Source organism: Burkholderia sp. lig30, assembly GCF_000687455.2.
Lineage (GTDB): Bacteria > Pseudomonadota > Gammaproteobacteria > Burkholderiales > Burkholderiaceae > Burkholderia.
The window spans coordinates 1-102,217 of sequence record NZ_JGVW01000011.1 but is presented as its reverse complement, the minus strand read 5'-3'; the positions used below and the strand labels follow the sequence as shown (position 1 = coordinate 102,217).

General features: G+C 66.8%; 83 protein-coding genes, 1 tRNA gene, 6 pseudogenes, 2 riboswitches and 1 other annotated feature. Of the genes and pseudogenes, 29 read left to right on the top strand and 61 right to left on the bottom strand.

Annotated elements, in window-relative coordinates:
* Nucleotides 1-370: 370 nt before the first annotated feature.
* From cheZ to LIG30_RS00840, 16 genes are all read right to left on the bottom strand, one after another.
* Nucleotides 371-1,105, bottom strand: coding sequence for a protein phosphatase CheZ (gene cheZ, locus LIG30_RS00915; RefSeq protein ID WP_038708821.1), 735 nt, complete (start codon nt 1,103-1,105; stop codon nt 371-373).
* Nucleotide 1,106: 1 nt separating this feature from the next.
* On the bottom strand, nt 1,107-1,502 hold the full coding sequence (gene cheY / locus LIG30_RS00910) for a chemotaxis response regulator CheY (RefSeq protein WP_038708819.1): 396 nt from the start codon (nt 1,500-1,502) through the stop codon (nt 1,107-1,109).
* Nucleotides 1,503-1,563: 61 nt separating this feature from the next.
* On the bottom strand, nt 1,564-2,646 hold the full coding sequence (locus LIG30_RS00905) for a protein-glutamate methylesterase/protein-glutamine glutaminase (protein WP_038708849.1): 1,083 nt from the start codon (nt 2,644-2,646) through the stop codon (nt 1,564-1,566).
* 5 nt (nt 2,647-2,651) lie between these two features.
* Nucleotides 2,652-3,398 (bottom strand): chemoreceptor glutamine deamidase CheD, encoded by a 747-nt coding sequence (gene cheD / locus LIG30_RS00900; RefSeq protein ID WP_038708818.1) that lies wholly within the window; start codon nt 3,396-3,398, stop codon nt 2,652-2,654.
* Nucleotides 3,395-4,342, bottom strand: a complete 948-nt coding sequence (locus tag LIG30_RS00895) for a CheR family methyltransferase (protein WP_051994815.1) — start codon at nt 4,340-4,342, stop codon at nt 3,395-3,397. The genes cheD and LIG30_RS00895 overlap by 4 nt, the downstream gene beginning before the upstream one ends.
* Nucleotides 4,343-4,345: 3 nt before the next feature.
* On the bottom strand, nt 4,346-6,208 hold the full coding sequence (locus LIG30_RS00890) for a methyl-accepting chemotaxis protein (RefSeq protein WP_038708815.1): 1,863 nt from the start codon (nt 6,206-6,208) through the stop codon (nt 4,346-4,348).
* 42 nt (nt 6,209-6,250) lie between these two features.
* The gene (gene cheW / locus LIG30_RS00885) at nt 6,251-6,766 is read right to left on the bottom strand and encodes a chemotaxis protein CheW (protein WP_038708845.1); all 516 of its coding nucleotides are present in this window, start codon (nt 6,764-6,766) and stop codon (nt 6,251-6,253) included.
* A 49-nt stretch (nt 6,767-6,815) separates the two neighbouring features.
* Nucleotides 6,816-9,035: a chemotaxis protein CheA gene (cheA, locus tag LIG30_RS00880; RefSeq protein WP_038708813.1), complete on the bottom strand. Its 2,220-nt coding sequence runs from the start codon at nt 9,033-9,035 to the stop codon at nt 6,816-6,818.
* Nucleotides 9,036-9,068: 33 nt separating this feature from the next.
* Entirely contained in the window at nt 9,069-9,446 is a 378-nt protein-coding gene (locus LIG30_RS00875) for a response regulator (protein ID WP_038708812.1), read from the bottom strand.
* Between the two features lie 15 nt (nt 9,447-9,461).
* Entirely contained in the window at nt 9,462-10,499 is a 1,038-nt protein-coding gene (gene motB, locus LIG30_RS00870) for a flagellar motor protein MotB (protein ID WP_038708811.1), read from the bottom strand.
* A gap of 15 nt (nt 10,500-10,514) precedes the next feature.
* Entirely contained in the window at nt 10,515-11,375 is an 861-nt protein-coding gene (gene motA / locus LIG30_RS00865) for a flagellar motor stator protein MotA (RefSeq protein ID WP_038708809.1), read from the bottom strand.
* Nucleotides 11,376-11,526: 151 nt separating this feature from the next.
* Nucleotides 11,527-12,081: a flagellar transcriptional regulator FlhC gene (flhC, locus tag LIG30_RS00860; protein WP_038708808.1), complete on the bottom strand. Its 555-nt coding sequence runs from the start codon at nt 12,079-12,081 to the stop codon at nt 11,527-11,529.
* Between the two features lie 94 nt (nt 12,082-12,175).
* The gene (gene flhD, locus LIG30_RS00855) at nt 12,176-12,496 is read right to left on the bottom strand and encodes a flagellar transcriptional regulator FlhD (RefSeq protein ID WP_038708806.1); all 321 of its coding nucleotides are present in this window, start codon (nt 12,494-12,496) and stop codon (nt 12,176-12,178) included.
* A gap of 770 nt (nt 12,497-13,266) precedes the next feature.
* Nucleotides 13,267-13,563: an H-NS histone family protein gene (locus LIG30_RS00850; RefSeq protein WP_038708804.1), complete on the bottom strand. Its 297-nt coding sequence runs from the start codon at nt 13,561-13,563 to the stop codon at nt 13,267-13,269.
* A gap of 552 nt (nt 13,564-14,115) precedes the next feature.
* Entirely contained in the window at nt 14,116-14,940 is an 825-nt protein-coding gene (locus tag LIG30_RS00845) for a Cof-type HAD-IIB family hydrolase (protein ID WP_038708803.1), read from the bottom strand.
* Between the two features lie 187 nt (nt 14,941-15,127).
* Entirely contained in the window at nt 15,128-16,003 is an 876-nt protein-coding gene (locus tag LIG30_RS00840; protein WP_038708802.1) for a BadF/BadG/BcrA/BcrD ATPase family protein, read from the bottom strand.
* Between the two features lie 142 nt (nt 16,004-16,145).
* Here LIG30_RS00840 and LIG30_RS00835 point away from each other — a divergent pair, with 142 nt between their 5' ends.
* Complete coding sequence (locus LIG30_RS00835; RefSeq protein ID WP_038708801.1) at nt 16,146-16,751, top strand: DNA-3-methyladenine glycosylase I; 606 nt, start codon at nt 16,146-16,148, stop codon at nt 16,749-16,751.
* 113 nt (nt 16,752-16,864) lie between these two features.
* Here the strand turns inward: LIG30_RS00835 and rpsU are convergent, their stop codons facing one another.
* Nucleotides 16,865-17,077, bottom strand: a complete 213-nt coding sequence (rpsU, locus tag LIG30_RS00830) for a 30S ribosomal protein S21 (protein WP_006401410.1) — start codon at nt 17,075-17,077, stop codon at nt 16,865-16,867.
* A gap of 507 nt (nt 17,078-17,584) precedes the next feature.
* Here rpsU and LIG30_RS00825 point away from each other — a divergent pair.
* The 11 genes from LIG30_RS00825 to LIG30_RS00775 all read left to right on the top strand — a co-directional run bounded on the left by LIG30_RS00825 (nt 17,585) and on the right by LIG30_RS00775 (nt 30,632).
* Nucleotides 17,585-19,009, top strand: a complete 1,425-nt coding sequence (locus tag LIG30_RS00825) for a flagellin N-terminal helical domain-containing protein (RefSeq protein ID WP_038708800.1) — start codon at nt 17,585-17,587, stop codon at nt 19,007-19,009.
* 143 nt (nt 19,010-19,152) lie between these two features.
* Nucleotides 19,153-20,688, top strand: coding sequence for a flagellar filament capping protein FliD (gene fliD / locus LIG30_RS00820; RefSeq protein WP_038708798.1), 1,536 nt, complete (start codon nt 19,153-19,155; stop codon nt 20,686-20,688).
* 20 nt (nt 20,689-20,708) lie between these two features.
* Nucleotides 20,709-21,008, top strand: a complete 300-nt coding sequence (locus LIG30_RS00815) for a flagellar protein FliT (protein ID WP_038708797.1) — start codon at nt 20,709-20,711, stop codon at nt 21,006-21,008.
* Nucleotides 21,009-21,115: 107 nt separating this feature from the next.
* Nucleotides 21,116-23,746 carry a tetratricopeptide repeat protein gene (locus tag LIG30_RS00810; protein ID WP_235510120.1) on the top strand — a complete coding sequence of 877 codons (2,631 nt, stop codon included), beginning with the start codon at nt 21,116-21,118 and terminating at the stop codon, nt 23,744-23,746.
* A 25-nt stretch (nt 23,747-23,771) separates the two neighbouring features.
* Nucleotides 23,772-24,917 (top strand): dTDP-4-amino-4,6-dideoxy-D-glucose aminotransferase VioA, encoded by a 1,146-nt coding sequence (gene vioA, locus LIG30_RS00805; protein ID WP_038708794.1) that lies wholly within the window; start codon nt 23,772-23,774, stop codon nt 24,915-24,917.
* 2 nt (nt 24,918-24,919) lie between these two features.
* Nucleotides 24,920-25,618, top strand: a complete 699-nt coding sequence (locus LIG30_RS00800) for a WbqC family protein (RefSeq protein ID WP_038708793.1) — start codon at nt 24,920-24,922, stop codon at nt 25,616-25,618.
* Nucleotides 25,615-26,586: a hypothetical protein gene (locus tag LIG30_RS00795; protein WP_038708790.1), complete on the top strand. Its 972-nt coding sequence runs from the start codon at nt 25,615-25,617 to the stop codon at nt 26,584-26,586. Before LIG30_RS00800 ends, LIG30_RS00795 begins: the two co-directional genes overlap by 4 nt.
* A complete protein-coding gene (locus LIG30_RS00790) occupies nt 26,583-27,113 on the top strand; it encodes a GNAT family N-acetyltransferase (protein WP_038708789.1) in 531 nt (176 codons plus the stop codon). Before LIG30_RS00795 ends, LIG30_RS00790 begins: the two co-directional genes overlap by 4 nt.
* Nucleotides 27,114-27,134: 21 nt before the next feature.
* Nucleotides 27,135-27,923 (top strand): phytanoyl-CoA dioxygenase family protein, encoded by a 789-nt coding sequence (locus LIG30_RS00785; RefSeq protein WP_051994814.1) that lies wholly within the window; start codon nt 27,135-27,137, stop codon nt 27,921-27,923.
* A gap of 4 nt (nt 27,924-27,927) precedes the next feature.
* Nucleotides 27,928-28,656: a class I SAM-dependent methyltransferase gene (locus LIG30_RS00780; protein ID WP_038708787.1), complete on the top strand. Its 729-nt coding sequence runs from the start codon at nt 27,928-27,930 to the stop codon at nt 28,654-28,656.
* A gap of 452 nt (nt 28,657-29,108) precedes the next feature.
* Nucleotides 29,109-30,632 carry a glycosyltransferase family 39 protein gene (locus tag LIG30_RS00775; protein WP_051994813.1) on the top strand — a complete coding sequence of 508 codons (1,524 nt, stop codon included), beginning with the start codon at nt 29,109-29,111 and terminating at the stop codon, nt 30,630-30,632.
* A 311-nt stretch (nt 30,633-30,943) separates the two neighbouring features.
* Here the strand turns inward: LIG30_RS00775 and LIG30_RS27505 are convergent.
* Together LIG30_RS27505 and LIG30_RS00770 are read right to left on the bottom strand one after the other, a co-directional pair.
* Nucleotides 30,944-31,077, bottom strand: a pseudogene (locus LIG30_RS27505) (BrnA antitoxin family protein); the annotation flags it as partial.
* A gap of 159 nt (nt 31,078-31,236) precedes the next feature.
* A pseudogene (locus tag LIG30_RS00770) lies at nt 31,237-31,650 on the bottom strand (FkbM family methyltransferase); the annotation flags it as partial.
* A 42-nt stretch (nt 31,651-31,692) separates the two neighbouring features.
* Here LIG30_RS00770 and LIG30_RS25825 point away from each other — a divergent pair.
* Nucleotides 31,693-31,950, top strand: a pseudogene (locus tag LIG30_RS25825) (IS3 family transposase); the annotation flags it as partial.
* Nucleotides 31,733-31,848, top strand: a sequence feature (AL1L pseudoknot). Its footprint overlaps the pseudogene before it by 116 nt.
* A 130-nt stretch (nt 31,951-32,080) precedes the next feature.
* On the opposite strand, the gene LIG30_RS24740 reads toward LIG30_RS25825, so the two are convergent.
* Both LIG30_RS24740 and LIG30_RS00765 read right to left on the bottom strand, forming a co-directional pair.
* Nucleotides 32,081-32,809: an acetyltransferase gene (locus tag LIG30_RS24740; RefSeq protein ID WP_038708782.1), complete on the bottom strand. Its 729-nt coding sequence runs from the start codon at nt 32,807-32,809 to the stop codon at nt 32,081-32,083.
* 648 nt (nt 32,810-33,457) lie between these two features.
* A pseudogene (locus LIG30_RS00765) lies at nt 33,458-34,773 on the bottom strand (IS4 family transposase).
* A 280-nt stretch (nt 34,774-35,053) separates the two neighbouring features.
* On the opposite strand from LIG30_RS00765, the gene LIG30_RS24735 reads away from it, so the two are divergent.
* Nucleotides 35,054-35,398 carry a DUF4087 domain-containing protein gene (locus LIG30_RS24735; protein WP_160326668.1) on the top strand — a complete coding sequence of 115 codons (345 nt, stop codon included), beginning with the start codon at nt 35,054-35,056 and terminating at the stop codon, nt 35,396-35,398.
* Nucleotides 35,399-35,785: 387 nt separating this feature from the next.
* On the opposite strand, the gene LIG30_RS00760 is transcribed toward LIG30_RS24735, so the two are convergent.
* Nucleotides 35,786-35,861, bottom strand: a tRNA-Arg gene (locus LIG30_RS00760).
* Between the two features lie 258 nt (nt 35,862-36,119).
* Between LIG30_RS00760 and LIG30_RS00755 the strand changes: the two genes are divergently transcribed.
* Complete coding sequence (locus tag LIG30_RS00755) at nt 36,120-36,707, top strand: c-type cytochrome (RefSeq protein ID WP_038708781.1); 588 nt, start codon at nt 36,120-36,122, stop codon at nt 36,705-36,707.
* A 106-nt stretch (nt 36,708-36,813) separates the two neighbouring features.
* Here LIG30_RS00755 and LIG30_RS00750 read toward each other — a convergent pair whose 3' ends face one another.
* On the bottom strand, nt 36,814-38,904 hold the full coding sequence (locus LIG30_RS00750; protein WP_038708780.1) for a UvrD-helicase domain-containing protein: 2,091 nt from the start codon (nt 38,902-38,904) through the stop codon (nt 36,814-36,816).
* A gap of 288 nt (nt 38,905-39,192) precedes the next feature.
* On the opposite strand from LIG30_RS00750, the gene LIG30_RS00745 reads away from it, so the two are divergent.
* The 8 genes from LIG30_RS00745 (at nt 39,193) to LIG30_RS00710 (ending at nt 49,617) form a co-directional block, all read left to right on the top strand.
* A complete protein-coding gene (locus LIG30_RS00745; protein ID WP_038708778.1) occupies nt 39,193-39,984 on the top strand; it encodes a hypothetical protein in 792 nt (263 codons plus the stop codon).
* Between the two features lie 174 nt (nt 39,985-40,158).
* On the top strand, nt 40,159-41,211 hold the full coding sequence (locus LIG30_RS00740; RefSeq protein WP_038708777.1) for an oxidoreductase: 1,053 nt from the start codon (nt 40,159-40,161) through the stop codon (nt 41,209-41,211).
* 116 nt (nt 41,212-41,327) lie between these two features.
* Nucleotides 41,328-41,705 (top strand): hypothetical protein, encoded by a 378-nt coding sequence (locus tag LIG30_RS00735; protein WP_038708775.1) that lies wholly within the window; start codon nt 41,328-41,330, stop codon nt 41,703-41,705.
* 111 nt (nt 41,706-41,816) lie between these two features.
* A riboswitch (glycine riboswitch) is annotated at nt 41,817-41,920 on the top strand.
* 31 nt (nt 41,921-41,951) lie between these two features.
* A riboswitch (glycine riboswitch) is annotated at nt 41,952-42,081 on the top strand.
* 84 nt (nt 42,082-42,165) lie between these two features.
* Nucleotides 42,166-43,284, top strand: coding sequence for a glycine cleavage system aminomethyltransferase GcvT (gene gcvT / locus LIG30_RS00730; RefSeq protein ID WP_038708772.1), 1,119 nt, complete (start codon nt 42,166-42,168; stop codon nt 43,282-43,284).
* A gap of 135 nt (nt 43,285-43,419) precedes the next feature.
* Entirely contained in the window at nt 43,420-43,800 is a 381-nt protein-coding gene (gcvH, locus tag LIG30_RS00725; protein ID WP_038708771.1) for a glycine cleavage system protein GcvH, read from the top strand.
* A gap of 198 nt (nt 43,801-43,998) precedes the next feature.
* The gene (gene gcvP, locus LIG30_RS00720) at nt 43,999-46,941 is read left to right on the top strand and encodes an aminomethyl-transferring glycine dehydrogenase (protein ID WP_038708769.1); all 2,943 of its coding nucleotides are present in this window, start codon (nt 43,999-44,001) and stop codon (nt 46,939-46,941) included.
* Between the two features lie 139 nt (nt 46,942-47,080).
* Entirely contained in the window at nt 47,081-48,202 is a 1,122-nt protein-coding gene (locus tag LIG30_RS00715; RefSeq protein ID WP_038708839.1) for an alginate lyase family protein, read from the top strand.
* Nucleotides 48,203-48,228: 26 nt separating this feature from the next.
* On the top strand, nt 48,229-49,617 hold the full coding sequence (locus LIG30_RS00710; RefSeq protein ID WP_038708768.1) for an L-serine ammonia-lyase: 1,389 nt from the start codon (nt 48,229-48,231) through the stop codon (nt 49,615-49,617).
* On the opposite strand, the gene LIG30_RS25820 is transcribed toward LIG30_RS00710, so the two are convergent.
* From LIG30_RS25820 to LIG30_RS00700, 3 genes and pseudogenes are all read right to left on the bottom strand, one after another.
* Nucleotides 49,526-49,729 (bottom strand): type II toxin-antitoxin system RelE/ParE family toxin, encoded by a 204-nt coding sequence (locus LIG30_RS25820; RefSeq protein WP_326973027.1) that lies wholly within the window; start codon nt 49,727-49,729, stop codon nt 49,526-49,528. The two genes, LIG30_RS00710 and LIG30_RS25820, sit on opposite strands and share 92 nt — an antisense overlap.
* Nucleotides 49,726-49,935: pseudogene (locus tag LIG30_RS27075) on the bottom strand (antitoxin PaaA2 family protein); the annotation flags it as partial. The gene LIG30_RS25820 and the pseudogene LIG30_RS27075, both read right to left, overlap by 4 nt.
* A 14-nt stretch (nt 49,936-49,949) precedes the next feature.
* Nucleotides 49,950-50,174, bottom strand: coding sequence for an antitoxin (locus tag LIG30_RS00700; RefSeq protein WP_038708835.1), 225 nt, complete (start codon nt 50,172-50,174; stop codon nt 49,950-49,952).
* Between the two features lie 240 nt (nt 50,175-50,414).
* On the opposite strand from LIG30_RS00700, the gene LIG30_RS00695 reads away from it, so the two are divergent.
* Together LIG30_RS00695 and LIG30_RS00690 are read left to right on the top strand one after the other, a co-directional pair.
* Entirely contained in the window at nt 50,415-52,133 is a 1,719-nt protein-coding gene (locus LIG30_RS00695; protein WP_038708766.1) for a thiamine pyrophosphate-binding protein, read from the top strand.
* Nucleotides 52,134-52,136: 3 nt separating this feature from the next.
* Entirely contained in the window at nt 52,137-53,207 is a 1,071-nt protein-coding gene (locus tag LIG30_RS00690) for a glycosyltransferase family 9 protein (RefSeq protein ID WP_038708764.1), read from the top strand.
* Nucleotides 53,208-53,306: 99 nt separating this feature from the next.
* On the opposite strand, the gene LIG30_RS00685 is transcribed toward LIG30_RS00690, so the two are convergent.
* From LIG30_RS00685 to LIG30_RS00660, 6 genes are all read right to left on the bottom strand, one after another.
* Nucleotides 53,307-54,341 carry a helix-turn-helix domain-containing protein gene (locus tag LIG30_RS00685; RefSeq protein ID WP_038708833.1) on the bottom strand — a complete coding sequence of 345 codons (1,035 nt, stop codon included), beginning with the start codon at nt 54,339-54,341 and terminating at the stop codon, nt 53,307-53,309.
* A 709-nt stretch (nt 54,342-55,050) separates the two neighbouring features.
* Complete coding sequence (exaC, locus tag LIG30_RS00680; RefSeq protein ID WP_038708761.1) at nt 55,051-56,577, bottom strand: acetaldehyde dehydrogenase ExaC; 1,527 nt, start codon at nt 56,575-56,577, stop codon at nt 55,051-55,053.
* A 231-nt stretch (nt 56,578-56,808) separates the two neighbouring features.
* Nucleotides 56,809-57,606, bottom strand: coding sequence for an ethanolamine ammonia-lyase subunit EutC (gene eutC / locus LIG30_RS00675; protein ID WP_038708759.1), 798 nt, complete (start codon nt 57,604-57,606; stop codon nt 56,809-56,811).
* Nucleotides 57,603-59,000: an ethanolamine ammonia-lyase subunit EutB gene (locus LIG30_RS00670; RefSeq protein ID WP_038708757.1), complete on the bottom strand. Its 1,398-nt coding sequence runs from the start codon at nt 58,998-59,000 to the stop codon at nt 57,603-57,605. The genes eutC and LIG30_RS00670 overlap by 4 nt, the downstream gene beginning before the upstream one ends.
* A 72-nt stretch (nt 59,001-59,072) precedes the next feature.
* Nucleotides 59,073-60,482 (bottom strand): ethanolamine permease, encoded by a 1,410-nt coding sequence (gene eat / locus LIG30_RS00665; RefSeq protein ID WP_038708755.1) that lies wholly within the window; start codon nt 60,480-60,482, stop codon nt 59,073-59,075.
* Nucleotides 60,483-60,710: 228 nt separating this feature from the next.
* On the bottom strand, nt 60,711-62,174 hold the full coding sequence (locus tag LIG30_RS00660) for a mechanosensitive ion channel (RefSeq protein ID WP_038708753.1): 1,464 nt from the start codon (nt 62,172-62,174) through the stop codon (nt 60,711-60,713).
* Nucleotides 62,175-62,400: 226 nt separating this feature from the next.
* On the opposite strand from LIG30_RS00660, the gene LIG30_RS00655 reads away from it, so the two are divergent.
* Complete coding sequence (locus tag LIG30_RS00655) at nt 62,401-62,742, top strand: AraC family transcriptional regulator (RefSeq protein ID WP_083493837.1); 342 nt, start codon at nt 62,401-62,403, stop codon at nt 62,740-62,742.
* 6 nt (nt 62,743-62,748) lie between these two features.
* Here the strand turns inward: LIG30_RS00655 and LIG30_RS00650 are convergent, their stop codons facing one another.
* The gene (locus LIG30_RS00650; protein ID WP_038708752.1) at nt 62,749-65,172 is read right to left on the bottom strand and encodes a heavy metal translocating P-type ATPase; all 2,424 of its coding nucleotides are present in this window, start codon (nt 65,170-65,172) and stop codon (nt 62,749-62,751) included.
* Between the two features lie 81 nt (nt 65,173-65,253).
* On the opposite strand from LIG30_RS00650, the gene cadR reads away from it, so the two are divergent.
* Nucleotides 65,254-65,685 (top strand): Cd(II)/Pb(II)-responsive transcriptional regulator, encoded by a 432-nt coding sequence (cadR, locus tag LIG30_RS00645; protein ID WP_038708751.1) that lies wholly within the window; start codon nt 65,254-65,256, stop codon nt 65,683-65,685.
* An 89-nt stretch (nt 65,686-65,774) separates the two neighbouring features.
* Here the strand turns inward: cadR and LIG30_RS00640 are convergent, their stop codons facing one another.
* Nucleotides 65,775-66,557 (bottom strand): ABC transporter substrate-binding protein, encoded by a 783-nt coding sequence (locus tag LIG30_RS00640; RefSeq protein WP_038708749.1) that lies wholly within the window; start codon nt 66,555-66,557, stop codon nt 65,775-65,777.
* Nucleotides 66,558-66,611: 54 nt separating this feature from the next.
* Nucleotides 66,612-67,766 carry a pyridoxal phosphate-dependent aminotransferase gene (locus LIG30_RS00635; RefSeq protein WP_038708748.1) on the bottom strand — a complete coding sequence of 385 codons (1,155 nt, stop codon included), beginning with the start codon at nt 67,764-67,766 and terminating at the stop codon, nt 66,612-66,614.
* Nucleotides 67,767-68,181: 415 nt separating this feature from the next.
* On the opposite strand from LIG30_RS00635, the gene LIG30_RS00630 reads away from it, so the two are divergent.
* Complete coding sequence (locus tag LIG30_RS00630; protein ID WP_038708746.1) at nt 68,182-69,834, top strand: acyl-CoA dehydrogenase family protein; 1,653 nt, start codon at nt 68,182-68,184, stop codon at nt 69,832-69,834.
* Between the two features lie 142 nt (nt 69,835-69,976).
* On the opposite strand, the gene LIG30_RS00625 is transcribed toward LIG30_RS00630, so the two are convergent.
* The 4 genes from LIG30_RS00625 to hemE all read right to left on the bottom strand — a co-directional run bounded on the left by LIG30_RS00625 (nt 69,977) and on the right by hemE (nt 79,128).
* Nucleotides 69,977-71,116, bottom strand: a complete 1,140-nt coding sequence (locus LIG30_RS00625) for a branched-chain amino acid ABC transporter substrate-binding protein (RefSeq protein WP_038708744.1) — start codon at nt 71,114-71,116, stop codon at nt 69,977-69,979.
* An 86-nt stretch (nt 71,117-71,202) separates the two neighbouring features.
* Nucleotides 71,203-75,132: a trifunctional transcriptional regulator/proline dehydrogenase/L-glutamate gamma-semialdehyde dehydrogenase gene (gene putA, locus LIG30_RS00620; protein WP_038708742.1), complete on the bottom strand. Its 3,930-nt coding sequence runs from the start codon at nt 75,130-75,132 to the stop codon at nt 71,203-71,205.
* Between the two features lie 204 nt (nt 75,133-75,336).
* Nucleotides 75,337-77,598 (bottom strand): primosomal protein N', encoded by a 2,262-nt coding sequence (locus LIG30_RS00615; RefSeq protein WP_038708829.1) that lies wholly within the window; start codon nt 77,596-77,598, stop codon nt 75,337-75,339.
* 435 nt (nt 77,599-78,033) lie between these two features.
* Complete coding sequence (gene hemE / locus LIG30_RS00610) at nt 78,034-79,128, bottom strand: uroporphyrinogen decarboxylase (RefSeq protein WP_038708741.1); 1,095 nt, start codon at nt 79,126-79,128, stop codon at nt 78,034-78,036.
* Between the two features lie 135 nt (nt 79,129-79,263).
* Here hemE and LIG30_RS00605 point away from each other — a divergent pair, with 135 nt between their 5' ends.
* The gene (locus tag LIG30_RS00605; RefSeq protein WP_038708740.1) at nt 79,264-80,046 is read left to right on the top strand and encodes a transporter substrate-binding domain-containing protein; all 783 of its coding nucleotides are present in this window, start codon (nt 79,264-79,266) and stop codon (nt 80,044-80,046) included.
* A gap of 19 nt (nt 80,047-80,065) precedes the next feature.
* On the opposite strand, the gene LIG30_RS00600 is transcribed toward LIG30_RS00605, so the two are convergent.
* The 22 genes and pseudogenes from LIG30_RS00600 to LIG30_RS27575 form a co-directional block, all read right to left on the bottom strand.
* Complete coding sequence (locus tag LIG30_RS00600) at nt 80,066-80,500, bottom strand: CoA-binding protein (RefSeq protein WP_051994816.1); 435 nt, start codon at nt 80,498-80,500, stop codon at nt 80,066-80,068.
* A gap of 214 nt (nt 80,501-80,714) precedes the next feature.
* On the bottom strand, nt 80,715-80,927 hold the full coding sequence (locus LIG30_RS27500) for a hypothetical protein (protein ID WP_083493836.1): 213 nt from the start codon (nt 80,925-80,927) through the stop codon (nt 80,715-80,717).
* 58 nt (nt 80,928-80,985) lie between these two features.
* Entirely contained in the window at nt 80,986-82,713 is a 1,728-nt protein-coding gene (locus tag LIG30_RS00595; protein ID WP_038708738.1) for an AMP-binding protein, read from the bottom strand.
* A 162-nt stretch (nt 82,714-82,875) separates the two neighbouring features.
* Nucleotides 82,876-83,301 (bottom strand): F0F1 ATP synthase subunit epsilon, encoded by a 426-nt coding sequence (locus LIG30_RS00590; protein ID WP_038708737.1) that lies wholly within the window; start codon nt 83,299-83,301, stop codon nt 82,876-82,878.
* 195 nt (nt 83,302-83,496) lie between these two features.
* Nucleotides 83,497-84,891 (bottom strand): F0F1 ATP synthase subunit beta, encoded by a 1,395-nt coding sequence (atpD, locus tag LIG30_RS00585; RefSeq protein WP_038708736.1) that lies wholly within the window; start codon nt 84,889-84,891, stop codon nt 83,497-83,499.
* 88 nt (nt 84,892-84,979) lie between these two features.
* Nucleotides 84,980-85,855 carry a F0F1 ATP synthase subunit gamma gene (gene atpG / locus LIG30_RS00580; RefSeq protein WP_038708733.1) on the bottom strand — a complete coding sequence of 292 codons (876 nt, stop codon included), beginning with the start codon at nt 85,853-85,855 and terminating at the stop codon, nt 84,980-84,982.
* A gap of 71 nt (nt 85,856-85,926) precedes the next feature.
* Nucleotides 85,927-87,468, bottom strand: a complete 1,542-nt coding sequence (gene atpA, locus LIG30_RS00575) for a F0F1 ATP synthase subunit alpha (protein ID WP_038708731.1) — start codon at nt 87,466-87,468, stop codon at nt 85,927-85,929.
* Nucleotides 87,469-87,512: 44 nt separating this feature from the next.
* Complete coding sequence (locus LIG30_RS00570; protein ID WP_038708728.1) at nt 87,513-88,052, bottom strand: F0F1 ATP synthase subunit delta; 540 nt, start codon at nt 88,050-88,052, stop codon at nt 87,513-87,515.
* Nucleotides 88,053-88,054: 2 nt separating this feature from the next.
* Nucleotides 88,055-88,525, bottom strand: a complete 471-nt coding sequence (locus tag LIG30_RS00565; protein ID WP_038708727.1) for a F0F1 ATP synthase subunit B — start codon at nt 88,523-88,525, stop codon at nt 88,055-88,057.
* Nucleotides 88,526-88,652: 127 nt separating this feature from the next.
* A complete protein-coding gene (gene atpE, locus LIG30_RS00560; RefSeq protein ID WP_006482730.1) occupies nt 88,653-88,922 on the bottom strand; it encodes a F0F1 ATP synthase subunit C in 270 nt (89 codons plus the stop codon).
* Between the two features lie 75 nt (nt 88,923-88,997).
* A complete protein-coding gene (gene atpB, locus LIG30_RS00555; protein WP_038708724.1) occupies nt 88,998-89,849 on the bottom strand; it encodes a F0F1 ATP synthase subunit A in 852 nt (283 codons plus the stop codon).
* A 110-nt stretch (nt 89,850-89,959) separates the two neighbouring features.
* Nucleotides 89,960-90,487, bottom strand: a complete 528-nt coding sequence (locus LIG30_RS00550) for an ATP synthase subunit I (protein WP_038708722.1) — start codon at nt 90,485-90,487, stop codon at nt 89,960-89,962.
* A 263-nt stretch (nt 90,488-90,750) separates the two neighbouring features.
* The gene (locus LIG30_RS00545; RefSeq protein ID WP_038708721.1) at nt 90,751-91,881 is read right to left on the bottom strand and encodes an SLC13 family permease; all 1,131 of its coding nucleotides are present in this window, start codon (nt 91,879-91,881) and stop codon (nt 90,751-90,753) included.
* 10 nt (nt 91,882-91,891) lie between these two features.
* A complete protein-coding gene (locus tag LIG30_RS00540) occupies nt 91,892-92,785 on the bottom strand; it encodes a ParB/RepB/Spo0J family partition protein (RefSeq protein ID WP_038708825.1) in 894 nt (297 codons plus the stop codon).
* Between the two features lie 38 nt (nt 92,786-92,823).
* Nucleotides 92,824-93,594, bottom strand: a complete 771-nt coding sequence (locus LIG30_RS00535) for a ParA family protein (RefSeq protein ID WP_038708720.1) — start codon at nt 93,592-93,594, stop codon at nt 92,824-92,826.
* Nucleotides 93,595-93,646: 52 nt separating this feature from the next.
* On the bottom strand, nt 93,647-94,333 hold the full coding sequence (gene rsmG / locus LIG30_RS00530; RefSeq protein ID WP_038708718.1) for a 16S rRNA (guanine(527)-N(7))-methyltransferase RsmG: 687 nt from the start codon (nt 94,331-94,333) through the stop codon (nt 93,647-93,649).
* The gene (gene mnmG / locus LIG30_RS00525) at nt 94,330-96,300 is read right to left on the bottom strand and encodes a tRNA uridine-5-carboxymethylaminomethyl(34) synthesis enzyme MnmG (RefSeq protein WP_038708715.1); all 1,971 of its coding nucleotides are present in this window, start codon (nt 96,298-96,300) and stop codon (nt 94,330-94,332) included. The genes rsmG and mnmG overlap by 4 nt, the downstream gene beginning before the upstream one ends.
* Nucleotides 96,301-96,460: 160 nt before the next feature.
* A complete protein-coding gene (locus tag LIG30_RS00520; RefSeq protein WP_038708823.1) occupies nt 96,461-97,216 on the bottom strand; it encodes an ABC transporter ATP-binding protein in 756 nt (251 codons plus the stop codon).
* The gene (locus tag LIG30_RS00515; protein ID WP_051994811.1) at nt 97,216-99,000 is read right to left on the bottom strand and encodes a branched-chain amino acid ABC transporter ATP-binding protein/permease; all 1,785 of its coding nucleotides are present in this window, start codon (nt 98,998-99,000) and stop codon (nt 97,216-97,218) included. Before LIG30_RS00515 ends, LIG30_RS00520 begins: the two co-directional genes overlap by 1 nt.
* 4 nt (nt 99,001-99,004) lie before the next feature.
* Nucleotides 99,005-100,060, bottom strand: a complete 1,056-nt coding sequence (locus LIG30_RS00510) for a branched-chain amino acid ABC transporter permease (RefSeq protein ID WP_038708712.1) — start codon at nt 100,058-100,060, stop codon at nt 99,005-99,007.
* Between the two features lie 179 nt (nt 100,061-100,239).
* Nucleotides 100,240-101,397, bottom strand: coding sequence for an ABC transporter substrate-binding protein (locus LIG30_RS00505; RefSeq protein WP_038708711.1), 1,158 nt, complete (start codon nt 101,395-101,397; stop codon nt 100,240-100,242).
* A 435-nt stretch (nt 101,398-101,832) separates the two neighbouring features.
* A pseudogene (locus LIG30_RS27575) lies at nt 101,833-101,988 on the bottom strand (ABC transporter substrate-binding protein); the annotation flags it as partial.
* Between the last annotated feature and the right edge of the window lie 229 nt (nt 101,989-102,217).

Sequence of the window (102,217 nt, the reverse complement as noted above, 5' to 3'; positions counted from 1 at the left end):
CCGCCGCCCAGCTCAGCTTGCGTGTGAATGCTCCATAGCGCGCTCATGACAGCCATCGCGTGCGCGACGGCCCGGCCCGGACGTTTCGTTTCCACGCTCCCTCCTCGGGACTGGCCTCGACCCTGACGGCACTACCGACACAACCCGCGTCGCCGCCCTGTTTGACGAAAAGACAAACGAAAGACGTGCTGCTGCCTGTGAAGCGTAGTATGCCTGCGAAGCCTGTCAACCGGTGAACGCGGCACCCGCCGGAAAACCCGAATGGACGAAGCGTGCCCGCCCGCGCTCGCGAAAGCGAAGCGGGCGGGGCAGCCGGCCCGGATGCGGGCCGACTGCGCGGGCGGCATGCGTGGGCGCCGCCCGTGCCGGTTCAGAAGCCGAGGCTCGCGAGCAGGTCGTCCACCTGCGCCTGGTCCTGCACGACGTCGGCCTTGCCCTCGGGATTGATCTGCGGCCCGTTGAGGAGCGACTCCGGGCTGCCGGTGGCGCTCGTCGCATGCTCGGCCACGAGCGAGGCCGCGGTCGCCGCGAACTGCTCGCGCCGCTCCGGCGCAATGTTCTCGATCAGCACGCCGAGCAGTTGCTGCTCGATCAGGTGGACCATGTCCATGATCTTCTTGATCACCTGCCCGGTCAGATCCTGGAAGTCCTGCGCGAGCATGATCTCGAGCAGCTGCGCGTTGGTGGCGGCCGTCGCCGCCGGCAGCCCCTGCAGGAACGCGCGCGTGTCGTCCATCAGCTCGCGCACCTCCTGCCGTTCGATCGGCGCCACGTACCACTGCGACCAGCGCGCGTCGAGCGCCTCGGCCTCGCGCTGCAGGCGCTCCTGCACCGGCTTCGTCACCTCGATCGCGGTCAGCACGCGCTCGGCCGCCTGCTCGGTCATCGCGACCACGTACCGCAGCCGGTCGCGCGCGTCGGGCACCGCCTCCGCGGCACGCTCGACCTGTTTGTCGAGTCCCAGCTCGCGCATCGAATCGCGCAGCGTGCGCGTCAACTGCCCGATGCGCGCGAGGATGCGGTCGCTCGCGAAATCAGCGGTGTCGGCGTGATCGTCGGCGGCCGGCGCCGCCGTGGCCAGTACCGCGTTGATCGGCTCGTTCACGTCAGCTCCCGGTCTTGGCCATCTTTTCGAGGATCTTGCCGAGCTTTTCGTCGAGGGTCGCCGCGGTGAAGGGCTTCACCACGTAGCCGCTCGCCCCCGCCTGCGCGGCCGCGATGATGTTCTCCTTCTTCGACTCGGCCGTGACCATCAGCACCGGCAGGTGCGACAGCGCCGCGTCCGCGCGGATTTCCTTCAGCATCGAGAGGCCGTCGAGGTTCGGCATGTTCCAGTCGGAGATGACGAATTCGAAGCCGCCGCTGCGCAGGCGCGCGAGGCCCGCCGCGCCGTCTTCGGCTTCGTCGACGTTCGAGTAGCCCAGTTCCTTGAGCAGGTTGCGGACAATCCGGCGCATCGTCGGGAAGTCGTCCACCACCAGGATTCTCATGTTCTTGTCCATCTTGATTCCTTTCCAGATTCGTTTCTGTAGAGACGCGCGCAGTACGGCGCACGTCTCGCATCTATACGCGCTGCACGCGATCGCCCATTGTCGCAAGACGCGCCATCACGCGGCGGCTCATGTCGCCGAGCGCCACCACCTCGTCCGCGCCGCCGAGCGCGATCGCCTCGCGCGGCATGCCGAACACGATGCAGCTCGCCTCGTCCTGCGCAAAGGTGTACGCGCCCGCGCGCTTCATCTCCAGCAGGCCGGCCGCGCCGTCGCGGCCCATGCCGGTGAGAATCACGCCGATCGCGTTCTTGCCGGCATGCGTCGCCGCCGAGCGGAACAGCACGTCGACCGACGGACGGTGCCGGTTCACCGGCGGTTCGTCCGACAGGTGCGCGACGTAGTTCGCGCCGCTCCTCGCCAGCAGCAGGTGCGCGTGGCCCGGCGCGATGTACGCGTGGCCGGGCAGCACGCGTTCGCCGTGCTCGGCCTCCTTCACGGCGATCCGGCACAGGCCGTTCAGCCGCTGCGCGAACGATTTCGTGAAGCCGGGGGGCATGTGCTGTGCGATCAGCACGGCCGGCGCATCCGGCGGCAGCGGCTCCAGCACCTCGCGGATCGCCTCGGTGCCGCCCGTCGACGCGCCGATGATGATCAGCTTCTCGGTACTGACGAGCGGGTTGTTGATCATCGGCGCGACCGGGTGGCTGGCGGCCGTGCGCGCGGCCGCGTGCGGCTGCGGCGCCTGCCGCACGCGCGCGCGCGACGCCGCGCGGATCTTGTCGGCGAGCTTCTCCGAGTATTCGAGCATGCCGTCGCGAATGCCGACGCGCGGCTTCGTGACGAAATCCACGGCGCCCAGTTCGAGCGCGCGCAGCGTGATTTCCGAGCCGCGCTCGGTCAGCGACGACACCATCACGACCGGCATCGGCCGCAGGCGCATCAGTTTCTCGAGAAAATCGAGGCCGTCCATGCGCGGCATTTCGACGTCGAGCGTGAGCACGTCGGGGTTGTGCTGCTTGATGAGATCGCGCGCAACGAGCGGATCCGGCGCAGTCGCGCACACTTCCATGTCGGACTGGCTGTTGATGATCTCGGTCATCAAGCTGCGGATCAACGCCGAATCATCGACGCACAATACTTTGATCTTCTGCACTGCGGTCACGCCTCCTGCTTTCTCGATACATTCTGGGCATACGGGCTTCCGGCATACGGGCTTCCGGCATTCGAGCTCGCGGCGGACGCGTCGCGCGCGCCGAACAGCTCGACCCGCGGCCGGGACGGCGCCGGCTTCGCCGGCGCGCCGAACAATTCGACGTGCGCCCGCGCCCGCGCGGCGCGCGACTCGTCGGCCGCGTGCGCGAGCGCGGCCTCGCGCTCCGCGACCCCGGCCACCTGCAAACGCAGCTTCTTCACCATCGCGCGGCCGGTATGCGGCATGAACGCGACCTTGCGCGGATGCACGCCCTGCAAATCCTCGGCCGTGATGCGAATCCGCTCGAGCGCCAGATAGCGGCGCACGAAATCGGCGTTGCGGTCGCCGATGTTGATCGTCGTCATGCCGGCCAGCACCGCGGCGCCGCCGAACACCTTCGCTTCGAAGCGCTCGCGGCGGCCGCCGGCCTTGATCAGTTCGTTGATCAGCACTTCCATCGCGTATGCGCCGTAGCGCATCGACTCGGACGCGGCGGCGGACGGGTCCGTGCCGTCGTCGGGCAGCATGAAGTGATTCATCCCGCCGATGCCCGCATACGGATCGTGCAGGCACGCCGCGACGCACGAGCCGAGCACGGTCATCAGCACGATGTCGTCGCCCGTCGTGTAGAACTCGTTCGGCAGCAGCTTCACGCCGGGGCGGCCGAAGTGGCTGTCGAAATAGTGATTGGTGGCGATCGGCAGCGCGCTCATCGGCCACTCTCCCGCTCGGGCTCGCCGACGCGCATACGCGCACGTCCGGATGCGGCCTGCCCGGCATCGCGCGTGAGTTCGTAGACCGTCTGGCCGCGCAGCCGGAACGCCTGCGTGACGTACGAGAAATTCTCCGAATGGCCGGCGAACAGCAAGCCGCCCGGCTTGACGAGCGGCTCGAAGCGCGACAGCACCTGCCCCTGCGTCGGCTTGTCGAAGTAGATCATCACGTTGCGGCAGAAGATCGCATCGAACGGCTTCGCGATCCCGTAATCGGCGTCCGTCAGGTTGAGCTGCTGGAAGCGGATCATCGCGCGCAATTCCGGGCGCACCTTCACGCGCCCGGCCTGCGCCCCCGTGCCTTTCAGGAAGAAGCGCTTGAGGCGCTCGGGCGACAGGTGCTTGACCTGGTCGTACGTGTAGATGCCGGCCTCGGCCTTCGCGAGCACCTGCGTGTCCAGATCGGTCGCGAGGATCGACGCGTGACGCGCGGCCGATTCCCCGAGCGCCTCGATCAGGGTGATGGCGATCGAGTAGGGTTCCTCACCAGTCGATGCCGCCGAACACCAGACGGAGACCGGCGGCTCGCGGCGTTTCACGAATTCCGCGAGGATCGGAAAATGGTGCGCCTCGCGAAAGAACGCGGTGAGGTTGGTCGTCAGCGCATTGGTGAACGCTTCCCATTCGAGCGGATCGTCTTCCCGCTCGAGCAGGTCGAGATAATCGCGGAACGTGTCGAGCCCGCGCGCACGCAGACGCCGCGCGAGACGGCTGTATGCCATGTCGCGCTTGTGTTCGGACAGCGAGATCCCCGCACGATGGTGGATCAGCGTGCGGATGCGCGCGAAGTCGGCGGCCGTGAAGGCGAAGTCGCGGCCGGGCTCGCCCGCCCGTGGCGGGGCGTCCTGTTGATCGACGTGAAGCGAAGCGCGCGCGGACATCATGGCTTAAAAGGTCTCCCAGTCGTCGTCGGACGTCGCCGCGACGGCCGCCTTCTCGGCGGCGGGTGCAGGCCGCACGAGCGCGGGCTTCGCGGTTGCCGGCGCGGCAGGCGCCGACGCCTTCGGCTTCGCCTTTGCCGTATCCGGCGCGGCCGCCGGTTTCGCGAGGCGCGGCGCATAGCCCGACGGCGCGGCAGATGCCTGGGCCTTCGGCTCGTTTGCGGCCGGCGCGGCGTGCTTCACCGGCTGCGGTGCCGGCGCGGCGCGTTCGACAGCCGGCGCAGCCTTCACGGGTACCGTCGCGCGCGCGGCACCGGCCACGACGCGCCAGCCCGCCATGACCGCCTTCAGCTGCCGGGTCTGCTCCTCGAGCGACGCGGCGGCGGCGGCGGCCTGCTCGACGAGCGCCGCGTTCTGTTGCGTGACCGCGTCCATCTGGCCGACCGCGCGATTGACCTGCTCGATGCCGGTCGACTGCTCTTCCGACGCGGCGCTGATCTCGCCCATGATGTCGGTCACGCGGCGCACCGCCTGAACGATCTCGTCCATCGTCGTGCCCGCGCGCTCGACGAGCGCCGAGCCGCTTTGCACCTTCTCGGCCGAATCGCCGATCAGCTGCTTGATTTCCTTCGCGGCCGTCGCGCTGCGCTGCGCAAGCGAGCGCACTTCGCCCGCGACCACCGCGAAGCCGCGGCCCTGCTCGCCCGCACGCGCCGCCTCGACGGCTGCGTTCAGCGCAAGGATGTTGGTCTGGAACGCGATACCCTCGATCGTGCCGATGATGTCGACGACCTTGCCCGAGCTGGTCGCGATGTCCTGCATCGTCACCACCACCTGGCCGACCACCTCGCCGCCCTGCATCGCGATTTCCGATGCGTTGACGGCAAGCTGGCTGGCCTGCCGCGCGTTTTCCGCGTTCTGGCGCACGGTGCCCGTCAGCTCTTCCATGCTGGACGCCGTTTCCTCCAGCGACGCGGCCTGCTGCTCGGTGCGTTGCGACAGGTCGGTGTTGCCGGCCGCGATCTCGCGCGCGCCGACTTCGATCGATTCCGAGCCGCCATGCAGCACCTGCACCATCGCGGTGACGGCGTCCTGCATCCGCTTGATGCCCTGGAACAGCCGGCCGACCTCGTTCGTGCCCTCGAACCGCACTGGCTCGGTGAGGTCGCCCGCCGCGAGGCGCTCGAAGTGCGCGGCGGCCTGTGCGAGCGGCCTGGAGATCAGCCCGCGCAGCGTGAACCGGACCACCACGACCATCACGAGCGTGGCGGCGATGCCCGCGATGATCAACGAAACCATCAGCGTGATGCGTGACTGGGTCTCGTCATGACGCGACTCGGCATGCTGGCGGAACGCATCGGCGACGGCAGCCGCCGCGTCGTCGTACGCCACGAACAGCGGGCTGATCTTCGTGTCGGCGATCGCCCGGTAGGCCGCCATGTCGCCCGCGCGCGCTGCCGCGAATTCAGGCTCGACGCCGTCCTTGACGATCGACGCATAGCGCGCGCCCAGATCGTCGACGAGCGCCGGGGTGACGTCGCCCTTCGACATCGACTGGAACGCCTGCCAGCTTTGCGCCGACTTCGCATACAGCTCCTGCGCGCGCGCGAGCACCTTCTGCGCCTCGTCGGCGTTGCCTGCGTCGGCCAGCGAGCGGAAACGGTCGAGCGACACGCGGGCGCGCAACAGATAGGACGACGTATCGTCGAGGGCGCGGATCGCCGGCAGATCGACGTGCGCGATCGCGTCGAGCGAGCGGCCTGCCTGGTTGAGCGCGAAAAGGCCAAGCCCGCCGACCGTCGCGGCCAGGCCCACGAAAATGAGCAAGACCGCCGTGAGCACCGTGCGGATCGACCAGTTGTGCAACATCGCAGATTCCCTCGAATATCTGTGTCCAGGCGCCCGGCGCGCTTACATGCCGAGCGTTTCGATCAGCGCCATCTCGCGGCTGGTCATCAGCTTCTCGATGTCCATCAGGATCAGCATCCGGCCGTCGACCGTGCCGAGGCCGGTCAGGTACTCGGTCGTCAGCGTCGCGCCGAATTCCGGCGCGGGCATGATCTGGTCGGCCGTCAGCGTCAGCACGTCCGACACGCCGTCCACCACCATCCCGACGACGCGATGTGCGACGTTCAGGATGATCACGACGGTCTGGTGGTCGTACTCGACGCGGCCGAGATGGAACTTGATCCGCATGTCGACGATCGGCACGATGATGCCGCGCAGGTTGATCACGCCCTTGATGAAATCAGGCGCGTTCGCGATGCGCGTCACGCTGTCGTAGCCGCGAATCTCCTGCACCTTCAGGATGTCGATCCCGTATTCTTCGTCGCCGAGCGTGAAGACGAGAAACTCCTGGCCCGTCGCATCGCCCTGCTCCGCGTCGCGGCGGCTCGTTGCCGCGTTCGCCGCGGCCGGATTGATCAGTTGGACTTCAGCAGACACGTTTGCCCCCAAATCGGATGAATGGCAAGAGTTATAAAATTGCGAGCTCGGCGCCGGAAGTGACGCCGTGGGACGCACGGGTTTCTCGGTTCAGCGCCGCGACGTCGACGATCAGCGCGACGCTGCCGTCGCCAAGAATCGTCGCCGCCGAGATGCCGTGGACCTTGCGGTAGTTCGTCTCGAGGTTCTTCACGACCACCTGCTGCTGGCCGACCAGCTCGTCGATCAGCATCGCGAATCGGCGGCCTTCCGTCTCCATGATCGTGACGATGCCCTGCGTCGGGTCGGTGCGCGCGTCGTCGACCGAGAAAATCTCGTGCAGCGCGACCAGCGGCAGGTATTCGCCGCGCACGCGCACGACGCGCTCGCCGTTGCCGACCGTGTAGATGTCTTCGGCGGCCGGCTGCAGCGACTCCATCACGAAGTTCAGCGGCAGGATGAAGATCTCGCCGCCGATCTTCACCGACATCCCGTCGAGGATCGCGAGCGTGAGCGGCAGCACGATGCGCGTCGTGGTGCCCTTGCCCGCGTACGACGTGATCTCGACGTGACCGCCCATCGACTGGATGTTGCGCTTGACGACGTCCATGCCGACGCCGCGGCCGGACACGTCCGTCACTTTCTCCGCGGTCGAGAAGCCCGGTGCGAAGATCAGGTTCCAGACCTCCTCGTCGCTGACGTTCTCGGAAATCTGCATCCCCTGCTTCGCGGCCTTCGCGAGAATCTTCTCGCGGTTCAGGCCCGCGCCGTCGTCGCTGACCTCGATCACGATGTTGCCACCGTGGTGAGCGGCCGACAGCACCAGCTGGCCGACCCCATCCTTGCCTGCCGCGACCCGCTTGTCGACGGTCTCGATGCCGTGATCCAGGCTGTTGCGCACGAGGTGCGTGAGCGGATCGATGATCCGTTCGATGAGGCTCTTGTCCAGCTCGGTCGCCTGGCCATGCGTCACCAGCTCGACCTGCTTGCCGAGCTTGCCGGCGAGGTCGCGCACGACGCGCGGGAACCGGCTGAACACGTAGTCCATCGGCATCATCCGGATCGACATCACCGCTTCCTGCAGGTCGCGCGCGTTGCGCTCCAGCTGCGCCATGCCGTTGAAGAGGCGGTCATGCAGCGCCGGATCGAATGTGCTCGTCGTTTCCGCGAGCATCGCCTGCGTGATCACCAGCTCGCCGACCAGGTTGATCAGCTGGTCGACCTTCTCGACGCCGACGCGGATCGAGCTGCCTTCGGCACCCGATGCGGCCTGCGCGCCGTGACGCGCGCGCCGGTCCTCGTGATGCGGATTGGCGGCGGCCGCCGGTTGCGTCGCGGCATCATGCGCCGCATCGTGCGCGGGCTGCGGCGCGGCGGCTTCCGCCGGTGCGGGCGCGGGTGCCGGCACGGGGGCCGGTTCCGGCGCTGCCGCCGGCGCCGCGGCCTGAGCGGGCGCATCCGTCGCAGCGGACGCGGCCGGCGCCGTGCCGCGGCCGATCCGGATCTGGCTTTCGTCGATCACGAAGCAGCACACCGCGACGATGTCGTCCGACGAGACGTCCGATTCGAGCCACAGCGTCAGGTCGTCGCCCGATTTCTCCTGGCCGACGACGGTGCCCAGATTGCCCAGCTCCTCGGTGAGGAGCGCCTGATCCTTCTCGCCCACGCCGACCAGCGTGATCTTCAGATGCGCGCCGTCCGCCGCGTGTTGCGCGGGCGCGGCCGATGACGGGTGCACCGCCTCCATCGCCTGATCGACGACGTGATCCGGCGCGCCGTTCGCGGCTGCCGCCGGCGCGGCGGGCGCGCTGACGGCGGCGGGCGCCGGTGCGGCAGGCGCGACAGGTGCAGCGGACGCGGCAGGCGCCGGCGCGGCGCCGCCGCTCGCGGCCCTGAGGCGCTCGAGCTTCGCGCGGATCGCCGCAGCCTCTTCCGCATCCGGTTCGGCACTCGCGCGATAGTCGGCGAGCTGGTCCGACAGCACGTCCTTGGTTTCGAGGAACGCGTCGACCATTTCCTTGGTCAGCGTCAGCTCATGGTTGCGCGCGCGGTCGAGCAGCGATTCGAGGATGTGGGTCGTTTCGGTGAGCGCGGAGAAGCCGAACGTTGCCGCACCGCCCTTGATCGAGTGCGCGGCGCGAAAGATCGCGGCCAGGTCCTCGGGATCGGGCGCGTCGACGTCCAGATTCAGCAGCAGCTGTTCCATCTGCGCGAGCAACTCGTCCGCTTCGTCGAAGAAGGTCTGGTAGAACTGAGTGATATCGAGAGTCATGCCGGTTCACCGGGTAAAAACGTCGCGTTCAATTCAGGAGGCGGCCGGCGCGGAGAGCGTCGCGACCAGATCGATCAGCACCTCTGGATCGAGCGGTTTCTCGATCCAGCCGGTGGCCCCCACTTCGCGTGCCGCCGCCTTGAACGCGTCGCTGCGCTCGGTCGTCAGCACAAGGATCGGCGTCGACTCGTAAGCGGGACGCACGCGCAGCGCAGCGATCACGTCCAGACCGCTCTTGACCGGCATGTGGTGATCGGTCAGCACGAGGTCGAAATCCGCCGACGACGCGATGTCGAGGCCGATTTCGCCGTCGGCCGCGACGGTCACGTCGTAGCCCGCCTGCGCGAGCGTCGCCTGCAGCAGCGCACGCATGGTCGCGGAGTCGTCGATGGCGAGAATGGTTCTGATCATGTCTGTCTCGGGGCGTCAGGGTTTGGGCACGCTGGCCGCGGGTAGCGCCACGGCGGAGCCTGCGAGCGCCGGGCGCGCGGGCGCGGCCGCCGGGTTCGGAGCGAGCTGCTGCGCGAGCTTGGCGCCCGCCGCATCCGACGACAGCGTGGTCGTCGTCGCATCGTCGCGCATCAGCGCGTCTTCGGACTTGCGATTCAGCACGATCACGCTGATCCGGCGGTTTTCCGGATCGAGCGGGTCGGCCTTGTTCAGGTTCTGCGTTGATGCGAGGCCGAGCACGCGCAGCACCTTCGACTCGTCCATGCCGCCCGAGACCAGCTCGCGGCGCGACGCGTTGGCGCGGTCCGCCGACAGTTCCCAGTTGCTGTAGCCGCCCTCGCCGCCCGCGTACGGCACGGCGTCGGTGTGACCCTGGACGATGATGCGGTTCGGCACGTCGTTGAGCGTCTTGCCGATCTCGCGCAGGATGTCGCGCATGTACGGCTCGACCGCGTCGCTCGACATCGCGAACATCGGCCGCTTCTGCGTATCGACGATCTCGATGCGCAGACCCATCAGCGTCGAGTCGATGCGGATCTGCTGCTTGAACTGGCGCAGCGTCGGATTCGCCTCGATCGCCGAGATCAGCTTGATCTGCAGGTCGTGCAGGCGCGCCTGCTCGAGCCGGTCGATCGAACCCTGCGCCTGCGAGCGCGCGTCCTCATCGTTCTGCTTCGCCGTGCGATCCGCGAGGTTCGTCGAGCCATCGGTTCGGCGCGTCGTGCCGGCATCCATCGACGACAGGTCGCGCCCGCCGCCCGGCACGATGCTCGAGTCGGTCGAGTTGCGGTCGCCGCTGCCGAACAGCGCGACCTTCAACGGCGTGTTGAAGTAGGCGGCAATGCCCTTGAGCTGCACTGACGTGGCCGAACTGAGCAGCCACATCAGCAGGAAGAACGCCATCATCGCGGTCATGAAGTCCGCGTACGCGAGTTTCCATGCGCCTCCATGGTGACCCTGCTTCTGGGGGGCCACCCGCTTGACGATGATCGCGCGGTCCTTGCTCTTGCTCATGCTTCGCGCTCCGCGTTATTTCGCCTTGACCCGGCGCACGTGCTCTTCGAGCTCCGCGAACGACGGACGCTCGGTCGAGAACAGCACCTTGCGGCCGAACTCGACGGCGATCGCCGGCGCGTAGCCGTTCAGGCTCGCGAGGATCGTCACCTTGATGCACTGGAACATCTTGGTCGACTCGGCGACGCGCTGCTCGGCGAGGCTCGCGAGCGGCCCGACCAGGCCGTACGCCAGCAGAATGCCGAGGAAGGTGCCGACCATGGCCTGCGCAATCATCTCGCCGAGCACCGCGGGCGGCTTGTCGGCGGAGGCCATCGTATGCACGACGCCCATCACCGCTGCGACGATACCGAACGCCGGCAGCCCGTCGCCGACGCGCGTCAGCGCATGCACGGGGCCCTCGCCTTCCGTGTGGTGCGTCTCGATTTCCTCGTCCATCAGGCTTTCGATTTCGAACGCATTCATGTTGCCGCCCACCATCAGCCGCAGGTAGTCGGTGAGGAATTCGACGATGTGCTTGTCCGAGAGGATCATCGGGTACTGGGTGAAGATCGGGCTCTTTTCCGGATCGTCGATGTCGGCTTCGAGCGTCAGCGTGCCTTCCTTGCGCGCCTTGGCGAGCAGCACGTACAGGAGCCCCATCAGCTCCATGTAAAGGTCCTTCGTGTACTTGGAGCCCTTGAAGAGCGTCGGCAGCGTGCCCAGCGTCGCCTTGATGGTCTTGATGCCGTTGCCGAGGATGAATGCGCCCACGCCCGCGCCGACGATCATCAGCATCTCGACCGGCTGGATCAATGCGCCCAGATGCCCGCCTTCCAGCGCATAGCCGCCGAAGACCGACAACATCGTCACGAGTACTCCCACCAGAATCAGCACTGCCTGTCCCTCACGAAAGACCGGCGGGGAGGCCGCCGTTAAGTGGTTTACGGCAGTCGACAGGAAAACTTTGGCGCCCGCGGCGATGCCGCCGGGCGGTGTTAACCATCAATCCGCAGAAGAATGCACGCGTGCGCGATCGAGCCGCCGCTCACAGGGCAAGCGCCGCCTGCCCGGCCTGCGCCGCAGCGGCCTTGCGCGTCTTGCCGGCGCGCGACGGCGGCTGGCACAGACCACAGACGAAACCTTGATGCGGATCATGCGCGTGGGCGACGAAATGCCCGCCGCAGCGCGTGCACGGCGTCATCTGCAGCATCCCGGAATCAAAGAAGCGCACGAGCGTCCATGCGCGCGTCAGGCTCAGCACCGCTTCGTCGCCGGACAGGTCGACGTGCTCCAGGTACAACCGGTATGCCTTCACGATCGACTGGATCGGCTCGCACCGGCCGTGGTCCTGCATGAACCGGTAGATGTTGTAGAACAGCGACGAGTGGATGTTCGGCTGCCACGTCATGAACCAGTCGGTCGAGAACGGCAGCATGCCCTTGGGCGGCGACGCCCCCTTGAGCTCCTTGTACAGCTTGATCAGGCGGTCGCGCGACAGGCTCGTCTCTGCCTCCAGCAACTGCAGCCGGGCGCCCAGCTCGATCAGTTCGATGGCGAGGGTGATTTCCTTCACCTCGACCACGACGCTCTTGGTTGCCATAGTGTTAACCGTTCACTTCTCGATGTCGGTCGCTGACGCCGGCACGCCGCAACCGGCGCGTGCGCGCGCCGGAAAAGACGCCTGGCGACAGGATTTAACGGATGCCTTCGACCGGTTGGCCGGCCATCAGGATCGCGGAATGGGCTTGCGTGACTACGGCACTGCGACCCTTGTCGGCGAGCGACGCAAGCAGCGTGTGATCGTCGAAGCGAAAGCGGCACAGCATCTGGTTCGATGCCGCGAGCTTCACCGTCTGCGCGAGAGTGAGGCTGGCCAGCACGTCGGCCAGTTCTTCGGAAATCCCCATGCGGAACATTCCCATCGCTTTGTCCTCGCGCAGCAGCCGCTGGGCGAGCAAGAGGTACGACAGATTGACCTCTTTGATCTCATTGAGCATTTCGCTGGTGGCGCTCATGACTACCCCGTAAATTTTTCCCAGGCCTTTGGTGTTATGAAAACGTTTGCTCGGTTGCACGGCTCACGACGCGCAATCGGCACGTTTATAGTCTTACAACGAATTTTGGCCAAACGGTTTTTATGCGGGTATCAGCGAAGTGGCGCGCTCAACGCAAGATTTGTCTGTAAACCGTGTAGGAGTTTTTCCTACAAGGAAAATTGAAAGGAGAGTGTAGGGAAAGGGCGGCGAAAGCGCGCCAAAGAGGCAGGCAAAAGAAAGGGACAATACGAAAAACGGGAAATTATATGGGGTTTTCACGAATACGCAACAATACCCCTATTCGTGTCATTTTTTGAACCACCCGCCGCTACCCGCACGCAAGCGTATTTCACCGCGAAACCGGGGCCAAGTGTCGGAAAAAAGCCTCAAATCGGCAGGACCGGTCCCGATCATGGATCGCAAAGCGCTAAAGCGGTGCCCGGGCGACGCGGCCCGGCGCGCGTGTCCGTGGACGCCTCCATTCGTGTGCCGGAAATCCCGGGTGGACCGCCGCTGCGGCCTGCCGTGACGAACCTCGACGCGATCGCCTCCGCTTCGGCCCGCGCGTCAACGCGACGGCGACGGCCACGGCGCGACGCCACGAGGAAATAGACGAAACGCCGCGCATGCCGATCGGCATTGCCGCGGGCACAGATGGCGGATGGCGCGAAAATCGCGCCGGAAATCCATCCGGAAAAGGAAAAGAGCCGCGCAATTCAGGCGGCTCTCTGCGGCTATTGCCGATTCGGTTATGCAATCAGAAAACGGTCGCGGTTTTTCCCGGCGATCCAATTCGGCGGTTTGCCCCGTCCGCTCCAGGTGCTTCCCGTCTTCGGGTCGCGGTATTTCGGCGGCAGCGGCGCCTTTTTCGGCGGACGGCCGCGGCGCACACGCTCGGCGAACCCCAGATCCTCCGCGGTCAGCCCGTACTCGGCGATCATGCGTTGCACGTCTGCAATCACTGCGGCGACTTCCTGGCGTCGCACGTCGTCAGCCTGAGCCTGCAATTCGGCAATCTGCGCCTTGATTTTCGCATATTGAGACATTTCAGCTCCCTGTTTGAAGATTCAGCCCCGGCAATTCCAGCCTAGACACAAGGAATCGGTTACGCAATCCGCACCGGCACCCTGTACATGGCAGTAAATGTTCGTATTGTTAACCGGAACGCAAGTTTCAAGAATGCGGACTTATTCTAATTAAAAGGGGAGTCTCGGCCATTCAAATTTAACAATCGTTGACTCTTGTCACCCCAATTCGTTTCCTATAATCCAGACCGACCGGGTAACACACCGTGAATCCGGACGCCGCAACCGGCACGCGTGGACATTGAACGAGACGATCCATGAGGCTTTCACGGCGTCGTGCAGCGGAAGCATTCGGCAACTTCCGGCTTGCACCGGCGGCCAGTGCGGCAATTGCGGGGGTCGTGCATCCGCTCATGGCGGGGCGCGACGGGGCCTGAGGCCGGCATTGCCGGCCATTCGCTCGCTCATGCGAAAAAACCACCACGGGGTCAAGCGAGCAAGGAGCAGCGAGCCTCTCGCTGTCTAACAAGACAGAGGCGGATTTCTTCGACGGGCGCCGCTGGCGCCCGTTTTTCATTGGCCGGCGCAGCCGTCTTCCAGCCCGAACAGCGCGCGCAGGTGCCGGGCGACACCCGCGTCGAAGTGGTTGCCGATCCGGGGAATGTGCGGCAAACGGGCGATCAGGTCCGGATTCGCGTTATGCATCATGAACGCGTGCCCCGCCGTTTCGAGCAGGTCGACGTCGTTCATGTTGTCGCCGAACGCGATGCAACGGTCGCGCCCGACGCCGAGGCGCTCGAGCACCGCCCGCAGCGCGCAACCTTTCGACACATTCGCGGCCATCACTTCCAGGCAGTCGGGCAACGAGTACGTGACGTAGAGCGCATCGCCGAACAGCGCGCCGAGCCGCGCGGCGACCGCCGCCAGATCCGCCGGCTCGCCGATGTACAGCACCTTCGCGATGTCCGAGCCACCGTGCGACGCCATGTCGATCACGTCGTAGCCGAAACCGGAATCCCGGTGGAAATCGAGCAGATGCGGGGCATCGCGGTCGATCAGCCAGCCGTGATCGGCGAACAGGTTGACGATCACGCGGCCGTGCGGGCCTGCGACGTCCGGCTGCACGATGCGCCGCACGATTGCCGGCTCGATGTCCTGCGCATGGATCATCGTGTCGTCCGGCGCGTGGACACGCGCGCCGTTCGACGTGATCAGGTACGGCCGGATGCCGAGCACGTCCCGGATGCCGGTCACGTCCGCGTAGTGCCGGCCCGTCGCGATGATGAATTGCAGTCCGTCGCGGTCGAGGCGGCGCACCGTCTCGATCGTGTAGGGATCGAGCTGGTGCTCGCCGTTGAGCAAGGTGCCGTCGAGATCGGTGGCGATGACGCTGTACATGGGGCGGGGAAAAAGGCTGGCCTGCGGCGCAAAGGCAGCATTTTATATGCGCGCGCCGGACGGCGCCGGGGGCCTGCGGCTGCCCGCCGTGGCCAGACTGGCCGCAATTCGCCGCGCCGACGGGTCATTTCGCCTGGCGTGCCGCCCGTCTCACCGCCCGTCACCGCCTGTCTCACCGCTTGCCCTGTCACCGGCCTTCCGCCGCCACCCGCAACGCCAGGCGCAACGCACCGTGCGCGGAATCCTCCAGCGGCGCGCGCAACCGCGCCGCGTGACGCTCAGGCAGCGCCGGCGCGAGCGCGTCGGCGAGCCCGCCGCACAGCGCGACCGGCAATGCGTGCCGCGGATCGAGCGCGTCGATCATCTTGCCGATCTCGTCGCCCGCCTGCGCGATCAGCGCGTGCGCGAACGGATGCGCGCGATGCGCGAAAACCATCGGCGCGAGGCGCGCATAGGCCGTCTGGTTCGCTTCGCACGACCACTGCACGAGCGTGTTGCGGTCCGGCGCGCCGGTTTCGTCGAGCAGCGCATCCGCCAGCGCATCGCGCGGCACACGGCCGTCGAGCGCCTGCTGCGCGTAAGCCAGCGCGCGCATGCCGAGCCACGCGCCGCTCGCCTCGTCGCCCGACGGAAAGCCGTAGCCGCCGGCGATGCGGCACTCGCCCGCCGCATCGAGCACCGCGGCGATGCTGCCGGTGCCGAGCGCGACGATCAGCCCCGGCGCGCCACCATGCGCGCCGACCACGGTCGTATAGGCATCGCTTTCGACCGCGAGCGTGCCGAGCGGCGCCTGCGCGCGGAACGCGGCGAGCCACGCCGCGTGATTGACGCCCGCCAGCCCGCAGCCGAGCGCGCAGCGCGACCAGTCGAACGCGAGGCCCGCGCGCGCGAACGCGTCCGCGCATGCCGCGCCGATCGCGGCCCACGCGCGCTCGATGCCGAGGCCCAGACCGGACGGGCCGGCACGCCCCTGCGCCAGCTCGCGGCCCTGCAGATCCGCAAGCACCGCGCGCGTGCCGGTGCCGCCGCCGTCGATGCCGATCACATAGCGTGTTTCCGTCATGCCTTCATCCTGCCAATTCGAACAGGCGCCAAGCTTACCCGGATCGGTGCCGCGCGCCCATCTGCCGTTTGGCCGGCTTTGCCCCCGCAGGGGGTTCCGCTATGCTGGCGCGAACCGGTCGGGACAACACACGAGGAACACGATGTCGCAGCAGCGGTGCAACTGGGTCAGGACGGAAGCGGACGCGCACTATCACGATACCGAATGGGGCGTGCCGTCGCACGACGATCGCCATCTGTTCGAGATGCTGATCCTCGAAGGCGCCCAGGCAGGGCTGTCGTGGTCGACGATCCTGAACAAGCGTGAAGGCTACCGCGCCGCATTCGCCAATTTCGACGTCGACGCCGTCGCGCGCTTCACGCCGCAGCGCATCGAAGCGCTGCTGCTCGATCCGGGCATCGTCCGCAATCGCGCCAAGGTGGCGGCGGCCGTCGCGAACGCCCGGGCGGTGCAGCGCATCCGCGACGAGCACGGCTCGCTCGCCCGGTTCCTGTGGTCGTTCGTCGACCACGAGCCGATCCAGAACGCATGGCGCTCCTATCGCGACGCGCCGGCCTCGACCGAGCGCTCCGATGCGCTGAGCAAGGCGCTCAAGGCATACGGCTGCAAGTTCGTCGGCTCGACGATCTGCTATGCGCTGATGCAGGCGACCGGCATGGTGAACGACCACGAAGTCGGCTGCCCGTGCCACACGCGCTGCGCGGCGCTCGGCGGCAAGCAGCCCGCCGCCGCGCACGGCGCGCCGTAATCAGGAGGGCGCGCATTTTTTGGGCGCACTCCGAAATACGCGCCCCAAAAGCAAAACGGCGGAGCGGCTTCTTTCGAAGCACGCTCCGCCGTTTCGCGGCGAACCGGGGAAGCTTAGTGGAGCTTCTTCGGCAGCATCTGGCTGCGCAGGCGCTTGTGCAGGCGCTTCACAGCAGCAGCCTTCTTGCGCTTGCGAACAGCAGTCGGCTTTTCGTAAGACTGGCGCTCACGCAGCTCAGCGATCAGGCCATTTTTTTCGATAGCGCGACGAAAGCGGCGAATCGCCACTTCGAACGGCTCGTTTTCCTTCAGAAGAATCGTCGTCATGTCGTTCCTAAATTGCTTATACGGTCAAAACGTAGCGGCCAAGCGCCACGCACCGGCCATCCGGGCGTTCCCACAACAGGCGAAACGAGCGGAAATACGGCCTCGGAGGCCGGAAAAGAGAGGCGGAAAGCACCGCAAAACGCTTCACAACCCGCGTGCAGCGCCGCGTTTGACTGCCAGCAGACATGCCGAAACCGGCTACGGCGTGACAGAAATCTCAATTCAGCCCGCCATGTTATCAGGTAAACACGGCCTCGCCTACCAGTTTACCACTTTTCCTTCGCGATCGCGCGCCGGGCCGCCCGACACGCCCCTCCGGCGGGGGCGCATGCGTCAATCTGACCCTGCTTAACAAAAATCGGGCCGAATCTTGGAAATTTCCTCAAGTTTTGTTTCCGTGCGCCGAAATCCTGCTCTGAGGCGGCCAGCAATGAACGAGTGCTTCCGCCGATGCCAATCACGGCTTTTATGAGTTAAGCGCTTTCGGCTTACTTAGGAGATTTTTCCATGCTCGGAATCAATAGCAACATCAACTCGCTGGTCGCACAACAGAACCTGAACGGCTCGCAAGGCGCGCTGTCGCAAGCAATCACCCGCCTGTCGTCGGGCAAGCGCATCAACAGCGCAGCGGATGACGCAGCAGGTCTGGCGATTGCGAGCCGGATGCAGTCGCAGGTCAACGGCCTGAACCAGGGCGTGTCGAACGCAAACGACGGCGTGTCGATGATCCAGACCGCATCGAGCGGCCTGTCGTCGCTGACCAACAGCCTGCAGCGTATCCGCCAGCTGGCCGTGCAAGCGTCGAGCGGCTCGCTGTCGTCGAGCGACCAGGCAGCACTGCAGCAAGAAGTTACGCAACAGATCTCTGAAGTGAACCGTATCGCGTCGCAAACGACGTACAACGGCAAGAACATTCTCGACGGTTCGGCAGGCGTGGTGAACTTCCAGGTCGGCGCGAACGTCGGCCAGTCGATGAGCCTGAACCTGACGCAAAGCCTGTCGGCAGCATCGCTCGGCGGCGGCTTCGCGCAAGCGGGCAACGTGCTGGGTTCGTTCTCGGGCCTGAGCCTGACGGCGACCGGTTCGGCTGCAGCAGCAGGCACGACGCCGGCGATCACGCAGATCAACGTGCTGGCAGACGGCAAGGGCGGCTTCTCGTACACCGACCAGAACAACCAGGTTCTGTCGTCGACCGCTACGGCAGCCCTGTTCTCGCCGACGACCGGCGGTGCAAACGGCTCGATGACGCTGTCGGCAGTCGCCAATAGCCCGCTCGACCCGGCAAAACAAATTACCGCGATCTCGGCGGCCAATGCGAATGCGCCTGCAGCAACGGGCGTCGTCCTTGGCACGATCCAGGGCATCTCCGTTTCCGCTACAAACGGCGCCGACGTGCCGGCGAATACCGCAGGCGCGATTACGTCGATCACGGTCAAGTCCGACGGCAACAACGGGTATTCGTACTTCGACCAGAACGGCACCGCACTGACGGCGGGCGCCTCTGGCGCCCTGTTCCAAACCGCGGCAGCAGCAGCGGGGACCACGGGCTTCCAGCTCTCGTGGAAAGCCGCGGCACCGGCGAGCAACTTCGCGAACGTCAACAACAACAACCAGCTGTCGACGGTTGCAAACGTCAGCGTGACGTCGTCGACCAGCGCGAACCAGGCGATCGAAACGATCGACAATGCGCTGGCCTCGGTGAACAACATCCAGGCGCAGCTCGGCGCGGTGCAGAACCGTTTCACGGCAATCGCCACGACGCAGCAAGCTCAGTCGACCAACCTGTCGCAAGCGCAATCGCAAATCCAGGACGCCAACTTCGCGCAAGAAACGGCTAACCTGTCGAAGGCGCAAGTGCTGCAGCAAGCTGGCATCTCGGTGCTCGCGCAAGCGAACTCGCTGCCGCAGCAAGTGCTGAAGCTGCTGGGTTAAGTCGTCACCCGGCAACGCTCCGCGCACGGCACGCTTCACGCCGCGCGCGGAGCGCGACGTTTACCTCGCGGGCGGCTCGCGCCGCTCGCGACTCGCCAACCGGCGACATACCGTAAAGATTCCCAAACGAACGGGGCCTCTCCATGTCCACGATATCCACGACCGGCGTCTCGACCGCTTCCACGTCCGCGAGCGCCAGTTCCGCGCTTCAGCAGGCTGCACAATCGATCATCAGCGGCTCGACCGGCAATTCGTCGATGGATGTCAACTCGCTGGTGACGGCACTCGTCAATGCAAAAACCGCAGGCCAGGCGTCGACCCTGACCGCGAAGCAAACCTCGGACAACACCCAGATTTCCGCGCTCGGCACGCTGAGCGCAGGGCTGTCGGCACTGCAGGCCAGCCTCTCGTCGCTGTCGGACGGCACGATGCTGTCCAAATTCTCCGCGACGGCCAGCGGCACCGGCCTGACCGCGACGGCCGGCACCGGCGCCGTTGCAGGCAGCTATTCGGTCACCGTCTCGCAGATCGCGACCGCGCAATCGCTGACCTCCGGCACCTTCGCCAGCGCAACGACCCAGCTCGGCACGGGCACGCTCGCCGTTTCCGTCGGCGGCAAGTCGATGAACGTGACGATCGACTCGACCAACAACACGCTGTCGGGCATCGCGTCGGCGATCAACTCCGCAAGCGGCAACCCGGGCGTGACCGCGACCATCGTCACCGGCACGGGCGGCGCCGCCCACCTCGTGCTGAACTCGACCGCCACCGGCGCCGCCAACGCGATCAGCGTCTCGGTCAGCAACCTGCAAAACAACAACGGCCTGTCGAACCTCGGCGTCACCTCGACCGCCGGCTCCGGCACGAACGCCTCGACGATCACGTCGGCGGGCGCGGGCGCGAACGCATGGACGCAGAACACCGGCGCGCAGGACGCGTCGTTCACGGTCGGCAACGTCGCCGTCACCAGCGCGAGCAACACGGTCACGTCCGCGATCGCCGGCGTGACGCTGAACCTGACGGCCGCCGCGGTCACCACGCCGGCCCAGACCCAGACGGTGACCGTCGCGAAAGACACGACGTCCCAAGCCACCGCGATCAACAATTTCGTGAGCCTGTACAACACGCTCGTCACGACGATGAGCTCGCTCTCGTCGTTCGACAAGACGCAGTCCGCCAGCGCGCAAGGGCCGCTGCTCGGCGATTCGACGCTCAACACGATCCGCAATACGCTCAGCTCGGTTGTCAGCAACGGCGTGCGGAACGGCGGCACGAACACCAGCCTCGCATCGATCGGCATCACGCTGCAGGCTGACGGCACGCTGCAAACGGATTCGACGAAGCTGAACTCCGCCTTGCAGAACAACCCGACCACCGTCGCGACGCTGTTCGCGTCCGGCACGGGCGTCGCAGCGCGCCTCAACACGGACATCACGGCGTACACCAGCTCGACCGGCCTCATCGCGGCCCGCACCACCGCGCTCAACAAGGACCTGACGAGCATCTCGACGCAGCAGACCACGCTGTCGGCGTATGCCAAGCAGCTCACGAGCCAGTATCAGGCCCAGTTCACCGCGCTCAACACGCTGATGGCGACGATGAACAACAACCAGCAGTACCTGACGCAACTGTTCGGCGGCTCGAACAGCCAGGGCGCGATGTCCGCCAACAAGGGCTGATCGGCAAGGGGCCACTCGCGATGAACCAGACCACGTTGACGGAACGCCTGCTGTCGCTCACACAGGCCATCGAGCACGCGAGCACGATGGCCGACTGGCCCGAGGCCGCGCGTCTCACCGAGGCGCGCTCGGCGCTGTTCGCGTCGCTGGCGGCCACGCAGGAACCCGCCATTCTCGACGCCGTCCGCAGGATCCAGGCGAGCGACGCGGCCGTGCTGGCGAACGCGCAGTCGACGATGACGGAACTGCAGGCCGAATACCACGACGCGCTGGGACGCACCAACGCCGCCAGCCAGTATCAGCAGATCGCGACGATCTGAATCGGGCGGGGCGCGACGGATGCTCCGCTGCACAAGACAATAAAACTCACGCGCCGAAGTCAGGGTGCGCTCGTTCGACTCACGCCCGCTTCACGCGGGCGTTTTTTTTGTTCGTCGCGGATGACCGGGGAACGCGGCGCAGACATCGACGACGATCTGTCCCTCGTCGCGCCGCGCGGAACCGCCCGCCGGAGCCCGCCGACGCGCGTGCCTTCGGGCGATGCGCCCCTCTGCCGGCCGCATCGCCGATTCATCAAACAGGCGGGGATTTACGCCTCATCTCGCACCTTCGGCGCTATCCCGCCGAACGCATAATCCCCCAACAATGCCATTTGTGTACCGACTCCATGACGCAGCCGCCGTTACCGTCTGACCCTACCGCTTTGCCCGATGACGTCCAGCTCGAGCAGGACCTGCAGCTCGTGCTGCAAAGCGCGATCGCCGAGCATCACAATGGCGCGCTCGACAACGCGGAATCACTCTATCGAACCCTGCTGGACGTCCGCCCGCACCACTGCGACGCCAACTACAACCTCGGCCTGCTCTGCATGCAGCGCGGGCAGTTCGAGGGCGCGCTGCCGTTCCTTGAAACCGTGGTGGGCCTGAAACCCGACCAGGGCCAGTATTGGGGAAGCTATATCGACGCATTGCGGCGCGCGGGACAGCACGAGGCTGCCTGGATCATGCTGGGGATGGCGCAGCAACGGGGGATCAAGGGGCCGGCGGTCGATACGCTGATTCACCTGATGGCACAGACCGGAGTGGCTGCGCCGACGGCGCCGACCAGTTCGATCGCGGCGCCGGCCCAGCCCGGGCCGGCGGACGCCGCACCGGCAGATGCCGCCCCGAACACGCCCGCGACGGGCAAGGGCGCGCTGCGGGCACTCGGCAAGGCACCGAGCCAGAAGCAAATGCAGGAAGTCGTGGTGCTGTTCAACAGCGGACGCATCTCCCAGGCCATTTCGATTGCGCGCTCGATGACGAAACGCTTCCCCGCGCACCCGATGGGCTGGCGGGTATTGGGGCTGGCGCTGCATGCCATCGGACAGTTCGACGACGCCGCCGTGCCGCTGCGAACCGCGATTGATCTCGTCCCCGAGGACGTGCAGGCGGGCGCGATCCTGGCCGACATCCTGCGATTGAAAGGCCAGTTCAAGGAAGCCGAGACCATCGCGCTGCAGCTGATGAAGGTCAACCCGGAATTCGCCGAGCCGCACCGTATTCTCGGGTTGTGCCTGCAGGCCGAACGGCGGCTCAAGGATGCCGAAGCATGTTGCCTCCGCGCCGTCGAGCTGCAGCCCAAGGTCAGCGAGATGCACAACACGCTGGGCGTCATCTATCTGGATCAGGGCCGGACACTGGACGCCGAAGGCTGCTTCAGGCGCGCGCTCGACATTCAGCCGGACAATGCGTTCGCGCATCACAACATTCTGTTCTGCCTGAACCACAACCGCGACATCGACGCGGCCGCGCTGTTCGACCAGCATTGCAATTTCGGGCGGCATTGCGAAGCGCCGCTGCGCGCGTCGTGGCCGAAGTACGCCAACGATCGCGATCCGGAGCGCAAGCTGCGCGTCGGCTTCATCTCCGCCGACCTGTTTCACCACGCAGTCGCGATCTTCATCGAGCCGGTGTTCGCTCACCTCGCGAGCGACGAGCGGCTGTCGATCCATATCTATTACAACTTCACGCGTGAAGACCAGATCACGCAGCGGATACGCGGATACGCGACGACCTGGGATGCGGTGTGGGGGTTGAGCGACGAGGCGCTGGCGCAGAAGATCCGCGCGGACGGCATCGACATCCTGATCGATCTGTCGGGACACACTGCCCGCAATCGCCTGCTGACGTTCGCCCGCAAGCCCGCGCCGCTTCAGGCGAGCTGGATCGGCTATCCGGGCACGACGGGCCTGCAGGCCGTCGACTACTACCTGGCGGACCGGTTCCTGGTGCCCTCCCGGTCGTACGAGGATCAGTTCACCGAGAAAATCGTGCGGCTGTCCGCGGTCGCACCGTTCCAGCCGCCCCCCGTCGCGCCGCCGGTCAACCTGCTGCCCGCGCTGCATAACGGCTATGTGACATTCGGCAGTTTCAACCGCCTCAACAAGGTGCACCCGGACGTCATCGCGTTGTGGGCGCAACTGCTGCGGGCGCTGCCCACCTCGCGCATGCTGGTTGGCGGCATGCCTGAGGACGGCAGCAATGGCGGGCTCGCCGACTGGTTCGCCGCCGAGGGCATCGCGCTCGATCGGCTCGACTTCCGCCCCCGCGCCTCGCTGACCGTCTACATGCAGCAGCACCATCATGTCGACATCTGCCTGGACACGTTCCCGTACGCCGGCGGCAGCACGACGCTGCACGCGCTGTGGATGGGCGTGCCGACCCTCACGCTGCCGGGGCCGACGGTTGCAAGCCGGGGCGGCGCAACCGGGCTGCCGCAGGTGGGGCTGGACGAGTTCATCGCGCAAGACAAGGACGAATTCGTTCAGATCGGCCTGCGGTGGGCAAACGACCTTCCCGCGCTCGCCGAATTGAGAGCCGGCTTGCGCGAGCGCTGCGTCCAGTCGGCGATGCTCCATCCGGAGATCATCGCCGCCGAAGTGTCGAACGCGCTGCGGATCATGTGGCGGCGCTGGTGCGCGGGCGAACCCGCCATTTCGTTCGACGCGACCCTGCCTGACGACCATCCGGCCAACACGCGCGCGGAACAGCCCGTCGCCGCGACCGCCGAAATTTGAACATCCGTACTGCGTCGAGGAAAGCATGACCGCCAGCCTCCCACTCAGCGCCATTCCGCGGCAGGCCGATGAGCGCATTTATGTCACCCAGCCGCATCTCGCGCCGCTGGACGAATTCGTGCCGTACCTGGAGAAGATCTGGGACAGCAAGGTGCTCACGAACGGGGGCCCGTTCCATCAGCAGCTGGAAAAGGCGTTGTGCGACTATCTGGGCGTGCAGCATCTGGCCCTGTTCACCAACGGGACGCTGGCGCTCGTGACCGCGCTGCAGGCGCTGCGCATCACCGGCGAGGTGATCACGACGCCCTATTCGTTCGTGGCGACGGCCCATTCGCTGCTCTGGAACGGCATCAAGCCGGTGTTCGTGGACGTCGCGCCCGACACGCTCAACCTCGACCCGGCCAAGATCGAGGCGGCCATCACGCCGCAGACCACGGCCATCATGCCGGTTCACTGCTACGGGCATCCGTGCGACGTGGACGCGATCCAGAAGATCGCCGACAACTACAACCTCAAGGTGATCTACGACGCCGCCCATGCGTTCGGCGTGCAGAACGAGCGCGGCAGCGTGCTGCAGCACGGCGACCTGTCGATCCTCAGCTTCCACGCGACGAAGGTGTTCAACACGTTCGAAGGCGGCGCGATCATCTGCCCCGATGCGAAGACCAAGCAGCGCATCGACCACCTGAAGAATTTCGGCTACGTCGATGAAGTGACCGTCGTCGCACCGGGCATCAACGGCAAGATGAGCGAAATCAACGCGGCGTTCGGGCTGCTGCAGTTGCGGCACATCGACGAAGCCCTCGCCCGCCGCAAGGCGATCGATACGCTTTACCGCACGATGCTGCGCGACATCCCGGGCATTCGCTGTCTGCCCGACGCGGGCGAGAAGGTCGCCAATTACGCGTATTTCCCGATTCTGGTCGAGGCCGACTACCCGCTCAGCCGCGATGCGCTGTACCAGAAGTTTCGCGACAACGACATCTATGCGCGCCGCTACTTCTATCCGCTGATCTCGGATTTCCCGATGTACCGGGGCTTGCCGTCCGCCGATCGCAGTAACCTGCCGGTGGCCGCCAGCGCCGCGCTGAAGGTGCTCTGCCTGCCGATCTATCCTGCCCTGTCCACCAGCGAACTCGAACGGATCGTGGGAATCATCGCGGATTGCTGACGATGAAGCTGGCGATCATGCAACCGTATCTGTTTCCGTACGTCGGCTACTTTCAGCTTGCCGCGGCGGTCGACAAATTCGTGTTCTACGACGACGTCGCGTTCATCAAGAACGGCTGGATCAATCGAAATCGCATCCTGCTCGGCGGGCAGGCGCATTACCTGACGGTGCCGCTCGCCGGCGCCAGTTCCTCGCGCAGGATCGACGAAGTGCAGATCCAGCCGCGCGAACGCTGGCACCCCAAGCTGCGCGAACTGCTGCGCCACGCGTATGCGAAAGCGCCGCATTACGTCGCCGTGATGGAGCTGGTGGAGCGCATCCTGTCGCTCGACACCGACTCGATCGCGCGGCTCGCCGCGCATAGCGTGATGGAAACCTGCGGCCACATCGGCATCGCCCCCGCGTTCGTCGCGACCTCGACGCAGTACGGCAATGACGCGTTCAAGGGCCAGGCACGGGTGCTGGACATCTGCGCCCGCGAACAGGCGCGCACCTACGTCAACCTGCCGGGCGGACGCGCGCTGTACGACAGTACGCGTTTCGCCGCCGCCGGCATCGACCTCGCGTTCGTCGAGCCCGAATTGCGCCCCTACCCGCAATTCGGCGCGCCGTTCGTGCCGGGCCTGTCGATGCTGGACCTGCTGATGTTCAACCGGGTGGATGCGGTGCGGGCGATGCTGCTCGGCGGGGTGGCGGCATGATCGAAGACGCGATCGGCGGATATTTCGAACTCGAAGTCGCAAGCGACCGGCGTGAATGCCACGCGGACGCATTGCGCTTCCAGTCCGCGCGCGCCGCATTCCTGGCACTGCTGCGCGCGCAACAGCCTGCGGCCGTATGGGTGCCCTGGTATCTCTGCGACAGCATGCTCGAGCCGCTGCAAACCACCGGCACGACGCTCAAGCGCTACGCGCTCGGGCACGACCTGAGCTGCCCGGACGTCGAACCGGGCGACGGCGAGTGGCTGCTGTACGTCAATTATTTCGGGATCTGCGACCGGCATGTCGACGACGTGCTGGCGCGTCATCCGCGCACGCGCGTGGTGATCGACAACGCGCATGCGCTGTTCTCCGCGCCGCGCGATTGCCTCGCGACCGTCTACTCGCCGCGCAAATTCGTCGGCGTGCCGGATGGCGGCTACCTCGTCACGCAGTCGCCGGTGCCCATGCCCGACGACGTCGACGACGGCTCGCTCGGACGCAGCAAGCACCTGCTCACCCGTCTGGCGGCCGGCGCGGAAGCCGGTTATGCGGAGTACGCGGCCGCCGAGGCGAGCCTGCGCTGGCAGGCGCCGCGGCGCATGTCGCCGCTCACGCAACGCCTGCTGGCCGGCATCGATTACGACTCGGTGCGCGCCCGCCGCGCGGCGAATTTCCGCTTTCTGCACGAACGTCTCGGGCACCGCAACCGCCTGGCGATACGCGTCGACGACGACGCGGCACCGCTCTGCTACCCGTTTCTCGGCGCTCCCGCCGGGCTGCGCGACATGCTGCGCGCACGTCGCGTCTATACGCCGACCTACTGGCCGGACCTGAGCGACTCGCCCGACATGCCCGCTTTCGAGCGCGCGCTGCCGGAAGCGACGCTCTTCCTGCCATGCGACCAGCGCCTGTCAGTCGCGCAGCTGGCGCCGCTGACGCACCTGCTACTGGAGCAACTCGATCGATGAAGGACGAGATTTTCCTGCGCGAACTCGAGCGCGCCGACCTTGCCGCGCTCAACGCATGGCGCGCCGATCGCGAGCTGGTCGGCATGCTGGGCGGCCCGTTCCGCTATGTGAACGCCGAGGTCGACGACAAATGGTTCGACGCCTATCTGGCCGGCCGCAGCCGCACGGTGCGGCTCGCGATCTGCACCAGGTCAACGGGCGCGATGGTCGGCGTGGTGTACCTGCTCGACATCGACTGGGTCAACCGCAGCGCGGAATTCGCGATCCAGCTCGGCAATGCGGCCTTGCGCGGCCGCGGCATCGGCACCGAGGCGACCCGCCTGGCACTGCGCCACGCGTTCGACGACCTGAACCTGCACCGCATTTTCCTGACCGTGCTCGCGACGAACACGCCCGCGATCGCGCTGTATGAAAAAGCCGGCTTCCGCGCGGAAGGCCTGCTGCGACAGGCGGCCTTCAAGGAAGGCCGCTACGTCGACGTGATTCCCATGGCGCTGCTGGCCACCGACCGGCCGCCGCTCGCCTGAACCCTTTTGCGATCTCACCTCATGCAACCTTCAATCGAAACCCGTGACGGCGACGCGCTCGCGACCGCCGGCTGGACAGTGATCCCGAGCCTGTTCGATCACGCACTAATCGACGCACTGTGCGACGCACTCGGCCCGTCGCTCGCGCTGCGCGACGAGATCCGGCGCCGGAACGGCGTGTATGAGGACGCCGCGGGCACCCTGCACCATCTGCTGAACGACAGTCCGTGCTATGTCGAATTGCTGGCGCGGTTCGCCGCGCTGGAACCGACGTTCCGCGAATTCTTCGGCGGCAACTTCATTCTGAATTCGTACGGCGGGGTGCTCAACGAGCGCGATTCGCATGCGTACGTCCAGAACGTACATCGCGACATCCGCTTCGGCTCCGACGATCGGCGTTTCATGCTGAACGCGCTCGTGATGCTCGACGATTTCACCGCGGAAAACGGCGCGACCTATCTGCTGCCGCGCTCGCAAACGATGCAGGCGCGCCCGGACGACGACGCTTTCTACGCCGAGGCCGAACGCGCGACCGGCCCGCGAGGTTCGGTGCTGCTGTTCGACTCGCGCGTGTGGCATGCCGGCGGACGCAATCTGACCGACGCGCCGCGCCGCGCGCTGACGCTCACCTTCACGAGCCCGTTCTTCAAGCCGCAGCTCGATTACGCACGGCTTTTCGGCTATCAGAACATCGAACGCTGCGACGCCTGGCTGCGCCAGGTGATCGGCTTCAACGCACGCGTCCCCGAAACGCTCGAGGAATTCTACGTGCCGGTCGAGCAGCGCTTCTATCAACGTGGACAGGACTGATCACATGAGCCGGGATTACAACGCCGAAGCGAAAGACCACACGGACCACCGCTACGCGTACGACTTCGACTACCGGATGCACGAATACATGCTCCGGACCTTCGCGCCGTTTCTGCAAAGCGGCAATGCGCTGGAACTGGGGTGTTTCGAAGGCAATTTCACGCGGCTGGCGGCACGACGCTTCGACAACCTCGAAGTCGTCGAAGCATCGGGCGACTGCATCGCAGCGGCGGCGGCCAGGGTCGGCGAAACCGTGAAATTTCACCACGCGACGTTCGAAACGTTCGAGCCGCAGCGCCGCTACGACAATATTTTCCTGATCCATACGCTCGAGCACCTCGATCATCCGGTCGACGTGCTGCGGAGGATCGGCGGGTGGCTGTCGGACCACGGCCGGCTGTTCGTCGCCGTCCCCAATGCGCGGGCGGCCTCGCGCCAGATCGCGGTGCAAATGGGGCTGATCGATCATGCGGCGGCCGTGACGCCGGCGGAAGCGGCACATGGCCATCGCGTCACGTATTCGCTCGACACGCTCGGCGCGGATCTGCGCGCTGCGGGGCTGCGTGCGGCGACGACGGGCGGCGTGATGTTCAAGGGACTTGCGAACTTCCAGATCGACGCCGCGCTGCAGGCCGGGATCATCAGCGATGCCTATCTGGAAGGGTGCTTCGAGCTGGGGCGCGTGTATCCGGATCTTTGCTCGAGCGTCTATGCGATCTGCGAACGGGGCTGATACGGCTCACCCGACGCGCCTGTAGCCGCACCCCATCGGCCGGCGGCCGTCGCACACGGCGGCCCCGTGCCGGGCAGATGCCCGCGTGACGGCGGGTCTCGCCATGCCCCAAAATTGATCGTTCGAGTCAGGTTTCCTCTACAATTCGTCCGTCCGCGCCCCTACCGGCCCCCCTGCCCGCCGCGACACTCGCCGCCGGGCAGGCGCAGCCGGCGCCCCGTTCGGTCGGGTCGGCAAGGCAGCCCCGGCCGGGACGCCCGTATCGCCGCCAACGTCGCGCGCAGGGTCGTGCCCGCGCGCCGGTTGCGCATGCCGCGGCTGCCGATGCAGCGCGTCACGACTGCCTGCCGCTGTTCACTCATGCCGTCCGCTCGCGCCGGACGTTCCGTGACCGTCGCGCGTGGCAGGCGCCACGATCCGCCTCTTCCACCCCGGAGAAAGTGAAGCATTCCATGTCACACGCCACAACCACAAGACATCCCGTCGCAGGCGCCCCGTCCGACACGCGCGACGCCGGCGACGCGCGGCACCTGATCTGGCTGCTCCCCGTTCACGCGCTCGTGTGGACCGTTGCCGCGTGGCTCTCGCGCGGCAATCTCGACACGCAAGGCGACATGATCGAGAACTACGCATGGGGCATCGAGTGGCAGGCGGGCTATGCCAAGCACCCGCCGCTGTTTGCGTGGATCACGGCCGCGTGGTTCCGGCTCTTCCCGCACACGGACCTCGCGTATTTCGCGCTGTCGGCAGTCAACGCGATGGCGGGGCTGCTCGGCATCGTCGTGCTTGCCGGGCGGTTCCTGCCGCGCCGGCTCGCGGTCGTGGCCGGACTCGCAATGGCCGTCTCGCCGCTTTACTCGAACCTGGCGATCAAGTTCAACGCGAATTCGGTCCTGCTGTCCGTCTGGCCGTGGACCGCTTATTTCTTCGTCCGGTTCATGCAGACCGGCGGGTGGCGATCCGCGATCGCGCTCGGCGCGCTCGCCGGCGCGGCCGTGCTCGGGAAGTATTTTTCGTCCGTGTTGCTGATGGCGCTGTTCCTCGCGGCCCTCGCACGGCCGGCGTGGCGCGCACGGGTGTTCAGCTGGCGTGCGCTGCCCGTGGTGCTGGCCGGCGTCGTCGCGCTGGCGCCGCACCTTCACTGGCTCGTCGTCAACCACTTCCCGACCCTCGGCTATGCGGAGGAACGCACCGGCGGGACGTTGCTGGCCGCGGTGGGCCGGTTCGGCATCTATACGCTCGCGCAGATCGGCTATCTGCTGCTGAGCTTCGGTTTCGTCGTCCTGCTCGTTCGCGATCGACGCGGGCAGGCCGCACGGCTGATGGCGGCAGGCAGCGTGCTGCCGTCGCGGCATCCGGATCTCTGGTGGCTCGCGCTCGCGCCGCTGATCGCGGTGGGCGGCATCGCGATCCTGGCCAGGACGCAGATGGCATCGGTATGGGGCATGGCGCAGTGGTTCGCAATCGCGCCGCTGTGGCTGGCCGTGCTCGATCGCGCGGGTATCGAGCTGGTGCCACGGCGCGCCGTTCGCGCGCTCGTCATCTACTGGCTGCTCGTGCTCGTCGCGACGGCCGTCGTGGGCTATAGCGGCGCGCGGCGCAATACCGACGATGCGGCGGAGCCGCGCGCGGAACTGTCGGCGGCAGCCCATGCGCTGTGGAAACAGCGCACCGGGCAGGATATTCCGGTCGTTGCCGGTTCGCCTCATGAGGCGCAGTCGATTGCGTTCTACAGCAACGGGCACACGCGTTACTGGGACATGGAGGAGCCGCGCACGACGCCGTGGGTCAGCGCGGGCGATGTGGCCCGGGAAGGCGTGCTGCTCGCCTGCCGGAACGACGATGCGAAGTGCATTGCGGCGTCTCGGGCGTTCAGCGGCGTACAGCCGGTGTCGGTCGAGGTCAGCAAGCATGCGTGGGGCATGACGCTGCCCGCGCGCGGCTACGTGCTGTTTGTGTTGGCGCCGCAGCGATAGCCGGTCATCCGGCCGGGCCACGGTTCAGGAAAAGCATCATCGGTCCGGACCCGGCCGGGAACAGCTTGTCTCCTCACTCGCGATTTCCGGGTTGGGGGCCAATGCTCGGCGGACACGTTCAGTGGCATCGGGAGCAGCGGGTTCTTTGAGCCCGAGTTGCTCCCGATCCGGGAACGCATTCATCGCTGTCTGAACTGTGGCGCAAGGCACGCGCGCAGCGAATGGGCGCTCGCTTCACGCAGAGGCAGGACGCGGAAAAGTCAGCCGCATCTCGACAACACAATTCGTTACACTGGCTTGTGCGCCTTGAGTCAGTCCTTCAAAGCAGCATTCAAACGCGGCCAGCCGCAGCCGGTCGCATTGAGAAAGCATCCAGCACGTCGTCATCGCGCCAGATCGTCGTCGCGGTTTTGTGACTGCCGAGCGGACGGCGCGACAATCGCCGCGTGAAAATACAGTTCCACAGCCCCGAGTCATTCTGCACCGGATGCTGGTTCGCCATCGTCATACCAAACTCACTCAGCTGCTTCGTGAGCCGGTCCATCTTCGCATCCTCGATCTCGATCAGCAATCCGCGGCATGTGCGCAGGCTGTCGACCACCGCACCGTCGAGCACCGGCGCCTCGTGCCCATCAACGTCGATTTTCAGGTATTCCGGCGCGGGAAGGCCGAACTGCGCGCGCCGGCGATCGAAGTGAACGAGCTGGATCGTATGTACGTGCTGCGGCTCAAACGCGTCACCGGACACCGACGATGGCTGGCCTACGATCTTCTCGTGCGCGCCAAGCTCCATCTTCCGAATGTAAAGCCGGTCGATGGCGAAGCGGTCGGAAGCAGCCACGTTGAATGCCTGAATATCGATGCTGCTGCCCGTATTGAGAAACGCGTTCCACGAAAGCAGGAAATAGTTCGACGGATCAGGCTCGATCGCAATCACTTTCAGGCCGCGCTTCGCGGCGTACAGCGCGAAGATTCCGTTACTCGCGCCGAAATCGTAGTAGACCGACGACGGCGGCAAACGGTCGATCCATTCGAGCAAGGGAGGTGGAGCGGGAGAACGGAACTGCGCCGAACCAACGAGATCCTGAAGCCGGCGAGTGCGCTTTTTTGCCCAGTCAGAACTTGACCGCCGATTCAAGTCCTAAAGGCCTTTGTCGAGCAGCATCGCGACCCCTTTGGGGGCGAGCCGATCTGCAAGGTCTTGCGGATTGCCCCGTCGGGCTACCGACATCATGCGGCTCGGCTTCGCGATCCATCGAAACGCTGCGCCCATGCGAAACGCGATGGGATTCTTCGACCCGAGATCGAGCGTGTTTGGCTGAGGCGCCCTACAACAGGCAGCTCAAAAACACTGTTATCGAACAGCATTAACTTAAACGAGCCGGCCTTCACGATTCTCGGGGCGGTTCAGAAATTGCGTTGCTTTTTCGAATCAGAATAGGTCACGATTATTTGGCGGCGACAATATTCAAATCGTTGACTGCACTTTTTGCGCGCTTCAGTTCAGCAAGGATCTCAAGAGAGCGCCCTTCGTCGGCAGTAAGATCAACCATAAATGCTTCATTGTTTTCCTTTATCCAATCCAATGGCATGTCCCACCATGCAAGTTCCAGCAAGCTTTCACGTACCTTTTCAGAAAAGCGAAAACGTACCAAGCGGGCAGGCGAGCCGACATAGATGCCATAGGGTTCGCTACGGAAATTCGGCGGGATGACCGTGCGTGCGCCGACCACGCATCCGTTCTCGATGTCACTACCGCCGAGGAACAGGGCTTCGTCGCCAATCCATACATCATTGTGGATAACGGTATCCCCGTATTGAGGAGTTTGAGCATTCGCAATACCCGTTCCGTAGGCGCTAAACATAGCCGTCGAAATTGTTCGCATTTCGTGTTGCCCATTCAGCAGGAATCGTAGCCGCAAGCCGCCAGCCACGTACTTGCCGATAACGAGACTCTGAGCGCCTGCGTCATACTTGGCGATCGAACCAACACCCAAACCGGAGCCTCGTCCTATATGAAATGTCCCCGCCTGAGCCTCTTCGTCCACCCAATTTTTAAAAAAATTATTCGGAATGAGAGAGTAAGATCCATCCCTATATCCAAATACAATGAAGTGCTTCGATCGGGGATGATCTGCAATTATCCCGATACAATCATCTGAAGTTGTAACGTTCATTTATCGCAATTTTATAAATCGATGTTTATCAGAAAAACAAGAAACTGCACCAACTGGGTCGAATTTCGTGCGGTTACGCGAAACCTCTCTAGCCGAAACATTTTATCGCTTTTCCGTAGCCGGAAATCTTGCGAAAAGAGGGAGTTTCTCACCACTTTTCCCCTGCCGCACACGCCATATGGCGAGAGTCTCGACACTGAGTCTTTTGGTTAATTCTGTCGGTTCTGTCAAGTCCCCATCTGCCCCTCTCGTGATTAGTGACGCGGCCCGGCCACGCTCGAGACGCCAATACTACCGGGCGACAAGCGTGGCGGGGCGTATCGCACCGTTCATGCCATCGAACCGAAAGTGATAGCCGGTGCAGTCTGACATTCGGACCCGCCGACAGAAGGAACTTGCGTGGAGCGCCAAGCGTCGTCACCCCAAACCGGCGACTCGACCGACAAGCCCCGCACGTGTGCTGCGTTTCGCGCAGATTGGAAGGATGGACGAAATTACAAGAGCCAGAGCTTCAACGTGCCGTGACTGTCGCAGGACCGACAGCCGCTATTCTGGCTCCAATTATGAGCGCGCATCGGCCGGTGATCCGTAGAGCCCGAAGTACCGCACTTGATGCAGCGGTAAACGCATTTCGTTATACAGAAGTCCTCACTCGTCGCGCAGCGCCTGAATCATGAACACGGCATCCATGGTTCGCTGCATGCCGATCCAGACGGTCTTGGCACCGGGTTCGCCATCGCTTTTGCGTCCAAGGAACCCGCCCAGTGAAGCGACTAACCGGATCATCTGATTGAGCGTGACCGGGGTCTTCGGGCGGACCCTCTTGGCGAGCAGATGCGCGCCGCGAATCTCGTCGGCATGGAAGAACAGCCACGCATCCAGATCTGGACAGGTTCGGCCCAGCCGCATCAACCGGGCAATGCGCCACGCCACGATCATGTACAGCACCAAGGCCCGCTCCACGCGATCCATATGCGATAGCTGCAGCGCTTCGACCTGGCAGCCGGTCTTCAGGACATGGAAGAACATCTCAATCTCCCAGTGGGCCCGATACCAGTCAATCAGCTCAATGACAGCATCCGCGTCCGGCGCTTGCCGGTTGGTCAGCAACCGCCAGACCACTGGTTTGACGCCCGCGGGCGCGTCGGTCTCCTGAGCTGCCACACAGGTCACCTCCAGGCCGCTGCGGCCCGACAGCCTGACCCGTTGCGCTCGCAATTCCTGTTTGACCTGACGCGCCTTCTGGCCCGCACGTCCCGGCAAGACGAAGGTGATTTCCCCCAGCACCGGACTGGCGTCGACGCCTTCCCACAACTTGCCCGCCGCCGCCAGATTGAGGTTGTGCTGGCTGGGGACCAGCCAGTCGGCCGGGTGCCCCAGGTTCTGGGCGCGCGCCATCAACTCGGCGATGCCCCCCTCACGATCCGTCACGTACACCAGACGTGTCTCGGGCAGCAGCGCAGCTTGCTCCGCAACCCCTCGATCCAGCGTACGCTCTCCTTGATCCCGCCACGCTGGCCATCGGCATCTCGCGCTTCGCGAGCCCATATCCACGCGTCGAGCACGCCCAGCGGCTCCCGGTCCGGCGTCACCACGTAGGTCGGATGCAGGTACATGCCCCGCTGCGCTTCGTAACTCAGCGCCCCCAGCCCCTCCATCTCCTGACCGTTGAAGTTCAATTCGGTCGTGTCAGCGATGCACAGCACGACCGGAAACTGGCCAGCCCGGGCTGCCGTGCGTTCCTAATGCGGTTGCATCACGTCCTGCCACTCGATTTGCTCGTTGCCCAGAAACCGATACGCCGCGGTGGTTGCCGTCCAGCCTTCACATGCGCCCGGAATGCTTGCCGCAGGCTGGGCCGCCAGCCGCTTGAGCAGTGCCTTGGCGCGTCGATCCCGCCTCGGGTCCCCAAGGTCCAGATTCTCGAATTCTTCCTCCACCCATGCCCCCAGATCGTTGCTCATGCTTGACCGAAAATCCGAGAGTAAACGTCACCCTGCGCGTGTTTACAACCCCTGCATTCGGACAATGCTCCTCACGTCTCCGCGGGGGATGGACTACTTCTGTATAACGAGATGGCTTTACCCGTGCAGGATCGGCTGGGTCATTACGCAGTGGCGGAGGCGTCAATCGAGAACTGGCTCAGTCCGGCGTTGCCTGCAATAATTGATGCCGGCCGTTCAGACGAGGAATCCGGCATAAAAAGCGACTCCTCACCTTTCCATCTCATCCGATAAACGCATCGTGAAAAATATAACTATCGCCACCGCATTACTTTCCGCACTGCTCGCTACGACTACGTCTGCTCATGCGGAAACGCGCTGCGGCTGGCTCCAGAATGGCGGCACACATGGACTTGATTTATTCGACCGCGATGGGGACTGGCAAATTATTGGCAACAACACTGCCGGGAATGATGCCCCGCCTGGCTTCGATCAGCACATGCCTGCTACGGATGAGGGACGATCCTGTGGTTGCCTCACCGTTGATACGAACAAGGCAACACATCGCATTACGCGCATCTACAAGGGCAAACTGATTCCAATCCAGAAATGTCAGGCCGATCCAAGCTTGAAGCAATGGAATTAAACAAAGGGAAAACGGTATAAGGCCGTTTTCGCTTCCTTATGGCTTGGTAAGCCTGCCAATGTTCAAGCGTGGACGTTGGCAAACCTCGTCGAGGAGCGTCGGCTATCAAGGCCCGCATCACTGACACGACTCTATGCCAGCGAGAAGGACGTGACATCCGTCCTCCCCAAAGTCCGTGTGCGAACACCTGATACATCGGTCGAACGTGCTCGATCTTGAGTCGCCCCAAGAACTTCAGACGACATCGATCACCTACCAACTCTACAGGAGAGAAATGGCATATCTACAGAAGGGAAAAGCCTAGACGTCGTAGCAGCAGACTTCCGTATATTTTCCGTACAAAGTTGACACGGAAGCACGTGAAATCGCCAAAACCCTTATCAGACTTGGCGCGCCCGGCTGGGATCGAACCAGCAACCCCTGCCTTCGGAGGGCAGTACTCTATCCATTGAGCTACGGGCGCTTGCGAGACAGTGTTGCGACCCTATAAAACCGGGAAGCATCACAGATGACAAGAACGCAAGGATACCGTGTTTCGAATGACGCGTCCACCGCGCGTCCGCACTGCCGGCCCCGACGCCCGTCCGTGCGGGTAAACACGCGCCGCCCGGGCGCTCGCAGTCGCGTAAACCTTCCGTCTATAATCGTCCCAGCTTCTTCGAGTAGCCAGACCGCCGTTGCCGCACCGCTCACAGTTCCTACTCACGCAGACGAGGCAAGCATGAGCGAAGCACCCCACCAGGCTCCCGTCCAGACCCCGAAGCAACTGATCGCGGTCATCATCGCATCGTTCGTCATTCCGATCGCGCTGATCATCCTGTTCGCCACCTACGCCAACCAGGCATTCCGCTTCGGCGCGGGCACCGACGCGCTGTCCGATGCGGCCGTCGCGCGCCGCGTCGCGCCGATCGCGCAGGTCGTGGTGCAGGACTCCGGCACGGCGGCCGCCGCGCCTGCCTCGGGCGCCGCCGATGCAACGAACGCGCAAGCCGCCGCGGCACTCGCCGCGATGGCCGCGATCCCGAAGCCCGGCGAAGCGCCGGCCGCCGCGCCGACGAGCGCCGATACCGCATCGGCCGGCAAGGCGCTCTACCAGCAGGTCTGCCAGGCATGCCACTCGACGGGCGTGCTGAACGCGCCGAAGTTCGGCAATAAAGACGACTGGGCGCCACGCCTGAAGGATCCGATGGACAAGGTCTACGACTACGCGCTGCACGGCAAGGGCGCAATGCCGCCGAAAGGCGGGTCGAGCGCGCCGGACGCCGACGTGAAGGCCGCGGTCGACTACATGGTCAACGCCGCCAAATAACGCATACGACGGCACCCGCCAGCCCCAACGACAAACCCCCGCGTTGCGCGAGCAACGCGGGGGTTTGTCCATCCATCGTCCGGTGATGCGCCGGACGGCGCCGCCATCACTTCTGCAGCAGCGCCTTCAGGCTCGCGAGCCGGTCCTTCGGCGTCATCGGCGCTTCTTCCGGCGTGGGCGGCGGCGCCTCGTCGAGCCCCATCTCGGGGATGAAGCGCGAAGGCTCGCAGACCACCGTCTCGCGCGCCCGCTTGCGCTTCTTGCACCAGTTCAGATGCAGGCTGCGCTGCGCGCGCGTGATCGCGACGTACATCAGTCGGCGCTCCTCCTCGATCCGCTCGTTGTCGATCGGGCCGTCGTCCTCGGCGCCGCCGCGGTGCGGCATGATCCCCTCCTCGACGCCGACCAGGAACACGTGCGGATACTCGAGCCCCTTCGATGCGTGCACGGTCGACAGCCGCACAGCGTCCGGGTCCTCGTCCTTGCCTTCGAGCATCGACATCAGCGCGACGGTCTGGATCAGGCCGAGCAGGTTCTTGCCGGTGTCGGCGAGCCCGTCGGCGTTGTGGAAACCCTCGGCCTCGCCGTCGACGGCCTCGGCCGCCTCGGGCTTCGTGCCCTTGCGCTTCAGCCATTCGAGGAATTCGAGCACGTTCTGCCACTTCGACTGCGCCTGCCGCTCGTCGAACGCGTCGTACAGGTACGCCTCGTAATGGATCGCCTCCATCATGTCGTCGAGCACGACGGTCGCGGGCTCCTTGTCGGCGCGCTCGGTCAGGCGCTGGATGAAGTCGCAGAACATCCGCAGCGGCTCGACCTGCCGCGCGGACAGCCGCGCCTCGATGCCGCCCATGAAAACCGCCTCGAACAGCGACACCTTCGCCTGGCCGGCAAACGAGCCAAGCGCTTCCAGCGTCGTGTTACCGATCCCGCGGCGCGGCGTCGTGACCGCGCGGATGAACGCGGGATCGTCGTCCGCGTTCGCGATCAGGCGCAGGTACGCGCACAGGTCCTTGATCTCGGCCTTGTCGAAGAACGACTGGCCGCCGGACAGCACGTACGGGATCCGCTCGCGCCGCAGCACCTGCTCGAAGATCCGCGCCTGGAAGTTGCCGCGATAGAGGATCGCGTAGTCGCGGAACTGCGCGCGCCGCTCGAACTTGTGCGCGGACAGGCGGAACACGACCGATTCGGCCTCGTGCTCCTCGTCGTTGCACTGCGTGACGGTGACCGTGTCGCCCATCCCGTGCTCGGACCACAGCTTCTTCTCGAACAGCTTCGGGTTGTTCGCGATCACGTTGTTCGCGGCGGTCAGGATGCGCACGGTCGACCGGTAGTTCTGCTCGAGCTTGATCACCTGCAGCTTCGGGAAGTCCCTGCCGAGCTGCGCGAGGTTCTCGAGCGTCGCGCCGCGCCAGCCGTAGATCGCCTGATCGTCGTCGCCGACCGCGGTGAACGCGGCACGTGGGCCGGCCAGCAGCTTCAGCAGCTCGTACTGGCACGCGTTGGTGTCCTGGTACTCGTCGATCAGCAGGTAGCGCAGCTTGTTCTGCCAGCGGTCGCGCACCTGCTCGTTGCGCGCGAACAGCTCGGCCGGCAGGCGGATCAGGTCGTCGAAATCGACCGCCTGGTACGCATGCAGCGTCGCGACGTAGTTCCGGTAGACGAGCGCGGCCTGGTGCTCGTCCTCGTTGGCGGCGAGCGTCATCGCCTCCTCGGGCGTGACGAGGCCGTTCTTCCACAGCGAGATGATGTTCTGGATCTTGCGGATCAGACCCTTGTCGGTGGTGCCGATCTGCTCCTGGATCATCCCGAAGCAGTCGTCGGAATCCATGATCGAGAACTGCGGCTTCAGGCCGACGTGCTCCGCCTCCTGGCGCAGGATCTGCACGCCGAGCGAGTGGAACGTGCAGACCGTCAGCTGGTTGACGGGCACCTTGCGGCCTTCCTTGCCGGGCGTGGTGAGGGTCTTGCCCTCGAGCAGCTTGGACACGCGCTCGCGCATTTCGGCGGCGGCCTTGTTCGTGAACGTGACGGCGGCGATGTGGCGCGGCTCGAAGCCTTTCGCTTCGATCAGGTGCGCGATCTTCTGCGTGATGACGCGGGTCTTGCCGCTGCCCGCGCCTGCGAGCACGAGGCAGGGGCCGTCGAGATAGCGCACCGCTTCGCTTTGAGCGGGATTGAGGCCTGCGGACATGATGGCGATGGAATGGCGGTTGACGGCACGAAGCCGGGACGATGCCGCGCACGGCGGCGCACGTCGGAAGTGCGGGAGCGCTGGCGGGAAGCGCATGTTAACACGACCGCGCGGCGCGATTCCGGCGCCGCGCCGGGCGGGGGTTTGCGGGCGATGCAACCCTTTTCCCGCGCCGGCGACCCGCGGGCCTGCGCCGGTTGCCAGCCGGGTAGCAGGCTGCTGGCGACCGGTTTTCCGAAGGTCGTCCGCCTCTGCTAGCATGCGCCTTTAAGACGGCCCGGAACGCCCATGCTCGCCCTGAAGCTCACGCTTGTTCCGCTGTTCCTGCTGATCGTCTCGATGTCGGGCACCTGGTGGGGGCCATCCGTCGCAGGCTGGCTGGCCGGGTTGCCGGTCGTCGCCGGGCCGATTCTCTTCCTGCTCACGCTCCAGCACGGCGCGGCGTTCGGCGCGCATGCCGCCGTGCTCGCGCTCGCCGCGATCCTCGCGTCCGAGGCCTTCAATTTCGCCTATGCGTGGACGTGCCGCCGGTGCGCGTGGCCGCTCGCGTGGACAACAGCGCTTGCCGCCTGGCTCGGCGCGGCGGCACTGCTGGCCCGACTGCCAGCCACGCCCGCCACCGCCGCGGCCATCGCGCTCGCCGCCACCGCGTTCGGCCAGGCCTGCCTGCCGCGCAGCGCGGCGGCGGGCGCGCCGGCCGCACTCACCCGCGCCGATCTTGCCGGCCGCGCGCTCGCAGGCGCCGCGCTCACTTATGCGGTCACGTCGTTGTCAGGCGCGCTCGGGCCGGCCTGGAGCGGGCTGTTCGCGGTGTTCCCGTTGCTCGGCAGCGTGCTGTCGGTATCGTCGCATCGCGCCCATGGGCCGGAATTCGTCATCCATCTGCTGCGCGGCATGGTGCTCGGGCGCTTCTCGTTCGTCGCGTTCTGCGTCGTGCTGGTGGCGCTGCTGCCGCGCACGCCGCCCGGCATCGCGTTCGTGTCGGCCGGCGCGCTGTCGGTGCTCGTGCAGGCTGCGACCCGGCGCGTCGCGACGATGCGCGTCGCGCGCGCTGCCGGGGATTCGCCGGCCGCCGACTGAGCGAACGCCCGGCACGCGCGCCGCCCTTCGCACCTCCCCCGCGCCCCTCGTCCAATCGGCCAGCGCGCCACACCTCCCCGTCGAACACGCACCGCCCGTGCCACAATAGCCGCCACCGGAGGCCCGGCTGCGGCCGCCAGACCTCCCGACTCTTCGTTCGCAGACAGGATCGCCATGTCGTCTTTGCTCAGGATTGGCCTGATGGGTTTCGGCTTCGCCGGCGCGACGTTTCACGCGCCGGTGATCTCGGCCAGCGGCCGCACGCAGGTCGCCGCCATCGCCACCGGACAGCCGGATCGCGCGCACGCCGCCCATCCGGATGCCCGCGTGGTCGCCGATCTCGACGCGCTCCTCGCGCTGGACGACATCGAATGCGTGGTGATCGCCACGCCGAACGACACCCATTTCGAGCTGGCCAGGCGCGTGCTCGAAGCGGGCCGGCACGTCGTCGTCGACAAGCCGGTCACGCTCGCGTCGGACGACGCGCTCGCGCTCGCCCGCTTCGCGAACGCCCGCAGCCGCGTGTTCGCGCCGTTCCACAACCGCCGCTGGGACGGCGACTTCCTCACCGTGCGCCGGCTCGTCGGCAGTGGCGAGCTCGGCCGCCTGACTTTCGTCGCGTCGCACTTCGACCGCTTCCGGCCGCAGGTGCGCGCGCGCTGGCGCGAGGAAGCCGCGCGCGGCGGCGGCCTGCTGCTCGACCTCGGCCCGCACCTGATCGACCAGGCGCTCGCGCTGTTCGGCGCGCCCGAGACCGTGAGCGCCACCGTCAAGACCCGCCGCGACGGCGGTACGGCGCCCGATTTCGTCCACCTGCAGCTCGGCTATCCGGACAAGGACGTCGCGCTGCACGCGAGCGCGCTGTCGGCAATCGAGCCGGCCCGCTTCACGCTGCACGGCACGCGCGGCAGCTATCAGAAGTTCGGGCTCGACACGCAGGAAGACCAGCTCAGGGCCGGCCTCACGCCGGGTCACGTCGCCTTCGGCGGCGGCAACCCGCCGGGCCGGCTGCGGGTGCGGGACGGCGAGGTCGAGACCGAGCGCCCGGTGCCGACGCTCGACGGCGCGTATGTGGAGTTCTACCGCGCGCTCGCCGCGTCGATCCGCGACGGCGCACCGTTCCCGGTCACCGCGCAGGATGCGGTCGACGTGATGACGATCATCGAGCTCGCCGCGCAGAGCGAACGCGAGGGCCGCCGCCTGCCGTTCGTGCGCAAGCCGGTCTGACGCGGCGCGGCGGGAACAAACCGTTACAAATCGCCGGCGCACGCTGGTCAGCGGCGCCCCGGCCTGACACGTTTGTCAGAAAAATCGATCCGACACCAATCTATCTGGAGAATGTGATGCAACGGTTGATTCGCGCAGTAGTCTGCTGCGCCCTGATTTCCTCGCTCGCGGCGTGCATCGTCACGCCGCCGCCGCCGTCGCGGCAGCCGCAGCCCCGCCCCGCGCCCGCCCCGCGGCCCAGCCCGCAAGTCGCCGCCTACGAGCGGATGCAGCAGATCCAGGGCCGGATCGACAACCTGCGCCGCCGGATCGACGCGCGCGTCGACGCCGGTTACTACCCGCCGCCGCAGGGCGCGGCGCTGCACCGCCGGCTCGACGTGATCCGCCAGGAATCGACCGACATGGCGGCCCAGCACGGCGGCGGCCTGTCGGGCGACGAGCAGCACGTGCTGAATCAGGAACTCGACACCGCGGCGCGCGCGATCGGCGAGTGACGCCGAAGCCGGCCGGCCCGGCAGAAAGCGGCGGCGCGCCCGCCGCCGCTTGTCGCGATGCGACGGGATTTTGCCCAAATTGACAAGCCCACCCCGCTCGCGTACAGTCGCCCGCACGCGTCGGGAGAGCGCGTGACGGCGTTGCAGCAACGCCGGTCGCGCCGCCGAAGGGGCACACCCGCAAACTCTCAGGCAAAAGGACCGGCCGCGTCGAAAAACCTCGTCTGCCAGCATCGCAGGCCATGTTTTTCGCACTCTGGAGAGCGGCAGTAGCCATCGCGCAAACGCGCGGGCAGGCTGCCCACCGAAGGGGCGCGCGTTCGCCGGGCATCACCCGCGGCGCAATCTCTCAGGTATCGAGGACAGAGGGGCATGTTAACGATCGCCCGCAGGCCATGCGCTGCGGCGGTCGGCACATTGCCGTTTTGTTCCGCGCGCAAGCGCCCTGCCTGAGGCCTCGATGACTGCACTCAAACACACCCCGCTCAACGCCGCGCACCGCGCGCTCAACGCCCGCATGGTCGATTTCGGCGGCTGGGACATGCCCGTCAACTACGGCTCGCAAATCGAAGAACATCAGGCCGTGCGCACCGACGCCGGCATGTTCGACGTGTCGCACATGTGCGTCGTCGATTTCACCGGCAGCCGCGTGCGCGCATTCTTCGAGCATGCGATCGCGAACAACGTCGCGAAACTCAAGACGCCCGGCAAGGCCCTCTACTCGTGCCTGCTCAACCCGCAAGGCGGCGTCATCGACGACCTGATCGTCTATTACTTCACCGAGGATTTCTTCCGCGTCGTCGTCAATGCCGGCACCGCCGACAAGGACGTCGCGTGGTTCAACCAGCTGAACGAGCAAGGCGGCTACGGCCTCACGATCGCGCCGCGCCGCGATTTCGCGATCGTCGCCGTGCAAGGCCCGAACGCCCGCGAGAAGACCTGGGCGACGGTTCCCGCCGCGCGCGCCGCGACGAGCGAGCTGAAGCCGTTCAACGCCGCGCAGGTGGCAGGCACGCCGTTCGGCGACCTCACCGTCGCGCGCACCGGCTACACCGGTGAGGACGGTTTCGAAGTGATCGTCCCGGTCATCCACGTCGAAGCGCTGTGGCATGCACTGCAGCAAAACGGCGTGCGTCCGTGCGGCCTCGGCGCGCGCGACACGCTGCGCCTCGAGGCGGGCATGAACCTGTACGGCCAGGACATGGACGACACGGTTTCCCCGCTCGACGCCGGCCTCGCGTGGACGGTCGACCTGTCGGCGCCGCGCGCGTTCGTCGGCCGCGACGTGCTGGAGCGCGACGGCTCGCGCGCCGCGTTCGTCGGCCTGATCCTGCAAAAGGAGAACGGCAAGGCGGGCGGCGTGCTGCGCGCGCACCAGAAAGTCGTCACGCCGCACGGCGAAGGCGAGATCACGAGCGGCACGTTCTCGCCGTCGATGCAGGAATCGATCGCGTTCGCGCGCGTGCCGGCAGCCGTGCAGATCGGCGACACGGTGCTCGTGCAGATTCGCGACAAGCAACTGCCCGCGCGCGTGGTAAAACTGCCGTTCGTGCGCAACGGCAAGGTGCTGGCTGCGTAACGGGCCGGGCGGCCTCCGCCCGGCTGGCCCCCGCTGCAGGCCGCCCGCAGCTGGTCGCCCGCAGCGAAATCCCCCCGGCGCGCCCGTGCGGCGCGCCTGACGAACAAATTACATCTTTCAATCCAGGAGCATCCGATGAGCAACGTCCCGGCCGATCTGAAATACACCGAAGAACACGAGTGGGTGCGCGTCGAAGCCGACGGCACGCTGACGGTCGGCATCACCGATCACGCGCAGAGCACGCTCGGCGACATCGTCTTCCTCGAACTGCCGGAAGTCGGCAAGACCGTCTCGGCGGGCGACGCCGTCGGCGTCGTGGAATCGGTGAAGGCCGCATCCGACATCTACACGCCGGTGTCGGGCGAAGTCGTCGAAGTGAACGCGTCGATCGCCGACACCCCGGACGCCGTCAACAGCGACGCTTACGCCAGCTGGCTCTTCAAGATCAAGCTCGCCGACGGCGCAACGACCGACAAGCTGATCGACGCAGCGGCCTACGGCAAGCTGATCGACTAAACCCCACTCATGAATCGCGCGGCGCGCGGGCCTTCGGGCCTCGCCCCGCGCGGGACCAGGGTAAGCGCCAAAGCGCTGACTCTGGTCGACCGCAAAGCATGGAACCCGAGTCAGCGCTGAAGCGCCAACTCCGGTCGACCGCATAGCATGGGACCAGAGTAAGCGCTGAAGCGCTGACTCGGGTCGACAAGGACCACCATGAAGCTCGAACACCCGGATCATCTGATGAACCGCACGCCCCTCTCGCTCGCCGCGCTCGAAACGCATGACGCGTTCGCCGAGCGCCATATCGGCCCCGACGCCGCCAGCCAGCAAGCCATGCTCGATACGCTCGGCTTCGCATCGCGCGCCGACCTGATCGACGCCGTGATCCCGGCCTCGATCCGCCGCGAGCAGACGCTGCCGCTCGGCCCGTTCGCGCAGCCGATGAGCGAGGCGGAAGCGCTCGCCGCGCTGCGTGCGCTCGCAGACAAGAACCAGGTGTTCCGCTCCTACATCGGCCAGGGCTACTACGACACGCACACCCCGGCGGTGATCCTGCGCAACGTGCTCGAAAACCCGGCGTGGTACACGGCCTACACGCCGTACCAGCCCGAAATTTCCCAGGGCCGCCTCGAAGCGCTCCTGAACTTCCAGCAGATGGTCGCCGACCTGACCGGTCTCGCGATCGCGAACGCGTCGCTGCTCGACGAAGCCACCGCCGCCGCCGAAGCGATGACGCTGCTGCAGCGCGTCGGCAAGTCGAAGTCGAACGTGTTCTACGTCGCCGATGACGTGCTGCCGCAGACGCTCGAAGTGGTCCGCACCCGCGCGCAGCCGGTCGGCATAGTCGTGAAGACCGGCCCGGCCGCCGACGCCGCGCAGGCGGACGCGTTCGGCGTGCTGCTGCAGTATCCGGGCGTCAACGGTGACGTGCGCGACTATCGCGCGCTCACCGAGGCGATCCACGCCGCCGGCGGCCACGTCGTCGTCGCGGCGGACTTCCTCGCACTGACCGTGCTGACGCCGCCCGGCGAATGGGGCGCGGACGTCGCGGTCGGCAATACGCAGCGCTTCGGCGTGCCGATGGGCTTCGGCGGCCCGCACGCCGCCTACATGGCGGTGCGCGACGAATTCAAGCGCCAGATGCCGGGCCGCCTCGTCGGCGTGACGGTCGACGCGCAGGGCAAGCCCGCGCTGCGCCTCGCGCTGCAGACCCGCGAACAGCACATCCGCCGCGAGAAGGCAACGTCGAACGTGTGCACCGCGCAGGCGCTGCTCGCGATCATGGCGAGCATGTACGCGGTCTACCACGGCCCGCGCGGCCTGAAGACGATCGCGCTGCGCGTGAACCGCGTCGCGGCGCTGTTCGCGGCCGGCGTGAAGCAGCTCGGCTTCACGCTCGTCAACGACACGTTCTTCGACACGCTGACGATCGACGCCGGCGCACGCGCCGCGCAGCTCCACGAGCTGGCGCAGGCGAGCCGCATCAACCTGCGCCGCGTGAGCGCGACGCAAGTCGGCGTGTCGGTCGACGAGACGACGACCCGCGCCGACCTCGCCGACCTGCTCGCGATCTTCGCGCAGGCGGCAGGCGGCACGGCGCCGGCCGTCGACGCACTCGACGCCGCGCTGCCCGGCACGGCCGCGCTGCCGGCTGGCCTCGAGCGCACGAGCGCGTACCTGACGCACGCGGTGTTCAACCGCCACCACTCCGAAACCGAGATGCTGCGCTACCTGCGCAGCCTGTCGGACAAGGATCTCGCGCTCGACCGCTCGATGATCCCGCTCGGCTCGTGCACGATGAAGCTGAACGCGACGTCGGAAATGCTGCCCGTCACGTGGCCGGAATTCGGCCGCATCCACCCGTTCGCGCCGGCCGCGCAGACCGTCGGCTACCGCGAGATGGTCGACCAGCTCGAGCAGATGCTGGTTGCCGCGACCGGCTACGCGGCCGTGTCGCTGCAGCCGAACGCCGGCTCGCAGGGCGAGTATGCTGGCCTGCTCGTGATTCACGCGTATCACGCGTCGCGCGGCGAAGGCCACCGCGACGTGTGCCTGATCCCGGCGTCCGCGCACGGCACGAACCCGGCATCCGCGCACATGGCAGGCATGAAGGTCGTCGTCGTCGCGTGCGACGCGCAGGGCAACGTCGACATCGCCGACCTGAAGGCGAAGGCCGAGCAGCACGCGAAGGACCTGGCGGCGATCATGATCACGTACCCGTCGACGCACGGCGTGTTCGAACAGAACGTCCGCGAGATCTGCGAGATCGTCCATGCGCACGGCGGCCAGGTCTATGTCGACGGCGCGAACATGAACGCGATGGTCGGCCTGACCGCGCCGGGCGAATTCGGCGGCGACGTGTCGCACCTGAACCTGCACAAGACCTTCTGCATCCCGCACGGCGGCGGCGGCCCGGGCGTCGGCCCGGTCGCGGTCGGCCCGCATCTCGCGAAGTTCCTGCCGAACCAGCGCTCGACCGGCTACACCCGAGGCGCGGCCGGCTCAGGCGAGGAAGGCATCGGCGCGGTGTCGGCGGCGCCGTTCGGCTCCGCCTCGATCCTGCCGATCTCGTGGATGTACATCGCGATGATGGGCGCGAAGAACCTGACCGCCGCGACCGAAACCGCGATCCTCAACGCGAACTACATCGCGAAGCGCCTCGCGCCGCACTACCCGGTGCTGTACTCCGGCCCGGGCGGGCTCGTCGCGCACGAGTGCATTCTCGATCTGCGTCCGATCAAGGATTCGAGCGGCATCACCGTGGACGACGTCGCGAAGCGCCTGATGGACTACGGCTTCCACGCGCCGACGATGAGCTTCCCGGTGCCGGGCACGCTGATGGTCGAGCCGACCGAATCGGAATCGCAGGAAGAGCTCGACCGCTTCATCGCCGCGATGGTCGCGATCCGCGACGAAATCCGCGCGGTCGAGGAAGGCCACGCCGATCGCGAGGACAACCCGCTGCGTCACGCGCCGCACACGGCCGCCGTCGTCACCGCGAACGAATGGCCGCATGCGTATTCGCGCGAACAGGCCGCATACCCGGTCGCGTCGCTCGTCGCGAACAAGTACTGGCCGCCGGTCGGCCGCGCGGACAACGCGTATGGCGACCGCAACCTGTTCTGCGCGTGCGTGCCGATGTCGGAATACGCCTGACGCCGGCGCGGTCCACCGGTTCGTTCGCGTCACCGCGACGATGCACCGCACGCAACCTCCGGTTGCGTGCGATTTTCGCATTCGCGCCCGAGTCCGGCTAACATCTCACACCGCGATCCAGCCAATGAAGGAGTTCCGCATGGTGCGTCAGATGTTCCCGACCCACGCCCGGCGGCGCCTGCGGGCGCTCGTGCCGATGCTCGTCTCGCTGTCGCTCGGCGCGGCGGGCCTCGGCGGCGCCGGCGCGGCGCGCGCGGCGATGAATTTCTGCGCGTCGCCCGCGCTGCAGTCGAGCGAGGCGACGCAAGGCGAGGCGGGCGTGCAGGCGCTGGTCCGCGGCGTCGATGCGCGGCTCGCCGAGCCGCCGAAGGCGCTGCCGCGCGTGCACACGGAAGGCACGCTGCCGCACGAGGGCATCTACGACCAGAGCGTCGACGCGCTGAAGGATCTGGACCTGATGCGCGACGCGGCGCTCGCGTGGCGCGTGACGAACGACAACCGTTACCTGCAGCTCGCCGATCGCTTCCTGTTCGCGTGGGTCACGACCTACCAGCCGAGCTTCAATCCGATCGACGAGACCCGTTTCGACAGTCTGATCCTCGCGTACGACATCACGGCGAGCGCGCTCAGCGTGAAGACGCGCAATGCGGCGTCCGCGTTCATCGCGAAGCTCGGCGCCGGCTACGTGCAGCGCATCGACGCGCAGAAGCGGCCGCTCGCCGGCACCTGGCGCAACAACTGGCAGAGCCACCGGATCAAGCTGGTCGCGCTGGCGGCCTTCACGCTCGGCGACCGGCGCATGATGAAGGCCGCGCAGCGGCTGTTCGTCGAGCACCTCGGCGACAACATCGGCCCGGACGGCGCGACCTACGATTTCGAGGAGCGCGACGCGCTGCACTACGCGGTCTACGACCTGCAGCCGCTGGTGACGGCGGCGCTCGCCGCGCGCCGCTTCAACCGCAACTGGCTGCGCGAGCGTGGCGCGAACGGCGCGACGCTCGCCGCGGCGCTCGACTGGCTCGCACCGTATGCGCGCGACGAGAAAACGCACGAGGAATTCGTGCACTCGGCGGTGCCGTTCGACGCGGCGCGCCGCGAGGCCGGGATTCCCGGCTACACGGGGCAGTGGGACCCGAAAAACGCCACCGAGCTGTTTCATCTGGCCGCGCGGCTCGACGGGCGCTATGCCCGCGTCGCGCAGCAGCTCTCACCGATGCCCCCTGCGTGGCTGGCCGCATGCCTGCCGCTGCAGGCGCGCTAGAATTTAATTGCAACACAGGAAACAAAATGGCCGTCAGCGTGTTTGACCTCTTCAAGATCGGCATCGGTCCGTCCAGTTCCCATACGGTCGGGCCGATGCGCGCCGCGCTGATGTTCGCCCAGGGCCTCGAACGCGACGGCCTGCTCGCCGCGACCGCGAACGTGAAAGTCGAGCTGTACGGCTCGCTCGGCGCGACCGGCAAGGGCCACGGCACCGACCGCGGCGTGATGCTCGGCCTGCTCGGCGACGCGCCCGACACGGTCGATCCGGATACGATCGCCGCGCGCCTCGACGCGGTGCGCACGTCGAAGACGCTCGCGCTGCTCGGCTCGCACCCGATTCCGTTCGTCCTGAAGGACCACATCGCGTTCTACCGCCAGGCGCTGCCCGAGCATCCGAACGGGATGAAGCTGCGCGCGACCGACGCGAGCGGCGCGGTGCTGGTCGAGCACACCTACCTGTCGGTCGGCGGCGGCTTCGTCGTGACGGCCGGCGCGCCGAACACCAAGGTGCTGAGCGCCGCCGAGCAGATGACGCATCCGTTCCGCAACGCGGCGGAACTGCTCGCGCTGACCGAGTCGACCGGCAAGTCGATCGCGCAGCTGATGTGGGAAAACGAGCGTGCGTGGCACACCGAGGAGGAAACCCGCGACGGCCTGCTGAAGATCTGGAGCGTGATGCAGTCGTGCGTGTCGCGCGGCTGCGGGATCGGCAATCCGGACGCGGACGGCAACCTGCCCGGCCCGCTCCAGGTCAAGCGCCGCGCGCCGCAGCTGTACCGCGCGCTGACGGGCAATCCGGAGCGTGCGCTGCAGGACCCGCTGTCGATGGTCGACTGGATCAACCTGTACGCGATCGCGGTCAACGAGGAAAACGCGGCCGGCGGGCGCGTCGTCACCGCGCCGACCAACGGCGCGGCCGGCATCATCCCGGCGGTGCTGCATTACTACACGCGCTTCACGCCGGGCGCGAACGAACAGGGCGTGATCGACTTCCTGCTGACGGCCGCCGCGATCGGCATCCTGTACAAGCTCAACGCGTCGATCTCGGGCGCGGAAGTGGGCTGCCAGGGCGAAGTCGGGGTCGCATGCTCGATGGCGGCGGGCGCGCTGGCGGCCGTGACGGGCGGCACGCCGCGCCAGGTCGAGAACGCGGCCGAGATCGGCATGGAGCACAACCTTGGCCTCACCTGCGACCCGGTCGGCGGGATGGTGCAGATCCCGTGCATCGAGCGCAACGCGATGGCGTCGGTGAAGGCGGTCAACGCGGCGCGCATGGCGCTGCGCGGCGACGGCACGCACTATGTGTCGCTCGATTCGGTGATCAAGACGATGCGCGAGACCGGTGCGGACATGAAGACCAAGTACAAGGAAACGTCGCGCGGCGGGCTGGCGGTGAATATCGTCGAGTGCTGACGGGGTTGCGTGACGGCCGCGGCTGTCGCGCATGCAGCACGCGGAGAATCTCGACGATCCCTTCTGCTTGCCGGATGCGGTACACGAGCAGGTAGTTCGGCGCAAGGATCAAGGGCTGCCGCCTCTTTGCTTTGCGAGCCTTTCGCGCAATGCGGCGCGGCGCAACACGAACTCGGCCTTGACCTCGGCATCGGGAATCGATGGGCGCGGGTCGTCCAGCGCCTGCTGCACCTGCTCGGTGAGCCAGCGATCGTAAGCCGCCGCCTCGCAGGCCGCTTTCAGCGCGGCCGCGGGATCGGGCAGGGTAGTCCGATCGGCGGTGTAACGCGACATCACAGGCCCTCCCGTTCAGCCTGCTCCTGATCGCCGCGCCCTTCAGCCATGAAATCCGGTCCGAAATTCGCGAATTTTTCGAGCGCCCCGGTCAGGGGTCTCCGCGCCGGTCGAATACGAATTTCATCGCCGACACGTTCGATATCGCTACGTTCGTAAGCAAGATCCGCAGGAATCTGCACGACCTGCGAGTTGCCGTTCCGAAACACTCTGGTGGTACGCATGTTCAACTCCGACACCATGTAATTCCTTGTATACATTGCCCGTCATCCGCCCTGCGTCAACTCGGCCAGATGGACGACATTGACCCGTGAGCGAACGCTTACATGCCTGCGACGCGTTGCCCTGACCGTGGCGCGCTCGTCGCTTGCAACACCGCGATCGGACGACGCGTTCCGGCACTTTTCACCGCCTCGCGAACGGGCGTAAGCTGTACGTCCCGCTACCCAGGGAGACGGCATCTCATGTCGCATTCCACGGATTTCGAGCCGCGCGGCGTCAACGGCGCACGGCTGCTCGTCGATGCGTTGCTCGCCAATCACGTCGAACGCGTGTTCTGCGTGCCGGGCGAGAGCTTTCTGGCCGTGCTGGATGCGCTCGCGGACGACACCGCGCGCATCCAGACCGTCGTCTGCCGCCACGAGGCGGCCGCCGCGAACATGGCGGAAGCGGTCGGCAAGCTGACCGGCCGCCCCGGCATCGCGTTCGTCACGCGCGGCCCCGGCGCGACGCACGCGTCGATCGGCGTGCATACCGCGTTCCAGGATTCGACGCCGATGATCCTGTTCATCGGCCAGTGCGCACGCGAACACCTCGACCGCGAGGCATTCCAGGAAATCGACTACCGGCGGATGTTCGGCCAGATGGCAAAATGGGTCGCGCAAGTCGACGACCCGCGCCGCCTGCCCGAATACCTGAGCCACGCGTTCCACGTCGCGATGTCCGGCCGGCCCGGCCCGGTCGTGCTCGCGCTGCCGGAGGACGTGCTGTCCGAGTCGTGCGCGCCGCAGCCCGTCGCGCCGCCCGCGAAGCGCGTCGCCGCCGCGCCGTCCGCCGCGCAGATCAACGAGCTGCGCGAGCGGCTTGCCCGCGCCGAGCGCCCGCTTCTCGTCGTCGGCGGCAGCGGCTGGACGACCGGCGCATGCGCGGATCTCCGCACCTTCGTCGAGCGCTGGCAGTTGCCGGTCGCGTGCGCGTTCCGCTACCAGGACACGGTCGACAACGTACATCCGAACTACGCGGGCGACGTCGGCCTCGGCATCAATCCGGCGCTCGCGCGGCGCATCCGCGACGCCGACCTGCTGTTCGCGCTCGGGCCGCGGCTCGGCGAGGCGACGACCGGTGGCTACACGCTGCTCGACATCCCGAAGACGCGCCAGACGCTGATTCACGTCCACCAGGGCGCGGACGAGCTCGGCCGCGTGTATGCGGCCGACCTGCCGATCGTCTCCGGCATGCCGGAAATCGCGACGCTGCTCGCCGCGCTCGAACCGCCCGCCGCGCCCGCATGGGCGGGCAGCGCGGCCGACGCACACCGCGCGTATCTCGACTGGCACGCGCCGCTGCCGATGCCGGGCGACGTGCAGCTCGGCGACGTAATGGTGCAGTTGCGCGAGCGCCTGCCGCACGACGCGATCCTCGCCAACGGCGCCGGCAACTACGCGATCTGGCTGCACCGCCATTTCGCGTACCGCCATTTCGCGTACCGCCACTTCCGCTCGCAGCTCGCGCCGACGAGCGGCGCGATGGGCTACGGCATTCCGGCCGCGCTCGCGGCGAAATCGCTGCATCCGTCGCGCCCGGTGGTCGCGCTCGCCGGCGACGGCTGCTTCATGATGGCGGGCAGCGAGCTCGCGACCGCGATGCAATACGGGCTGAACATCGTCGTGATCGTCATCAACAACGGTCAATTCGGCACGATCCGCATGCATCAGGAGCGCAACTACCCGGGGCGCGTGCACGGCACCGCGCTGACCAACCCCGATTTCGCCGCCTATGCGCGCGCGTTCGGTGCGCACGGCGAAACGGTCGAGCGCACCGCAGACTTCGCGCCCGCGCTCGATCGCGCACTGACGTGCGGCCTGCCCGCGCTGATCGAGATTCGCGTGCCGCAGGAGGCGAGCACGCCGTCGGCGACGCTCGCGCAGATCCAGGAACAGGGCCGCCGCGCACGCGGCGCATGAGCGATGGACGCGCGTGCCGCGCCGGCCGCCGCACCGCTGTCGCATGACGCGGCGCTCGCGTGGCCGGGCACGCTGCTCGCGCCGGACGGCATGCTCGTCGCGCCTTACGATCTCGAACGCACCGGGCGCAGCGCCACCGGCCTCGTGCCGGCCGCGCCCGCGCTCGGGCTGCTGCATGCGGCACGGCGGCCGTTCCGGCTCGCGTATGGCGCCGGGATGCACGTTCACGTCGTCAACGGAATGGGCGTCGCGCTCGGCGACTCGATCGTCGGGCTGAGCGCGCTCGCGGCGCTGCTCGACGCGCACCCCGGGCTGCGCTTCACGCTGTACCGCCCCGCCGCCGCACCGCGCTACGTCGAAGCGCTGTATGTGCTCGCCGCCGACACGGTCGCGCCGTGCCGTGCGCTGCCTTGGCCGGCCAACGCGCTGCCCGCGCACGCGCCGCGCATCGATCTCGGCAATCACCTGTACTGGCCGGATTTCGCGCGGATGCCGATGATCGACTTCTTTCTCGCGGCGCTCGGCGCAGACCCGGCATCGATTCCGGCGGCCGCAAAGCGCAACCGCTGGCTCGCGCGGCTTCCGCTGCCCGCGCTGCCGGCCGAATGGCGCCGGCCGTACGTGCTGTTCTGCCCCGCCGCGAGCACCGCGGTGCGCAGTGTGCCGTCCGGCCTGCGCGCGGCGTTCGTCGACCGGCTCGCGCGGCGCTACCGGCTGCCGGTGCTCGGCTTCGGACCGCTCGCGCACCCGGCCTATGTCGACGTGAGCGGCTACGCGGCCGACACCGCGCAGTTCATCGCATGGATCGCGGGCGCGCGCCTGCTGTTTTCCGTGGATTCCGCTGCCGCGCATATCGCCGACGGTTTCGACGTGCCGACGCTCGCGTGTTTTACGACGATCGCGCCGGCATTGCGCGTGCGCGGCTATCCGCACTGCGTGCCGGTCGCGCTCGACCTGCCGGACGCGATGCACGGCTTGCACCGAAGCGAACGGCCCGAGGATGTCGCTGCAGTCGAGGCCGCGTATCGCGCCGTCGATTGGGATGCGGTGAGCTGGCCGGCGCCGCGAGTGTGAGCGTCGGCGCTATGCCGTCGTCGCGGTCACGCGCAACAGCAAAAGCGAGAACTGGTGCTGGTGCTGGTGCTGGTGCTGGAACGGAAACGGGAGCGAGCGTCAGCCGGCCGCAACGACCACGCCGCGCTCGCGCAGCGTATCCGACGGCCGCTTGCCGAACAGCCGGCGGTAGTCGCTCGCGAACTGGCTCAGGTGCCAGAATCCCCATGCCTCGGCGACGTCCTGCACCGAGTCCGCCGCACGGCCGCACAGGTCGCGCCGCGCGCCGTTCAGCCGCAGCGCGCGCAGATACGTCGCGGGCGCCATGCCGAGCACATCCTGGAAACAATATTGCAGCGTACGGCGGCTCACATGCAGTTGCTCGCACAGCTCCGGCACGCCGACCGGCCGCGTGCGGTGCGCGAGCACGTAGTCGCGCGCCTGCTCGACGATCCGGCGCCGCCGCGACGGCGCCGCGCCCGCCGCGCCGTCGGCAGACGGCGCGCACACGTCGAACAGCGCGGCGAGCACGCCGGCCTGCAAGTCATTGCGCTCGGCGTCGGCCAGCGGCGTGCCGGCCGACGCCGCATCGTCGAGACGCCGCCCGAGCCGCGAGCACAGGCGCGTGAGCCGCGCCTCGCCGACCTGCACGACGCTTTGCGCGGGCAGCCGCTCGTCGAGCCCGCAGCGCTCGACCTGCTCCGCATGGCGCCGCAGCACGTCGCCGCGCACGACGACGCCGTAGATCGAGAATTGCGCGGGCGTGAGCAGCTCGAATTCGACGTTGCCGGGCCGGAACGCCAGCGCGCCCGCACCGATGCGGCACGCATCGACGCGCGCGCCGCCGTCACGCACGAGCGGGATGCCGAACCAGTACGCGTCGCCGCGCACCTCGCACGCCTGGCGCAGCAGATGGCTCGTCGTCTCGCGGAACAGTTTCATCGTGTCGAGCGGCAGCTCGGTCAGCGTGCCGACGAAGCGGCCCGCCGCGAGCTGGTCGTAGGTCTGGCGCCAGCCGATCAGGTTGCGCGCCTGCTCGTCGGCGTCATGGGCGACGCTGACGACCGTGCGCCCTTCGGGCGTCTCGGCGCCGTTCGCGCTGCGCCGCGTGTCCTCGGCCGTCGGTCCGCCGTCGCTCGCGACCCGTTGGTTCATCATGCCCTCCTTCCACTCGCAGGAATGCCGACAGCGACGCAAGTCCCATGCCGAAACGAGGGCATCCCGCACGATTCGGGCCGCGCGCACGCCGTGCGGGGATTGCGCGCCCGCCATGCGAATCGCGCGCCGGCAAGGATGCGCGCGGCACGCACCCGGCTGGTGCACCCCCGCCAGCCGCCGGGGCATGCTGAGCATGCGGGGCACACGGACACACTGAGCACATGGGGCTCGCGAAGCACATCACGCACGCGCGTCGGCTATCGGCGCACGGCATCGACGGCCGTTTCGACACCGAGCCGCGCGATGCCGCGGTCTCCGTTGCCCCCGTCCGCGCGGCGGTCGCGTGCCGGCCGGGCCGCCTTACCTGCCCAGCGGCCGCGTGGCCGCCTGGCGGATCGTTGCGCTTGCGCGCGACCGGCTGCGCCGGCGGCGGCGAAGCGCCAGCGCGCGGCCGGTTCGCCGGTGCCGCGCGCGGGAGGTCGGCACGAAGTGCCGAACACAGATTGAAGTCGAATCTTCCATGGCGAACCCCGCCTGACCGGCGCCAAGGCGGGTCGCCGCCTCATCTCACGGCCGCGCGCGTCGCCGGCAACGCGCGCGGCAGACGAACCCGCGCGCAGTGCACGCCGATCCGTATCCATCCTTCACCGCTGGGCCGCCGCCACGGCGGCCCAGCGAGCGCCAACGTCGGCGCGGAGCCCGGCGATCAGAAGAACCCGAGCGCTTCGGCCTGGTAGCTGACGAGCAGGCACTTCGTCTGCTGGTAGTTCGACAGCGCCATCTTGTGCGTCTCGCGGCCGATGCCCGACTGCTTGTAACCGCCGAACGCCGCGTGCGCGGGGTACAGGTGGTAGCAGTTGGTCCACACGCGCCCCGCCTCGATCTCGCGGCCCATCCGGTATGCGCGCGTGCCGTTGCGCGTCCAGACGCCGGCGCCGAGGCCGAAGTACGTGTCGTTGGCCAGTTCGATCGCGTGCTGCTCGTCCTTGAACGTCATCACCGACGCCACCGGCCCGAAGATCTCTTCCTGGAACACGCGCATCGTGTTGTTGCCGAGCAGCATCGTCGGCTTCACGTAGAAGCCCGTGCCGAGATCCGCGCCCGGTGCCGAGCGCTCGCCGCCCGTCAGGCATTGCGCGCCTTCGCCGCGGCCGATGTCGATGTACGACAGGATCTTGTCGAGCTGCTGCTGCGAAGCCTGCGCGCCGATCATCGTCTGCATGTCGAGCGGGTGGCCGGCCTTGATGCGTTCGACGCGGGCCACCGCCTTCTCGATGAAGCGGTCGTAGATCGACTCCTGGATCAGCACGCGCGACGGACAGGTGCAGACCTCGCCCTGGTTCAACGCGAACATCGCGAGCCCTTCGAGCGCCTTGTCGAGGAACGCGTCTTCCTGGTCCAGCACGTCGGCGAAGAAGATGTTCGGGCTCTTGCCGCCCAGCTCGACCGTCGACGGGATCAGGTTCTCGGCCGCCGAGCGCAGGATGTGCTTGCCGACCGGCGTCGAGCCGGTGAACGCGATCTTCGCGATGCGCTTGCTCGTCGCCAGCGCTTCACCCGCTTCCTTGCCGAAGCCGTTGACGATGTTGACCACGCCGGCCGGGAACAGGTCGCCGATCAGCTCCATCAGCACGAGCACCGAAGCCGGGGTCTGCTCGGCGGGTTTCATCACGACGCAGCAGCCGGCCGCGAGCGCCGGCGCGAGCTTCCAGGCCGCCATCAGCAGCGGGAAGTTCCACGGAATGATCTGGCCGACGACGCCGAGCGGCTCGTGGAAGTGGTACGCGACCGTGTTGTCGTCGATTTCCGAGATCCCGCCTTCCTGCGCGCGGATGCAGCCCGCGAAATAGCGGAAGTGGTCGACGGCGAGCGGCAGGTCGGCGGCCATCGTCTCGCGCAGCGGCTTGCCGTTGTCGATCGTTTCCGCGACGGCGAGCAGCTTCAGGTGCTGTTCCATGCGGTCGGCCGCGGCCAGCAGCAGGTTCGCGCGCTCGGCCACCGAGGTCTTGCTCCACTTGCGCCGTGCGGCATGGGCGGCGTCGATCGCGGCCTCGATGTCGGCGGCGTTCGAGCGCGGCACGCGGCAGAACGGCTTGCCGTTGATCGGCGAGACGTTGTCGAAATACTCGCCGCTGGCCGGAGGAACCCACTTGCCCCCGATGTAATTGTCGTACTGCTGACGGTACGGATAGTCGACGTCGAGGCCCAGCTGCTTCAGGTCAAACGGGTTCATCACGTGTCTCCTGGTCATCATGCTTGTCGGATTGCTGCGCCTGTTGCGCGTTCATGCATCAGCAACATGCGTGCCAAACGGAAAAACCACGGTGGATGCAGGCCTGTGCGGCGGGGCAGGTGCCCCACCGTCCGGCATCTGCTCCAATCTTGAACAGCACTACTGATCCGCCCGGAACGGGACGCTCCAATTTCAAACAGCGATCGGCGGGCTGACGACGCAGCCGCGTCGTCACGCCGGGCCGAGCCGTCCCACGCTTGCGTCTGCATCCGGCAGCAGCGCATCGCTGTCGTCCTTCAGCCCGACCCCCGTCAGGCCCAGGCGCCGCGCATGCGTCATCAGGTAGTGCAGCTTGTGCGCAGCCGCGTCGTATGGCAACCCCTCGGGCCGTACGTTCGAGATGCAGTTGCGCTGCGCGTCATGGCAGCCGACCTTCGGCGCATGAGTGAGATAGACGCCGAGGCTGTCCGGCGAGCTCAGGCCGGGCCGCTCGCCGATCAGGATCGCGACGAGCCGCGCGCGAAGCAGCTCGCCGATCTCGTCGCCGAGCGCGACGCGCGCCTGCCGCGCGACGACGACCGGCCCGATCCGCCAGCCATCCGCGTCAAGCCGCGGCCGCACCGCCTGCAGCAGCGGCAGCGCCTGCTTCTCCGCCGCGAATGCCGACAGCCCGTCGCCGACGACGAACACGACATCGGGCGCGTCGTCGAGCGCGGCGCCGTAGCCGGCGAGCAGCGCGCGGCCGTCATCGGACAGCGTGCGGCCGAGGTCCGGCCGGCGCAGGTAATGCTGGCGGTCCGGCGCGGCGCTCTGCACGCCGAGCGTCGGGAAGCCTGCCGCTTCGATCGCGCGCCGCAGCGCGTCGGCATCGAGCGGCTGATGCACCGCGTCGCGCGCCTGCGCGTGCGACAGGTTGAACGCGAGCAGCGGCGCGGTCGGCAGGCTGTTGCCCGCGCGGCCGAGCGCGATCCGCGCGTTCGTGAAAGCCTTCAGCTCTCCCCACGGATTCTTGTCGACGGCATCGCTCATGCGGAAAGCCCCATCCATTCGTTCGCACCCGCGAGCAGCGGCTGGCGCGGCGACGCGGGAAGCAGCGCGCCGCGCGCGTCGGCGATCTCCATCGTCTCCAGCCACTCCTCGAATTCCGGCGCGCGGCGCAGGCCGAGCAGCTCGCGCACGTACAACGCATCGTGAAACGACGTGCTCTGATAGTTCAGCATCACGTCGTCCGCACCGGGAATCCCCATGATGAAGTTGATGCCAGCCGCGCCGAGCAGCGTGAGCAGCGTATCCATGTCGTCCTGGTCGGCTTCCGCGTGGTTCGTGTAGCAGATGTCGCAGCCCATCGGCACGCCGAGCAGCTTGCCGCAGAAGTGATCCTCGAGGCCCGCGCGGATGATCTGCTTGCCGTCGTACAGGTATTCCGGGCCGATGAAGCCGACCACCGTGTTGACGAGAAACGGCGAGAACTTGCGTGCGACTCCATATGCGCGCACTTCGCAGGTCTGCTGATCGACGCCGTGATGCGCGTTCGCCGACAGCGCGCTGCCTTGCCCCGTCTCGAAGTACATCAGGTTGTCGCCGACGGTGCCGCGCCTGAGCGACAGCGCCGCCTCGCGCGCCTCGGCGAGCAGCGCGAGCGAAATCCCGAAGCTCGCATTCGCCTTCTCGGTGCCGGCGATCGACTGGAACACCAGATCGACCGGCGCGCCCTTCTCGATCGCGGCGATCGTGTTGGTCACGTGCGTGAGCACGCACGACTGGGTCGGCACGCGGTAGCGCTCGCGGAACGTGTCGATCATCTCGAGCAGCCTGACGATCGCGGCGAGGCTGTCGGTCGCCGGGTTGATGCCGATCATCGCGTCGCCGCAGCCGTACATCAGCCCGTCGAGCATCGACGCGGCGATGCCTTTCACGTCGTCGGTCGGATGATTCGGCTGCAGCCGCACCGACATCCGGCCCGGCAGGCCGACCGTGTTGCGAAACCGCGTGACGACGCGGCGCTTGCGCGCGACCGCGATCAGGTCCTGGTTGCGCATCAGCTTCGACACCGCGGCAACCATCTCCGGCGTGAGACCCGGTGCGATGCGTTCGAGCGCGACGGCGTCGACCGCGCCCGACAGCAGCCAGTTGCGGAAGTCGCCGACCGTCAGGTGCGAGATCCCGGCGAATGCGCGGGCATCGTGATCGTCGACGATCAGACGGGTGATCTCGTCGTCCTCGTACGGAATCACCGTTTCGTTCAGGAACGCCTTGAGCGGCGTGCCCGCCAGGGCGATCTTCGCGGCGACGCGCTCCTCCTCGCTCGCCGCCGCGACGCCGGCGAGCTGGTCGCCGGAACGCAGCGGGCTCGCCTTCGCGAGCAGCGTCTTCAGGTCGGCGAACCGGTAGGTGCGCGGACCGATCGTCTCTGTCCAGGACATCGTGCGAGTCTCCTTGCAAAGCCGACGGCGCGCCCCGTCACGGGGCGCGCCGGATGCCGTGTCGACGGCCGTTCATTCTTCCAGCAGCGTGTCGCCGGGCGCGCTCGCGCGCTGCGCGCGGGTCGCCAGGAAATACGCATAGCCGATCGCGAGGAACCCGACGAACACCAGCGCGACCAGCCCGTTGAAGTACACCATCGTGCCGAGGCAGATCAGCGCGGCAACGATCGCGAACGCCGGGAAGTACGGATACAGCGGCGCGCGGAACGGCCGCGCCATGCCGGGCTGCGTGCGGCGCAGCTTGAACAGCGCGGCCATGCTGACGATATACATCACGATCGCGCCGAACACCGACATCGTCACGATGTTCGCGGTCAGCGTCTGGCCGCCGAACTGGATCAGCTCGTCGCTGTAGATCGCCGCGATGCCGACCACGCCGCCCGCGATGATCGCGCGATACGGGGTCTTGAAGCGCGGATGTACCTTCGCGAGCCATTCCGGCAGGTAGCCTTCGCGGGCAAGCGCGAAGATCTGGCGCGAATAGCCGAGGATGATCCCGTGGAACGACGCGACGAGGCCGAACAGCCCGAGCCACACGAGCATGTGCATCCAGCCGCTGTTCGCGCCGACGATGTACTTCATCGCCTGCGGCAGCGGGTCGTTGATGTTCGCGAGCTGGGTCCAGTCGCCCGCGCCGCCCGCGAACACCATCACGCCGATCGCGAGCACGACGAGCGTCAGGATGCCGGCGACGTACGCGATCGGGATCGAGCGCTTCGGGTTCTTCGCTTCCTCGGCGGCCATCGCGACGCCCTCGATCGCGAGGAAGAACCAGATCGCGAACGGAATCGCGGCGAACATCCCGTGGAACGCGCCGACGCTGAAGTGATCTGCCCCGCCCCAGCCGCCCTTCGCGAAGTGGCTCCACGCGAAGCCCGGCGACACGACGCCCATGAACACGAGCAGCTCGAAGATCGCGAACAGCGTGACGACGAGCTCGAACGTCGCGGCGATCTGCACGCCGACGATATTGAGCGCCATGAAGACGAGATACGCGCCCATCGCCGCGTGCTTCGGTTCCAGCCCCGGGAACTGCACGTGCAGGTAGGCGCCGATCGCGAGCGCGATTGCCGGCGGCGCGAACACGAATTCGACGAGCGTCGCCGCGCCCGCAATAAAGCCGCCCGTCGGGCCGAACGCGCGACGGGCGTAGGCGAACGGGCCGCCCGCGTGCGGGATCGACGTCGTCAGCTCGGTGAAGCTGAAAATAAAGGTCGTGTACATCGCCGCGACGAACAGCGCGGTGACGACGAAGCCCAGCGTGCCGGCGCTCGCCCAGCCGTAGCTCCAGCCGAAGTATTCCCCGGAGATCACGAGACCGACCGCGATGCCCCACAACTGCCAGGTTCCGAGCGTCTGCTGCAGCGCGGGCTGGCCGGCTGCGTTGCCGGCGGCGGGCCGGCCATTCGACTCTGCTTTCATCGATGTTCTCCTCAAGGATCGCGGGCCGCTCGCCTGCCGGATCAACCCGGCAGGCCGGCCTGCGCAACTGGGAATCGATGCTAGAGAGTCATTAATCGACGTGTTATCGAAATTCGGCAAAGGTCCGCGCCGGCATTTCACCGGCGCAAACGCCCGCATCGCGAAGCGCGACAGTGACGCGCGACAATCTGGATCGCTCACCATCGGATCGCGCGCCGCGCACGCCGCTCATTCGCCGCCGCGGCGCTGGTTGAACCAGCGGTCGAGCAGCTTGCCCGCCGCCTCGCGGCCGCCGAGGCCGAACGACAGCGCGACCGCCACCGCGATCGCGCCGAGCACGAGGCCGAACGCGAGCTGCACGATCTCGTTCGCGATGCCCATCGCGCGCAGCCCCATCGCGAACACGAGGCCGAGGATCGCGAACTGCGCGATGCGCGCGAACAGCACGCTGTGCTCGCGGTCCGCCTGCTGGATCACGCGGCGTGCGAGGCCCGCGAGCCAGAAGCCGATCACCAGGATCACGCCCCCCATCAGCACGTGCGCGCCGAATTCGATGAACAGCGTGACGACGTCGCGCACCTGCGTGAAGCCGAGCCGGTTGGCGGCCTCGACGGCGGCGAACAGCATCGCGAAGAACACGATCAGGCGCGCGGCCAAGAGCGACGGCTGCAGCATCCCGGCAAACACGCGCTCGACGCCCAGCACGTCCGGCAGCCCGTCGACGCCCGCCGCGACCAGCAGCTTCTGCGCGAGCGACGCGACGAAGCGCGCGAAGTAGAACGTGACGAGCACGATCACGACGGCCGCGACGATGTCCGGCACCGCGCCGAGGAACTGGTTGAGCATGTTGGTCGCCGGGTGCGAGATCGCGTCGATCTTCAGCGCGTCGAGCGCGGAGATCAGCGTCGGCACGAACACGAACACATAGACGATCGTTCCGACCAGGCTCGACACGCGCACAGGTGTCGGGCTTTCGAGGTTTTGCGTCAGCTTGTCGGCGCCCGCCGCGACGAGCAGGTTGGTGACGAGCCCGCGCAGCACGCGTGCGACGATCCAGCCGACGAAGCCGATCACCGCCGCGGCGAACAGGTTCGGCACGATCGCGAGCAGCTTGTCGACCATCCCCTGCACCGGCGCGAGCAGGCCGGACAGCGCGAACGCGGACAGGATCGCCGGCAGGAACATCAGGATCACGAGCCAGAACAGCACGTCGCCGAGATAGCCGCTCATCGGACGCATGCCGGCGCTCGCCGACAGCCTGTCGTCGAGGCCGCCCGCCTTCAGCAGGCGGCCGGCGACGCTGCGCAGCAGCGACGCGATCAGCCACGCGATCAGCGCGAGCGCCGCCCCGCCGATCAGGTTCGGCAGATAGTCGACGATGTGGGTGACGAGCAGCGAGAAAGGATTGGAGACCGCGTACAGGTTGAGCACGTTGAAGATGCCGACCGCGGTGACGAGCAGCACGAGCCAGAACAGCCCGCCCGCGACGATGCGCTCGACGTACGCGCCCTGCCCCGTGCTTTCGGTGATGCGCCGGTCGACCTTCAGCGCGGCGAGCAGCTGGAGCGTGCCCGCCCGCACCGCCACGGCGATCAGCCAGCCGATCACCAGTATGCCGATCGCGCCGGCGATCTTGGGCAGGTAGCCCCCTAGCGTGGTCTGCAGCGACGTGATGAAGCTGGATGCATCCATTTCTTCTCTCCCGAAAACGTGGCGTGACGAGTGTTGCGATTGAACATCGACGAACGACCTGCGTACTTCGAAAACGTGCGTTGCCGCTCCTGCGAACCTGCATGACCGACATGACGGAAATAACGGCTTCAGCCGGCGTCACCGTCATTAACTTTAGGCGGAAAAATGAAGCGATTCGAACCTGATTCCGCCAATCTGACGTCGCTTCCCGGAAAGCCGCGCATCGATCGCGGCGGCGACGCGCTGGATCGGCGTGTTCCACGACAATCCGGATGCCGTGCCGGCCGCGCAGCTCCGCTCGCAAGCGTGCATCGTCCCGCTGGCTGCGACGACCGACGCCACACCGCCCGTCGTGCGCATCACGCTGCGCGGCGGCGATTACGCGGTGCTGCGCCACAGCGGGCCTTATCCGGAGATGAAGGAAGCGTACCGGTGGCTGTACCGGGAATGGCTGCCGCAGTCGGGCCGCGGTGGCGCCGACGCGCCGCCGTTCGAGCTGTACGTGAACATGCCCGGCACCACCGCGCCCGAGGATCTGCTGACCGACATCCACGTGCCGCTGCGCTGACGCGCGTCACTGGCCGGCGCGCGCGCCGCGGGCAATCCCGTTGGAGGACAGCAGGCGCAGCCCGTTGCCGACGACGATCAGGCTCGCGCCCGCGTCGGCGAACACCGCCATCCACATCGTCCCGAAACCGGCGACGGTGAGCGCGAGAAACACCAGCTTCACACCGAGCGCGAACGCGATGTTCTGCACCAGCACGCGATGCGTCGTGCGCGACAGCCGCACGAACGCCGGGATCTTGCGCAGATCGTCGTCCATCAGCGCGACATCTGCGGTCTCGATCGCGGTATCGGTACCCATCGCGCCCATCGCGAAACCGATGTCGGCCCGCGCGAGCGCCGGCGCGTCGTTGATCCCGTCGCCGACCATGCCCACCGCACCCGGCCCCGCGGCCAGTTCCTCGACCGCCGCGAGCTTGTCTTCGGGAAGCTGGTTGCCGCGCGCGTCGTCGATGCCGACCTGGCCCGCGATCGCCTGCGCGGTGTGCGGGTTGTCGCCCGTCAGCATCGCCGTCCGGATGCCGAGCGCGTGCAGCTCGGCGATCGCCGCGCGGCTCGAGTCCTTGATCGTGTCGGCCACCGCGAACACCGCCAGCACGCGCGTGTCGTCAATCAGCATCACGACGCTCTTGCCCTGCCGCTCGAGCGTGTCGAGCTGCGCCTCCAGCGCGCGCGAGCAGCGCCCCAGTTCCTCGACGAGCCGGTGATTGCCGAGCCAGTAGCCGGCGCCGCCGATCGTGCCGCGCACGCCGCGCCCGACGAGCGCCTCGAAGTCCTGCACGTCGGCGAACGGTTGCGGGACCGCCGCCCGTCCGGCCGCCGCGACCGCCTGCGACACCGGGTGATCGGAACGCGCGGCGAGGCTCGCAGCCAGATGCTGCACGCGCGCGGCGTCGACATCCGCCGCCCGCATCTCGAAATCGGTCTGCACCGGCTTGCCGTGCGTGATCGTGCCGGTCTTGTCGAGTGCGAGCCATGCGAGCTTGCGCCCTTCTTCCAGATAGATGCCGCCCTTCACGAGAATGCCGCGTCGCGCCGCGGCCGCGAGGCCCGACACGATCGTCACCGGCGTCGAGATCACGAGCGCGCACGGACATGCGATCACCAGCAGCACCAGCGCGCGGTAGACCCAGTCGTGCCACGCGCCGCCCGCGACCAGCGGCGGCGCGACCGCGACCAGCAGCGCGATCGCGAAGACGATCGGCGTATAGACCTGCGCGAACCGGTCGACGAAGCGCTGCGTCGGCGCCTTCGCGCCCTGCGCCTCCTCGACCGCATGGATGATGCGCGCGAGCGTCGTGTTCGCCGCGACCGCCGTGACGCGGTATTCGAACGAGCCCGCTTCGTTGATCGTGCCCGCGAACACCACGTCGCCGGCCGCCTTGTCGACGGGCAGGCTTTCGCCGGTGATCGGCGCCTGATTGACGGTCGAGCGCCCGTCGACGACTTCGCCGTCGAGGCCGATCCGCTCGCCCGGCTTCACGCGCACGATCGCGCCGAGCGCGACCTGCGCGGCCTCGACGGTGCGCCACGCGCCGTCGGGCTGGCGCACCGTCGCGGTATCCGGCGCGAGCCGCATCAATCCCTGGATCGCATTGCGCGCGCGATCGAGCGATTTCGCCTCGATCAGCTCGGCGATCGTGAACAGCACCATCACCATTGCCGCCTCGGGCCATTGCCCGATCGCCATTGCGCCCGTCACCGCGATGCTCATCAGCGCGTTGATGTTCAGGTTGCCGTTGCGCAGCGCGATCCAGCCCTTCTTGTAGGTCGTGATGCCGCATGCGAGGACGGCGCCTAACGCCAGTCCCGCCGCGAGCCACACCGGCAGGCCGAGCCAGGTCGCCGCCTCCGACGCGAGCGCCGCGACGCCCGCGAGCGCGAGCGGCCACCACGGCCGGGCCGGCTCCGCCTGCAAGGCGGCGGACGGCGGCGCATCCGCCGACGCGGCCTCGGGCGTCATGCCGAGTGAACGGATCGCACCAGCCACCGCCGCCTGCGCGCCCGGCGCGTGGTCGACGGTCAGCATCCGCTGCATCAGGTTGAATTCGAGCGCCGCGACCTCGCGCATCCCGCCGAGCTTCTTGCGAATCAGGCTCTCCTCGGTCGGACAGTCCATCTGCATGATGCGGAATGCCGAACGGACGTTGCCCGACGCGGTCGCCTGCGCGGCAGGCAACGGCACAAGCGTGAGCGCGGCGGGCGCGCAGCAGTCACCGTCGGCGTGATCGTGAGCGTGTGCATGGTCGTGGCCGGCCGCGTGGTCATGGGCGCAGGCGTGACCGTGCACGTGCTCATGGCCGTGGCCTTCCGCATGGTCATGAGCGCAGGCGTCACCGTGCGCATGGTCGTGGTCGTGGTCGTGCGCGCAGCACGCGCCGGCGTGGCCGGCCGCTGTATCTCGTTCGTCCTGGGCGCGCTTGGCCTCGGTCATCGCAACCTCCTGAATGGCTTGACGATGTACAGTAAACACCCTGAAGCCACTACAGGGTCAACCCTTCGGCGGGAGAAAAGTATGAAGATCGGCGAACTGGCGAAAGCGGCGCGTTGCACGCCCGAAACGATCCGCTTCTACGAGAAAGAGGGCCTGATGCCCGATGCCGAGCGCACCGACGCGAACTACCGGAACTACACGGAAACCCACGTCGAGCGGCTGCGTTTCATCCGCAATTGCCGCGCGCTCGACATGACGCATGACGAGATCCGCGCGCTGCTGCGACTGACCGATACGCCGACCGACCGCTGCGATTCGGTCAACGCGCTGCTCGATGCGCACATCGGCCACGTCGATGCGCGGCTCGCGGAGCTCACACACCTGCGCGGGCAACTGACCGCGCTGCGCGAGCAATGTGTCGGCGAGCATTCGGTCGGGGATTGCGGAATCGTCCACGGCCTGGCGACGATGGAAACCGTCGCCCCGGCCGCGAAGCGCACACACGTCGGGTGACGTCAGGTGACGTTGAGTGACATTCGGCAACGTCGGGGGCGGCGGCGGGCCGACGGCTGACCGGCACCGCGCCACGCGCGGGCAACCGCTCACTGCGCGGAGATGTCGATGTCGCCGAAGTATTTCTGGCCGAGCGACTTCACCGTCCCTTCCGACTTCAGTTTCGAGATCGCCGCATTCAGGCGCGCCTTCAGCGCGTCGTCGCCCTTGCGCAGCCCGAACGCGACGCCGCTGCCGAGAATCCGGTCGTCGCGCACCGGCTGGCCGACGAAGCCGAAATCCTTGCCGTCCGGACGCGACAGGAACCCGCGCTGGCCGGCCGGCGCGAGCACGAGCGTGCCGTCGACGCGCCCGGCGACGAGATCCGCATACGCCTGGTTCTGGTCCTGGTACGCGACGATCGCGACGCCCGCCGGCTCCCAGTGCGCCTTCGCGTAAGTCTCCTGGATCGAGCCCTGCAGCACGCCGACGCGCTTGCCCTTCAGCGCCTCGGGCGTCGGCAGGAGGCCGCTGCCGTTGCGCGCGATCAGCTGGGTCGGCACGCGATAGATGATCGCCGTGAAGTCGATCGCCTGGCGGCGCTGCTCGGTTGCGTTCATCGCCGAGTTGATCGCGTCGAACTTGCGGCCCTTGAGCGCCGGGATCAGCCCGTCGAACGACGTCTCGACCCACTTGCACGACAGCTTCGCCGTCTGGCACACCGCATTGCCGACGTCGATGTCGAAGCCCTGCAGGTCGCCGTTCGGCGCCTTCGACTCGAACGGCGGATACTGAGCCTCCACGCCGAAGCGCAGCGTCTGCTGGGCGTCGGCGAATGCCGCGCCGGAACCGAACGCGCAAGCGAGCGCGAGCCAGAGTTTCAGGTGCTTCATCGTGATCTCCTTGGAATCGTGGGTCTTGAGCGGACGACGCTGTGCGAAACGGCGTCAGACCGCGCGCAGCCGGCGCGCGCCTTCGATCAGCGTCGCGTCGTCCTTCGAAAAGCTCAGCCGGATCAGCCCGGCGTCGGTGCCGTCGGTGTAGAACGCGGACAGCGGAATCGTCGCGACCCGCGCGTCGCGAATCAGGCGCAGCACGAAATCGCTGTCGCGCTCGTCCGAGAAATGCCTGAAGCGCGCGAGCATGAAGAACGAGCCCTCGCTCGGCAGCAGCTCGAAGCGCGAGTCAGCGAGTTCACGCGCGAGCAGGTCGCGCTTGTGCTGGTAGAACGCGGACAGCCCGAGATAGCTGTCCGGCTGCGCGAGCCTCTCGGCGAACGCGATCTGCATCGGCGTGTCGGCCGAAAACATCATGAACTGGTGCACCTTGCGGATCTCGTCCATCAGCGCGGCCGGCGCGAGGCAGTAGCCGACCCGCCAGCCGGTCACGTGGAACGACTTGCCGAACGACGACACGATCACGCTGCGCTCGGCCAGCTCGCGGTGTCGCGCCATGCTCTGGTGCCGCGCGCCGTCGAACACGACGTGCTCGTAGACCTCGTCGGACAGGATCACGATGCCGGTTTCGCGCGTGAGCTGCGCGAGCCGCGCGAGATCGGCTTCGGAGAAGACCGTCGCGGTCGGGTTGTGCGGGGTATTGACGATGATCATCCGCGTGCGCGGCGTGATGGCCGCGGCGACCTCGTCCCAGTCGACGCGAAAATGCCCGGGCGACAGCTTGATCGCGACCGGCGTCGCGCCCTGCAGCCGCACGATCGGCGCATAGCTGTCGAACGACGGCTCGAAGTAGATCACCTCGTCGCCCGGATGCACGAGCGCGCTGATCGCCGCATACAGCCCCTCGCTCGCGCTCGCGACCACCGTGACTTCGCTTGCCGGGTCGTAACGCGCGCCGTAGAGCCGCTCGGTCTTGTCGGCGAGCGCATCGCGCAGCTGCGTCACACCGGCCATCGGTGCGTACTGGTTGTGCCCGTCGCGCATCGCGCGCGCGACGCTTTCGACCAGCGCCGGATCGGGCGCGAAATTCGGCGCGCCTTGCGACAGGTTGAGCGCGTCGTGCTGCGCGGCGAGCTGGCCGATCACGGTGAAGATCGTCGTCCCGACGTCGGGCAGCTTCGATCGGGGCGCGGTGGCGCTTCGCATGACTCCTCCTTCTGGTTCTGGCGGACGCGGCGTCGATGCGTCGCGGGTATGGACGAGGATTTAGCCCGAGCCAATATCGGCCGGCAATCGAAAGTTCGTCATGGCTGCCATGCGTTTTCCTCATGGCACTGGTGACCTTTGGCTCGCCGAAACGCGTGCCGGCCACGCCCGGTCATGCGCGGGGAACATCCTTGTCGGGGCGGGAAGGCCGCCCTTCCTGCTTCCCTTGCCGACCGCACGGCATGCCTCGGCGTTTGCCGAACGGGTGAGGCGATGATTTTCCGCACGCTCACCCGTCCGGCACCGGAACCCAGGCATGACGTGTCGGCATATTTGCTACTCTGGGTATCAGGACGAGATGAGATTTGCATGGAAGTCGAGCAAGCGCTGACTCGCGCCAACAGGAGACACATCGATGACCGGATCGACCCACGACGTCACCAACCAGTTCGACGAACTCACCGACTACAACCTGCTGGCGACCGACGCGCCGCTGCGCGAGGCGCTCGCGCGCGCCGGCGCGGACTGGGCGATGCCGCAGCTCGACGCGTACGGCGCGCGGCTCGGCAGCAGCGAGACCGCGCAGCTCGCCGACGACGCAAATCGCCACCCGCCGGAGCTGAATGCATTCGACCGGCGCGGGCGGCGGATCGACCGCGTCGATTTCCATCCGGCATGGCATGCGCTGCTCGGCATGTACCGCGAAGCCGGGTTCGTGTCGCTCGCGTTCCGCGACACGCGGCCCGGGCGCTGGGCGGCGACGGCGGCCGGCTTCTACCTGCACGGCCAGATCGAGGCCGGCACGCTGTGCCCGGCGACGATGACGCAGGCCAGCATCCCGGTGCTGCAAAAGGAGCCGGCATTGTGGGAGGCGCTGCGCGACAAGCTCTACGGCGACGCCTACGATCCGCGCGACGTGCCGGTGCCGGCGAAACGCTCGATCTGGCTCGGCATGGGCATGACCGAGAAACAGGGCGGCTCCGACGTGCGCGCGAACACGACGCGCGCGACGCCGGCCGGCCCCGGCGGGCGCGGCGGCGAATACCTGCTGCGCGGCCACAAGTGGTTCTTCTCGGCGCCGATGTGCGACGCGCACCTGGTCGTCGCGCGCACCGCCGCGGGCGGCCTGTCGTGCTTCTACGTGCCGCGCTGGCGGCCCGACGGCACGAAGAATCCGGTCGAGATCCAGCGCCTGAAGAACAAGGTCGGCAACCGCAGCAATTCGAGCAGCGAGATCGAGCTGAACGACGCGTGGGGCATCATGCTCGGCGAAGAGGGCCGCGGGATTCCGACCATCATCGAGATGGCGACCTACACGCGGCTGAGCTGCGTGCTCGGCAGCGCGGCGATGCTGCGGCAAGGCGTGGTGCAGGCGATCGCGTACACGCGCCAGCGCCATGCGTTCGGCCGCGCGCTCGCCGCGCAGCCGCTGATGCGCACGGTGCTCGCGGATCTCACGCTCGAGAGCGAGGCGGCGCTTGCGCTCGCGATGCGGCTCGCGGAGGCGTTCGAGGACGGCGACACGCCGCGCCAGCAGGCGTGGAAGCGGATCGTCACGCCCGCCGCGAAATTCTGGGTCTGCAAGCGCGCGGTCGAGCTGACCGGCGAGGTGATGGAAGTGTTCGGCGGCAACGGCTATGTCGACGACGGCCCGATCGCACGGCTGTTCCGCGAGGCGCCGGTCAATTCGATCTGGGAAGGGTCGGGCAACGTGATGTGCCTCGACGTGCTGCGCGCAATCTCTCGCGAGCCGGATGCGGCCGCCGCGCTGTTCGACGAGCTGGACGGGATGAGCGCCGGCGATCCGCTGATTCGGGATGCGCTCGACACGCTGCGCGCGATGCTCGGCGCGGCGCCCGACGCGCTCGAGGCGAGCGGCCGGCTATTCGCGCAACGCCTCGCGCTCGTCGCGCAGGCGTGCCTGCTGCGTCGCGACGCGCCCGCCGCCGTCGGCGACGCGTTCATCGCGACGCGGCTCGGCGAGCCGGGCTGGGGGCGCGTGGCGGGCGGATTCGATCCGCGGCGGATCGATGTCGCCGCGCTGATCGAGCGCGCGTATCCGGCGTGATGCGGGCAGCCGCGCCGCACGTCGCTCCGACCGCGGCGGATGCGCCTGCCGCAAATAAAAACGCCACCGGACGCTTGCGCGCCCCGGTGGCGTCGGGTGGTGCGGCCGCGCTTCGCGCGGCCGTCCCGCTACATCGCCGGGCTTACTTCCCGCCGATGCTCTTCAGCGGCTTCCACTCGCCCTTTTCGACCTTGTACATCGTGATGCCGCCGTTCTTCAGGTCGCCCTTCGCGTCATACGCGACGTGCGTCGACGTCACGCCGGCCATGTCGGTCTTCGAGAGCAGCGGCAGGTACTTCGCCGGATCGGTCGAGTTCGCCTTCTTCATCGCGTTGAACATCGCCATCGCGCCGTCGTACGAGTACGGCGAGTAGGTCTGCACGTCCTCGCCGAAGCGCTTCTTGTACTTGTCGGCGTATGCCTTGCCGCCAGGCATTTCTTCGAGCGGCAGGCCGGCCAGCGAGGCGATCGTGCCATCCGCCGCGTCGCCCGCGATCTTCAGGAACGTCGGCGTCTTCACCATTTCGCCGCTCATCAGCGGCGCGGCGATGCCGAGCGTCTTCATCTGCTTGACCATCGGCGCTGCCTGCGAGTCCGCGCCGCCGTAGTACACGAGATCCGGCTTGGCCGCCTTCAGCTTGGTCAGAATCGCCTTGAAGTCGACTGCCTTGTCGTTCGTGAATTCACGGTCGACGATCGTCGCGCCGCCCGCCTTCGCGGCCTTCTCGAACTGGTCGGCGAGACCCTGGCCGTACGCCGTGCGGTCGTCGACGATCGCGATCTTCTTCATGCCGAGATCCTTCGACGCGAACGCGCCCGCCACCGAGCCTTGCTGCGTGTCGGACGTCATCATGCGGAAGGCCGTCTTGTAGCCTTGCTGCGTGTATTCCGGCGCGGTCGCCATCGCGATCTGCGGAATGCCCGCATTCGCGTAGATGCGCGATGCCGGGATCGTCGTGCCCGAGTTGAAGTGGCCCAGCATGCCCTTGATGCCGTCGTCGACGAGCTTCTGCGCGACGGTCGTGCCGGTGCGCGGGTCGGCCTGGTCGTCCTGCGTGTCGAGGACGAACTTCACCGGCTTGCCGCCGATCATCGGCTTCGTCGCGTTGAAGTCCTCGATCGCCAGCACGATACCGTTCTGCATATCCTTGCCGTAGTGCGCCTGCGCACCCGTCATCGGCCCTGCATAGCCGACCTTCACGTCATCAGCATGCGCCGTCCCCGCCAGCGACATGACTGCGACAGCGGTCGCGCCTGCCAGCTTTTTCATCGTGTGTTGCATAGCTTCTCCTAGGTACCAGGTGTAAACGGAGCGGCATCGGGATCGCCCTGCCGCTTCCTTTGTTTGATCCGAACGGCAAGGATGGGTTAGCCGATCGTCATCAAATTCGCATTGCCGCCTGCCGCCGCGGTGTTCACGCTGACCGAGCGCTCGGTCAGCAGACGCTCGAGCGCGTAGTCTTCCGCGTCGCCGTTCTCGAACGCGCCCACCGACACGCCCTGCACCGACACGATCGGGCCGGGCCGCTGCGCGACCTCCTTCACGAGCGTCAGCAGTTCGTCGCTGTCGCCTTCGAACAGCACCGCGTCGAATGCCGCATCCGCCTGCTTGCGCACGCTCGCATGCGACTTCAGCGCCCCGGGCAGCGCAGCCACCAGCGCCTCGCCGGCCGAGCCCGCGAACAGCGCGCGGTTGCCGGTCGCCAGCACCGCCGCAAACTGCGCGCGCGCGCCGCTCGGCGTTGCCGCCACGCACAGTACCGTGCCGCGCGCGCCGAGTGTATACGTGTTTCGCTCACCGGTCGGCCCCGCCAGCACCGCGGTCGCCCCTGCCGGCACCTGCGCGAGATAGCCGTCGCAGCGCGCCGCGAGCACCGGCTCGCGCTGCTCGATCAGCCAGTCGCGCAGCGCCGTCAGCGCCGCCGACGGCTTGTTGCGCGTCTCGCCTTCCATCCCCTCGTCCGCGATCAGCGATGCGGCGAGTGAACGCGGCAGGCCCGCCGGACGCGTCGCGAGCAGACGCTGCAGATACAGCGCGCCGCCGGCCTTCGGGCCCGTGCCCGACAGCCCTTCGCCGCCGAACGGCTGCACGCCGACCACCGCGCCGATCACGTTGCGGTTCACGTAGATGTTGCCGACGTGCGCGCGATCGATCACGTGCGCGATGGTCTCGTCGATCCGCGTGTGGATGCCGAGCGTGAGGCCGTAGCCGGTCGCGCGGATCTGCTCGAGCAGCTTGTCGAGGCTGCTGCGGCGGTAGCGCACGACATGCAGCACCGGCCCGAACACCTCGCGCTTCAGCTCGTCGACGCTGCCGATCTCGATCAGCGTCGGCGGCACGAAGGTGCCGTGCGCGCACGCGTCCGGCGCCGGCATCTGCGTGACCGCGTGCCCCTTGTCCGTCATCGCGGCGACGTGCGCGTCGATCGTGCGCTTCGCATCGGCATCGATCACCGGGCCGACATCGGTCGACAGGCGGTCCGGGTTGCCGAGCGCGAGTTCCTGCATCGCGCCCTTCAGCATCGTCAGCGTGCGGTCGGCGACATCGTCCTGCAGGCAGAGCACGCGCAGCGCCGAACAGCGTTGACCGGCCGAATCGAACGACGACTGCATCACGTCGGCGACGACCTGCTCGGCGAGCGCCGACGAATCGACGATCATCGCGTTCTGGCCGCCGGTCTCGGCGATCAGCGGAATCGGCTTGCCGTCCGGATCGAGGCGCGACGACAGCGTCTTGTTGATCAGGCGCGCGACTTCGGTCGAGCCGGTGAACATCACCGCGCGGGTGCGCGGGTCGGCGACCAGCGCCGCACCGACCGTCTCGCCGTCGCCCGGCAGCAGCTGCACCGCGCCGGCCGGCACGCCGGCCTCGCGCAGGATGCGCACCGCCTGCGCGGCGATCAGCGGGGTCTGCTCGGCAGGCTTCGCGAGCACCGTGTTGCCGGCCGCCAGCGCGGCGGCAACCTGGCCCATGAAGATCGCGAGCGGGAAGTTCCACGGGCTGATGCAGACGACCGGGCCGAGCGGACGATGCGTGTCGTTCGAGAATTCGTCGCGGATCTGCGCGGCGTAGTAGCGCAGGAAATCGACCGCCTCGCGGATTTCCGCGATCGCGTTCGCCAGCGACTTGCCGGCTTCGCGGACGATCAGGCCCATCAGCGTGTGCATCTGCGCTTCGAGCAGGTCGGCTGCGCGGGCGAGGCAGTCGGCGCGCGCGTCGACGGGCGTCGCCTGCCAGATCGGCGCGGCAGCCACCGCATGCGCGAGCGCGGCGCTCACGTGCTCGGCCGTCGCTTCGCTGACCGCGCCGACGACGTCGCGCTGGTCGGCCGGGTTGCGGACGTCGCGCGCGGATGCTGCGGCGAGCGCGTCGTCGGCGAGCATCGGCGCGGCGCGCCACGGATGATGCGCGCTCGCGAGCAGCGCCGACGACAGCGACGCCAGGCGATGCTCGTTCGACAGGTCGAGACCCATCGAGTTGAGGCGCTCGTCGCCGTACAGGTTGCGCGGCAGCGGAATCTTCGCGTGCGGCGCGCCGAGCGGCACGACCTTCGACGCTTCGTCGACCGGATCGGCGACCAGTTCCGTCACCGACACCGTCTTGTCGGCGATGCGGTTCACGAACGACGTGTTCGCGCCGTTCTCGAGCAGGCGGCGCACGAGGTACGCGAGCAGCGTCTCGTGCGTGCCGACCGGCGCGTAGACGCGGCACGGACGGTTCAGCTTGTCGCGGCCCGTCACTTCCTCGTACAGCGGCTCGCCCATGCCGTGCAGGCACTGGAATTCGTACTGGCCGGGGTAGTAGTTCTGGCCGGCGAGCTGATAGATCGCCGACAGCGTGAACGCGTTGTGCGTCGCGAACTGCGGATAGACCGCGTCCGGCGCGGCGAGCAGCTTCTTCGCGCACGCGAGATACGAGATGTCGGTGTAGATCTTGCGCGTATAGACCGGATAGCCCTCGAGGCCGTCGACCTGCGCGCGCTTGATTTCGGTGTCCCAGTACGCGCCCTTCACCAGACGGATCATCAGGCGGTGACGGCTGCGGCGCGCGAGGTCGATCAGGTAGTCGATCACGAACGGGCAGCGCTTCTGGTACGCCTGCACGACGAAGCCGATGCCGTTCCAGCCGGCCAGTTCCGGATCGAAGCACAACGCTTCGAGCAGGTCGAGCGACAGTTCGAGACGGTCCGCTTCCTCTGCGTCGATGTTGAGGCCGATGTCATAGCGGCGGGCGAGCAGCGCGAGCGCGCGCACGCGCGGCAGCAGCTCGCTCATCGTGCGGTCCTGCTGCGCGCGCGAGTAGCGGGCGTGCAGCGCCGACAGCTTGATCGAGATGCCCGGGCCCTCGTAGATGCCGCGGCTGCCGGCCGCCTTGCCGATCGCGTGGATCGCCTGTTCGTACGACGCGTAGTAGCGCTGCGCGTCCTCTTCGGTCGTCGCCGCTTCGCCGAGCATGTCGTACGAGTAGCGGAAGCCGCGCGCTTCGTACTTGCGGCTGTTCGCGAGCGCTTCGGAAATCGTTTCGCCGGTGACGAACTGTTCGCCCATCAGGCGCATCGCCATGTCGACGCCCTTGCGGATCAACGGCTCGCCGCCCTTGCCGATCATGCGCGTGAGCGCCGACGACAGGCCGGCCTCACTGTTCGTCGTGACGAGCTTGCCGGTGATCATCAGGCCCCAGGTCGCCGCGTTCACGAACAGCGACGGCGCATGGCCGACGTGCGAACGCCAGTCGCCCTTGCTGATCTTGTCGCGGATCAGCGCGTCGCGGGTCGCGCGATCGGGAATGCGCAGCAGCGCTTCCGCGAGGCACATCAGCGCGACACCTTCCTGGCTCGACAGCGAGAATTCGTGGATCAGCCCTTCGACGCCGCCGCCCGTGCTCTTCTCGCGCAGCGCTTCGACGAGCTTCGCGGCCATCGTCTGCACGTCGGCCGCGAGCGGCGCGGGCAGGCGCGCCTGCCCGATCAGGAACGGCACGCATTCCGGCTCCGGGCGGCGGTACGCGGCGGTGATCGCCGCGCGCAGCACCGATTGCGGCTGCACGTTTTGCGCGAATTCGAGGAACGGATGCGACGCGTTGTCGTCGTCGGCGTCGCCGTGGCCGTCGGCCAGCTCGGTCACGCCGGTGTGGCCGGACAGTTCCGGCGGCAGCTGACCGTGCTCGATGCGCTCGAGATAGGCGAAGATCGCCTGCTTGATCAGCCAGTGGGGGGTGCGTTCGAGCCGCGTCGCTGCCTCTTTCAGCCGCGCGCGGAGCAGATCGTCGACTTTGACGCCTAAGGTGGTGCTTGCCATGATTCCTTCTTGCGCCGGCCAATGCCGGCCAATGACGAGAAAAGATGCGCGAATCGTACGGCACACAATAAAAAGGTGCAACCCAATCCCATAAAAGGTTGCACCCACGGAATACCCAATATAATCAGCGGCTTACCCTGTTGCAACCTAGTAGTTGCCCGCAGTGAGGGGAATCAGTGTTTTCCCTGATCGCGCGCCACCCCGTCAGATATCGAGCGGATCGACCTCGACGCTCCAGCGCAGCACGCCCTTCAGCGCGCGCAGCGCCGGCTGCCACGCGCGCAGCGCATGCTGCAGCGCGGCCCGCGACGCGCTTTCGAGCAGCAGTTGCGCGCGATGGACGTTCGCGACCTTGACGATCGTCATCGGCACCGCGTCGTAGACGGTCACGCGGTCCGCGCCGGGCAGGCCCGGCAGCGCCGCCGCCGCGTGCTGGAGAAACGCGAGCGCCGCTTCCAGCGTGCGCCCTTCCGCGCGCAGCAGCGCCTGGTAGACGAACGGTGGCAGGTGCGCATCACGCCGCTCGCCGAGCGTCGCGTTCGCGAAGCCAACGTAATCGTGCCGCGCCAGCGCGTGATACAGCGCGTGGCGCGGATAGCGCGTCTGCACCAGTACCTCGCCGGGCAGCCCCGCCCGCCCTGCGCGCCCGCTGACCTGCATCAGCTGCGCGAACATCCGCTCGCTCGCGCGGAAGTCGTGCGAGAACAGCGCCGTGTCGGCATTGAGCACGCCGACGAGCGACACGCGCTGGAAATCGTGTCCTTTCGCAATCATCTGCGTGCCGACGAGGATGTCGACCTCGCCCGCATGCACGTCCGAAAACAACGCCTGCGCGCTGCCCTTGCGGCGCGTGCTATCCGCGTCGATCCGCAGGATGCGCGCGCCGGGCACCGCGTCGGCAAGCGTCTCCTCCACGCGTTGCGTGCCGCGCCCGAGCGGCGCGATGTCGACGTTGCCGCACTCCGGGCACGCGTGCGGGATGCGCGATTCCCAGCCGCAATGGTGGCAGCGCAGCGCATGCTCGGGCTTGTGCAGCACGACGTACGCACTGCAGCGCGTGCAGCCGGCCACCCAGCCGCACGCGTCGCACGCGAGCGCGGGCGCATAGCCGCGCCGGTTCAGGAACACGAGGCTCTGCTCGCCGCGCGCGAGCCGCGCCTTCAGCGCCGCGACGAGCGGCCCGGACAGCCCGCCCGTCGACGCGCGGCCGCGCCGCCGCTCCTCCTCCAGGTCGATCAGCCGCACGGTCGGCAGCACCGCCTCGGCGACCGCGCGCCGCGACAGCGTGAGCCGCGTGTAGCGGCCCTGCTCGGCCTGCCACCAGCTCTCCAGCGACGGCGTCGCCGAGCCGAGCACGACCGGGATGCCGAGCTGCTTCGCGCGCCATACGGCGAGGTCGCGCGCCGAGTAGCGCAGCCCCTCCTGCTGCTTGTACGCCGGCTCGTGCTCCTCGTCGACGACGATCAGCGCAAGCGCGGGCAGCGACGCCAGCACCGCGAGCCGGGTGCCGAGCACGATCCGCGCGCGCGCCGTGTGCGCGGCGAGCCAGTTGCGTGCGCGCTCGCCTTCCGCGAGGCCGCTGTGCAACGTGACGATCGCGTCCGGCGCGAGCGTGCCGGAAAAGCGCGCGCGAAACGCGGCCTCGAATTGCGGGGTCAGGTTGATTTCCGGGACGAGCACCAGCGCCTGTGCGCCGGGCCGCGCGTCGAGCAGCGACGCGAGCGCATGCAGATAGACCTCGGTCTTGCCGCTGCCCGTCACGCCATGCAGCAGGAACGGCGCGAAGCCCTGCGCGGCGCGGATCGCGTCGAGCGCCTCGGCCTGCTGGTCGGTCAGTTGCGGCGACGCCGCGCGGCCGGACGCGGGCGCAGCGTCATCGGCAACCGGCATCGCATTCGCGTCTGCCCAGCCGATCTCCTCGACGGCGACCCAGCCGCGCGCCGCCCAGTCGTCGAGCGTCGCCACGGCTTTCGGATGCAGCGCGCGCGCATCGGGCAGCGTCAGCATATCGGCGTCGGCCAGCGCCTGCGCGAGACGCCGCAACGCGGCCGCGCGCGCCGGCAGCGCATCGGGCAGCGCCGCGCGGCCCGCGCCGGTCAGGCAGTAGCGGACCTCTGGCGCGAGCAGGCGCCCCCACCGCCCGGCGTCGCGCAGCGCCTGCGGCAGCGCCGGCAGCGCGACTTCGCCGCGGCCGCGCTGGTAGTAATCGGCGGCGAACGACACGAGATCGAGCCATTCGCGCGACAGCGGCGGCAGCTCGGCGCACACGGATTCGACCGCGCGCAGCCGTCCGGCCGGCACGTCGGTGTGAGCGGACACTTCGCAGACGAGCCCGACCGCGAGCCGCTTGCCGAACGGCACCTGCACGAGGGTGCCGGGCACGGGCGCCGGCTGCACGTCGCAGCGGTAGTCGAACAGGGTCGCGAGCGGATGATCGAGCGCGACCCGCAGGTAGCGGCCCTCCATCAGTGCCGCGCGTCCGTCGGGCGCGTACTGCACACGTAGAACGCGGAAGCCGCCAGTTGAACGAAAAACATCAGATTCGGCGCTAAGTTATGGCTTCGCATTAGGAATCGCCGCATACCCGCCCGGCCTGTGGATAACTTTGTTAAGAACTTGCCCTCTATCGCGCGCAGAGCGCGCCGGGCCGCGCCTGTCGCTGCTTTTGCCCGCTCCCGTGCGGCGGGCGCAAAGCCTTATTCCATAAGGCTGCTATCCCAATTCCCACACCATGGCGAGACAATCGGACCGATTAAGTGCTCTACCGCGCTGCAACGAACAAAATGTGCATAAGTCAAGTCTTGACAAGCATCGGAGCACCCGCCGGGGCGGGGTTGCGCCCTGCTTGACACAGGGCGCGCAACCGCGTCATGCCGCGCTGCAGCATGACGCCGCTTGCAATCAGCGCGCGGCCTGGCTACGGATCGCGCGGCTGTGCGTGTGCACTTCGTCGACCAGTTCCGCGACGTGCTCGGGCGGCGTGAACTGCGAGATGCCGTGCCCGAGGTTGAACACGTGGCCCGGATGATTGCCGTAGCTGTCGAGCACCGCGCGCGCTTCGGCGCGGATCACGGCGGGCGGCGCAAACAGGATCGTCGGATCGAGGTTGCCCTGCAACGCGACACGGCCGGCGACGCGCTCGCGCGCCGCGCCGACGTTCACCGTCCAGTCGAGCCCCACCGCGTCGACGCCCGTCGATGCGATCTCCTCCAGCCACAGGCCGCCGCCCTTCGTGAACGTGATGACCGGCACGCGCGCGCCGTCGTGATCGCGCTTCAGCTGCGCGACCACGCGCCGGATGTAGTCGAGCGAGTAGCGCTGATACGCACCGTCGGCCAGCGCGCCGCCCCAGGTATCGAAAATCATCACGGCCTGCGCGCCCGCCTCGATCTGCGCATTCAGATAGGCAGCGACCGCCTGCGCGTTGACATCGAGGATGCGGTGCATCAGGTCCGGCCGCGCATAGGCCATCGATTTCACGGTGCGGAAGTCGTCCGAGCCGCCGCCTTCGACCATGTAGCACGCGAGCGTCCACGGGCTGCCGGAAAAGCCGATCAGCGGCACGCGCTGACGGCCTTGCGCGTCGGTGAGCGCGCGGCGGATCTCGCGGACCGCGTCGGTCACGTAGCCGAGCGTCGCGCCGATGTCCGGCACCGCGAGCTTCGCGACGTCGGCCTCGGTACGCACCGGATGCGCGAACTTCGGCCCTTCGCCGGCCGCGAAATCGAGGCCGAGGCCCATCGCGTCGGGAATCGTCAGGATGTCCGAGAACAGGATCGCCGCATCGAGCGGGAAGCGTTCGAGCGGCTGCAGCGTCACCTCGGTCGCGTAATCGGGGTTCTTCGCGAGGCCGAGGAAGCTGCCGGCGCGCGCGCGCGTCGCGTTGTATTCCGGCAGGTAGCGGCCCGCCTGGCGCATCAGCCAGATCGGCGTGTAGTCGGTCGGCTCGCGCAGCAGCGCGCGCAGGAAGGTGTCGTTCAGGAGAGTATGGGCCACGATGGAAGGCGACGTCGCGAAGGCAAAAGCGCATTTTACCGGACGGGGGCCGCGTCCCGTGGCGGCCATATGACGCGCGCGATGGCTCCGTTATGATCTGACACGCATATCAATGGAGACGACGGAGGAACACCGATGAGACGATGGGCGACGATTGTCGCGGCGACGCTGCTGTGCGGCGCGGCCCACGCGGACACGGGCAGCGGCGCGGCCGCCGGGTCGCGGCTCGACGACGTGCTCGCGCGCGGCACGCTGCGCGTCTGCACGACGGGCGACTACAAGCCGTATACGTATTACCGCGCCGACGGCGCATTCGAGGGCATCGACATCGACATGGCCGACTCGCTGGCGCGCGCGCTCGGCGTGAAGTCGGAGTACGTGCGGACGAGCTGGCCGACGCTGACCGCCGATTTCGTCGCGAAGTGCGACATCGCGGTGGGCGGTGTCTCGACGACGCTCGAGCGCCAGAAGCGCGCGTTCTTCACGCAGCCGTACATCACCGACGGCAAGACGCCGATCGTGCGCTGCGCGGACGTCGACACATACCAGACGATCGCGCAGATCGACCGGCCGGAGACGCGCGTGATCGTGAACCCGGGCGGCACCAACGAGCGCTTCGCGAAGCAGCATTTCACGCACGCGAACCTCACCGTCTACCCGGACAACGTAACGATTTTCAAACAAATTCTCGCCGGCCGCGCCGACGTGATGGTCACCGACGCGTCCGAGACGCGCCTGCAGCACAAACTGAACCCGGGCCTGTGCCCGGTGCATCCGGACCAGCCGTTCCAGTTCGGCGAAAAGGCCTACATGGTGCCGCGCGGCGACGTGGTGTTCCAGCAATACGTCGACCAATGGTTGCACCTGTCGCTCGCCAGCGGCGAATTCCAGGCGATCGCGGACAAGTGGCTGAAGTGAGCGCTGCGCGGCATCGGCGTCAGTCGAGGCCGAGCCGCCGGTGCTCGATCTTCAGACAGCGGTCCATCACGACGTCGAGCCCTGCCGCACGCGCCCGCGCGGCGGCGGCCTCGTCGATCACGTCGAGCTGCAGCCACAGCGACGCGGCGCCGATCGAGATCGCCTCGTCGGCGACCGCCGCCACTTCGGACGATTTGCGGAACACGTCGACCATCGCGATCGCGGCGCCCTCGCGCGCCAGCGCGGCCGCGGCGGCAGTCAGCGACGGATGGCAGCGCTCGCCGAGCACACGCTTGCCGTCGAGCACCGGATTGACCGGCACGATCCTGTAACCGGCGCGCTGCATGTATTCGGCCACGCCGTGACTTGCACGGTGAGGTTTATCCGAAAGGCCGACTACCGCGATCACGCGATCGCGTTTCAAAATCTTTCTGATGATTGCGTCGTCTTGCATCGATTCGTCGGCGCGATGAATTTTTTCGCGTGTAAAAACGGGATTCGTCGAGCCTAACACGCGCGAAAATCGCATTGCGCGCACGCCATGAAAACCTTCAGCGAAATCTTGGTAAAAATGACCCGCCCAGTATCCCGAAAAACAGCAAAAAATCCCGCAGAGCCTTATCTGGTGGGCGTTACAACCTGAAACACTTTGTTACCGCGATCGCGCATCAATTCGCCCACAATGGGTTCCACGGTTTCAACACGGATGCGCTCTCGTGTGCCGAGTGTGAGCGGACACGAAGCGCTGCGAGAACGTCGGTCTCGTACCGAATCCCTACCCTGGGGCATCCGTGTTGGAGTCGTGTTCGGCCTACGCCGATACGTTCCATCTTTGGTCTCCTCGCGCTAACCCCGTAGCGTGTGGTTTTTAGCGGGCTTATGAGCCCGCTTTTTTTCTTTTCGCCGCAGAAAAAAAGACGGCCCGCAGGCCGTCGGCGCTCACGCGGTTTTCTGCAGGCTCAACCGCAGGTCGTCGATCATGCGCTGCCGCATGATGAACTTCTGCACCTTGCCCGTCACCGTCATCGGCAGCTCGTCGACGAAACGGATGTAGCGCGGGATCTTGTAGTGCGCGATCTGCCCCTGGCAGAACGCACGCACGTCGTCCTCCGTCATCTGCTCGCCCGCGCGCAGCACGATCCACGCGCAGACTTCCTCGCCATACTTGGTGTCGGGCACGCCGAACACCTGCGCGCTCTGAATCTTCGGATGACGAAACAGGAACTCCTCGATCTCGCGCGGATAGATGTTCTCGCCGCCGCGAATCAGCATGTCCTTCAGGCGGCCGACGATGTTGCAATACCCGTTCTCGTCGATCGTCGCGAGGTCGCCCGTGTGCATCCAGCCGTCGACCAGCACCTCGCGCGTCTTCGCGTCGTCGTCCCAGTAGCCGAGCATCACCGAATAGCCCTTCGTGCACAGCTCGCCCGTCACGCCGACCGGCACGGTCTCGCCCGTCGGATCGACGATCTTCACCTCGAGATGCGGCTGGATGCGGCCGACCGTCGTCGTGCGCTTCTCGAGCGGGTCGGTCGTCGCGCTCTGGAACGACACCGGGCTCGTTTCCGTCATGCCGTACGCGATCGTCACCTCGGCCATGTGCATCTGCGACACGACGCGCTTCATTGTCTCGATCGGGCACGGCGAGCCCGCCATGATGCCGGTGCGCAGCGTCGAGAGGTCATAGCGCGCGAAGTCCGGATGATCGAGCTCCGCGATGAACATCGTCGGCACGCCGTGCAGCGCGGTGCAGCGCTCGTCGGCGACGGCGGCCAGCGTCGCGGCCGGATCGAACGCCTCGCCCGGAAACACCATCTTCGCGCCGGAAGACACGCAGGCGAGCACCGCGAGCACCATGCCGAAGCAGTGATACAGCGGCACCGGAATGCAGAGCCCGTCCGCTTCGGTGAAGCGCATCGCGCTGGCGATCGAGCGCGCGTTGTTGACGACGTTGCGATGCGTGAGCGTCGCACCCTTCGGGCTGCCCGTCGTGCCGCTCGTGAACTGGATGTTGATCGGATCGGCCGACGCGAGCGTCGCGCCGATCGCATCGAGCGCCGCGGTGTCGACCGACTCGCGGCCGCGCGCCATCACGTCGGCGAAACGGAACATGCCGGCGGGCGCGGCATCGCCCATCGACACGACCGTGCGCAGCGCCGGCGCGCGCGCCGCGTGCAGGTCGCCCGGCGTGGCGCTCGCCAGCTCCGGCGCGATGGTCTGGATCATCTCGACGTAGGCGGACGACTTGAAACGCTCCGCCGCGATCAGCGCCTTGCAGCCGACCTTGTTCAGCGCGTATTCGAGTTCGGCGAGCCGGTAGGCGGGGTTGATGTTGACGAGGACCGCGCCGATCCGCGCGGTCGCGAACTGCGTGAGCAGCCATTCGCTGCGATTCGGCGACCAGATGCCGACGCGATCGCCGCTGACGATGCCGAGCGCCGTGAGGCCGGCGGCCAGCACATTGACCTCGTCGGCGAATTCACGCCAGGTCCAGCGCACGCCCTGCTCGCGAAACACCACGGCCGGACGATCGGGGAAACGGTGAACGGTATCGAGCAGGAACCGGCCGATCGTCGCTTCGGAAAGCGGCACGTCGGCGGCGCCGCGCACGTAGGAAAGCCCGTCCGCGGGCGCAATCAGCGCCCCCACGCCTGAATCTGCAGCCATGAATGTCTCCGAGAGGGTTTTGTTTCGGTGTCGTTTTACGGATTATTCTGCCACCCGCTTACCCCACTCTGACATCGATTGTTACCCGCAAGATGAAATCGCACGGTCGGACGAAAAAAAAAGCAGCCCGAAGGCTGCTTTCTTTCGCATGAAGCGTGAGCTTCAGTGCCGGCCGCGCAGTTTCGCGAGACGCTGGATCGCTTCGAGCTGCGCCATCGCGGTCGCAAGCTCGGATTGAGCCTTCGCGAGGTCGAGATCCGACTTCGCGTTCTGCAGCGTTTCCTCGGCGCGCTTCCGTGCTTCCTCGGCCTTCGCCGAGTCGAGATCCTTGCCGCGGATCGCGGTGTCGGCGAGCACCGTCACGGCGCCCGGCTGCACTTCGAGAATGCCGCCTGCGACGAACACGAATTCCTCGTGGCCGTTCTCGACTTCGATGCGCACCGCACCCGGACGAATCCGCGTGATCAGCGGCGTGTGGCCCGGCAGAATGCCCAGCTCACCCGCTTCGCCCGGCAGCGCGACGAATTTCGCCTGGCCCGAGAAGATCTGCTCTTCCGCGCTGACGACGTCTACTTTGATGGTTGCCATATCGACTCCTGTCGGCGAGTTAGCGCTGATGTCGGCCGGCGCGGGTGCTTCAGCACTCGCGCCAGTCGCATGCTTCGCGCTCTCGTCCCATGCAAGGCAGGTTGAGCGTATTACGTGGGCGCCCGTCCGCGAAACGCCGCCGAAACGCGGCAGCCTTCGCGGACGCGAAGGCGCCCGCAGCTTTACACCCGACCTTTACTGGATCTTCTTGGCCTTTTCGAAGGCTTCGTCGATCGTGCCGACCATGTAGAACGCCTGTTCCGGCAGGTGATCGCACTCGCCGTCGACGATCATCTTGAAGCCACGGATCGTTTCCTTCAGCGGCACGTACTTGCCCGGCGAGCCCGTGAACACTTCAGCGACGTGGAACGGCTGCGACAGGAAACGCTGGATCTTGCGCGCACGCGCGACCGACAGCTTGTCTTCCGGCGCCAGTTCGTCCATGCCCAGAATCGCGATGATGTCGCGCAGTTCCTTGTAGCGCTGCAGCGTCTGCTGAACGCGACGGGTGATCGTGTAGTGCTCTTCGCCGATCACATTCGGGTCGATCTGGCGCGACGTCGAGTCGAGCGGGTCGACCGCCGGGTAGATACCCAGCGAAGCGATGTCACGCGACAGAACGACGGTTGCGTCCAGGTGGCCGAAGGTGGTCGCCGGCGACGGGTCGGTCAAGTCATCCGCAGGGACGTACACGGCCTGAACCGACGTGATCGAGCCCTTCTTGGTCGACGTGATGCGCTCTTGCAGCTTGCCCATTTCTTCAGCCAGCGTCGGCTGATAGCCCACTGCCGACGGCATACGGCCGAGCAGTGCCGACACTTCGGTACCGGCCAGCGTGAAACGGTAGATGTTGTCGACGAAGAACAGCACGTCGAGGCCTTCGTCACGGAAGTGCTCGGCCATCGTCAGGCCGGTCAGCGCGACGCGCAGACGGTTGCCCGGCGGCTCGTTCATCTGGCCGTACACCAGCGCGACCTTGTCGAGAACGTTCGAGTCCTTCATTTCGTGGTAGAAGTCGTTCCCTTCACGGGTACGCTCGCCCACGCCCGCGAACACGGAGTAACCGCCGTGCTCCTTCGCGATGTTGTTGATGAGCTCCATCATGTTGACGGTCTTGCCCACGCCTGCACCACCGAACAGACCGACCTTGCCGCCCTTTGCGAACGGGCAGATCAAGTCAATGACCTTGATGCCCGTTTCGAGCAGTTCGGTCGACGGCGACAGTTCGTCGAACGCCGGCGCCTTCTGGTGGATCGAGCGGGTGTGTTCGCTCACGATCGGGCCAGCCTCGTCGATCGGACGGCCGAGCACGTCCATGATCCGGCCGAGGGTCGGCTTGCCGACCGGCACCGAAATCGGCTGTTTCGTGTTCTTCACCGTCAGACCGCGGCGCAGGCCGTCGGATGCACCCAGACAGATGGTGCGGACCACGCCGTCGCCCAGCTGCTGCTGGACTTCGAGCGTCAGTTCCGAGCCTTCCAGAATGAGCGCGTCGTAGATCTTCGGCATGCTTTCGCGCGGGAATTCCACGTCGATAACGGCGCCGATGCACTGTACGATCTTGCCTTCTACCAAAGCAGCAGTACTCATCGCTTTTCCTTTAAATACCTGATTCTTGACTCGCGCAAAGGCGCGGTTCGAGTCGCCCGGGCGGATGCCGCCCGGTTAAGGCGCGCGCTTAAACAGCAGCAGCGCCGCCGACGATCTCCGACAGTTCCTTCGTGATCGCGGCCTGACGGCTCTTGTTGTACGACAGCTGAAGCTCGCCGATCACCGTCTTCGCGTTGTCCGAAGCGGCCTTCATCGCGACCATCCGCGCCGATTGTTCCGACGCCATGTTTTCCGCGACGGCCTGGTACACCAGCGCTTCGACGTAACGCACGAGCAGTTCGTCGACGACTGCCTGCGCGTCCGGCTCGTAGATGTAGTCCCACGACGTGGCCGGCGTGCCTTCGCTCGCTTCGAAATGCTCCGACGACAGCGGCAGCAGCTGTTCGATCACCGCTTCCTGCTTCATCGTGTTGACGAAGCGCGTGTACGCGAGATAAACCGCCGACAGCTTGCCTTCCGAGTACAGATCGAGCTGCGTCTTCACCGCGCCGATCAGCTTGTCGAGGTGCGGCGTGTCGCCCATGTGGACGACCTGCGAGATCACCTTCGCGCCGAAACGATTCAGGAACCCGAGGCCCTTGCTGCCGATCGCGGTTGCGTCGACCTTCTGGCCCTTGTCTTCCAGCTCCTTGAACTTCTGCACCGTGGCGCGCAGCACGTTCGTGTTCAGACCGCCGCACAGGCCCTTGTCCGTCGTGACGAGGATGATGCCGGCCGTCTTCGCGCCTTCGTTTGCCACCATGAACGGGTGGCGGTACTCCGGGTTCGCGCGGCTCATGTGCGCGGCGATGGCGCGGACCTTGTCCGCATACGGGCGGGCAGCACGCATGCGTTCCTGGGCGCGGCGCATCTTCGATGCCGCAACCATTTCCATCGCCTTCGTGATCTTGCGCGTGTTTTGCACGCTCTTGATCTTGCCGCGAATTTCCTTCATTCCAGCCATAGCTTGCTCCTTGACCGAAGCGGTGCGGGCGCGTTACGCGGCCCGCACCGCTTCAAGGTGTCCCTCGCGGATCAATAAGCACCCGACTTCTTGAAGGATTCGATCGCCGCGCGCAGCGCGCCTTCGTCATCCTTCGAGAGATCCTTGGTGTCTTCGATGCGCTTGATCAGGTCAGCGTGGCTGGTCTTCAGGAATTCGCGCAGGCCCTTCTCGAACGGCAGCACGTCCTTGACGTCGAGGTCGTCGAGGTAGCCGTTGTTCGCCGCGAACAGCGAGACGGCCAGTTCCCACACCTGCAGCGGCTGGTACTGCGGCTGCTTCAGCAGTTCCGTCACGCGGCGGCCGCGCTCGAGCTGCTTGCGGGTCGCTTCGTCGAGATCCGATGCGAACTGCGCGAACGCAGCCAGCTCACGGTACTGCGCGAGGTCGGTACGGATACCGCCCGACAGCTTCTTCACGACCTTCGTCTGAGCGGCGCCACCGACACGCGACACCGACACGCCGGCGTTGATTGCCGGGCGGATGCCTGCGTTGAACAGGTCGGTTTCCAGGAAGATCTGGCCGTCGGTGATCGAGATCACGTTCGTCGGAACGAACGCGGTCACGTCGCCTGCCTGCGTTTCGATGACCGGCAGCGCCGTCAGCGAACCGCTCTTGCCCTTCACTTCGCCGTTCGTGAACTTCTCGACGTACTCTTCCGAGACACGAGCCGCACGCTCGAGCAGACGCGAGTGCAGATAGAACACGTCGCCCGGGTACGCTTCACGGCCCGGCGGGCGGCGCAGCAGCAGCGAGATCTGACGGTATGCCCAGGCTTGCTTGGTCAAGTCGTCATAAATGATCAGCGCGTCCTGGCCGCGATCGCGGAAGTATTCGCCCATCGTGCAGCCGGCGTACGGCGCGAGGTACTGCATCGCTGCCGAATCCGAAGCCGAAGCGGCGACGACGATCGTGTACTCCATCGCGCCGGTTTCTTCGAGCTTGCGCACCACGTTCATGATCGACGAAGCCTTCTGGCCGATCGCGACGTAGATACAGACCAGGTCCTTGCCCTTCTGGTTGATGATCGTGTCGATCGCCACCGCGGTCTTGCCGCACTGACGGTCGCCGATGATCAGCTCACGCTGGCCGCGGCCGATCGGCACCATCGCGTCGATCGACTTCAGGCCGGTCTGCACCGGCTGCGACACCGACTTGCGCCAGATCACGCCCGGGGCGATCTTTTCGATCGCGTCGGTCAGCTTCGCGTTGATCGGGCCCTTGCCGTCGATCGGGTTGCCGAGCGCATCGACCACGCGGCCGATGAGTTCCGGGCCGACCGGGACTTCCAGAATGCGGCCCGTCGTCTTGACGATGTCGCCTTCGGAGATGTGTTCGTATTCGCCGAGAATCACCGCGCCGACCGAGTCGCGCTCGAGGTTCAGCGCGAGGCCATACGTGTTGCCCGGGAATTCGAGCATTTCGCCCTGCATCACGTCCGACAGGCCGTGGATGCGCACGATACCGTCGGTCACGGAGATCACGGTACCCTGGTTGCGAACGTCTGCGCTCGCTTCAAGGCCCTGGATCCGGCTCTTGATCAGCTCGCTGATCTCAGAGGGATTGAGTTGCATTATTCGCTCCTGATAGTCAATTCTGTTGCGTGCCGGCGTTGCGCTCAGGCGGTCAAGGCAGCCTGCATCGATGCAAGGCGCGCGCGAACCGAGGTGTCGAGCACTTCGTCGCCGACCGTCACGCGCACGCCGCCGATCAGCGACGAATCGACTTCGATCGTCGGATTCAGCTTGCGCTTGAACTTGCGTTCGAGGCTGGAAAGGAGACCGTCGAGATCGGCTCCGTTCAGCGGGAATGCGCTGACGATGGTTGCGTCGGCGGCGCCTTCACGCGCGTTTTTCAGCTCGTCGAACTGCGTGGCGATTTCCGGCAGCAGCGCGATGCGATGATTGTCGACCAGCATCTGCACGAAGTTCTTCGCTTCGGCACCGGCCGCGAGCGGCGACTTGAGCGCCGCGAGCAGCAGCTCGGCCACTTGCGCGCGGGTCACCTTCGGGCTCGACGCGACGGACAACACTTCGGGCAGACGCGCAACCTGAGCCAGCTCTTGCACGAGCGTGGACCAGGCGGCGATGTCACCTCCCTCGGCCACGCGGAACAGCGCTTCAGCGTAAGGGCGGGCGATGGTTGCAAGTTCGGCCATGATCAGAGCTCGGCTTTCAGTTGATTCAGCAGTTCGGCGTGGGCCTTTTGATCGACTTCGCGCTTCAGGATCTGCTCGGCGCCCTTCACGGCCAGCGTGGCGACTTCGCCGCGCAGCGCTTCGCGCGCCTTGACGATTTGCTGTTCGGCTTCCGCCTTCGCCTGGGCGATGATGCGGGAGGCTTCAGCCTGGGCGTTGACCTTGATTTCGTCGGCGACCGCCTGGGCACGCTTTTCAGCGTCGGCGATGCGCTGCTGGCCGTCGTTGCGGGCCTGCGAGAGTTCCTGGTCCACGCGCTTGTGCGCTGCTTCGAGTTCCGCCTTGCCCTTTTCCGCGGCGGCGAGGCCGTCAGCGATCTTCTTCGAGCGCTCGTCGAGGGCGTTGATCAACGGCGGCCACACGAATTTCATCGTGAACCACGCGAGGACCAGGAACACGACCATTTGCGCAAACAGAGTTGCGTTGAGATTCACGGTGTTTCCTTATCTGCTATTCCGGAAAAATGAAACGGTAAGGCGCTCATCGAGTTGCATTCGATCAGCGCCCCAGTCTCCGTTCCGCCCTGCGCCGGCTATGCCGCGCGCATATTTCCGGGGAACCTTAGCCTGCGAGCTTCGACAGGAGCGGGTTCGCGAACGCGAACAGCATTGCGACACCGACACCGATCAGGAATGCTGCGTCGATCAGGCCAGCCAGCAGGAACATCTTCGTTTGCAGCGGGTTGATCAGCTCGGGCTGACGTGCGCACGCTTCGATGTACTTGCCGCCCATCAGCGCGATACCGATACAGGCGCCGATTGCACCCAGGCCGATGATGATGCCGATACCGATGGCGGTCAGACCCTGGATGTTGGCGATGTAAGCTTGCATGATCACTCCTTATTGAAAAGACTTGGAACTGAGATTTAAAAAACTAAAACGAAGACTCTTTGTTGCACGCCGCGCTTAGTGCGTGTCGTGCGCCTGGCCGAGATACACCAGCGTCAGCATCATGAAAATGAATGCCTGCAACAGAACAATCAGGATGTGGAAGATTGCCCAGACGCTGCCTGCGATCACATGCCCGATGAAGCCGAGGAACGACGCGTCGCCGCCGAAGCTCCACATGCTGCCGAGCAGGGCGATCAGCAGGAACACCAGCTCGCCCGCGTACATGTTGCCGAACAACCGCATGCCGAGCGAGACGGTCTTTGCGACGTATTCGACGATGTTGAGCGCGAGGTTCGGAATCCACAGGGCCGGGTGAGCACCGAACGGTGCCGACAGCAGCTCATGCACGAAACCGCCTGCGCCCTTGATCTTGATGCTGTAGTAGATCATCAGGACGAACACGCCGAGCGCGATGCCGAGCGTACCGTTCAGGTCCGCGGTCGGGACGATGCGATGGTGGGAAATGACGCCCGACAGACCCAGCACCTGGATCACGCGGCCCGGCAGGTCGACCGGGAGGAAGTCGAGGGCGTTCATCAGTGCGACCCACACGAACACGGTGAGCGCGAGCGGTGCGATGAACGTGCGGTTGCCGTGGACGATCGCCTTCGACTGGTCTTCGACCATCTCGACGAGCATCTCGATCGCGCACTGGAAGCGGCCCGGCACGCCCGACGTCGCCTTGCGGGCGGCGAGGCGCAGCAGCACGAAGGTAATCAGGCCACACACGATCGACCAGAACAGCGTGTCGATGTTCCAGACGTGCAGATCGAAGATCGACGTCTGATGCGAGGTGGAGAAATTCTGCAAGTGGTGCGCAATGTACTCGGACGGATCCGGACCACGCGTGCCTTCGCTAGCTGCCATATCGTTAATGCCACCCAAATTGTCGAAAATCGTTTTGCGCGATCCCGCAATACTCCATTGCGGGAACACGTCGGCGCGATTCCATGTCGAAACCGCGCGCTGCTTATTCTTTACCGCCAGGCCAGCGCGATCCAGTACGTCTTCAGCACGACGAGGTAGGTGACGAGGAGCGGCACCCAGTGAACCCCGGCATAGCCGAACGCCACTGCGGCGAACATCCCGATCGTCACGCCGAGCTTCAGGGCTTCGCCCGCCACCCAGCTCATCACGGTGGCCGTGCCACCTGCCTTCATTCGCGCCACGAACAACGCACTCGGCACCCAGCCGATCGCTCCGCCCAGAAACGCCGATTGCGCAGCGGCGCCCGGCGACTTCGAAAACAGCCACCACGCCAGCGTTGCAACCAGGGACAAGGCCACCTGCGCGATCACCACCTGGTAAGGCGTGACGCGCGACGGCCGACTCACGCCCGGACCGAACAGCCTTTCAGCTTCGGCCCGCGTGAGCGGAACGATGTTGTCGTCTTGCTGCTCGGCATCCCAGTCGTCGCCGGTGGATTCGCGCCGCTCGCCGGCCGCTGAAGCGGTGCGTTGCGCGCGGTGATCGTCGTGCCTTTCGTTCGGCGCCTGACCCGCCATCGCAGTCTTCCGCAAAATCCTGAATCCAGCCCCGAGCTTTCTTCAAGCTTTCAGGGTGCCTAGCTAACAAATCCGGGCGATTGTAAGCGATAGTTGCAAGTGATTCAAGGCTTTAGACACGACAAAAACCACCGTAAAACGCCGCCTCATGATGTGAAAAATGCGATAAACCACGACGTACGATGACAGTTGTAAGGTCGCTTTTTTGCACCCGTATTTCGCGGGCGAAAAAAGTGCGTGCCGCTCGCCCGGCGCGGCGTCGTTCAGCCGTGACGAAGCAGCCAGGCACCGATCGCCGCGCTCGCGAGACCGAACGGAATCGATGCGAGGTGAAACGGCAGCCACATGCGCGGCTCCCGGGCGAGGCGCACCGCGATCAGGTTCGCGAGGGAACCGATCGCCAGGCCGAAGCCGCCGACCGATACGCCGAACGCGAGTGCGCGCCAGTCGCGCGTGAACTCGGACAGCAGGATCGCCGCCGGCACGTTGCTGATGCCCTGCGACAGCAACGTGCCTGCCGCGAACACCCGCAGCGGCGAGTCGAGCCGCGCGTGCGCGATCGCGTCGTGCACCGCGGGCAGCGCGGCGGCGCGGCGTAGCACGACGAACATCAGCACGAAGATCACGAGCAGCAGCCAGTCGATAGTCAGGACAGCATTGCGTCGCACGACCAGCAGCACGGCCGCGACCGCGACGAGGCCCGGCACGGCGTGATGCGCGTCCGCGAGCCACACGAACGCGCCGAACAGCAGCGCGGCAACGAGCGCCTGGGCGCGTTGCACCGGCAGTGCGGTGACATCGCCCGACAGGTCGAGCGGCCTCGGGCGGAACGCGCAGGCCGTCACGGCGAGCAGCACCGCCATCGTCGCGCCGGCGAGCGGCCCGAGGGTGAGCACGAAACGGCCGAACGACACACCGCTCAACTGCCAGAGGAAGAGATTCTGAGGATTGCCGAACGGCGTCGCGATCGACCCCGCGTTGACCGCGAGCGCGACGACGATCACGAGGCGCCTGAACGGCAGCGGCGTCAGCGCGCGCAGCGACACCATCAGCGGAACGACGACGAACAGCGCGACATCGTTGGTGAGCCATGTCGCGAGCGCGGCCGCGAATACGGTCAGCAGCAAGGCGAGCGCACGCTCGGATCGCACGCGGTGCACGATGTGGTGCGCGAGCCACGTCAGGCATCCCGACAATTCGAGCGCCTTCGTCAGCATCAGCAGGCCGGCGAGCGTCGCGACCGTCTGCCCGTCGACCCGGCCGGCGAGCGTCGCAAGTGGTTGCGGGCGCAGCCATTGCAGCGCGAGCAGGCCCGCGATCAACGCCGACAGGACAGGCTCCTGCGCGACCCGGCCGAGCCACCGGCGCGGCGCCGACGCCCCCGTGTCGTCCATCTGCAGTGCCTTACTCGTCCGCGGTGACGTTGCCCCGCAGCCGCGCGAGGATGCCTTCGAGCGCGTCGAGATCGCCGAAGTCGATCGTCACCTGCCCTCGCCCGCGGCGGCCCAGCTTGATCTTCACCGTCGACGCCAACAGGTCGGACAACTCCTCTTCGAGACGGCGCGTATCCCGGCCGCCGTCGTCCTTGGCGCGCGCCTTCACCGCCGGCGCTTCCTTCGTCGTCTGCGTGACCAGCTTCTCGGTTTCACGCACCGACATGCGCTTGTTGACGACCTGGTGCGCGAGCGTGATCTGCGTCGCGGCATCGACGGCGAGCAGCGCGCGCGCGTGGCCCATGTCGAGATCGCCGGCGAGCAGCATTGTCTGCACCGGCGCCGCGAGGTTCAGCAGGCGCAGCAGGTTCGACACCGCGCTGCGCGAGCGGCCGACGGATTCGGCCGCCTGCTCGTGCGTGAAATGAAATTCGTCGAGCAGGCGCTGGATGCCGTGCGCCTCTTCGAGCGGATTCAGATCCTCGCGCTGAATGTTCTCGATCAGCGCCATCGCCGCGGCCGCCTGATCGGAGACGTCCTTCACCAGCACCGGCACTTCGTTGAGACCGGCGAGGCGCGCCGCGCGGAAACGGCGCTCGCCCGCGATGATCTCGTATTTGTCTGATGAAATGGGCCTCACCAGGATCGGCTGCATCACGCCCTGTGCGCGAATGCTTGCCGCCAGCTCCTGCAGGCTGCCCTCGTCCATGCGGGTCCGCGGCTGGTACTTGCCGGCCTGCAGCTTGGCGAGCGCGAGCGTGTTCGGTGCGCCGTCGATCTTCACCACTTCGGTGATGTCGGCACTGCCACCGAGCAGCGCCTCGAGGCCGCGCCCCAACCCTTTCTTCTTTGCAACCGCGTTCATGTTGTTCTTCCTCGCTTCGCTCGTCGTAGGGTCCCGGCTCACAGCGTGCGCACCCGCTCGATCATTTCGGCGCCGAACTGGAGATAAGCCTGCGCGCCGCGCGAGTTGCGGTCGAAAATGACGCCCGGCAGCCCGTAGCTCGGCGCTTCCGCGAGGCGCACATTGCGGGGAATCACCGCGTCGAACACCTTGTCGCCGAAGTGCGACTTCAGTTGGTCGGAGACTTGCTGCTGCAACGTGATGCGCGGATCGAACATCACCCGCAACAGGCCGATCACCTTCAGCTCGCGGTTCATGTTCGCGTGCACCTGCTTGACCGTGTTGACGAGATCCGACAGGCCCTCCAGCGCGAAATACTCGCACTGCATCGGGATCACGACGCCGTGCGCCGCGCACAGGCCGTTCAGCGTCAGCAGCGACAGCGCCGGCGGGCAATCGATCAGCACGAAGTCGTAGTCGTCGTCGACGCGCTCGAGCGCCGCCTTCAACTGACGCTCGCGATTCTCGACGCCGACCAGCTCGATTTCCGCGCCGGACAGCTCGCGATTCGCCGGCAGCACGTCGTACGTCACCGATTCCGGCCGCACCCGCACGTCCGACACCGACGCGCCGTCGACCAGCACTTCATAGACTGTCGTTTCGCATTCGGCCTTGTCGACGCCACTGCCCATCGTCGCATTGCCTTGCGGGTCGAGATCGATCAGCAGGACGCGTTGATCCTGCGCTGCGAGGCTCGCGGCGAGGTTGACCGTGGTCGTCGTCTTGCCGACGCCCCCCTTCTGGTTCGCAACGCAGAAGATCTTTGCCATCGTTGGTGTGTCCTTCTTTACTTCAATCAATCGGGCGCCGTTCGGCGCGCCGTCAAATCGCCTCGTCGACGGCGACTTCGATCAGATGCCGTTCGGCATCGAGCATCGGAACCGCCAGACGAATGGTCTGTTTCATGTGGCTGCCCGACGGCAGCCGTGCAATCTCGTCGTCGGGGTGCACGCCCTTCATCGCCCAGATCCCGCCGCCCGGCGCAACCAGATGCCGCGCAAGTGTAACGAAGTCGGCGAGATCCGCGAATGCCCGCGACACGATCACGTCGAATTTTTCCGGCACCTCGACGCCCGGCTGCAGCGTTTCGACGCGCCCGGTCACGACGGACAGGTTCGCGAGCTTCAGTTCGGCCTTGGTCTGCGTCTGGAACGCGGACTTCTTGTGAACGATGTCGTTGAGCGTGATCTGCCAGTCCGGCAGTACGATCGCCAGCACGATGCCCGGCAGCCCTCCGCCCGAACCGACATCGAGCACGCGGGACGGCCCGCGCCCGCGCAGATGGGGAACGATCGCCAGCGAATCGAGAATGTGCTGGATCAGCATTTGCCGCGGGTCGCGGATCGCGGTCAGGTTATAGACCGCGTTCCATTTCGCGAGCAGCGCCACATAGTCGAGCAACTGCTCGCGCTGCGCGTCCGTCAACGCCACGCCCAAAGCGTTCGCGCCTTCGAGCAGCATCGTTTCGAGCGTGTCCCGGCTTGCCACCGGTGCGCGCCGCGCCGTCATTGCTGCGTCGGGACGACGTCGTCCCCCTGATCTGCTGCCGGCTCCACCGCCCCGTCGCGGCGGCCGAGGCCGCGGCGCTTCAGGTGAACCATCAGCAGCGAGATCGCCGCCGGCGTCACGCCCGAGATGCGCGACGCCTGGCCGATCGTCTCCGGACGGAACTGGTTCAGCTTCTGGCTCACTTCGAACGACAAGCCGCGCACGTCGCGGTAATCGATCTCGGCCGGCAGCCGCGTGTTCTCGTTCGCACCGTTGCGCTCGATCTCGCCCGCCTGACGCTCGATGTAGCCCTGATATTTGATGCCGATCTCGATCTGCTCCTCGATCTGCGCGCGCAGCACCGGATCGTCGGACAGCGGCTCGGCCGGCCCGCACTCGCCGCCGCGCAGCCCGCACACGGCTTCGTAGCTGACGCCCGGCCGGCGCAACAACTCGGCCAGGCTGTATTCGTGGTCGATCGCCTTGCCGAGCACCGCGGTCGCTTCATCCGCGGGCAGCGTCTTCGGCGTTACCCACGTCGATTTCAAGCGCTCGGTTTCACGTGAAACAGCGTCGCGCTTCCGGCAGAACGCATCCCAACGCACGTCGTCCACCACGCCCAGTTCGCGACCGATTTCGGTCAGGCGCATGTCGGCGTTGTCCTCACGCAGGCTCAGCCGGTACTCGGCGCGGCTCGTGAACATCCGGTACGGCTCGGACACGCCGCGCGTGACCAGATCGTCGACGAGCACGCCCAGATAGGCCTGGTCGCGGCGCGGGCACCACGCGTCCTTTTCCTGCACGTAGCGGCCCGCGTTGATGCCGGCCAGCAGACCTTGCGCGGCGGCTTCTTCGTAGCCGGTCGTCCCGTTGATCTGCCCCGCGAAGAACAGGCCGTTGATCGCCTTGCTCTCCAGCGATGCCTTCAACCCGCGCGGGTCGAAATAGTCATACTCGATCGCATAGCCGGGGCGCAGGATGTGCGCCTGCTCCAGGCCGCGCATCGAGTGCACCAGATCCAGCTGAACGTCGAACGGCAGGCTCGTCGAAATCCCGTTCGGATAGAACTCGTTCGTCGTCAGCCCTTCCGGCTCCAGGAAGATCTGGTGCGAATCCTTCGACGCGAACCGGTGGATCTTGTCCTCGATCGACGGGCAGTAACGCGGCCCCACGCCTTCGATCACGCCGGTGTACATCGGGGAACGGTCGAGGCCGCTGCGAATGATGTCGTGCGTGCGCTCGTTCGTGTGCGTGACCCAGCACGGCATTTGCTGCGGATGCTGTTCCGCACGGCCCAGGAACGAGAACACCGGGATCGGGTCCAGATCGCCCGGCTGCTCTTCGAGCTTCGAGAAGTCGATCGTGCGCCCGTCGATCCGCGGAGGCGTGCCGGTCTTCAGCCGGCCTTGCGGCAGCTTCAGCTCCTTGAGGCGTGCCGACAGCGACACCGCCGCCGGATCGCCCGCGCGGCCGCCCGTGTAGTTGTTCAGGCCGACGTGAATCTTGCCGTCGAGGAAGGTGCCGGCCGTCAGCACGACCGCGCGCGACCGGAAGCGAATGCCAATCTGCGTGACGGCGCCGACCACCCGGTCGCCTTCGACGATCAGGTCGTCGACCGCCTGCTGGAACAGCCACAGGTTAGGCTGATTCTCGAGGCGGTGGCGAATCGCCGCCTTGTACAGGATGCGGTCGGCCTGTGCGCGCGTCGCACGCACCGCCGGCCCTTTCGACGAATTGAGGATCCGGAACTGGATCCCGCTTTCATCCGTCGCGGCCGCCATCGCGCCGCCCAACGCGTCGACTTCCTTGACCAGATGGCCCTTGCCAATGCCGCCGATCGACGGATTGCAGCTCATCTGGCCCAAGGTTTCGATGTTGTGCGTCAAAAGCAGCGTCTTCGCGCCCATGCGGGCGGACGCCAAAGCGGCTTCCGTGCCGGCATGACCGCCGCCGACGACGATTACGTCAAATTCAATGGGATAAAGCATGGCAGACGTCGCGCAGGACTACGCACGAACCTTTCTCAGAAATGTATGGGGCGAATTATAACGGGTTCGGATTTGACCCGAATCTTGCCCGAACGGCAGACAAACAAAAACGGCGTGTTTCACGTGAAACACGCCGTCGCTTTGATGCCGAAAACGGCGATCAGGCGGTCTTTTTCGCCAGGCCCAGGTAGGTTTCGATTACCTGTGGATTCTGTGCCAGCTCGGCCGCCCGCCCCTCGAGCGCGAACTCGCCGGTTTCCAGCACGTAGCCGTAATCGGAGATCTGCAGCGCAGCCCGGGCATTCTGCTCGATCAGCAGCGTCGCGACGCCGCTGCCGCGCAACGCGCTGATGATATGAAAAATCTCCTTCACGATCAACGGCGCGAGACCCAGGCTCGGCTCGTCGAGCATCAGCAGATCCGGCTTGCCCATCAGCGCGCGGCCGACCGCGAGCATCTGGCGCTCGCCGCCGGACAGCGTGCCGGCCGCCTGGTTGCGGCGTTCCCTCAGGCGGGGAAACAGCGCGAACACGTGATCGAGCTGGTCCAGGAAATTGGCCTCCCCGGCCTGCTTGCGCCGGTATGCGCCCAGCACGAGGTTGTCCTCCACCGACATCGTGCTGAACAGTTCGCGCTTCTCCGGCACCAGGCACATGCCGCGCGCGACGCGCTGCTCGACCGGCAGCATGCCGACGTCGGCGCCGCGATACACGATCGCGCCCGACGCATGGCCCGTCACCGGCAGCGCACCCATGATCGCATTGAGGAGCGTCGACTTGCCCGCCCCGTTCGGGCCGATCACGCTGACGATCTGGCCCGCACGCACCTTGATCGCCGCGCCGTGCAGCGCCTCCACCTTGCCGTACCTGACCGACAGCCCGCTCACCTCGAGAATCGGCATCGTTGCATTCGTCATCATTCCACCCCGCCGAGATACGCTTCCAGCACCGCCGGGTCCTGCTGCACCTCCTGCGGCAAGCCTTCCGCGATGCGCGTGCCGAACTCCATCACCACCAGCCGATCGGTGAGGTTCATCACAAAGTCCATGTCGTGTTCGACCAGCAGCACGCTCATTCCCTCCGATTTCAGCCGGCGCAACAAGTCCGCCAACTGCTGCTTCTCCTTGTAACGCAGGCCGGCCGCCGGCTCGTCGAGCAGCAGCAGCGTCGGATCGCAGCACAGCGCGCGGGCGATCTCGAGAATTCGTTGCTGGCCGAGCGCGAGGCTGCCGGCTTCGTCATACATATGGCTTTCAAGCCCGACACGGCGAATCTGGCGCGCCGCCTCGGCGAGCAGCTGCGCCTCCTCGTGCGCATTGAGCCGCGCGATGCTGCGCCACACGCCGGTCGAGCCGCGCAGATGCGCGCCGATCGCGACGTTCTCCAGCACCGTCATCCCGGGCAGCAGCTTCACGTGCTGGAACGTGCGACCGATCCCCCGGCTGACGATCTCGCGCGACGTCAGGCCGTCGATCCGTTCGCCGCGGAACGTGATCTTGCCGCCGGTCGGCTGCAGCACGCCGGTCACGAGGTTGAACGTGGTCGACTTGCCCGCGCCGTTCGGCCCGATCAGGCCGACGATCTGCCCGGCCTTCACGTCGAAGCTGACGTCGTTGACCGCCACCAGCCCGCCGAACTGCTTGCGCGCGTGGTCGACGACGAGCAGCGGCTCGCCGGTCGCCGGCTTGCTGCGCTGCGGCAAAGGATCGGCGTGGTGCGGCACCTGCGCACGCTGCCCGCGCGGGAACAGCTTCGCGACGAACGGCCATACGCCCTGCCGCGCGTACTGCAGCAGCAGCACCATCAGCACGCCGAACACGATCACCTCGAAGTTGCCTTCCGAGCCGAGCAGCTTCGGCAGCAGCGTCTGCAGGTAATCCTGCAGTACGGTGAGGAGCGCCGCGCCGAGCACCGCGCCCCACACGTGCGCGACGCCGCCCACCACCGCCATGAACAGGAATTCGATCCCGTGGTTCAGGCCGAACGGCGTCGGGTTCACCGCGCGCTGCAGATGCGCGTACAGGAAGCCGGAGATCGCCGCGAGCACCGCCGCGTAGACGAAGATCACGACGCGCATCCACGCGGTGTTCACGCCCATCGCCTCGGCCATCACGCCGCCGCCGCGCAGCGCGCGGATCGCGCGGCCCGGCCGGCTGTTCAGCAGGTTCTGCACCGACAGGACCGCGCCGAGCACCACCGCCCAGATCAGGAAATACAGGCTGCGGCCGCTGTCCAGCACGATGCCGAACACGTTCAGCGCCGGAATGCCGTTGATGCCGTCGTACTTGCCGAGCAGCTCCAGATTGCCGAACAGGTAGAACAGCGCGAGCCCCCACGCGATCGTGCCGAGCGGCAGGAAGTGGCCGGACAGCCGCATCGTCACCATGCCCAGCAGCAGCGCGACGAGCGCCGTCAGCGCGATGCCGACGAGCAGCGCGAGCCATGGCGACACCCCGTAGCGCGTCGTCAGGTACGCGGTCGCATACGCGCCGACGCCGACGAACGCCGCCTGCCCGAAGCTCGTCATCCCGCCGACCCCCGTCAGCAGCACCAGCCCGATCGCGACGATCGCGTAGAGGCCGATGTAGTTCAGCAGCGTGATCCAGTATTCGGGCACCCGCACCGCGCCGGGTAGCACCGGCAGCGTGAACAGCACCACGAGAAACAGCCAGAACGTCTTGTTGCGCAATAGCGTCTTCATCGCGTCACTCCTCGTCCTCTTCCGCATGCGGCATCGCGAAGCTCCGCCACAGCAGCACCGGGATGATCAGCGTGAACACGATCACCTCCTTGTATGCGCTCGCCCAGAACGACGAATACGATTCGAGCACGCCGACCAGCAGCGACCCCGCCGCCGCGAGCGGATAGCTGATCAGCCCGCCGACGATCGCGCCGACGAAGCCCTTCAGGCCGATCAGGAAGCCGGAGTCGTAATAGATCGTCGTCAGCGGCCCGGCGAGGATGCCTGACAGCACGCCGAGGCCCGCCGCGAGCGTGAACGCGAGCCGCCCCGCCTGCGTGGTGCCGATGCCGACGAGCCGGGCGCCGAGCCGGTTCACCGACGTCGCGCGCAGCGCCTTGCCGGCGATCGTGCGGCCGAAGTACAGGTACAGCGCGGCGATCAGCACGAGCGCGGTGCCGACCACCCACACGCTTTGCAGCGACACCGTCAGGCTGCCGGCCGACAGCGACGCGTCGGAGAACGCCGTGGTGCGCGAGCCTTCCGCGCCGAACATCACGAGCCCGAGGCCGACCATCGCGAAATGCACGGCGACCGACACGATCAGCAGCAGCAGCGTCGTCGCCTCGGCGATCGGCTGATAGACGAGCCGGTACACGAACGGCCCCATCGGCACGACGATCGCGAGCGTCAGCGCGATCTGCGCGAGCATCGGCAGCGGCTGCGCGGCGACGCTGCGCGTGACCGCCAGCACCGCGAGCGGCATCAGCACGTAGCGGCTGCCGAGCGTCGTCAGCGTGCGGCCGAGCTGATGGCGCCGCTCGCGATGACGGATCAGCCCGCCCGCTTCGAGCAGGAAGCATGCGATGCCCATCACGAACAGCAGCCAGCAGGTGGCGGGAAATTTCTGCGCCTGCAACGCAGCCAGCGTCAGCGCACCGTAGGCGACGAATTCGCCCTGGGGAATGAAGATCACCCGCGTGACGGAAAACACGAGCACCAGCGCCAGCGAGAGCAAGGCGTAGATGGCGCCGGTCGTGATGCCGTCCTGCGCGAGGATCGCCGCAATAGAGAGATCCATACCGTTTCTTGTATCGAGAATGCTTCGAGGAATATCGCCCGAAAGCCGGCGCATCGCGCGGCCGCCCGGCGCGGCTCTTTCACGTGGAACGTCGCCGCGCGGCGCGCGAGACATCAGGCCGGCGAGCCGGCGACGGCGCGCATGAGGGCCTCGCCGTCATGCGCGCCGCATCGTGGCGCTCACTCCGCCTGCAGCTTCCACTTGCCGTCGACGATCTGCACCATCACGCGCGCGCGGTTGTCGAAGCCGTTGTGGTCGCCCGGCGTCATGTTGACCACGCCGTGCGAGACCGGCAGATCCTTGACGTTCTCGAGCGCGACGCGCAGCGCGTCACGGAACCCCTCGGTGCCGGGCTGGGCCTTCTTCAGCGCCTCGGGAATCGCGCGCTGCAGCAGCTGGCCCGCATCCCAGGCATGCGCGCCGAAGGTGGACAGCGAACCCGCGCCGTAGGTCTTCTCGTAGGCCGCCTTGTACGCCTGCGACGGCTTCTTCACCGGGTTCGAATCCGGCAGCTGGTCGGTCACGAGCACCGGCCCGGTGGGCAGGATCTCGCCGTCGCAATCCTTGCCGCACACGCGCAGGAAGTCGTTGTTCGCGACGCCATGCGTCTGGTACACGTGCCCCTTGTAGCCGCGCTCCTTCAGCGCCTTGGCCGGCAGCGCCGCCGGCGTGCCCGCGCCCGCGATCAGCACCGCGTCGGGATTCGCGCCGAGCGTCTTCAGCACCTGCCCCGTCACCGACGCGTCGGTGCGGTTGTAGCGCTCGTTCGTCACGACCTTGATGCCGTTCGCCGCGGCCGCCGCGTTGAACACGTTGTACCAGCCGTCGCCGTATGCGTCGGCGAAGCCGATGAAGCCGACCGTCTTCACGCCATGCTTCGCCATGTAGCCGGCGATCGCGTCGGCCATCAGTCGGTCGTTCTGCGGCGTCTTGAACATCCACGCGCGCTTCGCATCCATCGGCCCGATGATCTGCGCGCTCGCGGCGAGCGCGATCGTCGGCGTCTTGCCTTGAGAAACCGGGTCGATCATCGCGAGCGAATTCGGCGTGACGGACGAACCGATGATCGCGTCGACGTGATCCTCGTCGATCAGCTTGCGCACGTTCTGCACCGCGCGGCTCGTGTCGGACGCGTCGTCGAGCACGATGTACTGCACGCTCTTGCCGCCGATCTCCTTCGGCAGCAGCGCGATCGTGTTCTTTTCCGGAATGCCGAGCGATGCGGCCGGCCCGGTGGCCGACAGCGTCACGCCGATCTTCACCTGCGCCGACGCCACCGTGGCACCGCATGCCAGACCCGCCGCGAGCGCGGCCCCCATCCATCGATTCATTTTCATTGCGTGTCTCCAAACGCTGCGCGAAAAATCCGCTGGTCGATCCGGCTTGGCGCCGGCTCCTCAATCTAATAATCGTGCGCCATCGCGCCTACGCTCGTTTTCCCGCGACGAGCCGAAGGCGCAGGCGTGCCTGCCCTGCCCGCGCGCCTGCGCGGCGCGCGTCCTGCTGCCGACAAAACGCGCGTCAGCCGACACGCGCTTTCCGTGGATGCGATGCGTAACGTGTAACGTGTATTGAGTAATGCGTGCGCGCTAGCGAACCCACTGCCAGCGGCCGTCGACGATCTGCACCATCCCGCTCGCGCGCTCGTCGAGACCGGCGTGGTCGGTCGCGCTCAGGTTGAAGACGCCGTGTGACGCCGCGACGTCACGGCCTGGCTCGAGCCCGCGCGGCAGCGCGTCGCGAAATGCCGGCGTGCCAGGTTGCGCCGTGTTCAGCGCGATCGTGTTCTTCTCCGGAATGCCGAGCGACGCCGCGGGACCGGTCGCGGACAGCGTCACGCCGATCTTCACGTCGGCCGCCGCCGGCAGCGACCATCCGGCAGCACACGCCGCCACCCCGATACCGATCCATCGCCACGCGTTGCTCATGAAACCCGTCTCCGTCGTCTGCATTGTGTTTGTTCGAGGACTGCCGGCTGCTTTTCCCGACCGCACGGTCGGTGAAAGGCGAGTGTAACGGACGCGTACGACGCGTGCCAACCGGGTAAGCCCGGAGAACGCGCGGATGCGTGCACGCGACGCATCATCGCGAGAACGGCGTGGCGAAGCCTGCCGGACGGCAAACGGGCAAACGGGACGGTCTGGCGGTCTGGCGGTC

Excerpts from the sequence above, each read along its gene's own strand:
- LIG30_RS00790 (WP_038708789.1), top strand. The coding sequence starts at position 26,583 with ATGAAGGACGAGATTTTCCTGCGCGAACTCGAGCGCGCCGACCTTGCC.
- LIG30_RS00625 (WP_038708744.1), bottom strand. The coding sequence starts at position 71,116 with ATGCAACACACGATGAAAAAGCTGGCAGGCGCGACCGCTGTCGCAGTC.
- LIG30_RS00785 (WP_051994814.1), top strand. The coding sequence starts at position 27,135 with ATGCAACCTTCAATCGAAACCCGTGACGGCGACGCGCTCGCGACCGCC.
- LIG30_RS00595 (WP_038708738.1), bottom strand. The coding sequence starts at position 82,713 with ATGGCTGCAGATTCAGGCGTGGGGGCGCTGATTGCGCCCGCGGACGGG.
- mnmG (WP_038708715.1), bottom strand. The coding sequence starts at position 96,300 with ATGCTTTATCCCATTGAATTTGACGTAATCGTCGTCGGCGGCGGTCAT.
- gcvP (WP_038708769.1), top strand. The coding sequence starts at position 43,999 with ATGAAGCTCGAACACCCGGATCATCTGATGAACCGCACGCCCCTCTCG.
- LIG30_RS00690 (WP_038708764.1), top strand. The coding sequence starts at position 52,137 with ATGGACGCGCGTGCCGCGCCGGCCGCCGCACCGCTGTCGCATGACGCG.
- flhC (WP_038708808.1), bottom strand. The coding sequence starts at position 12,081 with ATGGCAACCAAGAGCGTCGTGGTCGAGGTGAAGGAAATCACCCTCGCC.
- LIG30_RS00710 (WP_038708768.1), top strand. The coding sequence starts at position 48,229 with ATGGCCGTCAGCGTGTTTGACCTCTTCAAGATCGGCATCGGTCCGTCC.
- rpsU (WP_006401410.1), bottom strand. The coding sequence starts at position 17,077 with ATGACGACGATTCTTCTGAAGGAAAACGAGCCGTTCGAAGTGGCGATT.
- cheD (WP_038708818.1), bottom strand. The coding sequence starts at position 3,398 with ATGAGCGCGCTGCCGATCGCCACCAATCACTATTTCGACAGCCACTTC.
- eutC (WP_038708759.1), bottom strand. The coding sequence starts at position 57,606 with ATGAGCGATGCCGTCGACAAGAATCCGTGGGGAGAGCTGAAGGCTTTC.
- LIG30_RS00800 (WP_038708793.1), top strand. The coding sequence starts at position 24,920 with ATGAAGCTGGCGATCATGCAACCGTATCTGTTTCCGTACGTCGGCTAC.
- vioA (WP_038708794.1), top strand. The coding sequence starts at position 23,772 with ATGACCGCCAGCCTCCCACTCAGCGCCATTCCGCGGCAGGCCGATGAG.
- LIG30_RS00850 (WP_038708804.1), bottom strand. The coding sequence starts at position 13,563 with ATGTCTCAATATGCGAAAATCAAGGCGCAGATTGCCGAATTGCAGGCT.
- motB (WP_038708811.1), bottom strand. The coding sequence starts at position 10,499 with ATGAGCAAGAGCAAGGACCGCGCGATCATCGTCAAGCGGGTGGCCCCC.
- LIG30_RS00825 (WP_038708800.1), top strand. The coding sequence starts at position 17,585 with ATGCTCGGAATCAATAGCAACATCAACTCGCTGGTCGCACAACAGAAC.
- LIG30_RS00715 (WP_038708839.1), top strand. The coding sequence starts at position 47,081 with ATGGTGCGTCAGATGTTCCCGACCCACGCCCGGCGGCGCCTGCGGGCG.
- LIG30_RS00775 (WP_051994813.1), top strand. The coding sequence starts at position 29,109 with ATGTCACACGCCACAACCACAAGACATCCCGTCGCAGGCGCCCCGTCC.
- LIG30_RS00600 (WP_051994816.1), bottom strand. The coding sequence starts at position 80,500 with ATGCAAGACGACGCAATCATCAGAAAGATTTTGAAACGCGATCGCGTG.
- LIG30_RS00515 (WP_051994811.1), bottom strand. The coding sequence starts at position 99,000 with ATGAAGACGCTATTGCGCAACAAGACGTTCTGGCTGTTTCTCGTGGTG.
- LIG30_RS00815 (WP_038708797.1), top strand. The coding sequence starts at position 20,709 with ATGAACCAGACCACGTTGACGGAACGCCTGCTGTCGCTCACACAGGCC.
- putA (WP_038708742.1), bottom strand. The coding sequence starts at position 75,132 with ATGGCAAGCACCACCTTAGGCGTCAAAGTCGACGATCTGCTCCGCGCG.
- exaC (WP_038708761.1), bottom strand. The coding sequence starts at position 56,577 with ATGAACCCGTTTGACCTGAAGCAGCTGGGCCTCGACGTCGACTATCCG.
- LIG30_RS00545 (WP_038708721.1), bottom strand. The coding sequence starts at position 91,881 with ATGGACGACACGGGGGCGTCGGCGCCGCGCCGGTGGCTCGGCCGGGTC.
- LIG30_RS00685 (WP_038708833.1), bottom strand. The coding sequence starts at position 54,341 with ATGAACCAACGGGTCGCGAGCGACGGCGGACCGACGGCCGAGGACACG.
- LIG30_RS00845 (WP_038708803.1), bottom strand. The coding sequence starts at position 14,940 with ATGTACAGCGTCATCGCCACCGATCTCGACGGCACCTTGCTCAACGGC.
- LIG30_RS00570 (WP_038708728.1), bottom strand. The coding sequence starts at position 88,052 with ATGGCCGAACTTGCAACCATCGCCCGCCCTTACGCTGAAGCGCTGTTC.
- LIG30_RS00890 (WP_038708815.1), bottom strand. The coding sequence starts at position 6,208 with ATGTTGCACAACTGGTCGATCCGCACGGTGCTCACGGCGGTCTTGCTC.
- gcvH (WP_038708771.1), top strand. The coding sequence starts at position 43,420 with ATGAGCAACGTCCCGGCCGATCTGAAATACACCGAAGAACACGAGTGG.
- atpG (WP_038708733.1), bottom strand. The coding sequence starts at position 85,855 with ATGGCTGGAATGAAGGAAATTCGCGGCAAGATCAAGAGCGTGCAAAAC.
- LIG30_RS00755 (WP_038708781.1), top strand. The coding sequence starts at position 36,120 with ATGAGCGAAGCACCCCACCAGGCTCCCGTCCAGACCCCGAAGCAACTG.
- atpB (WP_038708724.1), bottom strand. The coding sequence starts at position 89,849 with ATGGCAGCTAGCGAAGGCACGCGTGGTCCGGATCCGTCCGAGTACATT.
- LIG30_RS00540 (WP_038708825.1), bottom strand. The coding sequence starts at position 92,785 with ATGAACGCGGTTGCAAAGAAGAAAGGGTTGGGGCGCGGCCTCGAGGCG.
- LIG30_RS00550 (WP_038708722.1), bottom strand. The coding sequence starts at position 90,487 with ATGGCGGGTCAGGCGCCGAACGAAAGGCACGACGATCACCGCGCGCAA.
- LIG30_RS00650 (WP_038708752.1), bottom strand. The coding sequence starts at position 65,172 with ATGACCGAGGCCAAGCGCGCCCAGGACGAACGAGATACAGCGGCCGGC.
- LIG30_RS00740 (WP_038708777.1), top strand. The coding sequence starts at position 40,159 with ATGTCGTCTTTGCTCAGGATTGGCCTGATGGGTTTCGGCTTCGCCGGC.
- LIG30_RS00780 (WP_038708787.1), top strand. The coding sequence starts at position 27,928 with ATGAGCCGGGATTACAACGCCGAAGCGAAAGACCACACGGACCACCGC.
- LIG30_RS00590 (WP_038708737.1), bottom strand. The coding sequence starts at position 83,301 with ATGGCAACCATCAAAGTAGACGTCGTCAGCGCGGAAGAGCAGATCTTC.
- LIG30_RS00835 (WP_038708801.1), top strand. The coding sequence starts at position 16,146 with ATGTCGCAGCAGCGGTGCAACTGGGTCAGGACGGAAGCGGACGCGCAC.
- LIG30_RS00895 (WP_051994815.1), bottom strand. The coding sequence starts at position 4,342 with ATGATGTCCGCGCGCGCTTCGCTTCACGTCGATCAACAGGACGCCCCG.
- flhD (WP_038708806.1), bottom strand. The coding sequence starts at position 12,496 with ATGAGCGCCACCAGCGAAATGCTCAATGAGATCAAAGAGGTCAATCTG.
- LIG30_RS24740 (WP_038708782.1), bottom strand. The coding sequence starts at position 32,809 with ATGAACGTTACAACTTCAGATGATTGTATCGGGATAATTGCAGATCAT.
- LIG30_RS00700 (WP_038708835.1), bottom strand. The coding sequence starts at position 50,174 with ATGCGTACCACCAGAGTGTTTCGGAACGGCAACTCGCAGGTCGTGCAG.
- LIG30_RS00735 (WP_038708775.1), top strand. The coding sequence starts at position 41,328 with ATGCAACGGTTGATTCGCGCAGTAGTCTGCTGCGCCCTGATTTCCTCG.
- LIG30_RS00505 (WP_038708711.1), bottom strand. The coding sequence starts at position 101,397 with ATGAAAATGAATCGATGGATGGGGGCCGCGCTCGCGGCGGGTCTGGCA.
- atpA (WP_038708731.1), bottom strand. The coding sequence starts at position 87,468 with ATGCAACTCAATCCCTCTGAGATCAGCGAGCTGATCAAGAGCCGGATC.
- LIG30_RS00695 (WP_038708766.1), top strand. The coding sequence starts at position 50,415 with ATGTCGCATTCCACGGATTTCGAGCCGCGCGGCGTCAACGGCGCACGG.
- LIG30_RS00670 (WP_038708757.1), bottom strand. The coding sequence starts at position 59,000 with ATGTCCTGGACAGAGACGATCGGTCCGCGCACCTACCGGTTCGCCGAC.
- atpE (WP_006482730.1), bottom strand. The coding sequence starts at position 88,922 with ATGCAAGCTTACATCGCCAACATCCAGGGTCTGACCGCCATCGGTATC.
- LIG30_RS00535 (WP_038708720.1), bottom strand. The coding sequence starts at position 93,594 with ATGGCAAAGATCTTCTGCGTTGCGAACCAGAAGGGGGGCGTCGGCAAG.
- fliD (WP_038708798.1), top strand. The coding sequence starts at position 19,153 with ATGTCCACGATATCCACGACCGGCGTCTCGACCGCTTCCACGTCCGCG.
- LIG30_RS00875 (WP_038708812.1), bottom strand. The coding sequence starts at position 9,446 with ATGATCAGAACCATTCTCGCCATCGACGACTCCGCGACCATGCGTGCG.
- LIG30_RS00630 (WP_038708746.1), top strand. The coding sequence starts at position 68,182 with ATGACCGGATCGACCCACGACGTCACCAACCAGTTCGACGAACTCACC.
- LIG30_RS00795 (WP_038708790.1), top strand. The coding sequence starts at position 25,615 with ATGATCGAAGACGCGATCGGCGGATATTTCGAACTCGAAGTCGCAAGC.
- gcvT (WP_038708772.1), top strand. The coding sequence starts at position 42,166 with ATGACTGCACTCAAACACACCCCGCTCAACGCCGCGCACCGCGCGCTC.
- atpD (WP_038708736.1), bottom strand. The coding sequence starts at position 84,891 with ATGAGTACTGCTGCTTTGGTAGAAGGCAAGATCGTACAGTGCATCGGC.
- LIG30_RS00840 (WP_038708802.1), bottom strand. The coding sequence starts at position 16,003 with ATGACGGAAACACGCTATGTGATCGGCATCGACGGCGGCGGCACCGGC.
- LIG30_RS00745 (WP_038708778.1), top strand. The coding sequence starts at position 39,193 with ATGCTCGCCCTGAAGCTCACGCTTGTTCCGCTGTTCCTGCTGATCGTC.
- LIG30_RS00750 (WP_038708780.1), bottom strand. The coding sequence starts at position 38,904 with ATGTCCGCAGGCCTCAATCCCGCTCAAAGCGAAGCGGTGCGCTATCTC.
- eat (WP_038708755.1), bottom strand. The coding sequence starts at position 60,482 with ATGAAAGCAGAGTCGAATGGCCGGCCCGCCGCCGGCAACGCAGCCGGC.
- LIG30_RS00510 (WP_038708712.1), bottom strand. The coding sequence starts at position 100,060 with ATGGATCTCTCTATTGCGGCGATCCTCGCGCAGGACGGCATCACGACC.
- LIG30_RS00640 (WP_038708749.1), bottom strand. The coding sequence starts at position 66,557 with ATGAAGCACCTGAAACTCTGGCTCGCGCTCGCTTGCGCGTTCGGTTCC.
- cadR (WP_038708751.1), top strand. The coding sequence starts at position 65,254 with ATGAAGATCGGCGAACTGGCGAAAGCGGCGCGTTGCACGCCCGAAACG.
- LIG30_RS00615 (WP_038708829.1), bottom strand. The coding sequence starts at position 77,598 with ATGGAGGGCCGCTACCTGCGGGTCGCGCTCGATCATCCGCTCGCGACC.
- LIG30_RS00660 (WP_038708753.1), bottom strand. The coding sequence starts at position 62,174 with ATGGATGCATCCAGCTTCATCACGTCGCTGCAGACCACGCTAGGGGGC.
- cheY (WP_038708819.1), bottom strand. The coding sequence starts at position 1,502 with ATGGACAAGAACATGAGAATCCTGGTGGTGGACGACTTCCCGACGATG.
- LIG30_RS00605 (WP_038708740.1), top strand. The coding sequence starts at position 79,264 with ATGAGACGATGGGCGACGATTGTCGCGGCGACGCTGCTGTGCGGCGCG.
- cheA (WP_038708813.1), bottom strand. The coding sequence starts at position 9,035 with ATGACTCTCGATATCACTCAGTTCTACCAGACCTTCTTCGACGAAGCG.
- LIG30_RS00635 (WP_038708748.1), bottom strand. The coding sequence starts at position 67,766 with ATGCGAAGCGCCACCGCGCCCCGATCGAAGCTGCCCGACGTCGGGACG.
- LIG30_RS00520 (WP_038708823.1), bottom strand. The coding sequence starts at position 97,216 with ATGACGAATGCAACGATGCCGATTCTCGAGGTGAGCGGGCTGTCGGTC.
- rsmG (WP_038708718.1), bottom strand. The coding sequence starts at position 94,333 with ATGACGGCGCGGCGCGCACCGGTGGCAAGCCGGGACACGCTCGAAACG.